At 70.7% G+C, this 113927-nt stretch carries 95 protein-coding genes and 9 pseudogenes (1 of these 104 running past the window's edge); 52 read left to right on the plus strand and 52 right to left on the minus strand.

Features of this window, described 5'->3' with window-relative positions; translation table 11 throughout:
* The 3 genes and pseudogenes from ACZ67M_RS26535 to ACZ67M_RS26545 all read right to left on the minus strand — a co-directional run.
* Positions 1-605: class I SAM-dependent methyltransferase (locus ACZ67M_RS26535; RefSeq protein ID WP_469853063.1), on the minus strand; the 605-nt coding region annotated here is incomplete at its 3' end.
* Between the two features lie 182 nt (positions 606-787).
* Positions 788-1652, minus strand: a pseudogene (locus tag ACZ67M_RS26540) (IS5 family transposase).
* A gap of 65 nt (positions 1653-1717) precedes the next feature.
* Positions 1718-2335 (minus strand): TetR/AcrR family transcriptional regulator, encoded by a 618-nt coding sequence (locus ACZ67M_RS26545; protein WP_392018648.1) that lies wholly within the window; start codon positions 2333-2335, stop codon positions 1718-1720.
* A gap of 129 nt (positions 2336-2464) precedes the next feature.
* On the opposite strand from ACZ67M_RS26545, the gene ACZ67M_RS26550 reads away from it, so the two are divergent.
* The 3 genes from ACZ67M_RS26550 to ACZ67M_RS26560 all read left to right on the plus strand — a co-directional run bounded on the left by ACZ67M_RS26550 (position 2465) and on the right by ACZ67M_RS26560 (position 5536).
* Positions 2465-3235, plus strand: coding sequence for an SDR family NAD(P)-dependent oxidoreductase (locus ACZ67M_RS26550; RefSeq protein WP_469853066.1), 771 nt, complete (start codon positions 2465-2467; stop codon positions 3233-3235).
* A gap of 394 nt (positions 3236-3629) precedes the next feature.
* Positions 3630-4640: an SPFH domain-containing protein gene (locus tag ACZ67M_RS26555; RefSeq protein ID WP_392018644.1), complete on the plus strand. Its 1011-nt coding sequence runs from the start codon at positions 3630-3632 to the stop codon at positions 4638-4640.
* Positions 4637-5536 (plus strand): NAD(+)/NADH kinase, encoded by a 900-nt coding sequence (locus ACZ67M_RS26560; RefSeq protein ID WP_469853067.1) that lies wholly within the window; start codon positions 4637-4639, stop codon positions 5534-5536. The genes ACZ67M_RS26555 and ACZ67M_RS26560 overlap by 4 nt, the downstream gene beginning before the upstream one ends.
* 93 nt (positions 5537-5629) lie before the next feature.
* Here the strand turns inward: ACZ67M_RS26560 and ACZ67M_RS26565 are convergent.
* From ACZ67M_RS26565 to ACZ67M_RS26575, 3 genes and pseudogenes are all read right to left on the minus strand, one after another.
* Positions 5630-6506, minus strand: a pseudogene (locus tag ACZ67M_RS26565) (IS5 family transposase).
* Positions 6507-6521: 15 nt separating this feature from the next.
* Complete coding sequence (locus ACZ67M_RS26570; protein ID WP_469853068.1) at positions 6522-7046, minus strand: DUF2283 domain-containing protein; 525 nt, start codon at positions 7044-7046, stop codon at positions 6522-6524.
* A gap of 806 nt (positions 7047-7852) precedes the next feature.
* Positions 7853-8521 carry a TetR/AcrR family transcriptional regulator gene (locus ACZ67M_RS26575; protein WP_469853069.1) on the minus strand — a complete coding sequence of 223 codons (669 nt, stop codon included), beginning with the start codon at positions 8519-8521 and terminating at the stop codon, positions 7853-7855.
* Positions 8522-8619: 98 nt separating this feature from the next.
* On the opposite strand from ACZ67M_RS26575, the gene ACZ67M_RS26580 reads away from it, so the two are divergent.
* Positions 8620-9477, plus strand: coding sequence for an NmrA/HSCARG family protein (locus ACZ67M_RS26580; RefSeq protein WP_469853070.1), 858 nt, complete (start codon positions 8620-8622; stop codon positions 9475-9477).
* 72 nt (positions 9478-9549) lie between these two features.
* On the opposite strand, the gene ACZ67M_RS26585 is transcribed toward ACZ67M_RS26580, so the two are convergent.
* From ACZ67M_RS26585 to ACZ67M_RS26605, 5 genes and pseudogenes are all read right to left on the minus strand, one after another.
* Positions 9550-9948: a hypothetical protein gene (locus ACZ67M_RS26585; protein WP_469853561.1), complete on the minus strand. Its 399-nt coding sequence runs from the start codon at positions 9946-9948 to the stop codon at positions 9550-9552.
* 132 nt (positions 9949-10080) lie between these two features.
* Positions 10081-10469: pseudogene (locus tag ACZ67M_RS26590) on the minus strand (helix-turn-helix domain-containing protein); the annotation flags it as partial.
* A 148-nt stretch (positions 10470-10617) separates the two neighbouring features.
* Positions 10618-11607, minus strand: a complete 990-nt coding sequence (locus ACZ67M_RS26595) for a GNAT family N-acetyltransferase (protein ID WP_469853071.1) — start codon at positions 11605-11607, stop codon at positions 10618-10620.
* A gap of 1714 nt (positions 11608-13321) precedes the next feature.
* The gene (locus ACZ67M_RS26600) at positions 13322-15517 is read right to left on the minus strand and encodes an FG-GAP-like repeat-containing protein (protein ID WP_469853072.1); all 2196 of its coding nucleotides are present in this window, start codon (positions 15515-15517) and stop codon (positions 13322-13324) included.
* 152 nt (positions 15518-15669) lie between these two features.
* On the minus strand, positions 15670-15840 hold the full coding sequence (locus tag ACZ67M_RS26605; RefSeq protein WP_469853074.1) for a hypothetical protein: 171 nt from the start codon (positions 15838-15840) through the stop codon (positions 15670-15672).
* Positions 15841-16017: 177 nt separating this feature from the next.
* On the opposite strand from ACZ67M_RS26605, the pseudogene ACZ67M_RS26610 reads away from it, so the two are divergent.
* Both ACZ67M_RS26610 and ACZ67M_RS26615 read left to right on the plus strand, forming a co-directional pair.
* Positions 16018-16433, plus strand: a pseudogene (locus tag ACZ67M_RS26610) (helix-turn-helix domain-containing protein); the annotation flags it as partial.
* 98 nt (positions 16434-16531) lie between these two features.
* Positions 16532-17401: a DUF4238 domain-containing protein gene (locus tag ACZ67M_RS26615; protein WP_469853076.1), complete on the plus strand. Its 870-nt coding sequence runs from the start codon at positions 16532-16534 to the stop codon at positions 17399-17401.
* Positions 17402-18495: 1094 nt separating this feature from the next.
* Here ACZ67M_RS26615 and ACZ67M_RS26620 read toward each other — a convergent pair.
* The gene (locus ACZ67M_RS26620) at positions 18496-18699 is read right to left on the minus strand and encodes a hypothetical protein (protein ID WP_469853077.1); all 204 of its coding nucleotides are present in this window, start codon (positions 18697-18699) and stop codon (positions 18496-18498) included.
* A complete protein-coding gene (locus ACZ67M_RS26625) occupies positions 18671-20089 on the minus strand; it encodes a purine-cytosine permease family protein (protein ID WP_469853079.1) in 1419 nt (472 codons plus the stop codon). Before ACZ67M_RS26625 ends, ACZ67M_RS26620 begins: the two co-directional genes overlap by 29 nt.
* Before the next feature lie 877 nt (positions 20090-20966).
* Between ACZ67M_RS26625 and ACZ67M_RS26630 the strand changes: the two genes are divergently transcribed.
* The 3 genes and pseudogenes from ACZ67M_RS26630 to ACZ67M_RS26640 all read left to right on the plus strand — a co-directional run bounded on the left by ACZ67M_RS26630 (position 20967) and on the right by ACZ67M_RS26640 (position 22451).
* On the plus strand, positions 20967-21176 hold the full coding sequence (locus tag ACZ67M_RS26630; protein ID WP_469853081.1) for a hypothetical protein: 210 nt from the start codon (positions 20967-20969) through the stop codon (positions 21174-21176).
* 91 nt (positions 21177-21267) lie between these two features.
* Positions 21268-21483 (plus strand): hypothetical protein, encoded by a 216-nt coding sequence (locus ACZ67M_RS26635; RefSeq protein ID WP_469853082.1) that lies wholly within the window; start codon positions 21268-21270, stop codon positions 21481-21483.
* Positions 21484-21577: 94 nt separating this feature from the next.
* A pseudogene (locus ACZ67M_RS26640) lies at positions 21578-22451 on the plus strand (IS5 family transposase).
* On the opposite strand, the pseudogene ACZ67M_RS26645 reads toward ACZ67M_RS26640, so the two are convergent.
* From ACZ67M_RS26645 to ACZ67M_RS26655, 3 genes and pseudogenes are all read right to left on the minus strand, one after another.
* Positions 22435-22913, minus strand: a pseudogene (locus ACZ67M_RS26645) (GNAT family N-acetyltransferase). The pseudogenes ACZ67M_RS26640 and ACZ67M_RS26645 overlap by 17 nt on opposite strands.
* A 62-nt stretch (positions 22914-22975) precedes the next feature.
* Positions 22976-23432 (minus strand): annotated as a pseudogene (locus ACZ67M_RS26650) (transposase); the annotation flags it as partial.
* Between the two features lie 138 nt (positions 23433-23570).
* Positions 23571-25277 (minus strand): phosphorylase family protein, encoded by a 1707-nt coding sequence (locus tag ACZ67M_RS26655; protein ID WP_469853084.1) that lies wholly within the window; start codon positions 25275-25277, stop codon positions 23571-23573.
* 226 nt (positions 25278-25503) lie between these two features.
* Between ACZ67M_RS26655 and ACZ67M_RS26660 the strand changes: the two are divergent.
* Positions 25504-25733 (plus strand): annotated as a pseudogene (locus ACZ67M_RS26660) (dihydrofolate reductase); the annotation flags it as partial.
* Positions 25734-25917: 184 nt separating this feature from the next.
* Here ACZ67M_RS26660 and ACZ67M_RS26665 read toward each other — a convergent pair.
* The 5 genes from ACZ67M_RS26665 to ACZ67M_RS26685 form a co-directional block, all read right to left on the minus strand.
* On the minus strand, positions 25918-29067 hold the full coding sequence (locus ACZ67M_RS26665) for a glycoside hydrolase family 38 N-terminal domain-containing protein (RefSeq protein WP_469853086.1): 3150 nt from the start codon (positions 29065-29067) through the stop codon (positions 25918-25920).
* Positions 29068-29148: 81 nt separating this feature from the next.
* Complete coding sequence (locus tag ACZ67M_RS26670; RefSeq protein WP_392104662.1) at positions 29149-30372, minus strand: glycoside hydrolase family 76 protein; 1224 nt, start codon at positions 30370-30372, stop codon at positions 29149-29151.
* Positions 30373-30423: 51 nt separating this feature from the next.
* Positions 30424-31245: a carbohydrate ABC transporter permease gene (locus tag ACZ67M_RS26675; protein ID WP_161330929.1), complete on the minus strand. Its 822-nt coding sequence runs from the start codon at positions 31243-31245 to the stop codon at positions 30424-30426.
* Positions 31242-32195 carry a carbohydrate ABC transporter permease gene (locus tag ACZ67M_RS26680; protein ID WP_469853088.1) on the minus strand — a complete coding sequence of 318 codons (954 nt, stop codon included), beginning with the start codon at positions 32193-32195 and terminating at the stop codon, positions 31242-31244. Before ACZ67M_RS26680 ends, ACZ67M_RS26675 begins: the two co-directional genes overlap by 4 nt.
* The gene (locus tag ACZ67M_RS26685) at positions 32192-33505 is read right to left on the minus strand and encodes an ABC transporter substrate-binding protein (protein ID WP_392018633.1); all 1314 of its coding nucleotides are present in this window, start codon (positions 33503-33505) and stop codon (positions 32192-32194) included. Before ACZ67M_RS26685 ends, ACZ67M_RS26680 begins: the two co-directional genes overlap by 4 nt.
* A 291-nt stretch (positions 33506-33796) precedes the next feature.
* Between ACZ67M_RS26685 and ACZ67M_RS26690 the strand changes: the two genes are divergently transcribed.
* The 5 genes from ACZ67M_RS26690 to ACZ67M_RS26710 all read left to right on the plus strand — a co-directional run bounded on the left by ACZ67M_RS26690 (position 33797) and on the right by ACZ67M_RS26710 (position 40576).
* Complete coding sequence (locus ACZ67M_RS26690; protein ID WP_469853089.1) at positions 33797-35515, plus strand: class I mannose-6-phosphate isomerase; 1719 nt, start codon at positions 33797-33799, stop codon at positions 35513-35515.
* Positions 35512-36528: an ROK family protein gene (locus ACZ67M_RS26695; RefSeq protein ID WP_469853091.1), complete on the plus strand. Its 1017-nt coding sequence runs from the start codon at positions 35512-35514 to the stop codon at positions 36526-36528. Before ACZ67M_RS26690 ends, ACZ67M_RS26695 begins: the two co-directional genes overlap by 4 nt.
* A gap of 44 nt (positions 36529-36572) precedes the next feature.
* Positions 36573-37613, plus strand: a complete 1041-nt coding sequence (locus tag ACZ67M_RS26700; protein WP_392018628.1) for a LacI family DNA-binding transcriptional regulator — start codon at positions 36573-36575, stop codon at positions 37611-37613.
* A 112-nt stretch (positions 37614-37725) separates the two neighbouring features.
* On the plus strand, positions 37726-39042 hold the full coding sequence (locus ACZ67M_RS26705) for a glycoside hydrolase family 125 protein (RefSeq protein ID WP_469853092.1): 1317 nt from the start codon (positions 37726-37728) through the stop codon (positions 39040-39042).
* 262 nt (positions 39043-39304) lie between these two features.
* The gene (locus ACZ67M_RS26710) at positions 39305-40576 is read left to right on the plus strand and encodes an alpha-L-fucosidase (protein ID WP_469853093.1); all 1272 of its coding nucleotides are present in this window, start codon (positions 39305-39307) and stop codon (positions 40574-40576) included.
* Positions 40577-40738: 162 nt separating this feature from the next.
* On the opposite strand, the gene ACZ67M_RS26715 is transcribed toward ACZ67M_RS26710, so the two are convergent.
* The 3 genes from ACZ67M_RS26715 to ACZ67M_RS26725 all read right to left on the minus strand — a co-directional run bounded on the left by ACZ67M_RS26715 (position 40739) and on the right by ACZ67M_RS26725 (position 43343).
* Positions 40739-41722: an alpha/beta fold hydrolase gene (locus ACZ67M_RS26715; protein ID WP_469853095.1), complete on the minus strand. Its 984-nt coding sequence runs from the start codon at positions 41720-41722 to the stop codon at positions 40739-40741.
* A gap of 398 nt (positions 41723-42120) precedes the next feature.
* Positions 42121-42741 carry a hypothetical protein gene (locus ACZ67M_RS26720; RefSeq protein WP_469853097.1) on the minus strand — a complete coding sequence of 207 codons (621 nt, stop codon included), beginning with the start codon at positions 42739-42741 and terminating at the stop codon, positions 42121-42123.
* Positions 42742-42878: 137 nt separating this feature from the next.
* Positions 42879-43343, minus strand: coding sequence for an HGxxPAAW family protein (locus ACZ67M_RS26725; RefSeq protein WP_469853098.1), 465 nt, complete (start codon positions 43341-43343; stop codon positions 42879-42881).
* 163 nt (positions 43344-43506) lie between these two features.
* Between ACZ67M_RS26725 and ACZ67M_RS26730 the strand changes: the two genes are divergently transcribed.
* Entirely contained in the window at positions 43507-43950 is a 444-nt protein-coding gene (locus ACZ67M_RS26730; RefSeq protein ID WP_469853562.1) for a MarR family winged helix-turn-helix transcriptional regulator, read from the plus strand.
* A 667-nt stretch (positions 43951-44617) separates the two neighbouring features.
* On the opposite strand, the gene ACZ67M_RS26735 is transcribed toward ACZ67M_RS26730, so the two are convergent.
* The 3 genes from ACZ67M_RS26735 to ACZ67M_RS26745 all read right to left on the minus strand — a co-directional run bounded on the left by ACZ67M_RS26735 (position 44618) and on the right by ACZ67M_RS26745 (position 47950).
* Entirely contained in the window at positions 44618-45514 is an 897-nt protein-coding gene (locus tag ACZ67M_RS26735; protein WP_469853100.1) for an RNA polymerase sigma-70 factor, read from the minus strand.
* A gap of 106 nt (positions 45515-45620) precedes the next feature.
* On the minus strand, positions 45621-46775 hold the full coding sequence (locus ACZ67M_RS26740) for an NAD(P)/FAD-dependent oxidoreductase (RefSeq protein ID WP_469853564.1): 1155 nt from the start codon (positions 46773-46775) through the stop codon (positions 45621-45623).
* Positions 46776-47011: 236 nt separating this feature from the next.
* On the minus strand, positions 47012-47950 hold the full coding sequence (locus tag ACZ67M_RS26745) for a LysR substrate-binding domain-containing protein (protein WP_469853101.1): 939 nt from the start codon (positions 47948-47950) through the stop codon (positions 47012-47014).
* Between the two features lie 139 nt (positions 47951-48089).
* Here ACZ67M_RS26745 and ACZ67M_RS26750 point away from each other — a divergent pair, with 139 nt between their 5' ends.
* Both ACZ67M_RS26750 and ACZ67M_RS26755 read left to right on the plus strand, forming a co-directional pair.
* On the plus strand, positions 48090-49100 hold the full coding sequence (locus ACZ67M_RS26750) for an aldo/keto reductase (protein ID WP_469853102.1): 1011 nt from the start codon (positions 48090-48092) through the stop codon (positions 49098-49100).
* Between the two features lie 29 nt (positions 49101-49129).
* Entirely contained in the window at positions 49130-49558 is a 429-nt protein-coding gene (locus ACZ67M_RS26755) for an SRPBCC family protein (RefSeq protein WP_361360364.1), read from the plus strand.
* A 224-nt stretch (positions 49559-49782) separates the two neighbouring features.
* On the opposite strand, the gene ACZ67M_RS26760 is transcribed toward ACZ67M_RS26755, so the two are convergent.
* Both ACZ67M_RS26760 and ACZ67M_RS26765 read right to left on the minus strand, forming a co-directional pair.
* Positions 49783-50223 carry an OsmC family protein gene (locus ACZ67M_RS26760; protein WP_392018612.1) on the minus strand — a complete coding sequence of 147 codons (441 nt, stop codon included), beginning with the start codon at positions 50221-50223 and terminating at the stop codon, positions 49783-49785.
* A 575-nt stretch (positions 50224-50798) separates the two neighbouring features.
* On the minus strand, positions 50799-51422 hold the full coding sequence (locus ACZ67M_RS26765) for a hypothetical protein (RefSeq protein WP_469853105.1): 624 nt from the start codon (positions 51420-51422) through the stop codon (positions 50799-50801).
* A 219-nt stretch (positions 51423-51641) separates the two neighbouring features.
* Here ACZ67M_RS26765 and ACZ67M_RS26770 point away from each other — a divergent pair, with 219 nt between their 5' ends.
* Together ACZ67M_RS26770 and ACZ67M_RS26775 are read left to right on the plus strand one after the other, a co-directional pair.
* The gene (locus tag ACZ67M_RS26770; protein ID WP_469853107.1) at positions 51642-53015 is read left to right on the plus strand and encodes a helix-turn-helix domain-containing protein; all 1374 of its coding nucleotides are present in this window, start codon (positions 51642-51644) and stop codon (positions 53013-53015) included.
* A gap of 47 nt (positions 53016-53062) precedes the next feature.
* Positions 53063-53349, plus strand: a pseudogene (locus ACZ67M_RS26775) (hypothetical protein); the annotation flags it as partial.
* Here ACZ67M_RS26775 and ACZ67M_RS26780 read toward each other — a convergent pair.
* The 5 genes from ACZ67M_RS26780 to ACZ67M_RS26800 all read right to left on the minus strand — a co-directional run bounded on the left by ACZ67M_RS26780 (position 53282) and on the right by ACZ67M_RS26800 (position 58403).
* Positions 53282-53677, minus strand: coding sequence for a hypothetical protein (locus ACZ67M_RS26780; protein WP_469853108.1), 396 nt, complete (start codon positions 53675-53677; stop codon positions 53282-53284). The pseudogene ACZ67M_RS26775 and the gene ACZ67M_RS26780 overlap by 68 nt on opposite strands.
* 69 nt (positions 53678-53746) lie before the next feature.
* Positions 53747-54739, minus strand: a complete 993-nt coding sequence (locus ACZ67M_RS26785; RefSeq protein ID WP_469853109.1) for an NAD(P)H-dependent flavin oxidoreductase — start codon at positions 54737-54739, stop codon at positions 53747-53749.
* Between the two features lie 8 nt (positions 54740-54747).
* The gene (locus ACZ67M_RS26790; protein ID WP_392015162.1) at positions 54748-55890 is read right to left on the minus strand and encodes an acyl-CoA dehydrogenase family protein; all 1143 of its coding nucleotides are present in this window, start codon (positions 55888-55890) and stop codon (positions 54748-54750) included.
* A gap of 36 nt (positions 55891-55926) precedes the next feature.
* Positions 55927-56547: a TetR/AcrR family transcriptional regulator gene (locus ACZ67M_RS26795; RefSeq protein WP_240999898.1), complete on the minus strand. Its 621-nt coding sequence runs from the start codon at positions 56545-56547 to the stop codon at positions 55927-55929.
* Positions 56548-56582: 35 nt separating this feature from the next.
* Complete coding sequence (locus ACZ67M_RS26800) at positions 56583-58403, minus strand: AMP-dependent synthetase/ligase (RefSeq protein ID WP_469853111.1); 1821 nt, start codon at positions 58401-58403, stop codon at positions 56583-56585.
* A gap of 285 nt (positions 58404-58688) precedes the next feature.
* Here ACZ67M_RS26800 and ACZ67M_RS26805 point away from each other — a divergent pair, with 285 nt between their 5' ends.
* Complete coding sequence (locus tag ACZ67M_RS26805) at positions 58689-59897, plus strand: acetyl-CoA C-acetyltransferase (RefSeq protein ID WP_469853113.1); 1209 nt, start codon at positions 58689-58691, stop codon at positions 59895-59897.
* A 55-nt stretch (positions 59898-59952) separates the two neighbouring features.
* The gene (locus ACZ67M_RS26810; RefSeq protein ID WP_469853114.1) at positions 59953-62118 is read left to right on the plus strand and encodes a 3-hydroxyacyl-CoA dehydrogenase NAD-binding domain-containing protein; all 2166 of its coding nucleotides are present in this window, start codon (positions 59953-59955) and stop codon (positions 62116-62118) included.
* Here the strand turns inward: ACZ67M_RS26810 and ACZ67M_RS26815 are convergent.
* Positions 62109-62744, minus strand: a complete 636-nt coding sequence (locus ACZ67M_RS26815) for a TetR/AcrR family transcriptional regulator (protein ID WP_469853116.1) — start codon at positions 62742-62744, stop codon at positions 62109-62111. The two genes, ACZ67M_RS26810 and ACZ67M_RS26815, sit on opposite strands and share 10 nt — an antisense overlap.
* A gap of 189 nt (positions 62745-62933) precedes the next feature.
* Here ACZ67M_RS26815 and ACZ67M_RS26820 point away from each other — a divergent pair, with 189 nt between their 5' ends.
* From ACZ67M_RS26820 to ACZ67M_RS26840, 5 genes are all read left to right on the plus strand, one after another.
* Positions 62934-64163: an oxygenase MpaB family protein gene (locus ACZ67M_RS26820; protein ID WP_469853117.1), complete on the plus strand. Its 1230-nt coding sequence runs from the start codon at positions 62934-62936 to the stop codon at positions 64161-64163.
* Between the two features lie 163 nt (positions 64164-64326).
* A complete protein-coding gene (locus ACZ67M_RS26825) occupies positions 64327-65355 on the plus strand; it encodes an oxygenase MpaB family protein (RefSeq protein ID WP_469853119.1) in 1029 nt (342 codons plus the stop codon).
* Positions 65356-65653: 298 nt separating this feature from the next.
* Entirely contained in the window at positions 65654-67864 is a 2211-nt protein-coding gene (locus ACZ67M_RS26830) for a molybdopterin cofactor-binding domain-containing protein (protein ID WP_469853565.1), read from the plus strand.
* Between the two features lie 27 nt (positions 67865-67891).
* Entirely contained in the window at positions 67892-68368 is a 477-nt protein-coding gene (locus tag ACZ67M_RS26835; protein WP_469853120.1) for a (2Fe-2S)-binding protein, read from the plus strand.
* A 24-nt stretch (positions 68369-68392) separates the two neighbouring features.
* Positions 68393-69412, plus strand: coding sequence for a porin PorA family protein (locus ACZ67M_RS26840; RefSeq protein ID WP_469853122.1), 1020 nt, complete (start codon positions 68393-68395; stop codon positions 69410-69412).
* Between the two features lie 81 nt (positions 69413-69493).
* Here ACZ67M_RS26840 and ACZ67M_RS26845 read toward each other — a convergent pair whose 3' ends face one another.
* Both ACZ67M_RS26845 and ACZ67M_RS26850 read right to left on the minus strand, forming a co-directional pair.
* Positions 69494-71923, minus strand: coding sequence for a glycoside hydrolase family 95 protein (locus ACZ67M_RS26845; RefSeq protein ID WP_469853124.1), 2430 nt, complete (start codon positions 71921-71923; stop codon positions 69494-69496).
* 150 nt (positions 71924-72073) lie between these two features.
* Positions 72074-73963 carry a right-handed parallel beta-helix repeat-containing protein gene (locus ACZ67M_RS26850; RefSeq protein WP_469853126.1) on the minus strand — a complete coding sequence of 630 codons (1890 nt, stop codon included), beginning with the start codon at positions 73961-73963 and terminating at the stop codon, positions 72074-72076.
* A gap of 387 nt (positions 73964-74350) precedes the next feature.
* Between ACZ67M_RS26850 and ACZ67M_RS26855 the strand changes: the two genes are divergently transcribed.
* Positions 74351-75520 (plus strand): GntR family transcriptional regulator, encoded by a 1170-nt coding sequence (locus tag ACZ67M_RS26855; RefSeq protein WP_469853128.1) that lies wholly within the window; start codon positions 74351-74353, stop codon positions 75518-75520.
* Positions 75521-75536: 16 nt separating this feature from the next.
* Here ACZ67M_RS26855 and ACZ67M_RS26860 read toward each other — a convergent pair whose 3' ends face one another.
* Complete coding sequence (locus ACZ67M_RS26860; RefSeq protein ID WP_469853130.1) at positions 75537-76319, minus strand: IclR family transcriptional regulator; 783 nt, start codon at positions 76317-76319, stop codon at positions 75537-75539.
* Between the two features lie 266 nt (positions 76320-76585).
* On the opposite strand from ACZ67M_RS26860, the gene ACZ67M_RS26865 reads away from it, so the two are divergent.
* From ACZ67M_RS26865 to ACZ67M_RS26920, 12 genes are all read left to right on the plus strand, one after another.
* Entirely contained in the window at positions 76586-77464 is an 879-nt protein-coding gene (locus ACZ67M_RS26865; protein WP_361360318.1) for a fumarylacetoacetate hydrolase family protein, read from the plus strand.
* A 176-nt stretch (positions 77465-77640) separates the two neighbouring features.
* Entirely contained in the window at positions 77641-78882 is a 1242-nt protein-coding gene (locus tag ACZ67M_RS26870; protein ID WP_469853132.1) for a mandelate racemase/muconate lactonizing enzyme family protein, read from the plus strand.
* Positions 78879-79898 carry a hydroxyacid dehydrogenase gene (locus ACZ67M_RS26875; RefSeq protein WP_451855769.1) on the plus strand — a complete coding sequence of 340 codons (1020 nt, stop codon included), beginning with the start codon at positions 78879-78881 and terminating at the stop codon, positions 79896-79898. The genes ACZ67M_RS26870 and ACZ67M_RS26875 overlap by 4 nt, the downstream gene beginning before the upstream one ends.
* Before the next feature lie 5 nt (positions 79899-79903).
* Positions 79904-80917: an aldo/keto reductase gene (locus ACZ67M_RS26880; protein WP_469853134.1), complete on the plus strand. Its 1014-nt coding sequence runs from the start codon at positions 79904-79906 to the stop codon at positions 80915-80917.
* On the plus strand, positions 80914-81798 hold the full coding sequence (locus ACZ67M_RS26885) for an amidohydrolase family protein (protein ID WP_469853135.1): 885 nt from the start codon (positions 80914-80916) through the stop codon (positions 81796-81798). Before ACZ67M_RS26880 ends, ACZ67M_RS26885 begins: the two co-directional genes overlap by 4 nt.
* 26 nt (positions 81799-81824) lie before the next feature.
* Complete coding sequence (locus tag ACZ67M_RS26890; protein WP_392018585.1) at positions 81825-83270, plus strand: hypothetical protein; 1446 nt, start codon at positions 81825-81827, stop codon at positions 83268-83270.
* A 101-nt stretch (positions 83271-83371) separates the two neighbouring features.
* Positions 83372-84589, plus strand: coding sequence for an ABC transporter substrate-binding protein (locus tag ACZ67M_RS26895; RefSeq protein ID WP_392104605.1), 1218 nt, complete (start codon positions 83372-83374; stop codon positions 84587-84589).
* 3 nt (positions 84590-84592) lie between these two features.
* Complete coding sequence (locus ACZ67M_RS26900) at positions 84593-85504, plus strand: carbohydrate ABC transporter permease (protein ID WP_359881433.1); 912 nt, start codon at positions 84593-84595, stop codon at positions 85502-85504.
* The gene (locus tag ACZ67M_RS26905) at positions 85501-86343 is read left to right on the plus strand and encodes a carbohydrate ABC transporter permease (protein WP_450732865.1); all 843 of its coding nucleotides are present in this window, start codon (positions 85501-85503) and stop codon (positions 86341-86343) included. The genes ACZ67M_RS26900 and ACZ67M_RS26905 overlap by 4 nt, the downstream gene beginning before the upstream one ends.
* A gap of 95 nt (positions 86344-86438) precedes the next feature.
* Positions 86439-86780: an L-rhamnose mutarotase gene (locus ACZ67M_RS26910; protein ID WP_361360300.1), complete on the plus strand. Its 342-nt coding sequence runs from the start codon at positions 86439-86441 to the stop codon at positions 86778-86780.
* 28 nt (positions 86781-86808) lie between these two features.
* Positions 86809-87600, plus strand: coding sequence for an SDR family NAD(P)-dependent oxidoreductase (locus tag ACZ67M_RS26915; RefSeq protein ID WP_469853139.1), 792 nt, complete (start codon positions 86809-86811; stop codon positions 87598-87600).
* A gap of 79 nt (positions 87601-87679) precedes the next feature.
* A complete protein-coding gene (locus tag ACZ67M_RS26920) occupies positions 87680-90346 on the plus strand; it encodes a right-handed parallel beta-helix repeat-containing protein (protein ID WP_469853140.1) in 2667 nt (888 codons plus the stop codon).
* Positions 90347-90419: 73 nt separating this feature from the next.
* On the opposite strand, the gene ACZ67M_RS26925 is transcribed toward ACZ67M_RS26920, so the two are convergent.
* On the minus strand, positions 90420-91169 hold the full coding sequence (locus tag ACZ67M_RS26925; RefSeq protein WP_469853142.1) for a FadR/GntR family transcriptional regulator: 750 nt from the start codon (positions 91167-91169) through the stop codon (positions 90420-90422).
* Between the two features lie 125 nt (positions 91170-91294).
* Between ACZ67M_RS26925 and ACZ67M_RS26930 the strand changes: the two genes are divergently transcribed.
* Both ACZ67M_RS26930 and ACZ67M_RS26935 read left to right on the plus strand, forming a co-directional pair.
* Positions 91295-92434, plus strand: coding sequence for a mandelate racemase/muconate lactonizing enzyme family protein (locus ACZ67M_RS26930; protein WP_469853144.1), 1140 nt, complete (start codon positions 91295-91297; stop codon positions 92432-92434).
* A gap of 58 nt (positions 92435-92492) precedes the next feature.
* Positions 92493-93158, plus strand: a complete 666-nt coding sequence (locus ACZ67M_RS26935; protein ID WP_469853145.1) for a ThuA domain-containing protein — start codon at positions 92493-92495, stop codon at positions 93156-93158.
* Positions 93159-93255: 97 nt separating this feature from the next.
* On the opposite strand, the gene ACZ67M_RS26940 is transcribed toward ACZ67M_RS26935, so the two are convergent.
* Positions 93256-94299 carry a LacI family DNA-binding transcriptional regulator gene (locus ACZ67M_RS26940; RefSeq protein ID WP_469853147.1) on the minus strand — a complete coding sequence of 348 codons (1044 nt, stop codon included), beginning with the start codon at positions 94297-94299 and terminating at the stop codon, positions 93256-93258.
* A gap of 20 nt (positions 94300-94319) precedes the next feature.
* Positions 94320-95492, minus strand: a complete 1173-nt coding sequence (locus tag ACZ67M_RS26945; protein ID WP_469853149.1) for a fumarylacetoacetate hydrolase family protein — start codon at positions 95490-95492, stop codon at positions 94320-94322.
* 206 nt (positions 95493-95698) lie between these two features.
* Here ACZ67M_RS26945 and ACZ67M_RS26950 point away from each other — a divergent pair, with 206 nt between their 5' ends.
* From ACZ67M_RS26950 to ACZ67M_RS26970, 5 genes are read left to right on the plus strand one after another with little or no spacing between them, the layout of a single operon-like run.
* Positions 95699-96910 carry a CaiB/BaiF CoA transferase family protein gene (locus ACZ67M_RS26950; protein ID WP_469853151.1) on the plus strand — a complete coding sequence of 404 codons (1212 nt, stop codon included), beginning with the start codon at positions 95699-95701 and terminating at the stop codon, positions 96908-96910.
* Complete coding sequence (locus ACZ67M_RS26955) at positions 96907-98016, plus strand: extracellular solute-binding protein (protein WP_469853152.1); 1110 nt, start codon at positions 96907-96909, stop codon at positions 98014-98016. Before ACZ67M_RS26950 ends, ACZ67M_RS26955 begins: the two co-directional genes overlap by 4 nt.
* A complete protein-coding gene (locus ACZ67M_RS26960) occupies positions 98013-98819 on the plus strand; it encodes an enoyl-CoA hydratase/isomerase family protein (RefSeq protein WP_469853154.1) in 807 nt (268 codons plus the stop codon). Before ACZ67M_RS26955 ends, ACZ67M_RS26960 begins: the two co-directional genes overlap by 4 nt.
* Before the next feature lie 9 nt (positions 98820-98828).
* Positions 98829-99575: an SDR family NAD(P)-dependent oxidoreductase gene (locus ACZ67M_RS26965; protein WP_469853156.1), complete on the plus strand. Its 747-nt coding sequence runs from the start codon at positions 98829-98831 to the stop codon at positions 99573-99575.
* Positions 99572-100639: an aldose 1-epimerase family protein gene (locus ACZ67M_RS26970; protein ID WP_392018257.1), complete on the plus strand. Its 1068-nt coding sequence runs from the start codon at positions 99572-99574 to the stop codon at positions 100637-100639. Before ACZ67M_RS26965 ends, ACZ67M_RS26970 begins: the two co-directional genes overlap by 4 nt.
* Before the next feature lie 42 nt (positions 100640-100681).
* On the opposite strand, the gene ACZ67M_RS26975 is transcribed toward ACZ67M_RS26970, so the two are convergent.
* The gene (locus ACZ67M_RS26975; RefSeq protein ID WP_469853567.1) at positions 100682-101359 is read right to left on the minus strand and encodes a YoaK family protein; all 678 of its coding nucleotides are present in this window, start codon (positions 101357-101359) and stop codon (positions 100682-100684) included.
* A 317-nt stretch (positions 101360-101676) separates the two neighbouring features.
* On the opposite strand from ACZ67M_RS26975, the gene ACZ67M_RS26980 reads away from it, so the two are divergent.
* Positions 101677-103821 (plus strand): FUSC family protein, encoded by a 2145-nt coding sequence (locus ACZ67M_RS26980; RefSeq protein ID WP_469853158.1) that lies wholly within the window; start codon positions 101677-101679, stop codon positions 103819-103821.
* A gap of 217 nt (positions 103822-104038) precedes the next feature.
* Here ACZ67M_RS26980 and ACZ67M_RS26985 read toward each other — a convergent pair whose 3' ends face one another.
* Complete coding sequence (locus ACZ67M_RS26985; RefSeq protein ID WP_469853160.1) at positions 104039-105358, minus strand: PP2C family protein-serine/threonine phosphatase; 1320 nt, start codon at positions 105356-105358, stop codon at positions 104039-104041.
* Between the two features lie 133 nt (positions 105359-105491).
* Complete coding sequence (locus ACZ67M_RS26990; RefSeq protein WP_392018252.1) at positions 105492-105953, minus strand: MarR family winged helix-turn-helix transcriptional regulator; 462 nt, start codon at positions 105951-105953, stop codon at positions 105492-105494.
* Between the two features lie 61 nt (positions 105954-106014).
* On the opposite strand from ACZ67M_RS26990, the gene ACZ67M_RS26995 reads away from it, so the two are divergent.
* Entirely contained in the window at positions 106015-106383 is a 369-nt protein-coding gene (locus ACZ67M_RS26995) for a VOC family protein (RefSeq protein WP_361360268.1), read from the plus strand.
* Between the two features lie 39 nt (positions 106384-106422).
* Here ACZ67M_RS26995 and ACZ67M_RS27000 read toward each other — a convergent pair whose 3' ends face one another.
* Together ACZ67M_RS27000 and ACZ67M_RS27005 are read right to left on the minus strand one after the other, a co-directional pair.
* Positions 106423-107127 carry a cytochrome b/b6 domain-containing protein gene (locus ACZ67M_RS27000; protein WP_469853161.1) on the minus strand — a complete coding sequence of 235 codons (705 nt, stop codon included), beginning with the start codon at positions 107125-107127 and terminating at the stop codon, positions 106423-106425.
* Entirely contained in the window at positions 107111-107836 is a 726-nt protein-coding gene (locus ACZ67M_RS27005) for a molybdopterin-dependent oxidoreductase (protein ID WP_469853162.1), read from the minus strand. The genes ACZ67M_RS27000 and ACZ67M_RS27005 overlap by 17 nt, the downstream gene beginning before the upstream one ends.
* 292 nt (positions 107837-108128) lie before the next feature.
* Here ACZ67M_RS27005 and ACZ67M_RS27010 point away from each other — a divergent pair, with 292 nt between their 5' ends.
* Positions 108129-108875 carry an SAM-dependent methyltransferase gene (locus ACZ67M_RS27010; protein WP_469853164.1) on the plus strand — a complete coding sequence of 249 codons (747 nt, stop codon included), beginning with the start codon at positions 108129-108131 and terminating at the stop codon, positions 108873-108875.
* Between the two features lie 48 nt (positions 108876-108923).
* Here the strand turns inward: ACZ67M_RS27010 and ACZ67M_RS27015 are convergent, their stop codons facing one another.
* A complete protein-coding gene (locus tag ACZ67M_RS27015) occupies positions 108924-109652 on the minus strand; it encodes an SDR family oxidoreductase (protein ID WP_469853165.1) in 729 nt (242 codons plus the stop codon).
* 92 nt (positions 109653-109744) lie between these two features.
* Positions 109745-110410: a nitroreductase gene (locus ACZ67M_RS27020; RefSeq protein ID WP_469853166.1), complete on the minus strand. Its 666-nt coding sequence runs from the start codon at positions 110408-110410 to the stop codon at positions 109745-109747.
* A gap of 137 nt (positions 110411-110547) precedes the next feature.
* Between ACZ67M_RS27020 and ACZ67M_RS27025 the strand changes: the two genes are divergently transcribed.
* Positions 110548-111210, plus strand: coding sequence for an FMN-dependent NADH-azoreductase (locus ACZ67M_RS27025; protein ID WP_392104264.1), 663 nt, complete (start codon positions 110548-110550; stop codon positions 111208-111210).
* An 18-nt stretch (positions 111211-111228) separates the two neighbouring features.
* On the opposite strand, the gene ACZ67M_RS27030 is transcribed toward ACZ67M_RS27025, so the two are convergent.
* Positions 111229-111735: a MarR family winged helix-turn-helix transcriptional regulator gene (locus ACZ67M_RS27030; RefSeq protein WP_469853168.1), complete on the minus strand. Its 507-nt coding sequence runs from the start codon at positions 111733-111735 to the stop codon at positions 111229-111231.
* A 200-nt stretch (positions 111736-111935) separates the two neighbouring features.
* On the opposite strand from ACZ67M_RS27030, the gene ACZ67M_RS27035 reads away from it, so the two are divergent.
* Positions 111936-112358, plus strand: a complete 423-nt coding sequence (locus ACZ67M_RS27035; protein ID WP_378808252.1) for an SRPBCC family protein — start codon at positions 111936-111938, stop codon at positions 112356-112358.
* A 43-nt stretch (positions 112359-112401) separates the two neighbouring features.
* On the opposite strand, the gene ACZ67M_RS27040 is transcribed toward ACZ67M_RS27035, so the two are convergent.
* The 3 genes from ACZ67M_RS27040 to ACZ67M_RS27050 form a co-directional block, all read right to left on the minus strand.
* Positions 112402-112815 carry an SRPBCC family protein gene (locus tag ACZ67M_RS27040; RefSeq protein WP_469853171.1) on the minus strand — a complete coding sequence of 138 codons (414 nt, stop codon included), beginning with the start codon at positions 112813-112815 and terminating at the stop codon, positions 112402-112404.
* Positions 112816-112945: 130 nt separating this feature from the next.
* The gene (locus tag ACZ67M_RS27045; protein ID WP_469853173.1) at positions 112946-113863 is read right to left on the minus strand and encodes an alpha/beta hydrolase family protein; all 918 of its coding nucleotides are present in this window, start codon (positions 113861-113863) and stop codon (positions 112946-112948) included.
* 34 nt (positions 113864-113897) lie between these two features.
* Positions 113898-113927: the 3' portion of a thiol-disulfide oxidoreductase DCC family protein gene (locus tag ACZ67M_RS27050; RefSeq protein WP_361360238.1), read on the minus strand. 354 nt of this gene lie beyond the right edge of the window; the window shows 30 of its 384 coding nt (coding positions 355-384); its start codon lies off the right edge, out of view; it ends in the stop codon at positions 113898-113900.

The following is a 113927-nucleotide window of genomic DNA, read 5'->3' on the forward strand; positions in this document are numbered from 1 at the left end:
GCGACCACGATCTCGAGGAAGTGTTCCTGCTCCCAGCGCTGCTCGATCTGCCAGTAGTAGCTGACGATCGCATCGCGGTCGTTGCGGCGGATAAGTCGATCACGGACGTCCACCCGTGAGCCGGCGGAGCGCACGAGTTTCCAGTTGCGTGAGTGGAGCACGAGGCGTCCGCTCGGATTCAGCAGCCGTGACATCACTTCAAGTGCGGTCAGGCGCCCAGCTGCGCCCTTGGCGTGCGCGAGCGAGTTGCCGACACAGAACACCAGATCGAATGTGGAATCCTCCAGGTGGTCGGGCAGCTCGTCCCAGCTCGCGCGGAGGGCTCGAAGCGAGACACCCTGCTCGTCGGCGGCCTTCTCGGTCCGGCGAACCATCCCATCGCTGGCGTCTGCGGCAACCACGTCAAGACCAAGACTCGCGAGACCGACAGCGAGCTGGCCGGTTCCACACGCGCAGTCGAGGACGCGTGTATTGGGCGGCAGAGAGCCCACGACACCGCTGTAGTAAACGGCGGCTGCATTGGCGGGGGTCAACCTGTCGTCCCCGATCAGCCACTCGTAAACGTCGGAAAGCGCCCCATAACCAGCCACCGCGACAACCTCCATCACTCGACGACACGCGGCTCCGCGCCTGCGATTCGGACGTTGCGCCTCGCGCTGTGCCGGATCGTGCGAGCGAAGCATTGAGCAGGACCCAACCACTTCCGGATGTTGAGACTCCACCGGATTTCGTGGGAACTGCGAGTGTCCGCACCGACGCAGGTCCCTAGGTCGTGTCTGATAAATGATCACGGTTTGCGGAGCCAGAGGATGAGCGAGGCGAGTCGGAGACCGGCGAGGTAGCGGGCAGCCAACTTGTCGATGCGGGTGGCGACGGCCCGGAACTGCTTGAGCCTGCTGAAGCAGCGTTCGACCACATTGCGGGCCTTGTACTGCTCTGGATCGAAGGCTGGCGGCCGCCCGCCGGCCGATCCTCGGCGCTTTCGGTTGGCGATCTAATCGGACCGTTCAGGGATGACCGCTCGGATGCCGCGCCGTCGTAAGCCGGTCCGGATGGCTCGCGACGAATACGCCTTGTCGGCGATGACTTTCTCGGACCTGCGACGGGGTCGGCCTGCGGCAGGCGGGGCACTCGCACCGCATCCAGCACCGTCTCGAAGACCATTGAGTCGTTGACGTTGCCTGGGGTGACGACGATGGCCAGAGGCAGGCCGCGGCCGTCGGCTGCGAGGTGAACCTTGGTGGTCAGCCCGCCGCGGGACGGGCCGAGTGCCTGTCCAAGCGTCGGATGTGGCGGATCTTCCAGTTCGTCCTGTGTCAGTGCGCCCTTTTGCGAGCTCCGGCGGCGTGCTGGTGGGCACGGTTGATGGTGGAGTCCACCGACACGGTCCACTCCACCGTGCCCACCGCATCGTCTTTGACCTGCACGTACTCCAGCAGTCTTGCCCAGGTTACGTCTGCCTCCCAGCGGGCGGAACATTCGTAGACGGTCTGCCAGGGACCACAACGCTCGGGCAGGTCACGCCAGGGTGCCCCGGTCCGCAACCGCCAGAGCACGCCGTTCACCATCTGGCGGTGACCCCGCCACGGCTGCCCACGGCTATCAACACGCGGCAGCAGTTGGCCTCTCAGGTCCCACGCCGCATATGCAATCCATGATCAACGATCACGGCTTCACCCCGCCACCGCCAACCATGCACGAGCTCGTTAGCGGATCATCAAAGCGCACTGACCTCGCCCGCAGCGCGGAAGCGCAACAGTTCGATCCCCGTGTCGAGGGCCGCCCTGAGGTGGCTTGAGTCGCCGGTCGACATCATGATCGTGACACCACCCTGGACTCCAGCAAGCAGCGCGGCGGCAGTCCGGTCCGCGTCGAGCCGGGAGGAGGTCATCCCCTGGTCCTGCATGGCGCGCACACCGTCTGCGAGTGCCTCCTGCCACTGTCGCATCAACGCGGTGACGATCGCCCGTGCACCCGGAGTCGACCGGCCGACCTGAAGGAACAGGGCACCCAACGGGCAATGGTCGCCTTGCTGTTCATAGCGCTCCACCACTACGTCCCGCCACTGTTTCCAGGACTCCCACGAGTCGAGACGGCCCAGGTGCGGTTGCTGGTCCTCGAGTACCCGGTCGGCCTCGTACTGGGCCACGGCCAGGAGCAGGTCGTCCTTGCCGCCTGGGAAGTAGTGGAAGAGCTGGCTCTTGCTGGTGGCGGTTCGGTCACGGATGTCATCGAGCCGTGCCGCGGCGACTCCCTGCTCGCGCAGTACCTCGGCCGCACCCTCGATGATGCGGGCTCGGGTCGCCCGCCCTTTCGCGGTCAGCGTCTGGCTCATGTGCCGCTCCTCGTTTCCGGCGTATGCGACAACACTACTCCAGCTTTGGACTTGCCGGTCCATTTTTTGCGGAGCACCGTGAACCTCGCGCGACAGACCGCACGACAACCCGATTAGGGAGAGCACGTCATGACTGGACGACTGCAGGGCAAGACGGCACTGGTCACCGGGGCCACCAGCAACATCGGTCAGGCCATCGCCGAAGTGTTCGCCGCCGAGGGCGCGCACGTCGTCGTGTCCGGGCGCAACAAGGAACGCGGAACCGCCGTCGTCGGCGGCATCCGCGTCTCGGGCGGCCGGGCAGACTTCGTAGCGGCAGACCTCGACGGCAGCACGGAGGCCGCCCGCGGACTCGTCCAGGGCGCCACGGCGGCCCTGGGCGGGCGGATCGACGTACTGGTCAACAACGCCGGCGTCTACCCGCCGACCACCACCACCGACACCGATGAAGAGACCTTCGACCACGTCTACGCAGTCAACGTGAAGGCGCCCTACTTCCTCACCGCCGCCATCGTCCCCGCCATGGCAGCGGCAGGCGGCGGTACGATCATCAACCTCGGCTCCTGGATCGCCCGGCTGGGCGTCCCCGGGAGTGCCCTCTACAGCTCCACCAAGGGCGCCATGGAAACCCTCACTCGTGCCTGGTCGGCAGAGTTCGGCCCCCACGGCATCCGCGTCAACGCGGTATCCCCCGGCGTGATCCAGCCTCCGGCGCCTGAAGGCAGCGCCCCCACCCCTGCCCAGGTCATGATGCACGGCACCCCCGCCGGCACCGTCGGCGCACCCGCCGCGATCGCCCACGCCGCGCTGTGGCTGGCGAGCGACGAAGCGTCCTTCGTCCACGGCACCGTAGTAGATGTGGACGGCGGGCGGACAGGAGTGGCCGTGATCGCCCACTAGAGAAGCGCGCGCCAGCCGGTAGGGGCGGATCCGGTGTGGCGCGCTCCTTGTCGGGGGGCCGGGCGGCGCGTTCCGCTTACCCCTTACCTGTCCCCGGAACCGCCCTGCCTGCTGATGACGGGCGGTCGGCCCCGGCACTCCGCCCTCCGGTGTTCTGCGCACGCACCGCACCGCCGGGTGCTGGCTGCGGCATGCGGGGTGAACAGCTCCGCCCGGCTCGACGTGCCGTACGCAGCCAGGCTGCGGGCGGATGCCGTCACGAGGCCCGGGCGCCCCTCCGCCGAGCGGCGGATAGCGTCCGCTTCCCGGCCGAGCTCGAACCCCTTCTCGTCCTCTTGACGCTACCCTTCCAATTTTTTATAGTCAATGTGACTCTAAAGAGTGAGGGGGGCTCATGGCCGACATCATCAAGCGCTTCGGCTGGCGTCATCTGCGGGCGGCGCCCACGGCTCACATACGACACCACCGTTCGGGGCAGCTCACGCACGATGGTCCCGGGCTGAGCTTCTGGTTCCGGCCGCTGGCCGCCGCGCTGTCCGAAGTGCCGGTCGACGACCGGGAACTGGCGATGACCTTCCACGCCCGGACCGTCGACTTCCAGGACGTGGCCGTGCAGGCGACGGTCACCTACCGCATCGCCGACCCCGCCGTCGCAGCCGAACGGCTCGACTTCTCCGTCGATCCCGACACGGGGGTGTGGCGCGGCGCCCCGCTGGAGCAGCTGGCCACGTTGTTGACCGAGAGCGCCCAGCAGCACGCCCTCGAAGTACTGGCCCGCACACCCCTTGCGGCGGCTCTCGCCGAAGGCGTGCCCGCGGTGCGCGAGCGGGTGCTCCAGGGCCTTCGCGAGGAGCCGCGGCTGCCCGCCACGGGCATCGAGATCGTCGCCGTCCGCGTGATGGCGGTGCGGCCCGAGCCGGAGGTGGAGCGCGCCTTGCGGACCCCTGCCCGGGAGCTGATCCAGCAGGAAGCGGACCGGGCCACGTACGAGCGTCGCGCGGTCGCCGTGGAGCGTGAACGCGCCATCGCGGAGAACGAGTTGGCCAGCCAGATCGAACTCGCGCGGCGCGAGGAGCAGTTGGTCGAGCAGCGCGGCGCCAACAGCCGCCGGGAGGCGCAGGAGAAGGCCGCGGCGGACGCGGTCCGGGTCGGCGCCGAGGCCGAGCGGGCGGTGCGCCTCGCGCAGGCGGAGGCGGAGGGCGCCCGTGCGGTCGGTGAGGCTCGCGCCCAGGCGCAGGCGGCCTGGCTGCGGGTGCACGGCGACGTGGACGTGGCGGTCCTGCGCGCCCTGACCGGCACCCGCCTCGCCGAGAACCTGCCGCGCATCGACAGCGTCACCGTCTCCCCCGACGTCCTGACCGGGCTGCTCGCACGGCTCGGGGCGGGCCAGGAGCCGGCGGCGTGAGCCTGGCGCCCCGGGCCGTGCTCGTGCATCGCGCCACCGAGTACGAGGAGTTGGTCGCCCGGCACGGCACGCACGGGCAGGCGGCGTTCTTCCTGTCCTCGCGGGGCCGGTCCATCGAGGAGGTCGTCGAGCGGCATCACCGGGTGGAGCGGGCGCTCGCGCTCGTGTCGGCCGCGGTGCCGCTGAGCTGGCGGCGCGCGCAGGTGGAGCGGGCGGACCTGGACCGTTTCCTGTTCGGTCCCGAGGACGTCGTGGTGGCGGTCGGGCAGGACGGGCTCGTGGCCAACGTCGCTCAGTACGTCGGTGACCTGCCGGTGGTCGGCGTCGACGCGGATCCCGGCCGCAATCCGGGTGTCCTGGTGCGGCACCGGCCGGCGGACGCCGCCCGGCTGCTGCCCGCCGCCTTCTCCGCCTCCGCGGGCGGGGACGAGCTGAGCATGGTCGAGGCCGTCACCGACGACAGGCAGCGCCTGGTGGCGCTCAACGAGATCTACGTCGGTGCGGCCGGTCACCGTACCGCCCGGTACCGCCTCGGTCTCGACGGCGACACGGGTGCCGCCGAGACCCAGGCCTCATCGGGAGTACTCATCGGCACAGGAACAGGGGCCAGCGGCTGGCTCCGGTCCGTATGGCAAGACCGGCCCACCCAGTGGCAGCTGCCGCACCCCACGGAGACCCGGCTCGCCTGGTTCGTCCGCGAAGCGTGGCCGTCCCCCACCACAGGAACACGCCTCAACGCAGGTGAACTGTCGGCCCACACGCGGCTCACAGTGACCGTGGAATCCGAACACCTCGTCGCCTTCGGGGACGGCATGGAAAGCAACGCGCTCCAACTCACCTGGGGCCAGACCATCCGCCTCGGCCTGTGCCCCACGAAGCTCAGGCTGATCGGCTGACCACCAGAGCGCGGTCCACAACGTCCAAGGCGCTCTGCCGACCGGCCGCGCCGGGCGCGGTCGACCGGGTCGTACCAGGCGCTGTCCTGGCGATCATGAGCGAAGCCAGATGACGAGTGCGGCTGCGGTGACGGTTCCGAGGCAGACGTAGCCGGCTTGTCGAACCTGGTCGCGACTGCCCGGAAAGCCTTCAGTTTGTTGATCGCCCGCTCGATCCTGTTGTGCTTCTTGTAGCGATCCTTGTCGAAGGCGGGCGGTCGGCCTCCGGCTTTGCCTCGTCGGACACGGTCGGCTGCCTGGTCGGCTTTCTCCGGGATGACTGCCGGATCCCGCGTCCGCGTAGGAGTGGCGGGTGTCCGGCTCGGTGCGAGGCCGGCCGAGAGTCAGTCGGGGCACGCGGATTTGGTTCATGACCTGCTCGAACTGGATGCAGTCGGCGCGCTGACCAGGCATGATAACCAGGGACAGCACGCGGCAATGGCCGTCCGCGCTGAGATGCAGCTTGGTGGTGAAGCCGCCATGCGAGCGGCCGAGCACCTCACCTCCCGCACCACCTCCGCCAGCCGGTCGACCAGTTCCGCCAGGGTCCGGATCCCAGCGGTTTTGAGCGCCGCAGCGGATCCCCCTTTGGGAACGGGCGGCGGAGCCCGCCGGGCCCCGGCAGCATGATGGTGCGCGCGCACGGAGGTCGAGTCGACCGAGACGTCCCAGTCGATGTCACCTGCCGCGTCCGCCTCGGCCTGGACCCGCTGGAGAAGCAGCTTTTACGTTCCGTCCGCCGACCAGCGGCGATGCCGCTCATGGACCGTCTTCCACGGCCCGTACCGATCCGGCAGATCTCGCCACTGCACGCCCGTCCGAATCCGGCACAAGATCCCGTTCACCACCTGCCACAACGACCGTTACTGACCGGCGGAAGCGGCTCAAGCCGCTCCCACTGGGCATCCGTCAGATCGCCCCGCTTCCCCATCGCTGTCTCGACGAATCACGCGCTCGGCGGACGCGACTCACGATCGATCCTCTCGGCGCTGGCCAACAGCTTCGGGTGCAACCGGCGTCTGGCGCTGAACAACTCGATGCCCAGAAGTCGCCCGTGTGAGTCGTAGTCGAGTATCGCCGTATCGTCCTCGGCAGGTACCTGCCGGACGGCCTCTCCCGGGGCAATGCCGTCGACAAGGTAGATGTACGCCAGACTCGCCGATGCGTCGTATTCAACTCGCATTACCGGCCTTCCCCGTTGTTCGCCGACCTGGGCGTCAGGTCCTGGTCTCCCGGAGAGCGTACTGACCTCGAAGATCGCCAGGACACCCCCTCGCGGCAGGGGCTTTCGGGGCGGGCGAGGAGATGTTTCATTTCGTTTTGGGGTGTAGGTCCAGCAGGGGTACTTCTGAGGAGGGTCTGAGCAGAACACCCGCTTCGGCGCGGGCTGTTTCACGGGGTTCACTGCCTGAGGAGAGCGGAGAGCGGAGAGCATGTTGAAGATCATGGTGATCGGGACAACGGGGACCATCGGTGGTGCGGTGGTCCAGTCACTGGGCCGGCGTCATGTCGTAGTGCCTGTCTCGCGCTCCGCCCGCTGCGGGTGGACCTCGGTGACACGGCGACCATCGACGCGCTGTTCCGCCGGGTCGGTACGGTCGACGCTGTCATGTCGTGCGCAGCCAGCGGTGGCATGGCGGCGTTGGACAGCGGGGACGACGAAGAGTTGTGGGCCGGGCTGGGGACGAAGCTGGTCGGTCAGGTCACTCTGGTCCGGCGGGCGCTTTCCCATGTGACGGATGACGGTTCCACCACGCTGACCAGTGGTCGGTTCGCCGAGCCCGTGAGGGGTGGCGCGCCCGGTTCTGTGATCAACGCGGGCCCGTGGAGGATGTCGCGGACGCCTATGTCGCCGCGGTCGAGGGATCTGCGCAGGGTCAGGTCCTGGGCGTGGCGGGGGGCTGACCCGGTACATGGCTCGGCCCGGCAGCGACGGGGGTTGCGCTACCGGGCCGAGCGGTCTGTGGTCAGCTCATTGAGGGTGTTCCGTGGCGGCGAATGTGTGGGTGTGGTAGTGCCAGCGGGCCGCAAGGCAAGTCCGTCGACCACTGCCGGCTCGGTCCACGGGTCGCCGAAGTCGTCCTCGGGGATTCTCGGCGCCGACGTGATGGTTTCGGTCCGACACCGCATCGGCTGGTCGGCGAGGCCGTTCAGTCGGCCTGCGGGGCGCAGCGCATGCCGATGTAGACGCAGCGTGTGCTGTCCGGAGCACGGAGAAGCCATGTTCGCCGGACTGGCGAAGTGAGCGCGGTTCGACCGCGCCCGAACGGCCCGGGGTCACGCCTTCCAGCGAGCGGTGAGGAGACGTTCCCCGGGGGGCGCGCCGGGAAGGTCGCCGCGGGGTGCGGCGGCGATACCGCGCAGTGCCATGGCGATGAGCCGGCGCCGTGCGGCGTGTGCTTCGGCGGTGAGTTCCGCGTCGCCGAGGTCGTGGATCTGCTCGATCAGCGGTGAGCGGCCGAGTTGTTCGATCAGCAGGACGATGTCGGTGGCTGACACGTCGTGATGCAGCCCCCCGCTGCGGTGTGCGCGCTCGACCAGTTCCTGGAAGTCCCGGTCCGCCTGGGCGGTGAGCGCGGACAGCTCCGGTGGGACGGAGACCAGTTTTCCCAGCGGGGAGAGTGTTCCCTGGCCGTATTCGACGCTCTCCTGGACCAGGCCCGCTAGTCCTTCCCACGGGTCGGGGTGGGATGCGGCCCGGTGTGCGGCCTCCAGCCACTGCTCGTTCGCCAGCACCAGCAGCCGTTCGAACAACGCCTTCTTGTTCGGGTATCGCCGGTAGAGGGTGCCGGTGCCCACGCCGGCGGCTTCGGCGATGACGTTGACCGAAACGTGCGTACCGTCCCGGGCGACCACCCGCCGCGCCGCCTCCAGGAGTGCCGCGTCATTGCGAGCGACCTCGGCCTGCCGTGCTTGCTGCTGCTTTGAGACACCTGAGACACCCATGAGCCGATCCTAGACCTTGCGGAGCAATCTGCTCCGCACTAAGGTGCCAAATCGTGCGGAGCAAATTGCTCCGCACTAGAGTCGAAGCTGGGGATCCGATGAACCAGAACAAGACCGTGCTCGTCGCCGGAGCCACGGGAAACCAAGGCGGCGGCGCCGCGCGTGCGCTGCTCGCCGACGGCTGGAGCGTGCGCGCCCTCGTACGGGACACCCACTCGGCCGCGGCGCAGGCGCTCGCCCGGCACGGCGCGGTACTCGTGCGCGGCGACCTCGACGACGCCGACTCGCTCAAGCAGGCGGCCGACGGCGTCCACGGGGTGTTCAGCGTGCAGCCGCTCGCCGCCGAGGAAGCCGAACTGGCCGCCGAGGTCCGGCGCGGAACCGCTCTGGCGGACGCCGCAGCGGCGGCAGGGGTCGCCCACTTCGTCTACAGCTCGGTCGGCGGCGCCGAACGCGACACCGGAATCGATCACTTCGAGACCAAGGCCCGCATCGAGGAGCACATCGAGTCCATCCCGCTGCCCGCCACGATCCTGCGGCCGACGTTCTTCATGAACAACCTGCTCGGGTACGCCGATGCCGCAGACACCGCCGGCGAGCGGGTCATGGAGCTCCCCGTCCTCCCCGACCGTCCGATGCAGATGATCGCGGCCTCCGACATCGGCCGGATCGCCGCCGTCGCCTTCGCCAAGCCGGACACCTTCCTCGGCACACGCCTGGAGATCGCCGGAGACGCCCTCAGCTTCGAACAGATCGCCACCGTCTACGAGCAGATCACCGGGGTCCCGACGCGACTGGTGGCGCAGCCGATCGAAGACCTCATGTTCAAGTGGTTCGCCGAGAGCGGCTACCAGGCCGACCTCCCAACCCTGCGCGCCGAATTCCCCTGGCTCCAGCGCTTCGACACCTTCCTGCACGACGCACTCGCACCGGGCCCCGCCCGCGCCCACGCCTGATTGGGCGGTTCGTAAGGTGATGCCTGTTTCCGGCTGAGGCGGAAGCAAGGCCGCTGGTGGAGGTTCCGTTGGTTATGGCTTCGTGGCGAAGTTGCCGGTGTCGGCTTCGGTGAGGATGCCGAGCTTGACCAGGCGTTTCAGCATGGCACGGATGCCTTCGACGTTCTTCGGCAGCAGTTCGTGGCCGAGGGCTTCGCAGACGTCCTTGGCCCGTAGCGGCCCGGTCCCGTGATGGAAGGCGGCGAGGATACGGGGGGAGTCCGGGTGCTCGGGCAGCTCTGGCGATGATGCGGGGAGCCGGTCGGCGAGGCCGGTGACGGTCGTGCGGGTGATCGCGAGGTGCTCCAGGTGCGCCTCAGCCTCCCGCAGCCGGGTCTGCAGGTCGTCGATCTGCGCGCGGGGGTCGTCGGCCAGGGCCTGGGCGGCGCCTTCCTGAAGGCCCAGGGCGTCGAGCAGGGGCAGGATGTTCACACTGCCACCGACTGCGTCTCGCGCCAGGTGGTGGCGTTCGCGCAGGACCAGTGCATGCAGAGCACGCCGGCACTTCGGCGTGACGACCGACAACACGTGGTCCGATCCTTAAGTGTCAAAGCGGGCACGTCTCGTCCGAACCTGCACGTTCACGCCGTGCCGTCGGTGCTTCGTCGAGTAGTCGTTGCGTCCGTCGCCCAGGCGGTCGCACTCGCTGAGGATTCCGTCCAGGAGGACGTGGTCAGGGCTTTGCTCGCGCAGGGTTTTGAGCAGGCCCGGTGCGCCCGGCCGACCAGCAGCTTCACGACCGCGGTGGTGTAGGCGTGGGCGGTACCCACGGATATGCCGAACCCGGCGGCGATCTGGGCGAGGGTGTCGTGCTTGCGCAGGTAGGCGAGAGCGACGAGGGCACGCTGGTGCGGCGGGAGCTTGCACCGACGGTCACCCGCACGGTGACGATGAGCATCGTGCCCCTCGACCAGCGCATGGGGCAGGTCGAGTGCGGCAGGATGAGGAACCAACAGGGCTCCTGGGTCGGCAGGTTGAGACTTCGAACACCTCACCCAACGGCGCGGGAGCCCTGTCCGTTGCGGGCATCGAGGCCATCACACCCTCGGTGGCCAGCCTGAAACTCTCAGTGTCATCACGCCCACAGAACCAACGAAACGATCAGTGGTCCAGCGGTTCGGAGAAGATGAGGCGGACTTCCGTAGTGCGGTATCCGGCGCTGGTGAAGGCCGCCGCCATCGGACGGTTGCCGAGATCGGTTGTGGCGGTGATGCGGTCCGCACCGTCTTCGGCCTGGAAGCGGGTGATGGCGGCCAGGATCTCTGACACGTAGCCGCGGCCGCGTAGTTCGGGGACGACACCGAGATAGCCGACGTTGCGGCTGTACGGCGTGGCCGACGGTATAGCAAGGCCGGCCAGGGCGCCGTCGGGAGTGTGCGCGAGGCGCCACCAGTCCCGCTTGCCGGGGCGGTCGAGGTAGAACCGCAGGCTTTCGCGGGCCGTGGCCTCCGGCCCGTTGGCCGCCTCGCTCTCCACTGTGTGGGCGTCGAGCGTGCCCTCGGCGACCCGCAACATCGCCTGCAGGAACACCTCGTCGTCCATTTCTGGGGAGAAGACCAGTTGCTCGGGCTCGGCGGGCAGCGGAACCTCATGCGTCCACTCGAACTGCAGCCGCTCCACCTCGACAGTCAGGCCCACGCAACGGGCGGCCTCCCGGCGCCAGGCCACGGCGGCGACGTGCTCAGGGTCGTCCCGCCACGAGCCGGGCAGCCTCATGAGGTTGTACAGCGGCGGGGCTTGGGCCCCCGCTTCACGAAACGACCGGTGCCCCGCGTCGAGGAGTGCGGCGGCAAGAGCGGCCCGCTCGGCGGCGGGCACCTCGTCCGCGACGGCGAGACAGTCGAGCGCGATCGGATGCGCACTGTCGCTCTGCCCCCACCACAGGGCCCGGGCCAGCACCTGGCCGTCCGGCCCCCAAGCGGCCCAGGTCCACTCCGGGCGGTACATCCGCTGAGCAGCCTCCTCCCGGTACGCGTCGGCGGACAACCGCCACACGGGCTCAGTCGAGGGGAGAGACAGGACTTGGTCGAGCTCCATGCCAGGTTCCGGCACGGCGGAGAGACGAGGAGCGGCACCGCTCAGCAAGTTCATTCAGGCACCTTTCGAGTGCGAGAGCATCGGCCGGCGACGCGATGGCGGGACGATCGGGGAGCAGAGAGTCACGACCGGGCCGCCACAGGCGGCTGAGCGTGTAGTGACGACCGGCGCACGTCGCGCCGGCCCCGAGCGATCTTGCCAGGGGTGTATGTACAGAACAATGAATAACCTTCGCCACCAGGCACACTAATCGGCCGACTCCGGCAGCGCGGGTCTCAGTCTGGTCCAGACGCGTGTACATCGTGCACATACAGAACCTCCGCACTCAAATCCGCTGGCAAGCGCTGACACCGGCACCCTGCTCGCCGTCCGCCTTCTGCTTGCAGCAGCCTCAGTGGTCTGCGCGGGCATCTGGGCTCGGCGCACGATGCCGCCCCCCCCTGACGCTGGCTCCTGCTGCGGCCGGCGCTGGCACCCCAGCCGTCACGCGATCGTGGGCGACTTGAACAAGCTCAGTGAGCAAACCAATTAGCCGGGGGTCGCGGCCGACCCGGCTCCGACGAGATCGTCGCCGAAGCCCTCAGAGAGGTGCACTTTCAACGGACGAGGGGCGCCGCTGCCGGTGGCAACTTCGATGCGTTGGGCGCTGCTGGTGACAGGTGGTCCGCCTCATCAGTGACAACTACCGTGCTTCGCCCGACTGACGCCGCAGCTCAGCGAATGCCGATGGTGACGAGTAGCCCGCTTCGGCACATCCGGCCAGGCATGGCCCTTACGCACGGTGATGATGCACGGAGCACCGGGGAGGGACAACCCAGAACGCCTCGGATGCCGCCGCGACCATCGCCCAGAGGAATCGTATCTTCAGCTCACGAGAGTGGCCTGAAACGCCCAAGACCCAGGCCCCGGGGAGTTCCTGGCTGTGGTTCGCCCTGAGGCCGGGCTCCAACAGTTCTGACATTGGAAGTCGGTGCAGGACTACCACGTCCTGTACGGGTTCCTGAATTCCATCCTCGTTGTTCGCCACGACGGCCGTACGGGTGGCGCACCACAGCGGCACGTCAGCGCCTATGCCGGCCAACGCCTGGGCAAGGGTGCAGGTCTGGGCGAAGCCGCGGGGTGAGGGCGGCGCTGCACCGCCACAGCGCGGGCGAGGCGATGCCGTTCGACTTCGCGCCCGTGGAACGGTTCGCGGCGCTGTGCGGGGCAACACCCGAGCAGCGGCTGGAACTCCACCGCTGCCGGCTCCTGGCCGTGGCGGCGCCACCGCCCCCGCACCGCCCACGCAGCGGGCGCCACGGCGGATGCCGCGGACGAGGCGGCGGACGACGGTGCGGGCGCAGCGGTGGAGGGCGCTGTCGGGCCGCCTCCCGCGACCGGGGCCGGCGCGAGCGCCACCGCCGCCGCACCCGATCCCACGCCCGCAGGGCTCTGGACGCAGTGCGGCAGCCTGCAGGCTGCCGCCGGCGGAGGAGGAGGCGCGTGCTCGGTGCCCCACGTGTACGCCTCCCATTCCTAGGCAGGGCCGCTGTGTGGGTCATGCCGATTTGAGGTCGCGCGGGACGAGTCCGAGGACGAACGCCGAGTGGTACCGGAGCTACACGCTGCACGTGGCCAAGGTGGGACAGAGCAGCGGGTTCACGCGGGCGCAGAAGCCGTCGACGGGCTGACCGGCCGGTGCCCGGCCCTCGGAAGGGCCGGGCACGGCGCGGGTGTCCGGCGTGACGCGGGCTGGGCCTACGGACGGCCCGGCCGCGGTTCGCCGGCGTCAGACGACGGGCTGCTGGGCGCCGCCGGGGCGGTCCAGGCCCATCGACTGGCGGCCGAGGAACGGAGCCTTCCAGGAACCCGTGCCCCGGTAGAGGTAGTTGCCCTGGGGGCTGAAGGCGGCGAGGTCGTTCCGGCCGTCGCGGTCGGCGTCACCGACCGCCACAAGGTGGGTGTAGGGCCCCCACCCGGCGCCGATCCGCGTGCGGGGCGCGAACGTGCCGTCGCCCTTGCCCAGGTAGAGCCAGAGGACCCCGTCCTTGTCCCGGGCGACGAGGTCTCCGGCGGCGGCGCCGCCGATGTTCCCGACGGCCGTCAGGTCGTTGAAGGCGCCCCAGCCGCCGCCCACCTTCTTGCGCGCGGAGAAGGGCGCGGTGGCGTTGCCGGTGCCGGGGTAGAGCCAGAGGACCCCGGACCGGTCGGTGGCCAGGAGATCGTTGCGGCCGTCCCCGGTGAGGTCGGAGCCGCCCGCGACCTTGTCGTAGGCCTGCCAGCCGCCGCCGACCTTGGCACGGGTGGCGAACCCGCCACGGCCGTTGCCCTGGTAGAGCCACAGGACACCGGACGTGTCCCGGGCGACCAGGTCGCCGACTTCGGATCCGCCGAGGTTGCCGGTGGCCTCGATGCGGTCGTAGACGTTCCAGCCCCCGCCGACGAGGGCCTTGGCCTCCCCCGCGCCGAGCTGTCCCGCGCCGGTGCCCGCGTCGAAGCGGGTGTCGCTGCGCCAGAGCCTGCCCGCGGCGTCCCGGGTGAGGACGTCGGGGGTGCCGTTGTCGTTGAAGTCGTGCGGCTGCCCCTCGCGGGTGACGGTGAAGGTCCCCTCGGCGACGGCGGCCGGACCGATGCCGTTGAGGGGCGCGGCCACGGCCTCCCAGGTGTAGGCGCCGTTGGGGGCGGCCTCGGACCCGGCGGCGACCAGGCCGTTCCAGTCCAGCGTGACGGACGGGGTGGCAGGGTGCTTCGCGGTGGCGACGACCGTCTTCCCGCTACGGACGTGGCGGAGCGTGATCCCCACCTCGACGTTGGCCCGGGACAGGTCCCAGCGCAGGGCCGCCGACCCCCCGTTCTGGTCGAGGTCGACGACCGCGGGGACGGTGTTGCCGGTGATCTCGACCCTGGTGGGTGCTTCGGCGTTCGCCACCCGGGTGACGACGGGTACACCCCCGTCACCGGGGGTGATCTTGAACAGCCCCTCGCCGTCCGCGACGGTGCCGCCGCGCACGTACAGGCCGTCGGGAGCGGCGGCGGATGAGGTCAGGTGGTCCAGCAGCTTCACCGAGGCGTCGGTGGCAGGGTGGTACGCGGTGACGGTGTGCAGGGGGTTCGGCGCGGCTGCGGAGATGCCGTCGGGCTCTCCGTACACGACCCAGTCGCCGACGAGACCGACCTGGAGGTCACTCGCGTACCCGGGGGTGACCGGGAGTTGCCGCACGACGTCGGACGCACGGTCCAGGAGGAACACCGCCGGGGTCTCGGTGCCGTCGCCCTCGGTCCAGACGACGTGGGTCCCGGAGACGGCGAAGTCGCCCCCGGTGGAACCGGCGGTCCTCTCGTGCGTCGCGTGGACCGAGCCGGTGGCGAGATCGATCAGTGCCCACTTCTTCAGGGCGCCGGCGGTGAAGGTCAGCAGGGCGTCCTCGGGCGTGCCGGGGGTGATCGAGAAGTCCTTCGCACCGGCCGGCAGCCCGGTGACGGTCTTCACGCCCTCGTCCGCGGTGTGCTTGCGCAGCTTGACGGTCCCGTCGGTGTCGACGGTCGTGAAGATCGCGTTCGCCGCCGAGCCCGCGTACCGCGGGTCACCGGCCAGGTCCCCGACGAAGACGTCGAACGCCGACAGCGTCTTGAGGTTCCGCTGCTGGATACCCCAGCGGCCCTCGAAGACGAGGTAGTCCGCCGTGCGCGTCGAGCGGAGGTGGGTCCGGTTGCCGTAGCCCGTCCCGGCGGCGTTGCCGTAGCGGGTCCAACGCTTGTCGAGGGACCCGTCGGCCTGGGTCACGAAGCCGGTGAGGCCGGCGTCGACCAGCTTCGCCTTCTTCAGGAACGGCATGGAGACGGCATCGGAGGCCGCCGTGTCCGCCGTCACTGCCGCGGGGACGGCCGTGGCCGGCACGGACAGGACGCCCACGCCGGGCGTGACGGTGAGGACGGTGGTGACGGCGACTACCAGCCGACGTCGGGTCGATCGGGCCAGGCGCACGTGATTTTCCTTCTTGACGCAACAGGCGCACCATGCGCCTCTCAGCCCTATGACTCACCACGGGACGAATGGTTGTACGAACGGAGGTGGATCTTTCCTCGCCCCTGTGCACCGGGGGCGCGAACGGCCGACCAGCACGTGCCGTACGTGTCCTACAGGTCGAAGTCGATGTGCTCGACGTCGGTGAAGCGCACCACCTCCAGGGCGCCCGCACGCAGGTACAGGGCCTCATCGATCGCTTTCGCCTCCAGGTGCCGCATCACCGCGGTGAGCATCGCCGTGCGCTTCGGTTCCGACGCCCGCTCCAGCAACGGCGCCTTCAACCCCAGCGCGTACCGGGCCAGCGCCGCCGTGCAGGAACGTGCGGAACCGTCGCGACCACTCCGCGTCCTCGTACTCGTGTATTGATCACGAGCGTTGTTGACACTGGCCGGGCTTGATCATGGCGAAGGCCCCCGTGTGTGGTGGAGGTGTCGATTCTTCACCGCACGGAGGCCTTCGTGTTCCACCGTAAGGCCCGGCTGACCGTTCACGGCAGGCGGCTGCTGGTCGAACGCGTCCGCACCGGTCGCCCTGTCGCCCTGCTGCCGCCGAGATGGGCATCTCCCGCGTCACCGCGGACAAGTGGATGCGCCGCTGGCGGGCTGAAGGCGAGCAAGGACTGCACGACCGCTCCAGCCGTCCGCGCACGACACCGCACCGCACGCCGGCAGCGACCGAAGCCCAGGTATGCCGCCTTCGGCAGGACCGCAAGCTCGGCCCGGCCCGCATCTGTCCGATCCTGGGCCTGCCCGCCTCGACCGTGCACCGTGTCCTGGTCCGCTACGGCCTGACCCGTCTGGCTTTCCTGGAACGGCCCACCGGCCAGATCATCCGCCGCTACGAACGCACCCACGCCGGCGAGCTGGTCCACGTCGCTCAGGGCGCGCAGGACACCGAGGTGCTTGGCGTCACCTTTCTAGCTCCCTATAAATCCGTAGTCCTCGCGGCGGGGTAATCGACAGAATCTCGCGTGTGAAGGCAGCACACATAGCCCGGCAGCACCTCGTATCTCAGGTCCTCCTCAGGCAGTTCACGATGCCTGGATCGGGAAGTGCCGACCGGCAGCTATTGCCCATCGACGTCTGCAATCCGGACCGCCCGACCAAGCTGAAGGGCACACGGGCATGCGGCTGGGCCGCGGACTTCGTCGCTGTCGACACCGCTTCTGTCGAGGCATTGTGGGGTTCGGTGGAATCACGGGCCCCGGCGGCAATCGCGGCCGTGCATGCCGGCGAGCCGTTCGCCGACCCTCTGCACGTCGAGGCCCTCCGCGACCTGGTCGTCCTCCACTATGTGCGTTCGCACCGATATCGGGGGGTGCATACCAACGCGTCTGAGACGACGAGCGTGCGTCTGCGTGGCGAGCTCACCAGTCGATTTTCACAGCAGCTTCGCCGCGAGTCGCTGCACCAGACTGGATTCCATCTGACTGGCCCCGGCTCCCTCGACGCCTTCGCCGAACGTCTCATCAAGGAGTCCGAGGTCGCGCAGGCCTTCGAGAGCGGCGAGCTGTTCCGTGCAAACATCGAGAACACGTTCAACCAGGTGCGCGCCATGGCGGCGGCGTGGCATGTGGAGGTGTTGGTGCCGGAGAACGGTCAGCTCCTGACCGGGGATAACCCCGCGGTGACGGTGCGGACGGACACGACTCCGTACTCGTCCAACATGGCCTTCGGGGATGCGCACTCCTTCGTCCTGCCCATCAGTCCCAGGCACTTGTTGGCTTTGGGGGCGGGAAACATGATGGCCAGCGTTTCCAGAGCCGTCGTCGATGAGATCAATGCCGTGCAGGTCTTCGCTGCTGATCGCTACAGAGACCACCAGGCCCGTGTGATGCGCTAAGTGCTGACCATCCTGCCGAGCAATGCTGCCCGGACCCGATTCAGCCGCGGTTGATCTCGTTGCGCTGCTGCAACCCCTCCATATACCGGTCCAACCGATCATCCGCCGACAGCCCCGCACACTCCGCCGGTTCCTGATCCACACCCAGTTCCGGGTCCTCGAGGAGCGCGTCCGCCCACGCGCCCGCGCACGCCTCCCGCGCTTCCGTCCCGGACAGGGACGGGGAGACTGGCCGACTCGCGGACGCGGACGGCCTCGACTCCTTGCTGTCCCCTCCCCCGTCACCGTCGCCGTCGCCGTTGGAGCAGCCGACAGCGAGAACGGCGAGCAGCAGAGCAGCAGTGGCTGCAGTGGTGGTGCGGTGCATCAAAGGCCCCCAGGGATGGTGATCGCTGCGGGCATCATCCTGTGCCGCAGCCGCCAGGTGGCGGGAAGCCGCTGGACTGTGACGGTCACGCCTCCCCGCCGCCCAGCACCCCAACGCCCCGCGATTGCCGGGGTCGCCCACCGACCGCGACTACGCCTACCCGACTCCACCGCCCCACCGCGGACGCGGTCCGAACTTCCAGCTGTCGCGCCAGGGGACGGTCGGCGGTCTACCAGGGCATGTCGCGGGCCCAGCACGTCGGGAGCGAGAAGGATCTGGCCAAGTGAGGCACGTCGTGTGAATTGACGGAGTCTGACTCGCTACGCGGCCTTGCCCGGCCCGGCTTCCCGCGGGTCTCAGCGCGACCGTGTCAGCCCTTCTTGGGGCGCCAGCTCGTACGTTACGGTCTGCCCCGGGCAGCCGGCAGCGACCTCGCGCATGGCCGCCGCTTCGGCCTCATCCGCCGACAGGGTCCAGCGCAGCTTGGCGTCATCCCTACCGCCGGCCCCCGCCGGCGCGCACCGCCGCGGTCTCGGCCAGGACGGCGCGCACCGCTGCGGCGTCGACGACGTCGCCGTGGCCCAGAGCGCGTCCAGGGCCGGGCGGCCGGCCGCCGCACCTGCTGCGCCCGGGTTAGCGCCGGTTCCTGGCCGTCCGGCGCGGCCGGCCACGCCCGGATGGTGTCCGGGTCGGTGCCGGCGACGTGCTCGAGGAACGGCACGGCCGGCTACGGCCCGCCGGCCGCGGGATCGGGCAGCAGCAGGTACGGGGCGTGCTCGGCCAGGACGCCCCACCACACCGGCGCCGGGCCGGAGCGGAAGAAGTACGCCTCGGCGCGCGGGTCCGCCCAGCGGGCGAGCTCGGCCGCCTCGACTGCTCCCGTCCGTGTCAGGGCGGTGAGCTCAAGGACCCGGGCGGGTGCCCGCCGCACTGGGGACTGTCCCCGTCTTCGGGGTGGGGACACCGGGAACCGGGGTGCGCCGGGCCAGCCACCAGTACAGCAGCGCTGGAACCACCAGCCCCACGATCCACGACACGTCCGCCCCGCCCAGCGGTGCCACCAGCGGACCGGTGTAGAAGCCGGTCACCAGGAACGGCAGTTGCGCCAGCAGTCCCGCCGCGTACACCGTCAGCGCGTCCCAGCGCCAGGCCCCGTACCGACCGCTCGCATCGAACAGCGCCGGGATGTCGTAGCGCTCCTTGGAGATCAGGTAGTAGTCGACCAGGTTGATCGCCGACCACGGAGTGAAGAAGGTCAGCAGGAAGAGCAGAAAGTCCTTGAACGAGGTGAGGAAGCTGTCCTTGCCGACCAGCGCGACCACCGTCCCCGCCACCACGATCAGCGTGATGTACGCCGTCCTGCCCCGCTGCGAGAGCACCTGCCGCTCCCGGAAACCGGTGACACCGGTGACCAGCGACATGAAGCCGCCGTAGGTGTTGAGGACGTTGACGGTCAGTTTGCCGAGCGCGATCACGAAGTAGAGGAACGACGCCATCACACCGGTACCGCCCAGGCCCACCACATAGCCCACCTGGCTGTCCAGGAACGCCTCGCCCGCCGTCGCCGCGGCCAGCACCCCGAACGCCATCGACCACTGCGAACCGAGCGCCGAGCCTGACAGCGTCCACCAGAACGTCGCCCGCGTGGACGTCGTGCGCGGCAGATAGCGGGAGTAGTCCGCCACGTACGGGCCGAACGCCAGCTGCCAGGAGGCCGACAGCGATATCGCGAGCAGGAACATCGGCAGTGAGAAGCGCGCGTCGCCGAGCAGCGCACCGAGGTCAGCGCGCTCCAGCAGCCGGACGCCCAGGTAGACGAACGCGAGTGCGCAGACGACGCTCGCGATGCGGCCCAGGGCGTGGATGATCCGGTAGCCGGCGGTCGCCACGACCCCGGTGACCAGTGCGAAGGCGATGATGCCCATCGTGTCGTCGGTGTGCGTCAGCTCGCCGACCGCCTGTCCGGCCAGCACCGTGCCGCTGGCGAAGAAGCCGACGTACATGACCACCACGAGCAGCAGCGGGACGACCGCGCCGCGCACCCCGAACTGGGCACGGGACTGGATCATCTGCGGCAGGCCCAGCTTCGGGCCCTGCGCGGAGTGCAGGGCCATGACCGCGCCGCCGAGCAGGTTGCCCAGCAGCAGCCCGACCAGCGACCAGACGACATCCCCGCCGAAGACGACCGCCAAGGCGCCCGTGACGACGGCCGTGATGTGCAGGTTGGCGCCCAGCCACAGGGTGAACTGGGAGAAGGCGCTGCCGTGCCGTTCGTCGTCGGGGACGACATCAATCGAGCGCAGCTCGACGAGTTGGGTCATGGGGAGCCTCTTGTCCGGTGGGTACGGGCGACTTGCTGTATGGAAGTATGCGGAGCCAAGACGACTGAATAGGATGGGTGAATAGATTGTCAATGCCTCCCCGCTGATCCGGAGCGACCTGGGCTCTGGGGTGACGGCGGACGAGGCAGGCCCGGCAACCTCCCGGAACGCAAACTGGGAGGGACAGACACTGAAGGAGGGGCATGCGCAAGCACGGCAGCCCAGCCGCGCGGCCGCAGGCGCTATCAGAGGAACACGAGCCGTCCTTTGCCGGCGCCTGAACAGCGTGCCGCCGCCCGAGCGCAGCGGTTCACCCACTGCACCGCCAAGGCGGCCCGCCGGCGTTCGGCTGCTCGTCGAGGTCGACACGATGGTCCACCGGATCGATGGCGCTGCGCGCCGGGGCGAGCGCGCTGCTTTGCGCTGCCGCGCCACCCTCGTGAGGTCGTCGGCGTCATGGTCTCCCAGTGCCCTGGCCACGACGACCCCCACTCCGTCATGCGCCCGTTCAAGAAGCGCGACGAGATGTGACTCGCCACCCGCGCACTCCTGCAGCCCGACCCGGGCACCGGCGTCGGCCGACTCCGTCTGCGCACCGACCGCAACGCCGCCATCCAACTCACCACCGCGAAGCTGCAGTACAACAGCGGCGGCCACACGGTCATCGAGTTGAACAAGGCCATGCGGGCCCGCGACATGAAGAGCCCCGACCGCGCCGAAGCCGTCCTCCTGGCCGTGTACGAACCCGAGCCGGTCATCCGCCGCGGCGGCCTCCTCGTCTGACCCCGAGCGGCAGAGCCCCGCCCTCGCGGCGCCCGCAACTTCCCCCGCCCTGCTCCGTCGTCTAATCGCGCGGCGGCCGCCATGATGGGGGGGCGTGGACTACAGCCTCGTCATCGTCGGCGACCGCCGCCGCGCCCTGCACGCCCGGCGGGGAACCCGCGTGGGGCGCCGCGTACACGCCCTCTCCGTCGACCTCCACCTGATCGCCCAGCAGGCGGCGCAGGACATCGCGCGCTTGGACGGCGCCTCGCGGTTCGCCGCCTCCTGGAGAAGGTCGAGGAGACGAGCCGGCGGGGCCTGCTGACCTTGCGGAACCCGGCCGGGGACACCGAGCACATCCGGACCGAGCAGCACGAGACCGACCCGGCCGCGACCTCATCGCGCGGGCCCGATCGGTGCAGGGCCGCTGGGTGCTGGTCTTCCGGTACAACGAAAAGGCCCCCGCCACCAAGCAGATCCGCATGCTCGCGCACCTCATGGACCTGGCCGACTGCGCCATAGCCGTGAACCTCGCGAAGAAGATCCTCACCGACGACGCCGGCGGCGCCATCCCCCGCGCGCACGCCGCATGGTCGAAGCGGGTCTCCCGGGCTCCGGGGCCATCACCGTGAAGCAACTGGAGCGGGCCCGTACCCACCTGCAGGCCGGATAGGGCACCTAGGTCGTGTATCGACGTGGATCTTGAGCGATGCGTGATCACGGTTTGTGGCGCGAGGAGATCTCACGGACGAACAGTGGCGGTGCTGGAGCCCTTGTTGCCGCAGGGGAGGAAGGCGGGACGGCCGCACATCTGGTGCCGGCGGCAGCTCATGGACGGCATACGATTTCCGGTCCGTACCGGTGCCCCATGGAGAGACGTCCCTGTTGAGTACGGGCCTTGGGGCCGGATCTACGATCTGTTCCGTCGATGGCAACGGGATGGCACCTGGCACCGGGTCCTCACGCGGCTGCAGTCCCTGGTTGATGCGGAAGGGTCGATCACGTGGGATTTGAGTGTTGACTCCACAGTGTGGCGCGCTCATCAGCACGCGGCCGGGGCTCGTAAACGGGGTGAACTGCAAAAGAGCCACCCGGCAGTCTATTCACCGAGCCCTCTGATCACGGGCTGGAACGTTCGCGCGGCGGGTTCACCACCAAGCTGCACCTGGCCGTTGAGCAGGGGCAAAAGCCCATGTCCGTCGTGATCACCGCTGGACAGCGCAGGGACTCGCCGCAGTTCGAACCAGTGCTGGAGAAGGTCCGCGTACCCCGCATCGGGCCGGGCCGGCCTCGTGTCTGTCCCGAACGCGTGAGGGCCGACTAGGCGTACGCCTCCCGCAGGAACCGCGCCTACCTGCGCCGATGCGGTATCCGTTGCACCATCCCGGACAAGGCCGACCAGGCACGGAACCGCAAGAAGCTGGGCGCTCTCGGTGGCCGGCCGCCCCGATTCGACGCCGAGGACTACAAGGCTCGGCATGCGGTCGAGTGCGGAATCAACCGACTCAAAAGGCACCGAGCTGTGGCCACCCGCTTCGACAAACTCGCGGTCCGCTACGAGGCGACCGTCCTCGTAGCGGCCATCAACGAGTGGCTGTGACGTAATGGTCCGACGACAACTGGAATACCCGTACTCGCCGACCGCCAGCGGGATTGACGGTCTCACGGACCGGATGCATCCACAGTTTCCTCATGATCCGTTCGGAGGTGTCGTTGCCACTTGAGCAATGCTGACGATCCGCTCCAGCCCTCGCTCTTCGAACCCGAACCGCACAGCGGCCGCAGCGGACTCGGTGGCCATGCCCTGCCCCCAGTGGGAACGTCCCAGCCGCCAGCCGACCTCAACCGCTGGCAGTACCTCCGGCAAGCAGTTGGGCACCGAAAGGCCGGTGAACCCGGCCAGCTCGCCAGTGGACCGGATCTCCACGGCGAACAGACCGAAGCCCTGTAACTCCCACTCGCTCTCCCACGCCTGGACCCGGCCACGAGTCTGCTGCTCGTCAAGGACGCCGCCGTCACGGATCCACCGCATGACCTCGGGGTCGGCATTGACCGCAGCCATGGGCGCAACGTCTGCCTCGCGCCAGCGACGCAGGATCAAACGGGGAGTCTCAAGCATGACCATCGCTCGAGCAGCTCACGCAGCTGGCGGGCAGTAACGGTGGCAGTATCATCCCCGGGTGCCAGTCGAAGTGCGTCCAGCGGGGCGGTCCACGAGCTGAGGCCGCAGGTCGGCCGCTTCTGGGGTGCGGATCTTCGCCAGCAGGTGACGTCGACGGCCAGGACCAGCCAGCCGTCTTCGGCCCGCGGCAGTGGCACCGAGGCCAGTGCCTGCCGCAGTCGGCCCGCATCCACCCGGCCGCGGGCCACAGCCCCGTAAAGTCCGCCGTGGCCGCGGCGGTGTTCGCCCACCAGCGACAGCTCGGCCAGGGACCTCACCGGGCCCGTCACCGCACAGAACGGCATCAGCCAGCTCGAACAACGCGTCCGAACGCGCGGTGAGACAGGCGTAGAACTCGCGCCGGAAGCATGACAGTTCCGCCAACGACCCTTGCCAGGCGTCGCGATGCAGCGGACTCATCCTCACGGCCTTCGTGCTGGACGTGTGTGTTCCTTGGTCGGAGCACATGTTCAGGCGAAGGCCGCTTCCGTGTACGCCGGACACCGAACCGAGTGATCAAGTTCGAGCACCATTCGACGCCGGACGTTAAAGATCAAGTTAGGTGCGGAAATACTCAAGCGATTTGACGAGATCCTGCATTGTGGGGCGATCGGCGGGGTCTGTTTCAAAGCACTCGCTGAGTAGATCTGCGATGGGCCGCGGAAACGACTGGGAACGGTATTGCGGACGGGTAGGGATGTTAGAGGCGAGATATGATGCGACTCTTCCCATGGTGCTATCGACTGTGCTCAGATCGTTGCGCCACATGCCGTTGGCTGCGACCACGCTGGTGACAGCCCAGGAGTACACGTCATTGCTTGTGACGACCCTTCCCTCGAAGCGTTCCGGTGCCATGTACCCGAGGGTTCCTTCGGGTTCGTGTGCACCGCTTGGTTGCGTGAGTCCGAAATCGCCTACGACCCAACGGTCGACGTAGCGAAGGATGTTCGCAGGTTTGACGTCGCCGTGGACGAGCTTAGAGGCATGGAGGTATGTCAGCGCTCTTGCGACGTCGAGCATCATGGCGAGCAGGTCGGACCCTTGAAGCGGGTCTTCATTGATCCAGTTCCTCAATGACATCTGGGCGAGACCCGTGGCGATGTAGCTCCATCCTTCTAACTCACCCGCATCCATCGTGCCTGCCGTGCGGTAAGGAAGTAGGTACGGGCAGTCGAAGGTGGCCATAGTGGCTGCCTCGCGAGAAAAATAGCGAAAGCGTTTGCCCGTGTCTGGGGGCTGTAGTTTGACGGCTACCTTGCCCAAAGTGCGGTTGAACGCCCGTTCTTCCGCTTCCCAGACGGCGTTCAGGGAGCCACGCCCGATCTCCCGCAGGAGGTGGTATCTCGTCCCCACTGTCAGCCCTGCCAAGTCGTGCGAAGGGACATCCTCCCAGGTCAAGACTGCTCTGCTGTCCGTGAGACCGGCAGGGATGAAGGTCTTGGCATCTGCTCTGCCTCGGCCTGCTCTGGCCTCGATTTGCCGCCAGAGATGAACGGGCTGTGCATCGCTGGCACAGTCTGCAAGGACCTCGGCAAGGAATCGAGCGGCGTTTCGGCAAGCGACGGGCTGGATCTGCTGGTCGTGATCGGCGCTCTTGTCCGCAAGCCGATCAGAGATGCCGCGGATGACCATCGCCTTGGCTTCGCTCCACTGATGAGTGGCTGTCAGGAAGCCCAGCCCTTCCATCTCGACTGCTACAGCGTCGTTGAACGAGGCGCGCAGATGTTTCCGTAACGCTTCTTGCTGCCCCGTCTGGATCTTCTCGCCTGCCGCGATTGGCTCGACATGGACACGGGGTGAGTCCAGGCCCTCATCCGTCGGTGTCCTCGGAGCGTTCCAGGCTTCCGACGCAGCAATACGACGCGCGAAACCTGCGAGCTGAGGATGAGCCCCTGCTACCTCGGGACGGGCCAGAAGCCCGTCATCCGTCTGTTTGCCAGCCTCGTACCCGTAGACCTTCGTCGCGAAGACAACATCTCCCAGACATACTTCGGGTTTCAAGCTGCCAGCTGTGCCCAGAAACGCAATGAGCTCGGGCTGGAGTTCGCTGATGGCCTGACTCGCCTGCAAGGCTGCGTTCACGTTGCCCTGTCCCACACACGCTACCCACAAATCCCAGCCCGCGTGGGAGCCCGCAAGGGTTCCGACTGTATAGGGCGCCCCTGACGCCGAGTTCAGGGGGCATGGCTGTTCCAACAGCTCAACTACCGCGCGATACTCGATGATGGTGGCGGTCAACACGACAGCACGCTCCCGCATGGCCATGCAACGACCATAGCTGGAGGTGAGGCCGGTGCGCTCGCGATAGCGGTGATCTCGTTCATCTCCTGCGCGTGCCTGAGGCTGAGGCAGGATGTCCACCAGCTGCTGACAAGGGGCCATCATGGCGGATAGGGACGCAGGCGTGGCGGTCGGGCTAGCTGCTTCTGGCCGAGAACGAACGCCTCAAGGATGAACAACGGGCACGCATCGGCTTCCGCGACAACCTCGCAGGACCAGGGAACTGGCCGGGGAGCGCAACGTGGCGGTCGCGGCCGGGACGTCGGCGGCCAGGCCTTCGCCCTGCGCCTGGTGGACGAGGTGGCGATGGACCTCGTGCCGGTGGTCCTCGGCACTGGCGAGCGGTATTTCGGCTCGGTCGACGCCCAGCACCTGCTGGAAGACCCGCACACCGTGATCCAGGGCCGCCGTGTCCGCCGCCTGCGCTACCGCGTCCGACGGCAGCCGGCGGGGAACGGCCGCTGCCCCACTCCCGCGGGGGTGCAGGGCAGCGTGGCCGGGGGCGGTGCTGGGGCCGATCTTCTGTGGCATCGGCTCCGCGCGCTGTAGACGGCTTCTTACACCCGTGCGTCCTGAGCCAGGGTGAGTCGCGCTGCCCTGAGCACGCCCCGTGGGGGTGTTCGGGTCAGTCCTCCTCGGGCGTCGGTGAGGCGAGTTCCAGGACGACGGCGGCCGTGCCGAGCGCCGGTACGTCGACCGGGACGGTGCCGTCCGGGGCCGGCCCGGCCTCGCGCGGGGACAGGCCCAGGTAGGTGGTGCGGAAGGCGCGGGCGACGCTGAAGGGGGTGCTCAGGCGGCAGGTGAGCGGGGTGTCGGCCACCGACTGGAGACGTACCAGCAGGCGGCCGTTGCTGGGGACTGTGACCCCGACGAGCCGCACCCGGGGGTCGTTCACCGTCAGGAACCGGGTCTGCGCCGGGGCTTCGGCCCGGGCCGAGGCGCGGGCGCGGACCGGGACGAGGGGGTGGCCGGTGACGGCGGCGACGCGCACGCCGAGGGTGTCGGTGTCCTCCTCGCCCGTGCTGAAGCCGACGCTGTAGCGGAAAACGTGGTCGAAGCCCTGCTGGGCGGGGAAGTTGGTGTCCCAGATGTTGTTGTGCACCCAGGAGAAGACCGTGGCCGGCTCCTCCCGCGGCAGCGACTGGGGATAGGGGACGTAGGGGATGACGATCCCGCCGAGCTGGACGAGCGGGGCGTCCGTGGTGGCCAGTGCGGCGTGGCGGGTGCCGTCGCTCAGGCTGATCCAGCGACGGACGGCGCGCATGTGGGCCGCCGAGCCCGGTATGGTCTCCCGGTCGGTGCCGAGGACGCCGCCGGTGGCCTCCGTGTGCACGACGGGGTTGTCGAGTGCGAAGGGGAAGGCGAAGTAGGCGCTCTCCTTCGTGAGGGTCGCGTCCTTGTCGATGCGGTTCTCGATGTCGACGCGGGCTGCTCCGTGCGGGAGGTGCACCCGCACCCGCAGTCGGCGGGTGCCGGCCGGGGCGCACTCGTAGACGAGGGTGTGCCCGGTGGCGTCCGTAGTGCGGTCGACGAGCGCCGCGGGCGGGGCGGTGCTGCGGGAGGCGAGCAGGTGCATCGAGTCGTCGGCCACGGTCTTGCTGGACTGGTGGTTGAACGCGCCGGCGGTGGCGTACTCGTCGTAGACGTAGCCGTTGAAGCCGACGACGGCGTCTTGGCGGACCAGCTCGCGGCCGGTGGCCCTGTCGACTATCGAGGAGACGCACGCCTCGCGCAGGTCGACCGTCACGCGCAGGTGGTCGTTCACCAGGACGGTGGCGTCGGCGGACCCGAACGCCGCCACCTCGACGTCGTGACCCGCCGGGGACTGCGCTCCGGTGAGGACATCCAGGCGCACGGCTCCGCACGCCGGCACGTCCGCGACGGGGACGTTCAGGAAGCGGCCGGCCGCGCGGTGGCGTTCGTTGCTCTGGTCCTCTTGTGCGAAGGGCAGCGGTTCGCCGGTGCGGGCGTCAAGGACCCGGACCGGCTCGTCGAGCGCGACCGTGCTCTCCGGGAGGAAGAGCCTGGCGGTCTCGCTCCGCGGCCAGCTGCACGTGTTCACGGCGTAGAAGGACGCCGCCGCGCCCGCGGCGGGGGCGAAGGCCTCGCCGAGCAGGGCGGACGCGGAGTCCAGGAGCGTCTCGGCGTCGTCGTGGGCGCGCATGGCCTGGGCGTACTTCCAGTGCCACTGCTTCTCGCCGGACCCGTGGCCGTGCTCCCCGTGGGTCCACGGGTCACCCGCGCCCCAGGTGTGCTCGTTGAACAGCGAGGCGGACCGGTAGACGGCCGGCGCGCCCGTGGTGACGGCCGTGCTGCCGGGGACGCCCATCAGGTGGGCGTAGCCGGCCACGGTCTGCGCCTCGGCGAGGGCGGCCTGGCCGCGCCGGGTGGCGGCGAGCGGGACGGCTCCCGCGCCGACGCCGTCGACCCACCAGTCGCTCCAGTCGCCCCGGTAGGTCTCCAGCCGGTCCCCGACGCGCTTCTCGGCGTCTTCGAAGAAGTCCTGGTTGCGGGAGGCGCGCAGTTGCGGGTAGGCCCATTCCTCGTTCCAGCGGCGCACGGTGTCGGAGATGATGCGGCGCGGGGGGCCGTTGTCGGCGAACTTGCCCAGCACTCGCAGGTGCAGCACGTCCCACGGGTAGGGGTCGGCGGTGTCCGGCAGGCCGAGGGCGGGGAAGCCGGGGATGCCGCGTCCCTGGTGGGGGTAGGGGAAGCGGGCCAGGGCGCTGAGGTAGGCGGGCAGCAGGTCGTCGACGTGGTCGTAGGACTCGTCGAAGCCGAGGATGGAACCCTCCATGTAGGCCAGCCCGTGCGGGGTGTCCGTGCGCCAGACCAGGACGCTGTTGCCGCTGGGCGCCTGCCAGCGGAACAGGCGGGGCAGGTGTTCCCCGCCGACCAGGTGGGGCGCGGCGCGGCCCGCCCAGTTGTGCGCCACGGACAGGTGGCGGATGCCGTGGTCCGCGAGGACGTCGGGCAGGCCCACCACCTGGCCGGGCACATCCGTCTGCATGGCCGTGGTGATGTCGATGCCGTGCCGGTCGCGCAGTTCGGCCACCGGACGCAGCAGTTCGTGCAGTTCGTCGGTGGAGCAGGTCTCGGTGTGCAGGTTGAACGGCATGGCCGTGAGTTCGACGCGTCCCTCGCGCACCCGGTCCAGGAAATCCGCCACCTGGCGCCGGGGGCGGTTGGCCTGCCAGTCCTGGAAGGAGTGGAACCCCTCGACGGCCCAGCGGAACCGGGCGGGTTCAGGCCAGTCGTCGGTGTCGCGGCACAGCTCCAGCAGCGAGTCGAGATAGGCGCGGCTCTCGGCCATTACCCGGCCCTGCGGGTCGGTGTAGCCGATGTCGAGGTGGGAGTGCTGCACCAGGTGGAGCGTCCAGTGGCGCTGCGGGTGGGCCTCGAAGGCGAGCAGGGTGCCCTCCTCCAGCTCGGGCAGTTCGATCAGCAGCGGGGTGGGGGCGTCCACCTCCGGGACCAGGAGGCGGGTGTCACACCCTGGCCCCGGCACGAGCTCGCTGTGGACCGGGGTGCCCCCGCTGGTGGTGACGCGGGCCCTGGTGAGGGGCGGTCGCGGGCGGGCGCCGTCGGGGCTTTCCACCCGCAGCCGTACGGACTGCAGCAGTCCGCCTGTCGCGTCGTGGCGCAGCAGGGGCTCCCCCGACAGCCGCACCCGCAGGCCGCCGAGGCCGACGGTGGTGGCCACGCGCTCCTTGAGGAGGTCGCGCGCGATGTCGGAGTCCCACCAGGACGGCCGGGTCAGCGGTGGCTTGGGCATGTGCGTGGGTGTCCTTTGCGTCGAGGGTGCGGTGGCTCGGCCGGCCGCGTCGGGAGGACCGGGGGGCGCAAGTGGGTGGCGTCAGGAGGACCGGTGGCGCTGGTGGGTGCGGTCGGCGAGGGTGGCGAAGATCTGGACCATGGCCGACTGGTTGAGCGTCGCGGCCGGCGCGGCGGGGTCGTAGTCGCCGCCGTTGGAGGGCTGGAAGCGGAAGAGGCCGTTCGTGGCGTCGCGGTTGGTCCGGTAAGTGCTGTCCGCGTACGCGGCCATGGTCTCGAGGTAGGCCCCGTCGGGTCGGACGGCGTCCAGGTCGAGCAGGTCCTTGAAGTAGAAGGCGTTGAAGACGGCCGGCTGGTCGTGCAGTCGGCTGCCCTCGGTCCAGTACGCCAGGGAGCCGCGGGCGTCCTCGACTGCCTTGCGCAGGTAGCCGGCGTCACCGGTGGCGCGGTGGAGGGCGGTGGCGGTGCCGATCATGGCGCCCGAGTTGTACGTCCACAGCGTCCCGTTGGTGCTGCCATCGTCGCCGCGGTCGTTGGCGTACAGGCCGGGCGCGGTGCGCATGCACGAGTACACCCAGCCGTACCACTGCTCGGCCTTGGCGAGGTGGGCGGGGTCGCGGGTGTGCTCGTAGAGCCGGGCGGCGAGCTGGGCGGAAAGGGCGGTGACGTTGGTGGCCCGGATGGCGTTCCCGGGACCGTCGTACCAGTCCATGCCGCCGGGGCACGCCTTGGTGGTGTCGTCGTCCCAGGCCCGGGAGACGACCGGCACGACCGCTTCGGCCCGCTCCAGGTACCGCTCGTCGCCGGTCGCCTCGTACTGGTCCAGCTGGGACAGGGCGACGACGGCGTTGTCGTCGTAGTACACGTCGCCGCCAGTGCCCAGGGGGGCGGGCAGGTACGACTCGTAGCCCGGTCGCTCACCGGGGGTGTAGTAGAGCTCGGCCGTCTCGAAGCGCTCGGCGGCGTCGCGGCGGTAGGCGGCCCCGGTACGCGGGAGGTGCTGCATGTCGACGGCCGCCTGTGCGGCCTCGCGGAACGGCCACAGGTAGGAGTGCTCGGGGTCGGAGGCCTGGCGGGGAGTGTGCTCCAGGTACAGCCCGTGGCGGCCGGGGCCCTCGTACAAATGCTTCTGCAGGGCACGGTAGGCGCCGGTGGCGCGGTCGGCCCACTGGGCGGAGGAGAGCGGGCGGGGGTGTGTGGGACTCTGGGCGTCGGCGGGGGTCCCGGCCTGTGCGGGGGCGGCGGCCCAGAGCAGCCCGGCGCAGAGGACGGGGGCTACGGCGCGGGTGAGCAGCGATCTCGGCATGACGGTGTCCCTTCGCGATGATGAGGACGTTCAGGGGGCAGGCTTGCGGGCTCAGCGGTGGATCTTGAGGCTGCTGACGAAGAAGCGCTGGGCGGAGAAGAACAGCAGCAGCGTCGGCAGCGAGACCAGCAGGGCGCCGGCCAGGACGATGGGCGGGCCGACGTTGGAGTAGTTGCCCTGGAGGTCGGCGAGCGCGGCCATGACGGGGCGGATGTTGCGGCTCGTGACCATGGTGATGCCGAACATCAGGTCGTTCCAGACCGCCACGAACTGGAACACGAACACGGCGATCATGGCGGACCGGGTCAGCGGGACGTGAATCTGCCAGAACACCCGCCACCACGAGGCGCCGTCCATGCGCGCGGCCTCCACCACCTCACGCGGCAGTGTCAGGGCGTAGTTGCGCATGACGAAGAAGGCGAACGGGACCGCGATGGCCGTGTAGATCAGCACCAGGCCGATCTGGGTGTCGTAGAGCGAGGTGTGCGCGTAGGACAGGAACAGCGGCCTGAGGAAGACCTGGAGGGGCAGGAGGGTGCCGGAGTAGATCACCCAGAACCACAGGGCCTGCCGCCTGACCGGCATGACGATCGTGGCGAAGGCGGCGAAGCCGGCGATCACCGCGGCCGCCACGGCGCTGACCACGGAGTACAGGAGGCTGTTGCCGAGCGCGGGGCCCAGGTCGGCCTTCTCCCAGGCCTGGGACATGTTGTCGAACAGTCCGAACTCCCGGGGCAGCCAGTGCGGGCTGCCCGTGTAACTTCCGGCGGGTACGAGCGCGTTGACGACCAGGAGCCAGGTGGGGATCAGCCACAGCAGGGCGAGCACCCCGATGACGGCGTTGCGCAGAAGTCGGCCGAGGGGCATCGTCATTCGCCTTTCACGTCGAGCTGGCGGCGCAGGTAGAGCCAGGAGGCCGCCAGCACGATCACGGTGAGGACGACCGCGATGGCCGCTCCCGCGCCGGGCCGCAGTTCAAGGAAGGTTTCGTTGTACATGGAGACGGCGAGCGTCTCGGTGGCCCGTCCGGGGCCGCCCTGGGTGAGCACCCAGATCAGGTCGAAGGACTTGAGGCCGTTGACCAGGCTCATGCCGATCACGATGATCGAGACCGGACGGAGCTGGGGCAGGACGATGTGCCAGAACTGCTGCCGCCCGTCGGCGCCGTCCAGGGCGCCGGCCTCCAGGGTCTCGGGCGGGATGGACTGGAGTCCGACGAGGAAGAGGATGACGGCGACGCCGGTGGCCTGCCAGGCGTTGGCGAGGATCATCACGACGGTGTTGCCGGGCCAGGTCAGCAGCCAGCCCTGGGCCAGCGAGTCGAGTCCCATGCCGGTCAGGACCTGGTTGACGGCGCCGTCGGTGGTGAGCATGAAGTTCCACACCACCGCGACCGCGGACCCGGAGAGCGCGTAGGGCAGGACGACGCACAGCCGCGCGAGGCGCGAGAAGCGGCCGGCGTTGGTCATGCAGGCGATCGCGAGCCCGAGCACGAAGGGGAGGGCGACCGTGCCCACCACCCACATCAGCGTGTTCTGGATGGAGCGGGCCAGGGCCGGGTCGGACGCGAAGAGCGCGTAGTTGTCGAACCAGCTGAACGGCGAGGTCCGGGTGTCGCTGAAGAAGCCGCGGTAGATGGTCCACACGAACGGCGCCAGCAGGAACAGTGCGACGAGCAGGACCGCCGGGGCCATGAAGCCGGCGGCCGCCACCCGTTCCCGCACGGCGACCCACCGGTGGGTCCGTGCGGTGGACGGCGTGCGCCGGGAGGCCGCGGGTCCGGCGGCGGTCGGAGGACGTCGGTCGGTCACCGGAGTGCTCATGCTTCGTCTCGCTTCCAGGCCGCCCATTCGCCGTGCGCGCGCTCCTGCATCCGGCGCAGGGTGGTGGCCGGGGAGGTCTGCCCGGCCATGAATCCGCCGAGGTCGTTGGTGTTGCCCTGAATGAGGCTGGGCGGGCTGGCCTCCCAGTAGCGGACCAGGGCCGTCCGGCGGTTGCGGGCGATGTCCCGCTGGAGCTCGGCCACCACCGGATTGCCGGCGCGCACCGTGGGGTTGGCGGAGCTGTCCTGGAGGAAGTCGCTCCACACTCGCTGGACGGAGGGCGTGAGCCAGGCGCCGACGTTGGCCGTCGCCGCCTCGTGCGAGGAGGCACGGCCGGGCACCACGAAGACCCCCGACTCGGCGATCACGCTCTTGGGCGTGGCGGGCCGCACCGTCGGCAGGATGAAGGCGCCGTAGTCGGTGCCGGGTTTCATACCGGCGGCCGACATGCCGGAGGCCTGCCAGGTGCCGTGCAGGAACATGCCCACCGTGCCCTCCTTCAGCGCGCCGGGCCCGCGGGCCTGGTCGAAGTCGGGGGGCGTCATCCAGCCCTTGCGCATGAAGTCGTGCCAGATGTCCATCGCTTGGCGGGCCGGTTCGTCGGTGTAGGAGGCCTCACCGGCCACCAGCCGCCCGTAGAAGCCGGGGTCGACCTTGCTGACCAGTTCCTGGAACCACTCGATCGCGGGCCAGCCGCCCACCTGGCTGGCGAGGAACGGCGTGATCCCGTTGCGCTTGAGGACTTCCGCGCAGTGCAGCAACTGGGCCCAGCTGCCCGGGGCGGACAGGCCCAGCTTCCGGAACACGGGCTTGCTGTAGAAGAGCACGTAGTACGACTCGTACAGCGGGATGCCGAACGCCTTGCCGCGGTAGGAGACCGCCTCCCGGGACGTGCCACGCACCCACCCCTTGGCCGCGTACCCCTCCCAGACGTGCGTCAGGTCGGTGAGGCCGCCGGCCCGCGCCAGGCGCTTGAGCTGGTAGCCCGACGCCCACTTGACGAGGTCCGAGGCCTTCGAGGTCTGCAGGGTCATCTGTACGACCTGCTGGTACGAGGTGACCGACGGATTCGACAGCGGCCGCAGCGCGTAACCGGTGATCTTCTCCAGTTCCCGGCCGGCCGCGCGGTAGCCGTCGTCCCAGGTGGCGTTGTCGTTGGAAATGCTCGTGGTTCCCGGCTGCGCGGATGTGCTCGCTCCCCGTGCGCAGCCCCCCGCCGTGAGGGCGGCCGCACCGGCGGCCGCCCCGACGAGGAGGCGGCGCCGGGCAAGCGGCGCGGTCGCGCTGCTGGTCCTGCCCGATGCTGACATGGATCACCTTCACGGAATCGGGCCACCTGCATGGCCGGATGTGAATCACGGGGCGCACGGGACCCGTTGAGGCCCGGAGATGCCCAGTGTGTGTTGCGTGGAGGTTAACGACACCATTCCAGCCACAGCAAGGCTTCGACTCGAAGAAAATCCATCTCCATCGCGGTTCAGGGCAAAGATGCAGCTCAAGCGCATAGAGCCGAGGACGAGAACCCACGGAACGGGCATGGACTCCTCCAGCCATGCACTGTTATCGTTAACGAACATCGTGGAGCCGAGTAAGGAGCAGCTGTGCCCGCGTCTCGTTCGTACGACCCCCTCCCCAGCTACGAGCCGGTCGCCGGCGAGGTCGTCGCCGGCTGGCCCGCCCTGGCCGTCGGCCTGCCGCCGGGCCCGCTCGTCCTGGCCGTCGACGGTCCCGCGGCCCTGGACTGGGCCGCGCTGGCCGACGGCCTCGCCGAGGCGCTTCGTGCCGCGGGCCGCGGGGCGGACCTGGTCGACGTGCGCGCCCACTACGGGCCGGCCGCCGGCGAGCGGCCGGCGGCCCGGCCCGTTCCCGACGACGACCCGTTCTTCACCCCGCTGTCCCAGGCCCGGGTCGAGGACCTGTTCGACTCCCCTCCGCGGCCCGAGCGCCCTGGCGGAGACGCGGTGGTCGTGGCGTACGGGCCGGGCGCCTCGCTGTGCGAACCGGACCTGCTCTGGTACGCGGACCTGCCCAAGCGGTACGCCGAGGCGGCGGTGTCGAAGGGCGATCTGCCGGTCGGCGTCAACCTGGCCCGCCCCGCCGCACCCGGCGACCTGGTGCGCCTGTTCTACACCGACTGGCCCGTGCTGGACCGGCACCGCGACGCGATCGCGGAACGGATCGACCGATGGATCGACGTCCAGGACCCGGCCGCCCCGGCCGCACTGGACGGGGCGGCCCTGCGCGCCACCCTTGCCCACCTGGCCCGGGGCCCGGTGCGCACCCGTCCGTACTTCAACTCCACCCCGTGGGGAGGCCGGTGGGCGGCGAGCGAACTCGGCTTCACCCCGCAGGCGGGCAACACGGCCCTCGGCTACGAGCTGATCGCGCCCGAGGCGGGCGTCCTGGTCGGCGAGCGGGGCGGACCGCAGGTCGAGGTCCCCTTCCAGCTTCTGTGCGTCACCCACCCCGTGGATCTGCTCGGCGCGGACGTGCACCGCCGGTTCGGCACCTCCTTCCCGATCCGGTTCGACTACCTGGACACGGTGGGCGGGGGCAACCTGTCCCTGCACCTCCACCCGCGCGAGCAGTACATGCGGGACGTGTTCGGCTGGCCGTACACCCAGCACGAGACGTACTACGTCACCGCGAGCGAGGACGGCGCCCGGGTGCTCCTCGGCCTCACGGAGGGGGCCGACGTCGACACCCTGCGGCGCCAGGTGGAGGACTCCGTCGAGAACGGCGCCCCGGTGCCCGTCGAGGACCACGTCCAGTCCCACCCGGCGACGGTGGGCCAGCTCTTCATGATCCCGGCGGGCACACCGCACGCCTCCGGCGCGGGCAACCTGGTCCTGGAGGTGAGCGCCACCCCGTACCTCTACTCCCTGCGGCTCTACGACTGGCTGCGTAAAGACTCCGCCGGTGCGTCCCGTCCCCTGCCCTACGAGCACGGGTTCGCCAACCTGGACACGGGCCGGCGCGGTGAGGACGTCGTCAAGGACCTCGTCCAGCAGCCGCGCACACTGCGCGCAGGGGAAGGCTGGCGCGAGGAGGTCGTCGGCGCACTGCCCGAGATGTTCTACGCGGTGCACCGACTCGTCGTGGAACCGGGTTCGGCGATCCCCGACGACACCGCGGGCCGCTTCCACATCCTCAACCTGGCCGCGGGCGAGGGCGCCGTCGTCGAGACGGCGGACGGCCACACGCACCCGCTCGCCTTCGCCGAGACCCTCACCGTCCCCGCCGCTGTCGGCCCTTACCGCGTCCGCGCCCTGGGCGACACCGAGGTGCGGATCGTCAAGGCGCTGGTGGTCGAGCCGTGACCGGGTCCCCCACCGGCCGGGCCCCGCTGCCGGTCCCGGTGCTCGACATCGGCGGTACGCACGTCACCGCATCCCTCGTGGACCCCGCCGCGAGCCGTGTACTCCCCTCGACGGTGGTCCGCACGCCCCTGCGCTCGGACGCGGAGGCCGACGTGGTCCTCGACGCCGTCGCCGCGGCGGCCCTGGCGCTGCCCGCCGGGCACGGGCCGCGTTGGGGTGTGGCGATGCCAGGCCCCTTCGACTACGCCACCGGCGTCGGCCACTTCGAGGGGATGGGCAAGTTCGAGTCCCTGTCCGGCGTCGACGTCGGCGCCGGCCTGCGCGCACGCCTGGGCGGCCGGGCGGAGCGGCTGTGCTTCCTCAACGACGCCGACGCGTTCGCCGTCGGTGAGTACCACTCCGGTGCCGCCGCGGGCCACGATCGCGTCGTCTGCCTGACCCTGGGCACGGGAGTGGGGTCCTCGTTCCTGTCCCGCGGCCGTCCCGTCCACTCCGGCCCCGTGGTGCCGCCGAGCGGCCACGTGCACCGGCTGACCGTGCACGGCCGGCCCCTCGAGGACACGGTGTCGCGCCGCGGCCTGCGCGCCCACTACGCCGCGCTCCGCGGGGCAGGGGCGCCAGGGGTCGCAGGTGCGGGGGCGTTCGCGGAGGCCGACGCGGAGACGCCCACCCGCTCCGCCACCCGTTCCGGCGCGGACGACGCGATCCTGCCCGACGTCCGGGAAATAGCCGCACGCGCCGGGAAGGGGGAGGCCGCCGCCGGCGAAGCCTTCCGCTACGCTTTCGACGCACTCGGCCGGGCCCTGGCTCCCTGGATCGACCACTTCGAGGCGACCGCGGTAATCATCGGTGGCTCCGTGGCCCGGTCGTGGGACCTGATCCACCCCGCGCTCACCGCGGGGCTGGCCTCGGCCGGTGGACGGCGCGTTCTTGTGCTGCCGGCCCGGCGGCCCGAGGAGGCCCCCTTGCTCGGCGCCGCCCACTGGGCGCGTGAGGCAGGGGACGCTCCATGAGGGCCGGGGCCGAGACGCAGACAGACAGAGGAGGGGGCAGGAGCATGACCGCTCGCCGGGGCAGCGGGCCGACGATGCACGACGTCGGCAAGCTCGCGCAGGTCAGCGCCATGACCGTCTCACGCGTACTCAAGAACGACCCGGGCGTGTCGGAAGCGACTCGCGAGCGGGTCTTCGCGGCGGTCGACCGACTCGGCTACCGCCGCAATCAGACCGCCCGCAGTCTCCGCCTCGGCGGCAGCGGCATGATCGGTCTCCTCGTCACCAACCTCGCCAACCCCTTCTACTCGCGCCTCGCGCTCGGCGTCCAGGAGGTGGCCACGGAGTACGGCTTCCGCATGCTGCTCAGCAACTCGGGCGAGGAGGCCGACCGGGAACCCGAACTCATCGACGGACTCGTCGACCACCAGGTCGAAGGGCTGATCGTCGTACCGGCGGGCAGCCGGCAGCAGCACCTGGCGAGCGCCATGCGGCACGTCCCGGTCGTCTTCGCCGCCCGGCCGCCCGCCGGCCTGGACACGGACTGCGTGCTGGTCGAGGACTTCCACGGCGCGCGCGAGGCCACCGCCTGCCTCCTGGCCGACGGACACACCCGCGTCGCCTTCCTCGGCAACCCGCCGGCGCTCTACACCGGTGCCGAGCGCCTGCGCGGGTTCTGGGCGGCGCACGAGGAGGTCGGCATCGAGCCGGACCACTCCCTGATCCGCCAGGGCCTGGTCGACTCCGCGACCGCGGAGCGGGCCACCCTGGACCTGCTCGGGCGGGCCGATGGCCCCACCGCGCTCTTCTGCACCAACAACCGCATCAGTCAGGGCGCCATCCGGGCCCTGTACAAGGCCGGGACCACCCTGCCCGTCGCCGGCTTCGACGACTTCGACCTGTCCGACGTCCTCGGGCTGCCGTTGACCCTCGTCTCCTACGACGCCGACGAGATCGGCCGCCAGGCCGCACGTCTGCTGATCGACCGCCTGGAGCAGGATGACGCGACGCCGCGGGCCTCCCGCCGCGTCACCGTCCCCACCCACGTGGTCCGCCACGGAGCCCCCTCCGGAAACGGGCCCCACCGCCCGTCGGCCGGCACCTGACACCCGCGTCCGCACCACGCACCCGTCGACGCCGGACCCACTCCCCACGCTGCGCGACGCACCCCCAGCCGATGCGGGACGCACCTCCAGCCGACCGCCGAAAGGCCGACCCATGGGCTCCCCCAGCTTCCCCACCAGCGTCAAGGACCACCCCACCGTCCGGGAGGCGGTCCGACGACTCGACGACCTCGGTGATCCGCGCTTCGGCCAAATGCTGACGCGCTGCCTGGACGACACCCTGGCCCGCACGGTCCGGCCGATGCCCGATGGCACGGCCTTCGTCGTGACCGGCGACATCCCCGCCATGTGGCTGCGCGACTCCACCACGCAGCTGATGCCGTACCTGGCCTTGCTGCGCGACGACGACCGCCTTCAGGAACTGGTACTCGCCGTGCTGCGCCGCCAGTTCGCCCAGATCGCCCGCGATCCGTACGCCAACGCGTTCAACGCCGGACCGTCCGGACAGGCCCACGACCCGGCGGACCTGTGCGAGGACCCCTGGGTGTGGGAGGAGAAGTACGAAGTCGACTCTCTCGCGCTCCCCCTCCTGCTGGCCCACCGCTTCTCGGTGGCGACCGGGCGGACGGACCACGTCCCGGACACCCTGCGGACCGCGCGCACGGTCATCGCGCTGTGGCGCACGGAGCAGGACCACGAACGCCTCTCCACGTACCGCTTCCGCCGCGAGGGCGGCTCACCGAGCGACACGCTCCCGAACGGGGGCCGGGGCACACCCGTCGCCCGGACCGGCATGACGTGGAGCGGCTTCCGGCCCAGCGACGACGCCTGCGCCTTCGGGTACAACGTCCCCGCGAACCTGTGCGCCGCCGCCGCCCTCGACGCCGTCGCCGAACTGGCCCGCCCCGCGCGCGACATGGAGCTTGCCGAAAACGCAGCCGACCTCGCAGCGGAGCTGCGGGCAGCCATCGCGCGGCACGGCACCGTGGAGCACTCCGAGTTCGGCACGATCTACGCGTACGAGGTGGACGGCCACGGCAACGCGCTGCTGATGGACGACGCCAACATGCCCGGGCTGCTCTCGCTGCCCCTGATCGCGGACGTTCCCGTCACGGACCCGCTCTACCTCGCCACACGACGGTTCGTCCTCTCCCCGGCCAACCCCACCTGGCACCGGGGCACCGCCGCCGAGGGCATCGGCAGCCCGCACACACCCGATGAGCACATCTGGCCGATCGCCATTGCCGTGCAGGGCCTGACCGGCGGCGAGGACGAGCGTCTGACGGCTCTGCGCAGGCTCCTGTCGACCGACGCGGGCACGGGCCAGATGCACGAGTCGTTCCACAAGGACGACCCCCGCCGCTTCACCCGCCCCTGGTTCTCGTGGGCGAACGCGATGTACGCCGAACTCGCCCTGGACGTCACCGGCCTCGGCACCCGCCCGCTGTGGTGCAATCCCGCGACCCTCTGAACATCGCAACCCGGAACACGACGACGACGCGAACGACGTGACGGCGACCGATGACGAACCGGCCCTCGACAACCCCGTGGGCCGGTCGGCCCGTCCGCGTGCCGAAAAGATCAGGCTTCCAGCGTTACAGCAGGCGCGTTCCCGGCCTGGCAGCCCTCCGCGGCGCGGGCGCGGCCACCTTGACGGCATCGAAGCCAACCGCGGCGAGAATCACGGGGTAAGCCCGAACGCATACGGCGAAGTTCTGCGAGGACGGTCCACAATGACCATGCAACCCTGGTTCACCGAAGCCAAGCTCGGAATATTCGTGCACTACGGCATCTACTCGGTCGAGGGCGTGCCCGAGTCCTGGGCCCTCTTCGACGGCGTGATGCCGCACGAGCGGTACATGAGACAACTCGACGGCTTCACCGCGTCGGCCTACGACCCCGGCGCCTGGGCCCGGCTCTTCGCCCGCGCCGGGGCCGGATACGCCGTCCTCACGGCACGGCACCACGACGGAGTGGCTCTGTGGGACACGCGGTTGAGTGACCTGAACGTGGTCCGGCGCACCCCCGCGAGCCGCGATCTGGTCGCCGAGTACGTGAGTGCGATGCGAGCCGAAGGGCTCAGGGCCGGTCTGTACTACTCGCACTCCGACTGGAGCCACCCCGACTACGCCTCGATACGGCACCCCCGGCCGCCCCACCCCGAACTGGTCGACAGCGGCTACGTCTCCCCCGCCCCGGGTGCCGAAGACCCCAGCGCCTGGGACCGCTACCTCGACTACCGGGACGGCCAAGTACACGAACTACTCACCCGGTTCAGGCCGGACCTGCTCTGGTTCGACGGTGAGTGGGAACGCTCGGCCCAGCAGTGGCGTATGTCCGAACTGGCCGGGATGATCCGTGAGATGGCACCGGACACCGTGTGCAATTCCCGGCTGCTCGACCACGGTGACTACGCCACGCCCGAACAGGGGCTGCCCATGTCCGCACCCGAGACCGCATGGGAGCTGTGCCTGACCGTCAACGACTCCTGGGGCTACCGGCCCCGGGACGACAACCACAAGAGCGTGGGACAACTCGTGCGGTACTTCGCCGAGACGATAGGGATGGGAGGCAATCTCCTACTGAACGTGGGACCGCGGGCCGACGGCACGATCGTGGCGGAACAGGCCCGACGGCTCGAAGGGCTGGGTGACTGGATCCGGCGCCACTCCGCGGCCGTCCACGGCACCGTCGCGGGCCTGCCGCCGGGGCACCACTACGGGCCGAGCACGTTGTCCGCCGACCGCCGCACGCTCTACCTGGTCTGCTTCGACCCACCGAGCGAAACGGTGGCGGTCCGCGGCCTGCGCAACGCGGTGCGACGAGTCAGTGTCCTCGGGACCGGGACCGAACTCGCCCACCGTCGCACCGGTGGTCTGCACGACGTCCCCGGAGACCTCTGGATCGACGCGCCCGCCCCGGCGGACCTCGCCCGCCACGGGAGCGTCCTCGCCCTCGAACTCGACGGAGAACTGGAGCTGTACACGGGCCGGGGCCGGGCGTGAACAAGCAGCCACGCCGGGTCTGAGGGGAGGCCACGACGGTCGGTTCGTGGTCGTGGTCGGCGGCTGGGTAACCCGGCACCAGCTGAGGCGGCTCTCCGAGGGTCGGTCCCATGATGTGGACCGACCCTCCTCGTTCAGGGCACGCCTAGGCCCGCAGATCCGTCACGTGCGGCGGGCGCGGGTCACCATGGCGGCGCCCGCGGCGACGGAGAGCACCGCGGCAGCGCCGAGGAAGGCGATCCGTCCGCTTGTGCCGGTCTTGGCAAGGCTCGGCCGCGAGTCGCCCGCGGCCCCGAGGATCAACTTGGTCACATCGTCGGGGTTGGTCTCCATGACAGCGTGCGGCGCGTCGACTTCGACGGTGGTGGCCTTGGCCCGCTTCGCCATGAAACGCAGGTTGTCGGTGCCGATGGTCCGGTCGTCGGTGGCGACGAGGAACCAGGACGGGATGGTCTTCCACGCGACCGACTGTGTGGGCTCGTTGCCGGAGGCGGCGGTCGCGGGCCGCTGGGTGGCGGCAAGCACCTGGGTGCGATTCGCGTCGAGCCGGTCACTCAGGAAGACATCGCCGAACTTCTCCGGTTTAAGGTACAGATCCACGTTCGTCGGGTCGCCGCCGAGCGGTACGGGATTCAGGGCAGTCGGCACCGGGGCATGCGGGTCGTCCGTCACCCGGCTGCCTGGGTACTTGGCCGAGAGTTGGAAGGCGGTCTCGCCCTTGTCGGGCGCGAACCCGGCGATGTAGACGAGGGACTCGACGTCGGGGTTGCCGGCGGCGGCGTTGGTGATGACGGCTCCGCCGTAGGAGTGGCCGACGAGGACGATGGGGCCCTTGATCGCCTTGAGCTGGGCAGCGAGGTAGTCGGCGTCGCCGGAGAGGCTGCGCAGCGGGTTCGCGGTGGCGACTACGGGATAGCCCTCGGCCTGCAGACTCTGGACTATCCGGTCCCAGCCGGATGCGTCCGCCCAGTACCCGTGCACCAGTACAACCGTCGGTTTGGCGCCTGTAGACGTCCCGCCTGAGGGGGTCGCACCGCCTCCGTTCTCGGACGCCAGGCAGGGGCCGGCGGCCATCAGGGCGGCCGCGGGGAGGAGGGCGGCCAGGGGAAGTGCCCGCCGGACGGCTGTACGTCGTATGTACTCCATGACCCTTCTTTCTCTGAGGGGAAAGGCTGCTGACCACTCTGCTTTCGGGTGAGGGACGCGGCACCGCCGTGTAGCCATATGAGTGAAGATCGGTCGCACAGAGTGAAGAGGGGAGGGTCAAGGGGGCAAGTGGCTGGGTTGCTGACCGCTATGGCGATGGTGAAGCGGAGCGGACACTGCCGGGGAAGCGGTGGTCCGGTGGACGGCAGCCGCAGGTCCAGGGTTGAAGGGACCGTCGACGTCCGCCCGCCCAGAAGCGACCGTGACGATCCGGGAGCTCGGATTCGCCCGCTGAAAGTCGGCGCGCCACTCCCGGCTGGGGTGGCGCCCTGCGTACGAGCTGGCCCGGGAGCCGTCTGGGAGCCGGTCCCACGCTTCGCGTAACTGCGGCAGCGGGGTCAAGCCTGCGTCTGCCGGGCGGGAAGGGTGTGCGACAACAGGAACTCGGTCGCCCCGGCGATGGCCTCGGCGGAGGTGGCGTGGACGGCCTCGGACTCCTTCTCCTGCTGGTCCGCGGCAGTGGCGGTGAACCACCAGGCGTCGGCATCCGGGTCATGGTGGATGACGGCGCCGCCGCCCGCGTACTGAAGCGGGACGGACTCACCGGCAGCCTTCTTGGTCACTGCGTGCGGCCACTTGAGGCGGGCCGACTGGCGCTTGATGCCGCCCCAGGCCGCGCCCAACTGCGCGTAGTTGGCTCCGCTGCGGCCGGCGACGGTGGCGGCACTCTCGGCCAGTCGGTCGACGGACAGCTTGGCTTCGTACAGCGACCTCAGCATGGCCAGCTGCACATCGGGAGCGGCCATGAGCGCGGTGTCGAAGGGCTTGCCGGCCGCGCGATAGGCGAGAGCACGGGTCGAGATCCCCTCGGCCAGCACCCGGACCGCCTCCAGCACCTTGGCGTCCATGGCGAACGAGTCGCCCTCGGTGGGCTCGCACCAGGCGGGCTCCACCAGAGTCATCACGGTGGCCCAGAAGTTCTCGTCGTCCCTGTCAGGGGTCGGGATCACATCGTTCATGCGACAAGATTACCTGTCGTTATCTTGAGTGACAAGAAAAACTGTCAATAATGGTTGCGGAGCGACCGCCGCAGCACTCGTAATCCGGCCTCGAACATGATCGGCCGGACAAGTCACAGTGAGAGCCGAGCCTGCCCTCAAAGTGCCGCTTCCGTCTCGGCGGCCCGCTCCCCGTACGCCCCGGCCCTGGGGAGCGCCCCCGCACCGGCCGTGGCCGCGGCAGCAGCAGGAGCGACGGCGGGAGTGCCGGCGGCGGGAGTGGTGGCGGCAGGGGCGGTGGCGCGCCGGCCGCGGTTGGCCAGGCGGCAGCCCACGCATCCCGGGTGGCCCTGCGCGGCGGACCTGTCGCGCACCCGCCAGTCCCGCTCGGCAGGGGGCCGGGGCCCACTGGGCTTGCCCCACCCGGCCAGGTGGAGCACCCAGGTGGTGCAGGCCGACAGGGCGACCAGGCCCGCCCCCAGGGCGAGTCCCGGGTACCACTCGGCGACCATCGAGCCACCGGCGGCCACGCTCCCCGCGAGCGCCATGCCGGTGCCCGTCCACCCGGCGACGGTGTGACCGTGGTCGTGACCGGGGGCGCGATCACTGTGGGTTCGGTTCATGACTTTCTCCCGTGGCTTTGTATCTTCGGCAACACAGCAAGCGGCCGAGAAGTCTTAGCTTCTAAGCTAAGTTTCTTAGATGGTAAGGAGATGTCTGGTGGAGGGCAAGCCGCGGGAGGGCACGCCGCGTCGTGACGCGACCGCACAGGAGGCGCTGGACGCGATGGACCGCATGGTCGCCCTCGCCCTGGTGTCCCAGCACGACATCGCGCTAAGGCTGGGGCTGAACGTGACGGACCTGACGTGCCTGGGGCACGTCATCGGCGCCGGGGAGCGGCATCTGAGCGCCGGGGACCTGGCGCAGCACGCCAACGTCACCACCGGTGCGATCACCGGCGTGATCAACCGTCTCGAACGCGCCGGTTACGTGAGCCGGCAGCCCGACCCCGCGGACCGCCGCCGGGTGCGGGTAGTGCTCGACGAGAACGCCGCGGCCCGGGTATACGCCGTCTACGGCCCGCACTACGGGCGACTGGCCGCTCTGGCCGCCGACTACACCCCGCAGGACAGGGCCGTACTGGCCGACTGGTTCACCCGTGCCCGGCAGGCCATGGAGGAGTCGCTCCAGGAGATCCGGGAGCCCGCGCAGGCCGGCCCGCAGCCCTGACCCTCGCACGCCGGGCCTCGGACACGGACCAGCCCCGTCCGGTGTGCGCCGGGCGGGGCTGGTCCGCTGTTGTGCGGTGGTGAAGGGCGGTCGCCTACGCGGCGAAAGGCTCTGCAGGGCTTCAGCCGGACGATCGTCCCTACAGGCAATAGGTGAGGCCCGGGGACACTGTCCCCTCCACCATCGCATCCGTGCCAACACGGAGCCGCCCGGCGGCATTCCCGTCCCGGTGGACCATCCGGTGGATCACTGTGCGGTGCGGCGTGACTCGAAGTAGCCGCCGTCTGGGGTCGTGCGGACCGTGGTCAGGGTCGTAGGGCCGCCGGGCCGGGAGTCGGTGCTTTCGCGGGGCAGCGGCGCAGCCGTCCGGCGTTGGGCGGGCCGTTCGGGGTGCGCGGGGCGTGCGGTGCCGGAGAAGGGCACGGGTTCCGCCGGGCGACGGGGTGTTGGCGGGCGGCCCGCAGCCATCCGTCGGCGTTGGGCTTGCGCGACCGGGCGTCCATCACCGTGCGCGCCTTGCCCCGGCCGGTCTGCCACACGTCGGCCGGGGCGTCGACGGCACGATCGAGAAACCGTCGTTGGGGCGCAGCGCGAACCCATCTTGGCGCCAACGAAGTCGCCCGCGAGCTCCGGTAGATGACGCCGGCCCCTCAATGTCGTCGGACGGTCAGCGCGCGGCGAGCGGCGTCTCGGACTCGACGCGGGTGAGCTTCTCGGGATTGCGGACGTAGTAGAGGCCGGTGACGCGGCCGTCCTCCACGCGGAAGGCCAGCACCCCGTCGATGACGCCGTCCAGGCGCAGCACGAGTGCGGGGTTTCCGTTGACGGTCGTGGTGTCGCTGGTGAAGGCGCCGCCGGCCTTGCCGAGACTGCCCGCCATGTAGCGCAGCACCTTGTCGGCGCCCTCGACCGGCTTCAGGGCCGCCAGCTTGAGGCCGCCGCCGTCGCTGACGAAGACGACGTCCGGCGCGAGGACGTCCAGGAGCGCTTGTACGTCCCCCGTCTCCAGGGCGGATCGGAAGGAGTCCAGGGCCGCCCGGGCCTGCTGTGGGGAGGCCGGTGTCCGAGGCCGGCGGGCGTCCACGTGCCGGCGGGCCCGGTAGGCGATCTGGCGGGCGGCGGCGGGGGTCTTGCCGATCGCGGCGGCGATGTCCTCGTATCCGAACTCGAAGACCTCGTGCAGTACGAAGACGGCGCGTTCCGTCGGTGAGAGCGTCTCCAGGACGTACAGGAGCGCCAGCGACAGGTTCTCGGAGAGTTCCGCGTCTTCGGCCACGTCGGGTGAGGTGAGGAGGGGCTCAGGCAGCCAGGGGCCGACGTAGTTCTCTTTGCGCCGTTTGACGGTGCGCAGCCGGTTGAGGGCCTGGCGCGTCGTGATGCGTACCAGGTAGGCGCGCGGGTCCCGGATCTGGTCCGGCGCCACCTTGACCCAGCGCAGCCAGGTCTCCTGGAGGACGTCTTCGGCGTCCGCCGCTGAACCGATCATCTCGTAGGCGACGGTGAACAGCAGGTCGCGGTGGGCGACGAAGCTCTCGGTCGCGGGGTCGTGCACAGGGTCGTTCATGGGGTGTGCTGCCTCTCGGGGCGGGCTGCTTCTGCGCGAGCAGTCGCCGTGGTGCGGGTGCCGGGTCCTGGCCCGGTCAGGTCGCGGGGGTCCGGGATGAAGAGGGCTACAGCGTCGTGACACGGTCGGCGCCCGTGCCGCGTGGTGCGCTCGAGGTGGCTCTGCGTGTCCCGGTGACCAGCTGGCGGAGGGTGAACCTGCATGCGATCTCCTTGATGCCTGCTCCCGGCCGTCCGCTGACGTGAAGGGCGTTGACCCGGTCGTCCGGGTAGGAGAACTGGGTGACGCCCTCCGTACGGCCCAGGCTGAGGCACTGCCCGGCGAACAGCATCCGAACCGGGGAGGGCGACTTGCCCGCGATGCGGCGCAGGATGGTGGTCGCCGCCCCCGGGCCCAATTGCACTGCGGCCTGGCAGCTCATCCGGAAGGGCCGGCCGGCGATCGCCGCTGCGTCTCCTGCGGCGACCACGTGCACGTCGTCCACGCTGGTCAGCGTGGCGTCGGTGAGCAGCCGACCCTCCGGGTCGGTGCGCAGCCCGCTGCGGGCTGCCAGGTCGGGGATGCGGAAGCCTGCGGTCCAGATGGTCACCGTGCTGGGCACGTCGCGTCCGTCCTCCAGCCGAACGGCGTCCGCCGTCACCTCGGTCACGCGGGTGCCGCGGCCTTCGAGCACAGTCACGCCGAGGGCTGCGAGCCGACGGGCGGCGGGACGGCGGACCCGGGCATGCAGAGAGGGGCCGAACACGCCGCCGCAGACCAGCGTCACCCGGTGCCCCTCCTCCGCCAGCTCGGCGGCGGTCTCCAGACCGGTCGGGCCGGAGCCGACCACGGTCACCGGAGCCTGCGCGGGCGCCGCGGCCAGCACGGACCGCAGCCGCCGGGCCGCTTCGAGATCGGAGACGGAATGGGCGAACTCCGACGCCCCAGGCACCCCGAGATCGGAGGCCCCGCTGCCCACCGCGTACACCAGGTAGTCGTAGGACACCGGGTCCCCGCCAGCCAGCAGCACGCGGTGCTCCTGCACGTCGATGCGGGTCACCTCGTCGACCACGAGCCGCACGTCGCCGCCCAGCACCTCGTCGTAACTGGCGACTGCGTCGTCGGAACCCGTCAGCAGCTGGTGCAGACGGATCCGCTCGACGAAGTCTGACCGCCGGTTGATCAGCGTCACCGCCACCCCGTCGCGCCGCGCCAGCCGGTTGGCCGCGCTCACGCCGCCGTAACCGCCGCCGACCACGACCACCCGTACGTTCCCGCTCATCATGTCTCCCTCGGTTATGGACTCGGCATGGAGACACCGGCCGGGGGCGGGGTATAACAACGTGCAGCTGAGACGTGGTGCACACGCTTCACGAAGGCCGATTCGCGCGAGGCGCTCGATCTGGCGGCGCGGGTCGCGAGGCTCACCGCGCTGGTCACGGCCGTGGCCTCGTTGGAGGCGTCGGCACTCGACGTCTCGTCACGCCGATTCCGGGGGTGTGAGCTGACCGGCTGATCTCACACCCCGGGGGCGAGCCCTCCGGCCGGCACCACCGCGCCCATCTCCCGTTCGTGCGACAGCACGGTCTCACGGAACGAGGCGACGACCGGCCGCAGATCGATGTGGTGCCAGACCGCCCACAGCTGGATGGACGCCTCGTACCAAGGCAGGGCGCGCACGGCCACGGCCTCGGTGGCGCCGCGCACCATGCTCTTCTGCACCAGTGCAAGACCGAGGCCGGAGGCCACCAGACCGAGTGCCGTCAGGGGATCCGCGGCGTCGAGCCGGATGTCGGGAGTGAACCCCGAGGCCACGCACGAGGCGACGAAGGTGTCCCGCCACGCCGGATCACCCTCCCCCTCGACCGCGATCCACGGTTGCCCGTCCAGATCCTTCGCCGAGATCGTCTCGCTCGCGGCCAGCGGGTGGCCCGCCGGAAGGACCAGCAGCAGCGGGTCCTCCAGCAGCGTCGCGGCCCTCAGCAGGGGGTCGTCGCGGTCCGGCGGCTCCCGCACCAGGGCGATGTCCAGGCTGCGCTGGCGCAGTCCCTCGAACTGCTCGGCCGCGGCCATGCTGTACAGCGCGACATGGATCCCGGGGCTCTCCTCCTGGAGCCGGCGCAGCGCGCCCGGGAGCACCCCGGTGTGCATGGCGTCGGCCACGTAGCCGATGCAGAGCCCACCCTCCTCTCCCCTGCCCAGCCGGCGGCCGAGGTTCTCCAGCCGGTCGGCGTGGCGCAGCAGCGCCTGGGCCTCGCTGAGGAAGGTCGCGCCGTCGCGGGTGAGGCGGATGCGCTGCTGGCTCCGCTCGAACAGGGTCAGGCCGAGGTTCTTCTCCAGCTGAGCGATCTGCCGGCTGAGAGGGGACTGTGAGATGTGGAGCTGCTCGGCGGCGCGGCCGACGTGTTCGGTCTCGGCCACGGTGACGAAGTAGCGCAGTTGTCGCAGGTCAAGCATGTAAGACCTCGGAGGACTCAAGTGTATCCAAGAGAGTCTTGGACAGTCTGAAGTCCCGATCCTAACGTCGAAGGCGAACGAACGACGGACCGGCCGAAGGCCATGAGTCCGTCCCTCCCCCCCTCCCCGAGGACACTTCATGACCATCACGTCTCTGCTCCCGGGCCGCCTCGGACTGGGTACGGCCCCGCTGGGCAGCATGTTCCGCGACGTCTCCGACGAGGAGGCCGCCGCGACCGTCGACGCCGCGTGGGACCACGGCATCCGCTACTACGACGCCGCCCCCTTCTACGGCGCGGGCCTGGCGGAGATACGCCTCGGCGACGCGCTCGCCGGGCGCTCCCGCGACAGCTACGTGCTCAGCACCAAGGTGGGCCGCGTCATCCTCGACGAGGTCGAGAACCCCGCCGCCCGTGAACTCGGCGAGAAGGGCGGCCTGTTCGAGCACGGCCGTCCCAACAAGATCGTGCACGACTGGACGGCCGACGCCACCAAGCGGTCCATCGAGGACAGCCTGCGGCGTCTGCGCACCGACCGGCTCGACATCGTCTGGGTCCATGACGTGGCGCAGGACTTCCACGGCGACGAGTGGCTCGCCGTCTACGAGAGTGCCCGTACCGGTGCCTTCCGCGTCCTTCAGCAGCTGCGCGACGAGGGCGTGATCAAGGCGTGGGGGCTCGGCGTCAACCGCGTCGAACCCATCGAGCTCACCCTCGAACTGGACGAGCCGAAGCCGGACGCCTTCCTGCTCGCCGGGCGCTACACCCTGCTGGACCACGACCGGGCCCTGCAGCGCCTGCTCCCCACGGCGGCCGACCAGGACGTCAGCCTCGTCGTCGGCGGCCCCTACAGCTCCGGCATCCTCGCGGGCGGCACCCACTTCGAGTACCAGGACGCGCCCGCGCACATCGTCGAGAAGGTGGCGCGCATCAAGGAGCTCGCGGAGCGGCACGGCGTCAGCATCAAGGCAGCAGCCCTGCAGTTCTCCCTGACCCACCCGACGGCCGCCGCCGCGATCCCGGGCGCGACCCGGCCCAGCCGTATCGCCGAGGACGTCGCGGCCCTCGACGAGAAAATCCCCGCGGCGTTCTGGGCCGACCTCCGCGAGGCCGGGCTGGTCTCCCCCCTGGCACCCCTGCCCACCGCCTGACACCCCCCACCTAGGACAGGAGCATCCCCGTGGCCTCCACCACCGCTACCCTCGACGTGGCCGTACCTCCAGATCGGGTGTGGCAGCTCATCGGCGGATTCGACGCGCTGCCCGACTGGCTGCCGTACATCTCCGAGAGCGTCGCCGCCGAGGGCGGTCGCGTCCGCCGGCTGCGCAATGAGGAAGGCGGCGTGATCGTCGAGCGGCTCGTGGCCTTCGACGACGCGGCACGCTCGTACAGCTACGCCATCCTCGAGGCGCCGTTCCCGGTGACCGACTACCTCTCCACGCTGCGCGTGCGCGAGGTCCCGGGCCGGTTGGACGCGTCGCGCGTCGAATGGTCCGGGACGTTCACCCCCACCGGCGTCAGCGACGAAGAAGCCGTCGCGCTGTTCCACGGCATCTACGCCGACGGGCTCGCCGCCCTGCACAACACCCTGTCGGGCTCGATTGCCTGACGCCCGTCACGCCGAGGCACCCGAGGAGCGGCCCGCCCGGCGGCACCCCCGCCCGAGCGGGCGGCGGTGCCGCCGCGGCGAGATCCCACTCCACGCGACCGACCGCCGGAACGTCGCAGGTGGCCACGATCCGGCGGACGCGGCTCTCCCTACGCACCGACGGGGCCAGCGCCAAGGCCATCTCCCGCAGGAGTTCGGCGAGGGGGGGCGCCGGGCCGGCGGCGTCAGGTACTCGCGACGGTCGTGGTCACGGGCGTGCCGATCTCCACCGTTCTGCTCACCGTGCACAGACGGTCGTGGGACGCCTTGACCGCGCGTGGCAGGATCGCACGGGCGCGCTCCGCACCCTCGACGTCAGGAAAGGCGACGGTGAAGGTGACCTGGAGGTTGGTCATGCGATTGCCTTGCTCGTCGCTGATCTTGTCGCCGGTGACCTCCACGGAGAACTCGGTGGGCTCGGCGTGACGGCCGGTGGCGGCGTCGACGTCGACGGCCGTGCAACCGCCGATCGCGGCCAGTAGCAGCTCCACAGGGGTAAAGCCGGTGGGCCCGGTGCCGTCGGGGGAAGTGCCGAAGCCGATCGACTCGCCGCTGGTGTTGGTCGCGACGAACCGGCCACCGCTGGTGCGCTCGACGACCACGGAACGCTTCGAGGTTTCACTCATGCACGGACACTAATGGTTCGGGGTGTGGCGCAGCACGAGGCCCGGCCGACAGGACGTGCACGCGCCGGGCGGTGGGGCGCCGGCACGTTCGGTCCTTCCCCCCCTGCCCGTGCGGGGCCGCCCAGGTGTCGGCGTCGTCCGGGTCAGTCGTCGTCCGGGCCGGCCGGCACCAACGGCAGAGAGTCCGCCCCGGATTCGGTGAGGCGGACCGGGATCGTCCAGGACGGCTCATGGAGGTGGCGGCGGGGTCCAGTCGCATGAGGGCGATCCACCACCCACGGCAGGCCCAGACTCGTAGGCGTCAGCGGGTGGGACACCGTCATCACCAACTTCTTCCAACGCAGGCCTCCAGGACCGTCACCCCACTGTCGGTCCTGGCTCGCCATGACACCGCCCTCGGGCGTCGCGCCGGGCAGCATCGACCACTTCCTCGGATACGCGGGGGGCGCGGTGCACCACCCCGCGGAGCAATGGCTCGTGGTGGACGCCGCCCGGGCGGAGTGAGTAGTGGGGCGGGGCCGTCCTCCCGACCCCCGTGGCGGGAGGACGGCCCCGGCTCTGGGGTGGCGGGCCGGTCAGTACAGCTTGTTGACGGCCCGGGTCGTGGTCTTCTTGAAGGCGGCCACGGGTGCGTCGGTGAAGTCGCCCAGCTGTGCCCACTGGACGACGGTGACGGTCCTGTTGTCGCGTCCGACCGAGAGCAGGGCGATGTCGGTGGCACCCCAGGTCGTCTCGGTGTGCAGTCCGCGGACGCGGGCGCCCTCCTCGACCGGCAGCGTGCCGTAGTCGCGGCCCTCGGCCGTGATGTCGGGTGTGGACTGCTCGATGCGGTCGGCGCAGGTGCGGATCAGGTCGTCGTAGTGCTTGGCCAGGGCCTTGGCGTGGGCGGCCGTGTCCGCGACGACGGTCAGCTGCACGGCGCCGGTGTCCAGGTCAGTGCGGAACGTGCGGTGGCGGTAGTCGTAGGAGGGCACGCCCTCCGTGTGGACGCACAGGTCGAGTTCTTCGGGGAAGCCTTCGGTGACCGGCCCGGCGGTCCAGGACGACGTCGGGTGCGGCGGCAGCTGGGACGCCGACAGGAACGCGGGCGCCGGCGTCTTCGGTGCAGCGGTCGCGGCGGGTGCCGTCAGGACCGCACCCCCGGTGAGGGCGGTGACGGCCAGGGCGGTCACGGCGCCCGTTCGGATGCGCATGGACATGGGTGTTCCCCCCGTGGGACGAGTGTGTGGACGGCGCGGCCGGGGCCGGCCCGGCCGGTGCGCCACCCAGAGCATCGGCTCGGGCGGCGGGCGGGCGCAACAGCCGGCGGGTGATCTGACACGGTGGAACCATCCCAGCCCCGCTGACGTGCAGGTACACGGATGCCTGGGACGCCGTCCCGGGCCGGGGCGTGGGTCGCAACGAGGACGGGGGACCTGATGTCGGCACAGGACGACGAAGGCGGCGGCGAGGTCGCGCGGTTCGCGGAGCAGTTGCGGGCGCTGAAGGAGCGCACCGACCGCAGCTACGGCTCGCTGGCCCGCCGACTGGGCATGAACACCTCGACGCTGCACCGCTATTGCGCGGGCGACGCGGTGCCGCTCGACTTCGCGCCCGTGGAGCGGTTCGCGGCGCTGTGCGGGGCAACGCCGGAGCAGCGGCTGGAACTTCATCGCAGCTGGCTCCTGGCCGTGGCGGCCCGCCACCGGCCCCGTACCGCACACGCGGCGGGTGCCGTCGCGGATGCCGCGGACGAGGCGGCGGACGACGGCGTGGGCGCTGCGGTGGAGGACGCCGTCGGGCCGGGTCCCGCGGCCGGGGCCGGCGGGGGTGCCGCCCCGGATGCCGCGCCCCCAGGGTCCGCGGTGTCGTCGCCGCGCCGGCCGTGGTACCGCCGCAGACGTGCCGTGGGCGCACTGGCCTGCGCCTGTGCCGTGCTCACGACGCTCGGTGCGCTGACCGCGCTGCCGGACGGGCACCGGGCACCCGCCGGCGATCCCGCCCGGGCGGCAGCCGTCCCGTCCGCCTCCGGCACGGCGAGGCCCGAGGCATCCCGGCGGCCGAGCACCTCGCCGCGTCCCAGCCGCACTCCCTCCGCCGCACGCTCTGCGCAGCCGCCCGCACCCGGGAAGAAGCCGGCCACCACGTCCCCGTCCGGCGCGACGTCCGGCGCCTCCGGCGACGGACAGCCAGCCCGCCTGCCGCTGGCCTGGTCCGTGAACTCACAGGCCTGGAAGCTCGGCTGCGGCCACGACTACGTCATCGCCAAGGAGCCCGACCAGGTCCCCCCGCCCCCTGCCCCGCAGGACGCCGCGCCCTGGGCGGCGACGCAGGGCGCGGTGCACGGTGGCGAGACGCTCGTGCAACTGACGGTGCAGGGGCGCAGCGACACCGCCGTCGTGCTGGAGGCGCTGCGCGTGCGCGTGAGCGGACGCACCGCGCCGGCCGAAGGCAGCGCCTACGCCATGGACCAGGGCTGCGGCGGCGCCGTCACACCCCGGTCCTTCGCCGTGGACCTGGACAAGGACCGCCCCATCGCACGCGCGGTCGCCGGGAACGACTCCGGCACGCCGATCCCGGCCGTGCGCATGCCCTACCGGGTCTCGGCCAAGGACCCCGAAGTACTGCTGGTCACCGCCGGCACTCGCGCGTGCGACTGCCGCTGGTACCTGGAACTGGACTGGTCCTCCCAGGGCCGCACCGGCACCGTCCGTATCGACGACGGCGGCCGCCCGTTCCGCACCAGCGCCATCGAGGGCCTGCCCCGGTACTCGTACGACACCCTGGAACGGCGGTGGGGGCCTTACAGCTAGGCAGTTTCGTCTGGATCAGTCGATCGAATGTGGTCCTGGCGGATTAGGCCTACTCGTCACGCTGCAACCGGCGTCACCTGCGCAGACGCCAGATCAAGCACACAATCTCCGAGCCGAGAGACCAGCGGGCCAACCGCCGGCGCCGCGGCAGCGAAGACGGTCGGCCCACAGGGTTCGACAAGGTGATCTACCACCGTACGTCTTTCACGGAACGGTCACCGTGGCAGCGATCCGCCTGTGGCTGCGACCGGCGGATAGGGCCCCGTTCAGAGATCCTCGGCACCCGGGTAGTGCTGGCGGAGTTCGCCGAGTACGCGCTCGTCGGCAGCCCTGACGTCCCACGCGGAGCTGTCGAACTCGGTCAGGACGAGCATCAGCTCGTCCTCGGCGAACCCACGTGCTTCGGCGTCGATCAACTGGAGGAAGGGGGTCGTCAGCGACAACAGGGTCAACGTGTCCATGCCGGCGTTAGCGGACCGTCTCTCCATCTCGACACAGCGAGGATCGACGATCTCGTCGAACTCGACGTGCCAGGTCAGGCCCAGGCCGAAGCTGCCGAGGCGAACCAGTAGCTCGGCCAGGGTCACGTAGTGCTTGCCGTGCCAGGCAGGAAACCTGATCCCTTTGAGTCCCGCCTCTGCTCCGGCTGTATCGCGTGCCATGCGGCCCCCTTCGTTCAGCGAACAGTAGGCCACATCCCTGATCAGCTCAGACAACCCTTCGGACAGCCCCTAGTCGGTTCGGGTAGATGACGCCCAGCGAAGGGCGGCCAGCCGTCCGGAGATGAGTGTTTCGGCCTCCGCCACGATCCGCCGCACGACGTCCCGGACGGTAGGGATGTCGCCGATGAGGCCCTGGGCCATGCCGGCGCTCCAGATGCCGGCGTCCAGGTCCCCTTCCTCGAACACCTTGCGCCCCCTGGCCCCGGCAACCAGCTCCCGTACGTCCGGGAACCCGCCCCCGCCGTGGAGTATGTCGACGACCTTCCTGCTGACCGAATTGCTGGCCACGCGGGCGGTGTTGCGCAGGGGACGGAAGATCAGTTCGGTGTCGAGTTCGCTGTTGGCGACGATCTGTTCCTTGACACGCCGGTGTACGGGGGATTCCGCGGTGCACAGAAAGCGGGTGCCCATGTTGATGCCCTCGGCGCCCAGGGCGAGAGCGGCCACCAGACCGCGGCCGTCCGTGAATCCGCCGGAGGCTATCACCGGGATGGACACCCGTCGCGTGGTCGCGGGAATGAGGACGAGGCCCGGGACGTCGTCCTCCCCGGGGTGGCCGGCGCATTCGAAGCCGTCGATACTCACGGCGTCGACGCCGACCTTCTCGGCCTTCACCGCGTGTCGGACGCTGGTGCACTTGTGCAGCACCTTGACACCGTGGGCGCGGAACTCCGGAAGATGCTCCGCGGGGTTGAAACCGGCGGTTTCGACGACCTTCACGCCGGATTCGATGATCGCATGGCGGTATTCGTCGTAGGGGGGCGGGTTGATCGACGGCAGGATGGTCAGGTTGACGCCGAACGGCTTGTCGGTCATCTCCCGGCAGCGCGCGATCTCCTCGACGAGCGCCTCCGGTGTCGGTTGGGTCAGAGCCGTCAGGAAGCCGAGCGCGCCCGCCTCGGCGACCGCGGCGACGAGTTGTGCCCGGCCCACCCACTGCATGCCGCCTTGGACGATCGGGTGCTCCACACCGAACGTCTCGCAGAAGCGCGTGGTCAGCATCGCGGCTCCTACAGTCCGTAGGTCTTGCCGATGATGTCCCGCTGGATCTCGCTCGTGCCGCCGTACACCGTGGACACGACGGTCGAACGGAGCAGGGCTTCCATGCCGTACTCCGTGGCGTATCCGTAGCCGCCCATCATCTGCATTCCTTCCAGGGTCACGTGTTTGGCGAGCTCGGTGCACTTGAGTTTCGCCATGGACGCTTCGCGCGCGAACACCCGGCCGGGTTCGGCGTCGATCGCGCGTGCGACGTCGTCGAGGAGCAACTGGGCGCATTCGAGTTCGGTGGCCATGTCGGCGATCCGGTGCTTGAGCGCTTGGAAGGAGCCGATGGGACGGCCGAATTGTTCGCGCTGGCGGACATAGGCGAGGGTGTCGTCGAAGGCCCGTCGTGCGACGCCGAGCATCAGGGCGGCGAGGATCATCCGTTCCAGGTTCAGCCCGGCCATGAGCTGCGTCCAGCCCTGTCCGGGCTCGCCGACCACTGCGGAGTCGGGCAGGAAGCAGTCGGTGAAGTAGAGGTCGTTGACGTCCTTGCCGCCCATGGTGTCGATGCCTCGGATCTGGAGGCCGTCGGCGTCGGCCGGCACCATGAACTGGGTGATTCCGTGGTGCTTCGACTCCCCTTGCTCCGTGCGGGCGATCAGCAGGATGTGATCGGCGAAGTGTGCGTTGGAGCACCAGGTCTTCTGGCCGTTGACCAGGTACCCGCCGGTGGTGCGCTCCGCACGGCAGGCCAGGGCGCCCACGTCGGAGCCGGCACCGGGTTCCGACATCGAGATGGCCTCGACCCGGCCGGCCGCCACGCCTTCGAGTACCGTGCGCTTCTGCTCCTCGGTGCCGAACTTCTCGTAGGCGGAGGCCGCGATGACGGTGGTGCCGAAACCGCTGATGGGGGCCAGCCCGTACGAGGTCTCCTGGAGGAACAGGCAGAGATCGGTCATTCCCTGGCCCCCACCTCCGTACTCCTCCGGAATCGCGATGCCGAGCCAGCCCAGGCGTGCCATCTTCTCGTACAGGTTCTGGTTGTGCTGCTCCTGACCGTTTGCGGTCAGCTTGTCGCGCTGTTCCTTTGTTCCGCACTCGCGGCGGCAGAAGTCGGCGATCGCCTTGACCAGGTCTCGGCGTTCATCTGACAGGACTCGGGGCATGGAGTTCTCTCCTCGGCAGGGGCGCTGAAGGTGGAGTCACTTGTCGCGCAGGGCGGGGTAGACCGTGTCGACCAGGTGGAGAACGGTGCGGGTGAGCATCACGTGCAGGTCGCTGCGGCTGAGGGTGCCGCGCACCAGCCATTCGCGGGAGGCGGCTTTGAGCATGCTGCTGTGGGCGCGGATCATCGCCCGGAGCTTCTCCCGGCCCTCGGTGACGTCGGCCATCATGGCGGCCTCGAGGACACGGTCGGTCGCGATCTCGTCGGCTTCGAGCATGATCTGGTCGATCTCCGGGTCGTTGCCGAGCGCTTCCAGACCGATCGCGGACAGCCACATCTCCCGGTTGCGTTCCACGACTTCGAGCCACCGGTCGACGCAGATCGAAACGCGCTCTTCCGCGGTGGTCGGCGGCAGCCGCTGCGAGACGGACGCCGGCACGACCATCATCTGCCGGACCACCTCCAGGTACAGCTGCCGCTTCCCGCCGAAGTAGTGGCTGACCAGGGCACGGGCCACTCCTGCCTCGGAGGCGATGTCCGCGATGGACACCGTGCTGTAGCTCTTGGCCCCGAACAGCCTGCGGGCGACCCCGAGGATCTCGGCTCGCCGGGCGTCCGGCTCCATCCTGCGGCGCGGGGCCTGGCGCTGAACGCCCATGTGGTGGTTCCTTCCGTGGTCGCGGTGTGCCGGACCTATGTGTACATCGACTCGATCGTGGCGGCGTGCGCTTCGTCTATGGCGCGGCGGCGCAGGCTCAGCTTGGGTGTCAGCTCGCCGGTCTCCGCGGTCCAGGGGCCTGCGAGGACACGGTGCTTCTTCACCTGCTCGGTGCGCGACAGCACCGCGTTCGCCTCGGCCACGGCCTGGTCGAGCGCCGCGTGGACCTTCGGGTGACGGGCCAGCGCGTCCACACCGGACGCGTCGGCGACACCGTTCGCCCGTGCCCACAGCGGGGCCGTCTCCTCGTCCAGTACCAGCAGGGCGGTGACGTAGCGCCGCCGGTCCCCAATGACGACGGCGTGGGCGATCAGCGGGTGCGCTCGCAGGAGGGACTCGATCTTGGTGGGGGCGATGTTCTTCCCGCCGTCGGTGATGATGATCTCTTTCTTGCGGTCGGTGATGGTGACGAAGCCCCGTGAATCGACGCCTCCCACGTCTCCGGTGGGCAGCCAGCCCTCCGCATCGGTAGCAGGCTCGATGCCGCCGTCGCTCCGCAGGTAGCCGGCGAACACGACCGGTCCCCTGACGAGGAGTTCGCCGTCATCGGCTGCCTTGACCTCGATGCCCGGTCCCGGCCTTCCGACCGAGCCGAGTGCGAAGGCCCCGGGTGTGCTGACCGTTGCCGCGCCGGTGGTCTCGCTCAGCCCCCACACCTCGTACACCGGCAGGGACACGCTCGCCAGGAACTCCAGTACGCGGGTCGGAATGGGTGCCGCGCCGCTGAAGGCCCTGTGGCATTCGTCGAGTCCGATCGCGGCCCGGACCGGCCGCATCACCCGGGTGTCGAGTTTCTCCAACACCTCGGCGAGCTCCGCCGGGACGTCCTTGCCGTCGGAACGGAGCAGGTAGGCCTCCAGGGCGGTCTTCCGGGCCTGCTCCATGGCCGCGGACTGTTCCTCGGGCAGTGCCGCGAGCTTCGCCTGCAGGCCGGCGGCGAGCTTCTCCCACACCCGCGGCACGCCGAAGAAGCCGTGCGGCCGCACCGTGAGGAGCGTGGGCAGGAGTTGATCGGGCTCCGGGCAGATCGTGACGTGGCCCGCGTTGCAGATGGGCATGTAGATGCCCAGGACCCGCTCGGCGATGTGGGCCAGGGGAAGGTACGCGACCGAGCGCGGGTGGTCCGGCACCTTCACGAGCTGCTCCTGCATCAGGCACTCGTGGATCACGTTGCGATGGGAGAGCACCACACCCTTGGGGTCACCGGTGGTACCCGAGGTGTAGGCAAGGGTCAGCGGATGGTCGGTGGTGACGGCGTCCGCGAGTTCCTCGAACCCGGCGTCGTCGGGAGGCACCGCGCCGCGTACGGCCGTGTAGCTGACGAAACGCGGGTCGTCGGCCGGAGCGGCGTCCCAGTCGAGCACGACGACGGCGCGCAGGTTCGGCAGGTCGTCCAGGACCGGACGCCACCGCCGCATCTGCTCCTTGCCCTCCAGGACGAGGACGGCAGCCGCGCTGTGCCGGGCCAGGGCGCCGATCTGTTCGGTGCTCAGCGTGTCGTACGTGCTGCAGGGCAGGGCACCGACATGGACCGCGGCCAAGTCGGCGATCCAGTGCTCCGCCCGCTTGGACATGGCGATGAGCATGCGGTCGCCCCGGTTCAGTCCCAGGGTCACCAGGCCACGGGTGACCGCGGCGACCTCGGCGCGCAGCTGCGACCAGGTCAGGGTTCCGGCGTCCGGGCCGATTCCGGTGGTCAGCGCCGGGCGCTCGGCGTACTGCTGGGCGTTGCGTCGCAGTAGTGCGGTGATCGTCTGCCCTTCGACGGACTCGTGCAACTGCTCTGCTGTGGCCATGACGGGTCCCCTCCCTCGCGAGACGTGAGCGGATTGCTGAGCGGACCCACAGTGAACCGCTCTTGGCACGGAGTCAATAGAGGCGTGCCCAAGAGCGCTCAACATGTCCACTGAACTCGTATTCCTTCTCATTCTCCGGTCAGCCCTGGGCGATGTGACGGCACGCAACACTATTGACGGACAGCCAATAAGCGCTCTTACTTGTCCCCACCGGATCCACCACCTGCACCCGGAGTGCCCGGATCGGCAGCACGTCGCCTGCCGACGAGAGGAAGTGCCAGGACAGTGACCGAAGCATTCATCTACGACGCGATCCGCACCCCGCGCGGTCGGGGCAAACGGGGTTCGCTGCACCACGTCAAGCCGGTCTCACTGGTGACGGGCCTGATCGACGAGCTCCGCCACCGTCACCCCGGTCTGGACCCGGACCGTCTGGACGACGTCGTGCTCGGCGTGGTCTCCCCGGTCGGTGACCAGGGCATGAACATCGCCAAGACGGCGGCGCTGGCGGCGGGACTGCCGGACCACGTCGCCGGCGTCCAGCTCAACCGGTTCTGCGCATCGGGGCTGGAGGCGGTGAACACGGCCGCGCAGAAGGTCCGTTCCGGCTGGGAGCGCCTGGTGATCGCCGGCGGCGTGGAATCGATGTCGCGAGTGCCGATGGGCAGCGACGGCGGTCCGATGGCCGCGGATCCCGAGACCGCCTTCGACACGTACTTCGTGCCACAGGGCATCGGCGCCGACCTGATCGCGACCGTCGAGGGCTTCTCGCGCGACGACGTCGACGCGTACGCGGTCCGGTCGCAGCAGCGTGCCGCTCACGCCTGGTCCGGCGGCTACTTCGCCAAGTCCGTGGTCCCGGTCAGGGACCGCAACGGCGTCACCGTGCTCGCCCAGGACGAGCACATGCGCCCGGAGACGACGGCGGCGGCGCTGGGTGAGCTGAAGCCCTCGTTCGCGGACCTCGGCGCCATGGCGGGCTTCGACGCGGTGGCGCTGCAGAAGTACCACTGGGTGGAGCGCATCGAGCACGTACACACCCCGGGCAACGCCTCGGGGATCGTGGACGGTTCGGCGCTCGTCCTGATCGGTACCGAGCGGGCTGGAACGGAGTGCGGCCTGGTGCCCCGGGCGCGCGTCGTGGCGACCGCGGTCAGCGGAGCCGACCCGACGATCATGCTCACCGGGCCGGCGCCGGCCACCCGCAAGGCGCTGGACCTCGCCGGTCTGACGGTGGACGACATCGACCTGTTCGAGATCAACGAGGCCTTCGCCTCGGTGGTCCTGCGCTACGTCAAGGACCTCGGTCTGCCGTGGGAGAAGGTCAATGTCAACGGTGGCGCCATCGCCATGGGCCATCCGCTCGGCGCCACGGGGGCCATGCTGGTGGGCACCGCCCTGGACGAACTCGAGCGCCGCTCCGCGCGACGGGCCGTGATCGGCCTCTGCGCGGGTGGCGGCATGGGCATCGCCACCGTGATCGAACGGCTGTGACCCCTCCCGCCCTCGCGCCGGCCACGTACATCCCCTCGAAAGGAGCGCCGCACCGATGCTGGCGAAGAACATGATCCACTGGGAACAGGGACCTGACGGGGTCGTCCTGCTGACCATGGACGATGCCGATCAGCCGGTCAACACGATGAACCGGACCTACGTGGACTCGATGGAGGCCACCGTCACCCGCCTCGAGGCGGAGCGGGACACCATCACCGGGGTCGTCCTCACATCCGCCAAGAAGAGCTTCTTCGCCGGCGGAGACATCGGCTTCATGAGCAGGGCTCAGCCGGACCACGCCCCGGAACTCAGTGAGCTGTGCACGGTCCTGAAGTCACAGCTGCGACGGCTGGAGACCCTCGGCAGGCCGGTGGCCGCGGCCATGAACGGCACGGCACTCGGCGGCGGGCTCGAGATCGCGCTCGCCTGCCACCGGCGCATCGCCCTGTCCGCGCCGAGCAGCCGCTTCGGCCTGCCGGAGGTGACTCTGGGCCTGCTGCCCGGCGCTGGTGGAGTCAGCCGGACAGTCCGTCTCCTGGGACTCCAGGACGCGCTGACCGACATCCTGCTCACGGGGCGGCAGTACAAGCCCCAGGAGGCGCTCGCCAAGGGGCTGGTCCATGAACTCGCCCAGACGCCGGAGGAACTGCTCGCCAGGGCCAGGCAATGGGTCGTGACCCACCCTGAGGCCACTCAGCCGTGGGACGCCCCAGGTTTCCGCATGCCGGGCGGATCCCCTTCCCATCCGAAGGTGGCGGCGATGCTGCCGACCCTCTCGGCGCACCTGCGCCAGCAGCTCAAGGGTGCGAACATGCCGGCGCCGCGCAACATCCTCGCCGCGGCCGTCGAGAGCGCACAGGTCGACCTGGAGACCGGGCAGAAGATCGAGACCGGCTACCTCGTGGAACTGATGACGGGTCAGATCTCGGCCAACATGATGCAGGCGTTCTTCTACGACATGCAGCACATCGGCTCCGGCGGAAGCCGTCCCGAAGGCTACCCGCCCCACACCGTCCACCGGGTGGGCGTACTGGGCGCCGGCATGATGGGAGCCGGCATCGCGTACTCCTGCGCCCGCAGCGGGTTGCCGGTGGTGCTCAAGGACGTCACCTACGACGCGGCGAAGAAGGGCAAGGACTACTCCCGACAGGTCCTGGCCAAGGCCGTGGCACGCGGACGGCTCTCCCAGACCGAGGCCGACGAGGTGCTCGCACGGATCATGCCGACCGCCGACCCGGCAGATTGCAGCGGCTGCGATCTGGTGATCGAGGCGGTCTTCGAGGACCCGGCCCTCAAGCGGCAGGTCTTCCGCGGCATCGAAGACGTCGTCGCACCGGACGCCGTGCTGGGATCCAACACCTCCACGCTCCCGATCACCGGGCTGGCGGAGGCGGTCAAGCGCCCCGAGGACTTCATCGGTCTGCACTTCTTCTCCCCCGTGGACAGGATGCCCCTGCTGGAGATCATCACCGGGGAGAAGACCAGCGAGCACACCGTGGCGAAGGCGGTCGACATGGCGCGGCAGATCGGCAAGACGCCGATCGTGGTCAACGACAGCCGGGGCTTCTTCACGAGTCGCGTGATATCCAAGTTCATCGACGAGGCGGTGGCCATGATCGGCGAGGGACTGCCTCCCGCCTCGGTGGAGCAGGCCGGCTCGCAGGCCGGCTACCCCGCGCCTCCGCTGCAACTGCTGGACGAACTGACGCTGACTCTGCCCCGGAAGATCCGTGAGGAGACCAGGGCCGCGGTCCTGGCCGAGGGGGGCGGCTGGCGTCCACACGGTTCGGAGCCCGTCCTGGACCGCATGATCGACGAGTTCGGGCGTGGCGGGCGTTCCTCGGGCGCCGGGTTCTACGAGTACGTCGACGGCCGGCGTACGCGGCTGTGGCGGGGCCTGAACGAGCACTTCGCCGTGCCGGGCCGCGAGATCCCGTTCGAGGACATGAAGGAACGGATGCTTTTCGCCGAGGCACTGGACACGGTCCGGTGCCTCGACGAAGGCGTCCTGCGGTCGGTGCCCGACGCCAACGTCGGCTCCATCCTGGGCATCGGTTTCCCGGCCTGGACCGGGGGTGTATTGCAGTACATCAACGGCTACGCGGGCGGACTCCACGGTTTCGCCGACCGCTCCAGGGAGCTGGCCGAGCGGTACGGCGAGCGGTTCGAGCCGCCGCAATCCCTGATGGCCAAGGCCGAGCGAGGCGAAGCCTACGAGTGAGGTGTGTGCGGTGGTCCGAGCATCGGCACGAGGAACTGCCGGGCCACCGCACCCAGCTGTTCATCGTCGTCGAGATCGATCACATGGCTGGGAATGACGAGGAACGACGCGGACATGCGCACCATCATCTCGGCCACCAGGTCCACCTGCACATGACCGGCGATGTTCCCCGCGCGCTGTTCCCGAAGCAGTCGCGATGCCACGAACTGCTGCACCACGGCCAGGGTGCGGCCGCCGTCACCGGTCATGGACGGGACCACGGCGTCCGGCTCGGCGGTCATGAGACCGCCGATGAGGCGGTTGCGGCGGATGGCCCTGAGCGAACTCACGAATCCCACGACGACCCGGTCAGCGACGGTGTCGGCGTCCTGGATGTCCAGGATGAAGCGGTCGAAGTACCGCCGGAACTCACGCCGTACAACCTGCTCGACCAGTTGGTCCTTGGTAGCGAACCGGCGGTAGACCGTAATCCGGGAGACGCCGGCCAGCCGCGCCACGTCCGTCATGGTCGAACGCTTGATACCCATGCGGCAGAACTGCTCGTAGGCGGCGTCGAGCATTCGCTCCGAGACCTCGTCATCTCGCCCGGCACCCTCGACGGCCTCGGCGAACACGCTCTCCAGCACGGACGGAGCACCGGACGACGACCTCATGAGTGCCAACAGGACAGGTTCCACGACTGCCTCCCTGATTCTGTGAAGCCTCTGGCGTTCACGTCTCGCATGTGCTCCCCTGTTGAAACAAAGAAGCACGATGCGTTTCATCGTACCAACCTCCGCAACGACGCCACGGAACTCAAGGAGGAGTTCGCAGCGATGGATGGACTCAGCAGGCGCAAGATGTTGTTCGCGAGCGGGGCGGTGGGAGCCTTCGGGGCGCTGAGCCTGGCCTCGCCCACCCACGCGCGGTCCCTGTGGACGTGGGCGCCGAGCGGCTCGGTGGCGGGCAAGGGAGCCGGTCTGGACCCCGAATGGGTCTGGGACGAGGAGGTCGACCAGTTGGTCGCCGCCGTGATCGAGCGCGGAGACGTGGCCAGGACCAACGCCGCGCTGCGCTCCTGGACCCGCAACGACCAGGCACTGCCGGTCGGACTCCCCGCGGACCTGCGCGACTTCATGGAGAAGGCCCGCCAACTGCCCGCCTGGGCGGACCGGGACAAGCTGGAGAGGGCGGCCGAGTTCAACAAGTCGAGGGGCCTGTACCTCAACCTGCTGAACGGAGTCGGCGGCGGCATGCTGAGTACCGCCATCCCTCGTGAGGCGCGCTCCGTCTACTACTCCAAGGGCGGCGCCGACATGGAGGACAGGGTCGCCAAGACCAGCCTGCTGGGCTTCGCCGTCGGGGACCTCAACGCGTTCCGGCCCGACGGCGACGTCATCGTGCAGGCCGTCAAGACCCGCCTGGTGCACGCGGCCGTACGGCACCTGCTGCCCCAGTCACCGGCCTGGACCCGGACCAGCGGCGGCCAGACGATTCCCATCAGCCAGCAGGACATGCTGGTCACCTGGCACAGTCTGCCCACCTACGCCATGCGGAAGATGCTCGAGTGGAAGGTGCCCATCCCGGCCGCCGACTCGGCCGCCTACCTGCACGTGTGGCAGGTCACCGCCCACATGCTGGGCATCCGGGACGAGTACATCCCCGCCACCTGGGACGCGGCCAACGCACAGTCCAAGCAGGTCCTCGACCCCATCCTCGCCCCCACGCGCGAGGGCGTCGAACTGACCGACATCCTGCTGCGCCAGCTCGCCGAGCAGACCAGCCCCGGCGGGGTCGACCGCCCACTCGTCAACGCCCTCGCCCGGTACCTGGTCGGCGACCAGGTCGCCGACTGGGACGGCATCCCGCGGGAGGCGTTCTGGGAGAAGGCCATCGCGACCGCCTGGCCGAAGCTGGTCGCCTTCCGGGAGAAGCTGATCCCGCTGCCCCTCGTACCGCCCCTGGCCTGGACGATCGACGAGGCGGCCCGGAAGTACATCCTCTTCTACCTCACCAAGGGACGGGGAACCCACATCGACATTCCCGAAACCAACCGTCCCGCCTGACCGGAATCGGCACCCGCGCGGATGGCCTCCGCGGCCTCGGCGGGACTCAAGGAAGGGTTCTCAGCATGGACGACCTGAGCAGGCGCAAGATGCTGATCATGGGAGGAGCGCTCGGAGCGCTCGGAGCACTTGGGACGAGGAGGCGGATCCCGTCCTCGCCGCCGTGATCGAGCGCGGCGACGTGGCCAAGGCCAACGAGGCGCTCGGCAAGTGGACCCGCAACGACCAGCCCCTGCCGGCCGGACTCCCCGCCGACCTGCGGGACTTCATGGAGAAGGCCCGCCAACTGCCCGCCTGGGCGGACCGGGACAAGCTCGCGGCCGCGGCGAGGTTCACCACGAAGAAGGGCATCTACACCGGCGCGCTGTACGGTCTGGGCAGCGGCCTGTTGAGCACCGCCATCCCGCGAGAGGCCCGCGCCGTCTACTACTCCAAGGGCGGCGCGGACATGAAGGACCGCATCGCCAAGACGGCCCAGCTCGGCTATGACGTCGGGGACCTGGACGCCTACCAGCCGCGGGGCGGGATGATCGTGACCGCCGTGAAGACCCGGCTGGTGCACGCCGCCGTACGGCACCTGCTGCCCCAGTCACCGGGCTGGACCCGCACCAGCGGCGGCCAGACGATACCCATCAGCCAGGCCGACATCATGGTCACCTGGCACAGCCTGGCCACGTTTGTCATGCACAAGCTAAGGGAGTGGAAGGTCCCGATCACCACCACCGAGTCGGACGGCTACCTGCACGTGTGGCAGGTCACCGCCCACATGCTCGGCGTCCGGGACGAGTACATCCCCGCCACCTGGGACGCGGCCAACGCACAGTCCAAGCAGGTCCTCGACCCGATCCTGGCGTCCACCCGCGAGGGCACCGAGCTGACCGACGTCCTCCTCGACATCGTCGCGGAACTCGACGCCGGCCTCACCAGGCCCCTCATCAACGGCTTCGCCCGGTACACGCTGGGCGACCGGACCGGTGACCTGATCGGGCTGGACAGGGAGCCCTTCTGGAAACCGCTGATCAGCACCGCGTGGCCGCTGCTCGTGGCCTTCCGCGAAGGGCTCATCCCGCTGCCGCTGATCCCCCAGGCCGCCTGGACCGTGGAAGAGGCCCTCCGGAAGTTCGTCCTGCTCTTCCTCAGCGAAGGACGGGGCATCCACCTCGAGATCCCGGACGCCAACCGTCCCTCCTGAGCCACGTACGGCATCACGACGTGGGGGTACAACGTCACCGGCGTACCCCCATCAGTGCGCCCCACGTCCCGCTACCACACCGACGTCGAGAACGAGTTGAGACGATGACGACACCGCACGACAGCGAGACGAGCCGTTCGTGCTCGGCTCGGGCGGCCCACGCGCTGCCGCCGGCACCGGCCGCAGGGGAAGGAGACCGCCGGTGACGGACACCGATCACTCGTCCCGGCAGAACTCGGGCGCGCAGCCCTTCGCCAGACGCCGCTTCCTCGGATACGTCCTGGCCGCTCCCACCTTGATGACGGCGGCCCAGCTCGTCCCCGCCTCCGAGGCCCGAGCGGACATACCCTCGCCGGAGATCACGGAACTGATCGACCTCAACGACGTGATGACAGCGGCGGCCCTGCCGACGTCCGGCCTGATCACGGTCGAGGTGAACACGGACGGCACCGTGTCCTTCGCGTTGCCGCGGACCGAGGTGGGGCAGGGCATCACGACGTCGACGGCCATGCTGATCGCCGAGGAACTCGGCATCCCCCTCTCCCGAGTGCACATCACTCTCGCCGAGGCGCGCCCGGAGTTGCTCTTCAACCAGCTCACCGGCGGATCCAACACGACGTTCTCCACCTACACCCCGATCCGGGTGGCCGCCGCCGTCGCCCGCAACCGGCTGCTTCAGGCCGCCGCCGCCGAATGGGGCACCGCCGTCGACGAACTGGGCTGGGAGGCGGGACTCGTCACCGGCCCCGGAGGCCGGAGCGCCGACATGGGGGACCTGTCCCCGAAAGCGGCGCGCGCGCGGACCGAGGAGGTGTCGGTCAGCCTCAAACCTCGCGACATGTTCACCGTCATCGGCAAGCCGCACAACCGCGTGGACGCCCACGCGGCGGTCACCGGACGCAAGACGTTCACGCTGGATCTGAAGGTCCCGGGCGCCCTGCCGACCATGGTGTGCCGCCCGCCGACCGTCAACGGCAAGGTCGGATCGGTGTCCAACCTGTCCGAGGTCCGTTCCATGCCCGGCGTCACCGACGTGGTCGTGATATCGACCGGGGTGGCGGTACGCGCCACCACCTTCGGCCGATGCATCGACGCGGTGCGCGCCCTGCGGGTCTCGTGGAAACCCGGTAGCGCCGAGGGAAAGTCCGACGAGTCCGTGCTCGCGGAGTTGCGCGCCGCCGAACTGCCCATGGGACTGCCGTCGGTGACGCCGCACGTGGAGGAGCGTTTCACGTTCCACTTCCGCAGCAACAGCGCGCTGGAGCCCAACTGCGCGATAGCCGACGTGCGCCCCGACCGTGCCGAGATCTGGTCGAGCCTCAAGGCTCCGATCGTGGCGAAGCAGGCGATCGCCACCAAGCTCGGCCTGCCGCCCGGGGCGGTGACCGTGCATGTCACGGAGGGAGGGGGCTCCTTCGGCCGCAAGCTCTTCTTCGACGCGGCACTGGAGGCCGCCGAAGTCTCCCGGCGGATCAGCAAGCCGGTGAAGCTCATGTGGCATCGCGCCGACGACGCCCGCCAGGGACGCACCCATCCCATGGCCACGTCGCGCGTGCGCATCTCCTACCTGGGCAACACCGTCCTCGGGTACAGACAGCGGCACACCAGTGTGTCCACCGACCTCAGCCACGGCCTCGGGGAGATCTTCACCGCCTTGGCCGCGAGACTGCCGGTGGGTGACATCGGGTTCTCTGAGACCTTCTTCCAGCTCTCCCAGTCGATGCCCTACGACTTCGGTGCCAACAGCCGGCTCCTGAACGAAACCGACAAGGGCTTCAACACCGGCAGCATGCGCAACGTGTACTCCCCCGACGTCACCTGCGCCCGGGAACTCCTGGTCGATCGGCTCGCCGGGAAGATGGGCAAGGACCCTTACCGGTTCCGGCACGACTTCCTTCGGGACGACCGCGGCCGAGCCGTGCTGGACACGGCCGCCGAAGCCGGGAACTGGGGCCGGAGCATGCCGGCAGGTACGGCGCAGGGCATCGCCTTCCACTCCGAGTACCACTCCGCCAGCGCCGTCCTGGTGGAACTCGACTGCCGACCGGAGACCGTCGACCGCCCCATCCGGGACGGTGTCGCCGGCCCACGCGTGACCAAGGCCGTCATCGCCGTGGACGTCGGCCTCGCCGTCAATCCGCGTGGCCTGGAAGCTCAAATGATGGGCTGCCTGATGGACGGCATCGCCCTGACCCTGACCTCCAGCCTGCACCTGCGCGACGGGCACTTCCTCGAAGCGAGCTGGGACAACTACTTCTACACCCGGCAGTGGAACACCCCGCCCGAACTGCGGGTCGTCGTCCTGCCGCCCAGCACCGGCAAGCCCGGCGGCGCGGGTGAACTCGGCGTCGCCGCTTCGATGGCCGCGGTCGCGTGCGCGTACGGGCGTGCCACCGGCACGATGCCCACGGTCTTCCCGATCAACCACGGCACCCTCTCCTTCGAACCGAAACCGACCGTCCCGCCCATCCCCGCCTCCCCCACCGATGGTCTGGACCACGTCCGCTGAAGCCCTGCGAAACATCTGGGAGTTCTCATGCCCACGCACACTTTCCGCCTCAACGGTGAGCAGGTGACCGTCGATGCTCCGGACGACGAGCGGCTGCTGTGGGTCCTTCGCGACCTCCTCGGCGTCACCGGACCGAAGTACGGCTGCGGCATCAACGTCTGCAAGGCCTGCACGAGCCACCTCAACGGCAGGGCGGCGAACCCCTGCGCCATCCCGGTGGGGGACCTGAGGGCGTCCGACGAGGTCACCACCATCGAAGGGCTGGCGGCCACCGCAGGAGCGGACCTGCACCCGATGCAACAGGCGTGGCTCGAGCAGGACGTGGCCCAGTGCGGCTACTGCCAGCCCGGCCAGATCATGGCCGCCGTTGCTCTGGTCCGCCGTCTCAAGGAAGAAGGCCGAACCATCACCGAGGCGGATCTGGACGGTGTCCGCAACATCTGCCGGTGCGGCACCTACCCCCGCATCCGTGAGGCGATCAGAGCCGGCGCCGAGAACATGTGACCAGACAAGTGGAGGGAGGACGCCGTGTCCGCACGCCGCCCGTCGATCGCACTCATCACCATGGCCGTGATCCTGGTCGCCGCCGCGGCGGTCGTACGGCTCGTAGTGGCCCCGAACGCGACGAAGCTGCCCGCCGACACCGACCAGACGGTGCACTACGCGGGCGAGACCACCATGCTGGATGCCAAGGCCCTCCGGTCCGGAGACACCGCGCATGTGCTCCGGTCCGGCATCCCCGTCACCGCCGACCGGCGGGTGCGGGTCACATCCACACGTGGTGACACCGCCATGATCGAGGACACGACGACGGTCCATGCCGGTGAGCAGTCCTTACCCAGCTCGAAGACGTACGCCATCGACCGGACGAGCAGGAAGGGTGTGCCGCCACCGGCCTCGGCATCGGCGGAGAACTCACGGGGCGCACTGAGCTCGGCCTTTCCGCCGGATGCCGAACAGGACGACTCCTACACCTACTACGACGCGACGACCCGTTCGATCGTGCCGGTTCGCTACACCGGAACCGCCCGACGGGAGGGCCGTGCTGTCAATGTCTACGAGATCGAGGTCTCAGCGCCCGTCAAGGACCCGGCGGTGTCCAGGCCGCTGCCGACCGCTCTGCCGAAGAAGCTCGTCGCGAGCCTGGTGCCCGCTCTCGACTCCAAGACACGGGCCCGTCTCACACCCACGGTGCTGGCCGCGCTGCCGGACCCCGTTCCGCTCACCTACCTGGGCCAGTCAACGCTGGTCGCCTACGTCGACCAGCAGACCGGCATCGCCGTGGACCAGACGGTGAGCCGGAGAACGGTGGCGACCACCTCCGTCGCCGGGACGCCGACGCCTCTGCTGCCGGTGTCGGTCCTGACCCTCGAGGTCACTCCTGAGAGCGTGCAGGACCTGGGCGACAAGGCGACGTCAGCCGGTCGGATCCTGACCGTCCTGACCGTCCTCGCGCCGCTCGCGATGGTCGTCGTCGCCGCCGTGCTCCTCTTGGCCACGTTCATACTCGAGCGGAGGCGCCGACACCGCTCCCGAGCCCAGGGATGAGGCCCGCAGCACCCGGTCCGCGCGACCCCGCCGCCGGCACGCGGCAGCCGTCGCATCCCAAACGCCGGGCTGTGGGGGCTGTCACGGGGTGACCGGGACGAGCCGGTAGTGGCCGTTGCGGTGGGTGTCGAAGGTCAGGACGTGGTGCTCGGGGCGGTCGGCGTCGGCGCCCTCGACGCGCACCGGGTGCGGGGTGCGGATCCGTACGGGGTTGCCGAGGAGCGAGCGCACTTCCGCGCGGGTGATGCCGTGCGCGGTCCACTCCAGGTCGATCTCGAAGCCACCGCGTGCCCGCAGCCCCCGGAAGGCACCGGTGGGCCAGGCGTCGGGCAGGGCGGGCAGCAGCTCGATCTCGTCGGCGTGGCTCTGCACCAGCATCTCGGTGATGCCGGAGACGCCGCCGAAGTTGCCGTCGATCTGGAAGGGCGGGTGCAGGTCGAAGAGGTTGGGCGCGGTGCGCGCCGGGGTGAGCAGGTCCGCCAGGTGCTGGTAGGCGCGGGCCGGCTCCAGCAGCCGGGCCCACATGTTGATCTTCCAGGCGAGGGACCAGCCCTGTCCCGCGGTGCCGCGCAGTTCCAGGCTCTTCTTGGCGGCCGCGGCCAGCTCCGGGGTGCCCCTCGGGGTGATCTGGGCGCTCGGGAAGACGCCGTACAGGTGGGACACGTGACGGCTTCTGACCAGGGCCGCCTCCTCCCAGTCCACCAGCCACTCCTGGATCTGGCCCAGGTGGCCGACGCGGGTGGGGGCGAGCCGGTCGCGGACCTCGGTGACGCGTTCGACGAGGCGGCGGTCGCGGTCCAGCACCTTCGCGGCCTGCCGGAACGCGTCGAAGAGGTCCCGCAGCAGCTGCATGTCCATGGTGGGGCCGGCGCAGATGCTGACGCTCTCCCCCTCGTCCTGGTGGTGGGTGACCTCCGGCGACTGCGAGGGGTTGGTGACGAGCCAGCCGGTCTCCGCGTCCACCTGCAAGGTGTCGAGGAAGAACTCCACCGCGCCCCTCATCACCGGGTAGTTGCGGCTGAGCGCGCCCGTCTCGCCAGTGAACCGGTAGTGGTCCCACAGCATCACGCACAGCCAGGCGCCGCCGGTCGGCCACATCCCGTACTGGGCGGCGTCCACCGGTGCCGTACCGCGCCAGCCGTCGGTGTTGTGGTGCAGGACCCAGCCGGGGGCGTCGTACAGCTCCCTTGCGGTGCGGGTGCCGGACTCGGCCAGTTCGTGCACCATCCGCACGGCGGGGTCCCAGCACTCGGCGAGGTTGCCGGGGCCGGCGGGCCAGTAGTTCATCTCGAAGTTGATGTTGACGGTGTACTTGGACTCCCAGGCCGGGTTCAGGCTGTCGTTCCACAGGCCCTGGAGGTTGGCGGGCTGTCCGGGCGACCGGGAGCTGGAGGCGAGCAGGTACCGGCCGTACTGGAAGTAGAGCGCGGCCAGTTGGGGGTCCTTGCCGTCGGCGAACAGCGGGATGCGTTCGTCGGTGGGCAGGCTCGTGCGTTCGGAGGGGCCGAGGTCGATGGCGACCCTGCTGAACAGGCGCCGGTGGTCGGCTACGTGCCGGGCGCGCAGGAGGTCGTACGGTTTGCCCGCGGCCGGTGTCAGGTGCTTGCGGGCGCGGGCCTCGGGGTCCGCGCCGACGTCGAGGTAGTTGCGGTAGCTGGTCGCCATGGAGATCACCAGGGTGACGCTGTCGGCGTCCTCGACGGTGAGGGTGCCGCCGTCGGTGCGCACCCGGCCTCCCTCGGCCTCGGCGCGCGCCAGGGCCCGGAAGCGCACCGAGCCGGGCAGGCCGTACCAGTCGCCGCTGACGCCGTCGAGGGCGATGGTGCGGGCGTCCACGGCCGAGGTGCCGGACCTCTGCGGGCTGCCGAAGCGGGCGGAGAAGCCGACGGCGCCCGGGGTGTCCGTGCTCAGCCGGACGACGAGGACCTGGTCGGGTGCGCTGGCGAAGACCTCCCGGACATGGCGTACGCCGCCCCGGGTGTAGCTGGTGCGGGTGACGGCGGTCTCCAGGTCCAGTTCGCGTTCGTAGTCGCTCACCTCGCCCCGGCCCTTGAGGGTGAGTTCGAGGTCGCCGAGCACCTGGTAGGCGGCCTGCTCCGAGGGGCTCCCCAGGAATTCGGCGTCGATCAGCCGCTGTGCCTGGTTCCACTTCTCCTCGGCCACCAGGCGGCGGATCTCCGCCAGGTGCCTGACGGCGTCGGGGCGGGCGTAGTCGTTGGGGCCGCCGGCCCACAGGCTGTCCTCGTTGAGCTGGAGCCGTTCGGTGTCGGTGCCGCCGAAGACCATGGCGCCGAGCCGGCCGTTGCCGACCGGCAGGGCCTCCAGCCACTCCCCTGCCGGGGCGCGGTACCACAGCCGCATCGGGTTGGCGGCGTGGTCCCCTCGCCGCCCCGCCGACGCGGCGGTGTCCGCCGTCTGTGGCGCGGCCTGTGCGGGAGCGGCGCTCAGCGCGGTCGCTGCCGCGGACGCTCCGGCCGCGGCCAGGACGTTTCGTCGGGACAGCTCGGGCATGGCAGGCCTCCAGGTGTGTGTCGGGTGCGGGGCTGGTACTCGGTGCTCTCGGCACGGGCGGGTTCGGGGCCCGCGCCCACCGCACCCCGGGCGGCGGCGCGTGCGGCACGCTGCCCGGGGGCGCTGGTCGTCCGACCGGTCAGGGACGGCTCACTGGGTGTCCCCGTCGGGCATCGGGTAGGGGAAGCCGGCGGTGACGCCGATCTTGTCGTACTCCATGCGGGAGGCGTCGTACCCGTCCTCCCAGTTGGCGTTCTTGACGTCGTTGCACTGGTAGCTCTGGTACGACTGGTCGGTGGTCTTGCCGACCTCGATGTCCTCGAAGGTGAAGCCGCAACCGCCGGCGTCCATGTGGATGCCACGGGTGCCGCTGTCGGGCATCGACTCGTCCGGGATCACGTCGCCTATGACCATCTGGCGCACGTGGTTGTCCATCGGGTACGGCTCGACGTTGTTGACGCCGTAGGTGTAGAAGGCGCCCATGTCGCCGCTGTCCAGGCCGGCTTCGTCGATGCGCAGGTACTCGAAGGTGTTGCCGCGGGCGTAGTTGTCCTTGAGGGCCACTTCGGGGCGCACCTCGAGGCTGATGCCGTAGCGGGCGCTGTGCTTGACGTGGCTGTGGCTGACGGTGTTGTTCCCGGTGTTCATCAGCTCGATGCCGGAGGCGTCGCCGGGGTTCAGCTCGCCGTAGTGGGTGATGTAGTTGTTGGTCAGCAGGTGGCCGTTGGAGGTGTTCCCCTCGCCCGGGTAGGGGCCCTCGACCTTGATTCCGTCGGCGCCGATGTTCTCCAGCAGGCTGTCGCGAACCGTGAGGTGGTCGTTGGCGGCGATGGCGTAGACGGCGTGGTAGCCCGTGTCGGAGATCTTCAGCCGGGACAGGGTGATGTCCTTGCTGTTGGTGAGGGTGACGGCGCCGAAGCGGTTGCGCGGCATCTCGATCTGCCGGTCGTACTCCGGGTACTTGTGCACCTCGCCGGAATCGCCGTCACTGATCCACCCGTTGCGGTACCAGTCGACGAAGTCGCTGTACTGCAGGGCGAGTCCGTCCAGGGTGACGTCCCGCACCCGTCGGTCGGGGTCGGCGCCGGACAGGTCGAACAGGGTCTTGACCGTCGGACGCAGCACGGTGACGTCGTCGATGTCGCCGCGGGGCTTGTAGTACAGCCGGCCCTTCTTGAAGTCCAGGTAGTACTCGCCCGCCTGGTCCAGGAAGTCGAGCGAGTTCTGGAGGAAGTAGCGCGAGCCGCCGCCGGAGTTGTTGAGCGCGTACCGGGTCCAGTACTTGAGGGTCATCTGGTTCTTGGCGGGGTTCCAGTCCCGGATCGGGACCGTGTCGGTGAACCAGCTCCAGCTGCCGCCCGACCAGACGACGGCTTGAGCGTTGCTGAGGTCCCAGTCCGCCTGCCAGTCACCGGGGTTGGAGTACAGCCACTGGTGGACGGCCTCCTTCTCCGGCTCCGGCAGGGTGGAGGTGAGATACGGGGCCCACTCGTCGTCGGACTTGCGGTTGGGGTAGCGGGCGGTGGTGGCGCGCTTGCCGTCCTCGAAGAGGGTGTAGAAGGGGCTGTCCGTGCCGACGTCGGCACGGTAGATGCCGTCCTTGTACTCCTCCCAGCCGGTGACCGGCTGGGCGCCCGTCACGCGGGCCTTGCCGGGGCCGTCGTAGGAGCGGTAGACGACCTGATGGCCGCCGGTGCCCGAGTCGCGGTCGTCGAGTTCGACGGTGCGGCTCAGCGGGTAGTCGCCGGCACGCAGGTTGACGTGGATGTCGCAGCGCATCCTGCCGGGCCGGTTCAGGCCCTTGTCACGGATGTGGTCGCGGGCCTTCTCGATGGTCTTGAACGGCTTGCTCCTGCTCCCCTTGGCCTTGTCGCTGCCGTCGGGGGACACGAACAGCTCGGTGGCCTTGCAGCCGTCGGCCTGGGCGCTCGCGTCGGGTGGGTCCAGGGTGGCGCCGCCGACCAGCAGGGCGCCGGCCGCGAGCAGCAGGGGCAGTCGTCTGGTCCTTCGTCGGACTGGTCGTACCTGGGTGGTGGGCACGAGGTCTCCTTGCCGGGTGGAGTGCGTGATGTCGTGGTCCGGATCCCTGTGGACGGGCCGGTGTGTTCCGTGCCGTCACGGGTGCTGGTGCCGCGCAGGCTCGTGTACTGGTCCGGGGGCGTCGGCGCCGGCCGGCGGCTCGCGTCGGCCGCCGACGGGCCCGGGGCCCGGAGGAGGGGGCCCGCCCCCGAGGTGCTCGCTCCGGCGGAGCACCCGCACGGCACCGCCGTACATGACTAGTGGGTCACTGATCGAGCAACGATAGTTAATATGTTCGTGCCGTGGTGTCGTCAATACACGAGGCTGAACCTGAAATTGATGACCTGAGGGGCGACGCATGCGCGGCCTGTGAGTCATAAGTCGACGCATTCGAGGGAGCGCGGTGCCATGACGGATCCCGGCCTGCCGGCATTTCCCCAGCTCGGTGCGGAGGAGCGGGCGGCCCTGACGGACCTGGCCCGGCAGCAGTCGGCCGGGCTCCGGCTGCGCGGCCGGATCGTGCTGGCGTGTGCCGAGGGGCTGACCAACGCGGAGGTCGCCCAGCGGCTCACGGTCAGCCCGGCCACGGTGGCCAAGTGGCGGGGGCGCTATCTGCGGCGGGGCGTCGCCGGTCTGCACGACGCTCCTCGGCCGGGGCGGCCCCGCAGCGCGGACCGCCGGCAGGCGGAGGCGCGGATCGCGGCAGTGGTCGAGCAGGCCCGCGCCGGTGCTCCGGTGCCCTCGACCCGCTCACTGTCCGACACCCTCGGTCTGTCGCAGTCCACGATCGCCCGGATCTGGCGGGAGCAGCAGGCCGCGCTGCCCGATCCGCCGGCTGCCCGGCCGGACGGTCCGCGCGGGGATGCGGGTGGGGAGGTGCGCGCGGCCGAGGGCGGTCCGGTGCCGGGCACGCCGCGCATGCCGCGGCAGTTGCTCTCCGACCACGTGTACACATTGCTGCGCGACTGGATCGTCGGCGGCCGGCTGGCGCCCGGTCAGCGCCTGGTCGAGTCGGAGATCGCACGCGGTTTCGGCACCAGTCAGGCGCCGCCCCGCGAGGCGATCAAGCGCCTGGCGTACGAGGGGCTGGTCATCTCCCAGCCGCACCGCGGCACCTATGTCGCGCGGGTCTCCGAGCGGCAGGCGCAGGACGTCCGGGACATCCGGGTGATGTTCGAGGAGTACGCGGCCCGCCGGGTGGCCGGCCGGCTGGACGCCGAGCACGCGCGGCTGCTCACCGAGGACGTGGACCGACTGCGCCGGGCCGCGGCCGAGGACGACATCGGCGCCTTCCGCGACGCCGACATGTCATTTCACCGGCATGTGTGCGAAGCGGCCGACAACGCGGCGCTGATCCGCCTGTGGCGCATGATCGAGTCCAGTCTGTGGGACCTGCACGTGCTCGGCGATCCGCGCTATGCGGGAAGCTGGGGCGCGATGGCCGAGCACCACGCCGAACTCCTGGACGTCCTGCGCCGCGGTGACCCGGACGTCGCCGGGCCGATGTTCGCCGACCACGCCGCGGGCGAGACCGCCCGCTACCTTCCCGACCGGTCCGGGCCCGCCCCCGGACGGTGAAGCGACCGCCGCCACCTCACTCCGCCCCGCCCATCCGTCGGACGACACCCTTGATGAGCGCGGCGAGTGCCGCCACCCGCTCGGGTGTGGCCTGGGACTTGAGCAGCGAGGAGCTGACGGCGAAGGGCGGGCCGCCCGTCGGCGGCCCGGGCACGGCCGCCGCGACGCAGACGATGCCCTCGGCGGTCTCCTGGTCGTCGACGGCGTGACCGGCCGAGCGCGTGTCACGCACGTCCGCGAGCAGGGCGTCGAGGGTGGTGATCGACCAGGGTGTGCGGGACTCGAACGGCTCACGGCCGCAGAGCAGTTCACGCACCCCGGCGTCGTCCAGACCGGCCAGCATGGCCTTGCCCAGCGCCGTGCAGGTGACCGGGAGCCTCGCCCCCGCCCTGCTGGTGAGGCGCATCAGGACGGTGCCCTCGTGCACCGCCAGGTAGACGACGTCCGTGCCGTTCATGGTGGCCAGTTGCAGCGTCTCCTCGCGGTCGCCCAGGCGGCCCATCTGCTCCCGGAAGGCGCGGACCGGGTCTAGGGCGTCCAGGTAGGACTGGGCGAGCCCCAGCAGCCCGGGTCCGAGGGCGAAGCCGCCCTCCACGGCCCGGACGAGTTGCCTTTCGTGCAGGGCCGCGCAGATGTTGACGACGGAGGCTCTCGGTATGCCGCCCGCGGCGGCGGCCAGTTGGGCGGGCGACAGTGCGCGGCCGCGGGCGTCAGCCAGCGCGTCGAGGATCGCGCCCGCCCGCAGCACGGCCGGCGCCGGTGCGGCACTGGTCCATAGCGATCGGTCCCGAGTACTCATGGCGCCACACCCTAGTTGTCAGCCTGTTGACTGGTAAAGCAGTCCATTGACAACAAGCGGTGTCGTACACCGATACTGAGCCCACCAGCCCGGAGCGGCGGCGCCACGACGGCGCCGGTCACCGCGAACCCCCGCGCACGCCCGGGAATCGGCACCCGTCCCGTCATGGCGATCACCGCCTCTGCCCTCTCCGCACCCGGCCGAACCGGCCGGACAGGCGTGGCGGGCGCCACGGGCTGCCGGGGCCCCGACCAAGGAAGCGGCACATGAAACTCGTACGGCTCGGAGACCCCGGGCGGGAACGCCCCGCCGTGATCGACGACCGGGGCGTCACCCGGGACCTCTCCTCCCTCACCTCCGACATCGACGGAGCCTTCCTCGCCGCGGACGGCATCGCCCGCACCCGGCGGGCGCTGGCCGAGGACGCGCTGCCGGCGCTGGCGGCCGGGGGGCTGCGCTTCGGGCCACCCGTCGCGCGGCCGGGCGCGGTGGTCTGCGTCGGCCAGAACTACGCGGCGCACGCGGCGGAGTCCGGCGGCGAGCCGCCGTCGCGTCCGGTGATCTTCTTCAAGCCGCCCAACACGGTGGTCGGCCCGCACGACGACGTGGAGATCCCACGCGGTTCCGCCAGGACGGACTGGGAGGTCGAACTCGCCGTCGTCATCGGCCGCACCGCGCGGTACCTGGACTCCCCCGAGCAGGCCCTGGACCACGTGGCCGGCTACGCCGTGTCCAACGACGTCTCCGAGCGCGACTTCCAGCTGGAGCACTCCGGCGGCCAGTGGTCCAAGGGCAAGTCCTGCGCCACGTTCAACCCGCTCGGCCCGTTCCTGGTCCCCGCCGACGAGGTGCCCGACGTCCAGGATCTGCGGCTGCGCTCCTTCGTCAACGGCGAGCCGCGGCAGGACTCCCGCACCACGGACATGATCTTCTCCGTCGCGCAGATCGTGTACGACCTGAGCCAGTACCTGGTGCTGGACCCGGGGGACGTCATCAACACCGGCACCCCGGAGGGTGTTGCGCTGTCCGGCCGCTTTCCCTACCTGAAGCCCGGTGACGCGATGGAGATCGAGATCGAGGGGCTGGGGCGTCAGCGCCAGGCACTCGTCGCCGCCGAGACCTCTTCTCAGTCATCACTTGTATGATACGTTACGACTCGATGAGGGCACGGTTGCGGAACTGATTCCGCCGGCCGCACGACGCCCGTTCCCCTGGCCCGACGGCACGCTCCCCCCACCTCCCGCGCCTCTGGGTTCTCCCCGGCGCGGGACGGGTGGTCCGGCAGGCGGGACGGCGAGGAGAGCTCGAAGAGGGGGAGCAGTTGAAGATCACCGGATTCCGGAGCCTGACGACCGTGCACCGCTGGGGACGTCCCGTCGGGGACGCGAACGGCTTTGTCGCGCAGGGCGTCACCGAGGTCCCGGTCCTGCTGGTCGAGACCGACGGCGGCCTCACCGGAGTCGGCCTCGGCGCGCACGGCGAGGCCCCGCGGGTCTTCCCCGCCCTCGACGGGCAGGATCCGCGCGCCGTCACCACGCTCTACGACCGGATGCTGGCCCACACCTTCAAGAGCGGCCACGCCGGCACGGCCTTCGGCACCATCGGCGCCTTCGACATGGCGCTGTGGGACCTCAAGGCGAAGATGGCCGGCGAACCGCTGTGGCGCACCCTCGGCGCGGCGGACCGCTTCGTGCCCGGCTACGCCTCCGGTCTCGACATCGCGCTGGACGAGGAGGAGTTGGTCCGGCTGTACTCCGGCTGGGCCGCACGCGGCTTCACCGGCGCCAAACTCAAGGGCGGCCTGGACACCGAACGCGACGTCGGCAGGCTGCGCGCGGTCGCCGAGGTGCTGCGCGCCAACACCCGCTCCCCCGCCCTGATGCTCGACGTCAACGAGTCCTGGGGCAGGCACCAGGCCGTACGGCTGCTCGCCCGGATCGAGGACCAAGTCGAACTGACCTGGATCGAGGAGCCGGTGCGCCGCTGGGACGCGAAGGGCCACCGGGCCGTGGGCCGCGCCTCCCGCACCGCCGTCGCCAGCGGCGAGAACCTGACGGGCCTGGAGCAGTTCCGTCCCCTTCTCGCGGCCGACGCCCTCCAGGTCGTGCAGACCGCCGGTGTCTGGGGCATCACCCACTTCCTGCGGGTGGCCACCCTGGCCCACGGCCACGACCTCCCGGTCAGCCCGGTCGGCTACCACGCCAACCCGTTGGCGCACGCCGCCGCCGCCACCCCCAACCACCTGGTCACCGAAGTGCAGGACACCGGCACACCGGCCGGGCTCACGGTGGACCAGGCGATCGAGGACGGCGGCATCGTCCTCGGCGACGCGCCGGGACTCGGCATCACCGTCGACGAGAGCACGCTCGCCGCCCCGGAGGCGGACGCCGGCTGGACCCGTCCCGACGGTCCGCACGTACGTCCCCGCGACGCGGGTCTGCGGCTCGTGCCCGAGCCCGGCCCCCCGGGTCCGGCCACCCGCACACCCGCGGGCACCGCCTCCGCCGCCGTGCCCGGCCCCGTCCACCGTCCCGAGCGCACCGAGAGGGAGAGCACGCCGTGACGCGACCACGTGCCGTCTTCGCCATGAACCCCCGGCTCGTCCGCGCCGTCTTCGACGAGGACGCTCTGGCGCGGCTGCGCCGCGCGGCCGACATCGACACCGAACTGGTCCTCGGCGAACTGGACTCCGCCCGCTCCCGCGACGCGCTGGCCGCTGCCGAGATCCTCGTCGCGGGCTGGGACGCGCCCGTCGTACGGGCCGAGCACCTGCCCCGCACCGAGCGGCTGCGGGCCGTGGTGTACGCGGGCGGGGTCGCCGCCACCTGCCTGGAGGACCCGGCCGCCTTCGCCGCCCGCGGCGTGGTGGCGGCCAACGCCCGCACCGCCAACTCGGGGCCCGTGGCCGAGTACACCCTCGCCATGATCCTGCTCGCCAACAAGCGCGTCCTCGCCGAGGAGCGCCGCTACCGCGCCTCGCGGACCCGCCCCGACCACTTCGGCGCCTACGCCGGACGCGGCAACTACCGGCAGACGGTGGGCATCGTCGGCGCCTCCACCGTCGGCCGCGCGGTGCTCGCGCTACTGCGCCCTTTCGACCTGGACGTCCTCCTGCACGACCCCACCCTGACCGCGGAGCAGGCTCGGAACCTCGGCGCGCGCCTGGTGCCGCTCGACGAACTGATGGCGAGCAGCCGGGTGGTGTCCCTGCACCAGCCCCTGACTCCCGCGACCCGCGGCCGGATCGACGCGGGCCGGCTGGCGCTGATGCCGGACGGCGCGACCCTCGTCAACACCGCCCGCGGTGCCGTGGTGGACCAGGAGGCCCTGATCGCGGAGCTGCGCACCGGCCGTATCGACGCGGTCCTCGACGTCACCGACCCGGAGCCGCCCGACCCCGGCAGCGAACTGTGGACGCTGGACAACGTCGTACTGACGCCGCACCTGGCGGGTTCGCTCGGCGGGGAGCTGCACCGCCTCGGTGACGCCGTCGTCGACGAGGTGGAGCGGTTCGCGGCGGGGCGGCCCTTCGCCCACCCGGAGGACCTCGCGGCCTCCGCCCGTACGAGGGTGTGGTGAGCCGGATGCGTACCCGTGCCCTCACCCGCGGCGCGAAGCTGACCGAACTCGGCCTGGGAGCTGCCCAGTTGGGCAACCTGGCGCGGGAGACCAGCGACCCGGACGCCCAGGGTGCCGTCGACGCGGCCTGGGACAGTGGCGTGCGCTACTTCGACACCGCCCCGCACTACGGGCTCGGGCTGTCGGAACGCCGGCTCGGTGCCGCCCTCGCCCGGCGTCCGCGGGCCGAGTACATCGTGTCCACCAAGGTGGGCCGGCTGCTGGTGCCCAGCCCCCGGACCGCGCACCGCCAGGACGACGGCGGCTTCGCGGTGCCCGCCACCCACCGGCGCGACTGGGACTTCTCCCGGGACGGCATCCTGCGCTCCCTGGAGGGCAGCCTGACCCGGCTCGGGCTCGACCACGTCGACGTCGTCTACCTGCACGACCCCGACGACCACTGGCACGAGGCGTCCACCACCGGCGTCGACACCCTCGTCGAACTGCGTGACCAAGGGGTGGTGAAGGCGGTGGGCGCGGGCATGAACCAGGGCGCGATGCTCGCCGAGTTCGTCCGCCGCGCGGACGTCGACCTGGTGATGGTGGCCGGGCGCCACACGCTGCTCGACCAGTCCGCGCTGGACGAGCTGCTGCCGCTCGCCCGGGAGCGCGGGATCGGCGTCGTCGCCGCCGCCGTCTACAACTCCGGCCTGCTCGCCACCGACCGCCCGCCCTCCGACGCGACCTACGACTACCTGCCCGCATCCCGCGAGCTGATCGCGCGGGCCGCCGCGCTCGCCGACGTCTGCGAGCGCCACGGCGTCACGCTGCCCGAGGCCGCGATCGCCTACCCGCTGCGGCACCCGGCGGTCGTGTCGGTGGTGCTGGGCGCCCGCGACGCGCGGCAGTCCCGGACCAACGCGGAGCGGCTCGCGGCCCGCGTACCCGACGCGCTCTGGGCGGAGCTGGCGGACCTCGGCCTGGTCCCGGAGGTCCCCGGCGCACCGTGCACGCCGTCCGTCCCCGGGGAGGGGTCATGACCGTCGTCGACGCCCACCTGCACGTGTGGGATCCCGGGGTTGCCGCCTACGACTGGCTGGGGCCCGCGATGTCGCCCCTCGACCGCGCCATGCGGTTCCCCGACGCCCGCCGGGGCCTGCGCTCCGCCGGGGTCGACGCGGCCGTCCTCGTCCAGGCGGCCGACAACGACGCGGACACCGACCTGATGCTGGCGACCGCCGCCGCGCACCCCGAGGTCGTCGGTGTCGTCGCCTGGGTCCCGCTGGACGACCCGGGCCGGGCCCGGGCCCGTCTCACCGCGCTCCGCGGCGACCCGCACGTGGTGGGCGTACGCACCCTGCTCCACGAGCGGTCCGACCCGGACTGGATCCTCGGCCCCGACGCCGGCGCGGGACTCGCGCTGCTCGCCGAGGCCGGTCTGACCCTCGACTACCCGACCAGCTCGCCCGCCGCGCTGCGCCACCTGCCCGACCTGGCGGCCCGCCACCCGGGCCTGCGCCTGATCGTCGACCACCTCGGCAAGCCGCCGGTCGGCGGCGGCCGCGAGGACCGGGCCGAGTGGCGCCGCCTGATCGCCGCCGCCGCGCTCCACCCCGGCACGCACGCCAAGGTCTCCGGGCTCTACTCGGCCTCGGGCCCCCTCGACACGTGGACCACCGCCGAGGTCCGGCCGTTCGTCGAGGACGCGCTGGAGCTGTTCGGACCCGAGCGGCTGATGTACGGCGGAGACTGGCCGATCTCCCTGCTGGCCGGAGGCTACGCGCGCACCTGGGAGTCCGTGTGCGAACTCCTCGCCCCGCTGGCCCCCGACGACCGCGCCGCCGTGCTCGGCGGCACCGCCGCCCGCGTCTACCGCCTCGACCCCGCCCTGCTGGACGCCGCGCACCGCGCGGCCGTGTGATCCGCTCCGGAAGGAACGCCAACGCCATGGAACACCACACCACGACGCCGGACACGGCCGCGCTGGCCGGCTGGCTGCACAGCTGGGTGACGGACGAAGGGGCGATCAACGGCTTCCACAACCACAGCGTGTGGGGCACCAACCCGGCCACCTTCCTGGACTTCACCAGCGGGCACACCACGTTCGCGGGCCCGGCCGTCGGCGCCTGGGCCCAGGCCCTGGCCGCGCGGCCGGACGAGCGGGGCCTCGCCCTGCTGCGCCGGCTGCTGCGCCACCAGTGCGCCGAGGTCCAGCCCGACGGGCAGTACGCGCACATCGGCTTCCAGGTCGGCGAGTCCGCGACCAGCGGGCTCATCCACAACGCCGTCGGCAGCCTCGGCATGCTGCTGGCCGTGCGCCACGCCGGCCACCTGCTGCCCGCCGACGAGGTGACCGCCGTACTGACCGCCGTACGGCGCAACCTGGACGCCTGCGAGGTCTACGGCGGCGGACGCCCCGGCGAGGACGGCACCTGCAACCAGGAGTACGCCCGGGTCTGGGTCAAGCAGCTCTACACGGAGCTGAGCGACGACAAGACGTACGCCGACGAGATCCCCGAGGACCTGTCGGAGCTGGTCCGGCTCTTCCACCACCGGGGAGTGCCCGACGCGGACAGCGCCGGGACGTTCCGCACCGTGCGCGACCGCACCGAGGGCGGCATCCTGGAGCCCGCCGAGTACTACGGGCTCATGATCGTGCCGCTGGTGCTGGGGTACCGCGCCCAGGGCGATCCGGAACTGCTCGACGAGGCCCGGCGGTTGTGCCGGCACGTGGCCAGGTCTCCCTGGACGGACGAGACCGGCGCCACCCGCTTCCACCGTTACTGGTACGTGCGGGGCGAGCGCGCGCTGAAGACGGACACGCCGATGCTGATCGCGGGCATGGGGCTGACCCTGTACGGCATCCACGAGGTGCTGGCGGAGGGGCCGGACGCCGAGTTGGAGGCGTTCACCCAGGCATGCCTCGCCACCTACGCCCGCTACCAGACACCGGCCGGCTACTTCGCCTCGGCGAGCGGTTGGCACAACGAGGCCGACATCGCGCCCAGCACCGCCTGGCACGCGCACGACCTGCTGTTCCTGATGGCCCGGTACGGTCCGGACGACGACTTCTGGGACCGGGTGACCGCGCCGCGCGAACGGCAGTCGGTGCTGGTCAGCGATCGCGCGTACTGGGCCGAGTCCGGCGTCCACTGGTCCGTGCGCAGCCCGCTCACCGCGGGCGACCTGCATCTGTACGGCCGCAAGGACCGGGCCGTCTTCGCCCGGGAGTTCTTCGCCTGGACGGACCGCGAGCCACTGCCCGAGGAGCTGCGCCACCCGGACGTCCCCGAGTTCTTCGTCGCCGACGACGGCATCTACCGCGTCGACCGCGGCGAGGCCCCCACCGACATCACGGCCGTCGGCCCCCTGCCCTACCGGGGGCGGCTGTGACCACCGAACGACACCGCCGGCTTTCCCCACCGAGGAAAAGAGAGATGACAATGACGTCAGCCAGAAGAGGGAGCAAGGCGCGCGGTGCCGCGCTTGCCGCCGTGGTTCCGCTGTTTCTCGTCGCGGCCTGCTCGTCGGGCTCCGGCTCGGCGGGGGGCGAGGACGGCGAGATCCGGATGATGGTGAATCTGACGGACAACCTCAACCAGGCCTACTGGGAGAAGCTGGTCAAGCCGTTCGAGGACAAGACCGGTCTGAAGGTGAAGATAGAGGGCCCGACCGGCAAGTCGGTCGCCGAGTCCTTCCCGCAGCAGCTGGCGGCCGGCACCGCGCCCGACGTCATCCAGTCGATCTTCCCGGACGACGACACGGCGCCCGAGCTGATCGACCTGAGCGGCGAGGCCTGGGCCAAGGGCACGCCGATGTTCGACGAGTACGCCATGGGCGAGGCCCACTACGCGGTCGGCGTCGGCACCCAGACGCAGTCGCTGGTCTACTACAACAAGACCGCCTTCGAGAAGGCCGGGATCAGCGAGCCGCCCACCACCTGGGAGGAGCTGACCCAGGACCTCGGCGACCTGAAGAAGGCCGGGTACACGCCGATGCAGACGGCCGGCGACTTCCAGACCGGCCTCCAGCTCCAGCAGATCTACCACCCCACGCTGAATCAGCTGCACCCCGAGTGGCAGACCGCGGTCTCCGGCAAGAAGCTCGAGGTCGGCGACGCGTACCAGCCCGCGTTCCAGATGTACGCCGACTGGATCAAGACCGGATACATCGACAAGAGCGACGTCGGGCTCAGCCCTTCCCAGGCGGACGGCAACTTCACCGCGGGCAAGGTGGGCCTCTACACCAACGGCAGCTGGTTCGCCGCCACCCTGAACAAGGCCAAAAATCTGCCCTTCGAGGTGGGCGTGTTCTCCCCGCCGGCCGCGGACGGCAAGGAGTACCCGGGCCCGCAGGGCGCCACCATGGCCAACCCCTACATGATCCGCAAGGGCATCGGCGACGAGGACGGTGCCAAGCAGCTGGTGGAGTACCTGGTCACCGACGCCAAGGCCATCGAGGCGCAGCTGGGTTCGGACGGGGTGTTCCGCAAGGGCTCCCAGCTCGAGCAGTCCGAGGTCGACGCGCAGATCCAGGGCGTCCTCGACGCCGCTCCCGCACTGGTCGCCGTCGGCGAGGGCCAGGGCAACGTGCGGCTGCCCGTCACCGGATTCAACCCGAAATTCACCGAGGTCGCGCAGAGCCTGTACACCGGCGCGAGCCCGGCGGACGCCGCCAAGAGCATCGACCAGTGGGTCGACGAGAACCGCTGACCCATGGAACGGACAGCTGCCTCGAAACCGCGGGGATGGCGCGACCTGGGCGCCCGCGTCAGCATGGTCGTCCCCGCGGTGCTCATCTACGCCGCCCTGCTGGTCGTACCGGTGATCTACGCGTTCTACTACAGCTTCACCGAGTACAACGGATTCCCGAACCGCGTCCCCGAGTTCGTCGGCCTGGACAACTACCGGTCCATATTCGAGTCCGACGACATGACCGGGACCATGGTGGTCACCGCCGTGGTGGCCGTGGTGGGCGCGGTCGCGGTCAACCTGGCCGCGCTGGGTCTCGCGCTGCTGTTGCAGCGCACCAACCGGTTCAACACCTTCGGCCGGGTCGTCATGTTCTATCCGCACGTGCTCAGCGCGCTGGTCGTGGGCTTCCTGTGGCAGGCCATCCTCGGCCCGCAGGGCGTGGTCAACACCATGCTGGAGAAGGTCGGCACCGACAGCCTGCCCTTCCTCAGCGACCCCGACTGGGCCCTGTGGTCGATGATCCTCGTCATCGTCTGGTCGCTCTTCGGCGTCCAGCTGATCCTCTACCTGGCGGGCCTGCAGGCGGTGCCGGCTGACCTGCTGGAGGCGGCCAGGATCGACGGCGCGAACAGGTGGCAGACCTTCCGTGCCGTCACCTGGCCCTCGCTCGCGTCCACCGTGACGGTCGCCGTCATCACCTCCGGCATCTCGCTGCTCAAGACGTACGACGTGGTGGTGTCCCTGACCGGCGGCGGCCCGGCGGGATCCACCAAGACCCTCGCCTACTCGATCCTCGCCGTCTCCTTCCCGCAGCGGGACATCGGTGTCGCCTCGGCCCAGGCCGTGCTGCTGATCGTCGCCGCCGCGGTCCTGGCCATCACAGTCCTCGTGCTGCGCAGGCGCGCCGAGGACGACGCGGAGTCCATCGGATGAAGAAAACACTCACCTCGGCCGCCACCGTCCGGGTCGCGTTCGTCTCCCTGGTGTCCCTCGGCATGCTCGTGCCGATGTACCTCCTGGTGGTCAACGCCTTCAAGAGCCAGCAGGAGATCCTCGCCAACCCGTTCTCCCCGGGCTTCGGCTCAGCGACCTTCCAGTACCTCGCGGACGCCTGGAACAACCCCGACTTCAGCATCCTGAAGGGCTACGGCGTCACCATCGCGCTGGTCCTCTGCGTGAACGCCCTCGCCATGGCGGTGTGCGCGCCGGCGGCGTACGTGCTGGCCCGCACGCCGAGGCTGCTCTCGCGGCTGCTGCTGTTCTTCTTCATCGCCGGCATGTTCATCCCCACCCAGGTGATCCTGGTGCCGGTCATCTTCGTACTGCGCGCGATCGGGCTGATGGGGACGATGCCGGGGCTCATCCTGTTCATGACGGCCACCACCATCCCGTTCACGCTGTTCGTGTTCTTCGGCTACATCCGGGTGCTGCCCAGGTCGCTGGACGAGGCGGCGGCCATCGACGGGGCCGGAAGGTACTACACGCTGTGGCGGATCATCCTGCCCCTGATGCGGCCGATCATCGCCACGGTCTTCATCCTCAACTCGCTCAGCGTCTGGAACGACTTCGCCAGCCCGCAGATGATTCTCGGTCCCGGCAGCGGCGTCTACACCGTCACCACGGGTGTGTACGCGGCGGTCGGCCAGTACTCCACGGACTACACCAAGGTGTTCCCGACCCTGCTGCTCGCGGTGATCCCGATCCTGGTGATCTTCATCGTGATGCAGCGGCACATCATGAGCGGCCTGGCGGCGGGGGCGGTCAAGGGCTGACCGCCGGCAGGGGGCGGTCAAGGGCTGTCCGGCCTGCCGCCCGCTCGGGCCCGCCGCACCGACAAGCGACCCCTTCCGCGAAGGAGTGACCAGCCATGCCCGCACCCCGCCCACCCCGCCGGGTCGCGTCCGTGATCCGGCTGCGCCCGGAGCACGCCGAGACGTACCGGACGTTGCACCGCGCCGTGCCGCAGCCGGTGCTGGACACGCTCTCGCGCGCCCATGTCACCAACTACTCCATCTTCCTGCGCGAGGACACGCTCTTCGCCTACTACGAGTACACCGGCGAGGACTACGAGGCCGACATGGCCGCCATCGCCGACGACCCGCAGACCCAGCGCTGGTGGACCCTCACCGACCCCTGCCAGCAGCCCCTGGACTCGGCGCGGCCCGGGGAGCGGTGGGTGACCGGCGAGGAACTCTTCCACCTGGACTGACCACCACCCCATGCGAAGGAACACCGTCATGCCGCACACCCCCTCTTCCCGGTCCCCCGAACTCGGCGGTCTCGCGGCCGTCGTCACGGGCGGCGCCTCGGGGATCGGGCTCGCCACCGCCCTGCTCCTGGCCCGCCGCGGCGCCCGGGTCGCCGTCCTCGACCTCGCACCGGACACCCTGTCGGCCACCGGCTCCGAAGCCCTGTTCCCGATCCGGTGCGACGTCACCGACGACGCCTCGGTCCGCGCCGGTGTCGCTGGGGCGGTGGACCGGCTGGGCGGCCTGGACATCCTGGTGAACAACGCGGGCATCGGCGCGCAGGGGACGGTCGCGGACAACGACGACGCCGAGTGGCGGCACGTCCTGGACGTCAACGTCCTCGGCATCGTGCGGACCACCCGGGCCGCGCTGCCCCACCTGCGAGCTTCCGGGCACGCGGCGGTGGTCAACACCTGCTCGGTGGCGGCGACCGCGGGGCTGCCCCGGCGGGCCCTGTACAGCGCGAGCAAGGGCGCCGTGCAGTCCCTGACCCTCGCCATGGCCGCCGACCACATCCGTGAGGGCATCCGCATCAACTGCGTCAACCCCGGTACGGCGGACACCCCGTGGATAGACCGTCTGCTGTCGAGCGCCGACGACCCGGCCGCCGAGCGCACCGCGCTCAACGCCCGCCAGCCGACCGGCCGTCTGGTGAGCGCCGAGGAGGTCGCCGCGGCGGTCGTCTACCTGGCATCGCCGGCGGCGGCCTCCGTCACGGGCACGGCCCTCGCCGTGGACGGCGGCATGCAGGGACTGCGGCTGCGGCCCGCGGACGGCTGACCGAGCCACCGCGCGGCACCCTGCTCCGCATATCGCACCTCCCACGTCAGTCACATGAGAACCGACGAAGGGCACCCCCATGCTGAGAACCCGGCCACGACCGGCCCGGTCCCTGTGGGCCGCGCTCGCGCTGGCGCTGACGGCGGGCGCCGTCGGACCGGCGACCGGGGCCGCGGCCACGGCAGGCACCTCGGCCGCTCCCGGCAAGCTGACGGTCTACGTCTCCGCCACCGACGGGGACGACGCCAACAGCGGCGGCCGCAAGGACCCGTTCCGGACCATCGCCGCCGCCCGCGACGCGCTGGCCGGCCACACGTCGGCCAAGGCCCGCGGCACGGTGCTGATCCGGGGCGGCACGTACGTCCTCGACGACACCGTCGAGCTGAAGGGCGCCGCGAACTCCTGGGTCACCTACGCCCCGTACCGGAACGAGAAGGTGACGATCACCGGGTCGCACGAGCTGCCCGCCGAGGGGTGGAAGAAGCTCACCGACCTCTCCGAGGAGACCCTCGGCCGGCCGCAGTACTCCTCCCACTCCCGTCTGAACACCCCCGAGTTGCGGGAGGGCGTGTGGGTCTACGACCTCGGCGCCCAGGGCATCGACCCGGGGACGCTGTACAAGAACGGCTTCAACTGGGTGCAGGACCCCTTCGCTCCCGAACTGGTGGTCGGCGGTGACACCCAGGTCCTGGCCGAGTACCCCAACTCGAACTCCTGCGCCACCACGGAGACCGACTGTCACCTGTGGGGCACGGGCGACAAGTGGGACGCCGAGGGTCCACGGGACCTCATGAACGTGGACCTCGACGCCCGCTTCGGGCTCCAGGACGACTGGAACTCCTCCGGCACGACCCCGAGGGCGCAGTTCGAGGACAAGAAGCAGCAACTCGACGACCCGGAGCAGCGCGACACCTGGTCGCCGCAGGAGATGCGGCGCATGACGCCGCAGACCTTCACGGTGGGCGGCCGGGCGGCGGCCGGGGACCGCTACAAGAGCTGGGCACCCGAGGCGGTGCCGACGGTGGACGACCTCGGCACCCGCGGCTTCGGCGAGTACGCCGACGTCCCGGTGCAGCTCGACCCGCGGTGGATCGAGGACATCGACAACACGAAGGCCGAGACCGAGGGCTGGCTGTCGGGGTACTTCGGCAACAACTACGCCAACGACATGGTGCGGCTCCTGTCCTGGAGCGAGGACCGGCTGTTCACCAAGTACCCGTCGATGTACATCCCGCAGGACGCGTGGACGAAGGTCAAGGTCCTCAACGTCCTCTCGGAGATGGACACGGCCGGTGAGTACTACATCGACCGCTACGACGACAACGACGTCCTGTACTACCGGCCTGAGAGCGGAACGATGGAGGGCAAGGACGCCACGCTCCAGACCTTCGACAAGAACTTCTTCCTGCTCGACGGGACGCAGGGCGTGACCCTGCGCGGCCTGGCCATGACCGGGTCGCTCGTCAGCGGCGTACAGCTCCTGGACGCCGTCGGCACGCTCGTCGACGCGGTCGACATCTCCAACGTGAGCATGGACGCCGTCCGCATCGGCCGGACGACCGACACCATCACGGCCATGCCGGACTACCAGAGCCTGCGGGGCGGCCACGGCAACGTCGTGCAGAGCTCCTACCTCCACGACCTGGGCGGCGGCGGGGTCCTGCTCGGCGGCGGCGACCGGGCCACGCTGGAACGGGGCGACAACGTCGCCCGGCACAACGAGATCGCGCGCTTCTCGAAGCTGGCCACCTACACGCCGGCGGGCTACCTCTACGGGGTCGGCAACTCCTTCGAGTACAACTACGTCCACGACGCGCCGCACATGGCCGTACAGATCATGGGCAACGACATGCGCGTCAACCACAACCACTTCTACGACGTGGTGAAGAACGCCGGGGACATGGGGGCGGTCTACGCGGGCCGGGACTTCACATACCTGGGCAACGAGATCGCGTACAACCACTTCGAGAAGATCGGCGGTTCCAACGACGCGCTGTACATGGACGACGGCGCGTCCGGTGTGCGCTTCCACCACAACGTGGTGAACGGCTCGAACTCCGGCGTCAACTTCAACTCCGGACACAGCAACACCGCGAACGACAACGTGTTCGTCGGGGTGAAGCACGTCGGACACGGAGGCATCTACCACAAGAAGGGCGAGACCCGGCTGCCGCTGGACAACAGCTGGGTGCTGCACAGCAGGTTCAACACGTTCCTCGACGTCCGCGAGGGCGAGAAGTACAGCGCGACGCCCGAGACGGTGGCGGCCTGGCACGAGCACTACACGGACGGGCGGGCGACGTACTCCGACGGGAAGCCCATCGTGTACCCGCAGGTCGAGCGGTGGTACGTGCCGCGGGTGACCGCGACGGGTAAGGAGTGCACGGCGGCCGACTACGCGACGGTGGGCACCGACGGATGCAGCCGGGCGACGGTGTGGGACGACGCCGACTCGCTCTACGTGCCGTCCGGTGTGGAGATCGACCACGCGGTGGTCGTCGGCGGCGGCTCCGGGTTCGTGGAGACGACCGCGACGTTCACGGAGCCCGCGGCGGAGTACAGCCCGTCGCGCTGGAGCGACAAGGTCAACACCCGTTCGGTGGCGACCGCTTCGGTGGCGGAGACGGGTCTGGACCTGGACACGCTGCGGTTCTCCGGCTCCGGGGCGGTGGCCGAGGCGTACGGGGCCGCGTGGGTCGCGGAGTGGAACCGGCACGTGACCGCGGAGGGCATCGGCCGGCCGTGACCGGCTGAACAGGGCGAGGCGGCCGGGGGACCCGTCCGACGACGGGTCCCCCGGCCGCCTCGCTGTGGCCGTCCTACGCGTCCGGCGCGCCGGCCGGCCGGCGGCGGGCCCACGACGACGTGATGTGCTCGCGCATCGCCTCCGCGGCCGCGTCGCCGTCCCCGGCGAGCACCGCGGCGGCGACCCGGGCGTGTGCCTCGTGGGTCAGCTCGATGTCCTCGCGGGTCGGGTCCCCGCTGTACTGCGGGGAGCGCACGGCCTTGCCCTGGATGCTGGCGACGATGGCCCGCCCGAACGCGTCCCGGGAGACGCGGTGGATGATCTCGTGGAACTCGATGTCCGCGCGCGAGTACGCCTCGGGATCGTCGATCAGGCCCGCGAGTTCGTCGAGCTTGGCGGAGAGCGCCGCCGACTGCTCCTGCTCGATCAGCCCGGCGGCGCGGGCGGCCATCGCGCACTCCAGGGTGGTCCTGATCTCGATGAGGTTGTCCAGGTAGACCAGGCGGTCCTCGCGCTGGAACAGGGCGTCGAGGACGAGTGGGTCGAGCAGGCTCCACTGGTCCTGGCCCAGGACGACGGTCCCCCAGCCCTGACGGGTCGCCACGAGTCCCTTCTCGGCGAGCGTCGTCGTCGCCTCCCGGATCACGGTCCGGCTCACCTCGTACTCCTCGCAGAGCTCACCCGCCGACGGCAGCGCGGTGCCGGGCGGGTACTCACCGAGCACGATGGCCGTGGCGAGGCTCTGGACGACGGCGGCGGCGAGCGGCGGCCGGCGCCGTTGAGGTCGGGACACGGCGGTGGTGTCCGCGGATGGCTTGATCATCTGGTCAGAGACTCCCAATGTTCGTGCAGGTTCGCCCGGCCCCCGCTGTCCAATGACCCCAGGTTAGCCGAACATGCTAAGGTCATCACTCGTATCACAAGTTACGACTCACCCGTGGGAGAGCGATGCGCATCACCGGATACCGGTCCCTTGCCACGGTCCACGAGTGGGGGCGGCCGGTGGGCGACGTGAACGGCGTCGTCGCCGGCGGTGTCACCGAGGTACCGGTCCTGCTGCTGGAGACCGACGAGGGCCTGACCGGAGTGGGTCTCGGCGGGAACGCCGACGTCGCGCGGGTCTTCCCCGCCCTGGAGGGCCAGGATCCCCGCGCGGTGACCTCGCTCTACGACAGGATGCTCGCGCACGTCTTCAAGTCCGGGCACGGCGGGCAGGTGTTCGCCACGATCGGCGCCCTCGACATGGCGCTGTGGGACCTCAAGGCGAAGATCGCCCAGGAGCCGCTGTGGCGGACGCTGGGCGCCGCCGACCGCTTCGTGCCGGGCTACGCCTCCGGTCTGGACTACGCGCTGACCGACGACGAACTCGTCGCGTTCCACGAGCGGTGGGCGCGGCGCGGGTTCACCGGCGCCAAGGTCAAGGGCGGCCTCGACGTGGACCGGGACGTGCGGCGCCTGGCCGCGGTCCGTGACGTGTTCCGGGTCAACAACGACCGCCCCGCGCTCATGTACGACGTCAACGAGTCCTGGGGACGGCACCAGGCGGTGCGTCTGGCCCGGCAGGTGGAGGAGCGCGTCGAGCTGACGTGGATCGAGGAACCGGTCCGGCGCTGGGACGTGCCGGGACACCGCGCGGTCGCGACCGGTGTGCGTGCCGCCGTCGCGACCGGGGAGAACCTGACGGGCCTCGAACACTTCCGGCCGCTGCTGGCCGCGGACGCGGTGGGGGTGGTGCAGACCGGCTCCGTGTGGGGCATCACCCACTTCCTGCGCGTCTCCACCCTCGCCTTCGGGCACGGCCTGCCGGTGAGCCCGGTCGGGTACGACGCCAATCCGGTCGCGCACGCGGCGGCCGCCGTGCCCAACCATCTGGTGACCGAGGTGCAGGACCTGTCCTTCCCGGTCGGGCTGCGAGTGGACCAGGAGATCGCCGACGGCGGGATCGTTCTCGGCGACGCCGCGGGACTGGGCATCGAGGTCGACGAGGAGCGGATCGTGGCGCTGGCGGCGTCGGGCGGGTGGTCCCTGCTGTCGGGACCGCACGTGCGTCCGGCCGACGCCGGCCTCAGACTCGCACCGCAGGCGTGATGAGGGTGCGTCGGAGCCACGTCGGGAGCGCGTCGAGGCCGGGCGGAGGGAAGAGGACATGAGGATGCGAAAGGCCCTGGTGGTCCGCGGCGGGTGGGAGGGGCACGATCCGGTCGGCTGCACCGAGTCGGTCATGCCCGCTCTGGAGCACGCGGGGTTCGAGCTGGAGGTCGCCGAGGACCTTTCGGTGTACGAGGACGCCGGCCTGCTCGCCGCGACCGACCTCGTCGTGCACTCCTGGTCGGCGGGCGGCCTGACGGCGGCTCAGGAGGCGAACCTGGTCGACGCGGTGGAGGCGGGCACCGGCTTCGCCGGCTGGCACGGGGGCGTGGTCGCCACGAACGTCGCCAACCCGCGCTACCTGCGGATGGCCGGGGGCCGCTTCCTGTGGCACCCGGACGGCTTCCAGGAGTTCACCGTGCGCATCGCCTCCGTGCCGGACCGGGACGGCGAGATCGTCGAGGGCATCACGGACTACGACGTGGAGACCGAGCACTACTGGGTGCTCACGGACTCCCTCAGCACCGTCCTGGCCACGTCCGTGCTCGTCCCGGGCCCGGCCGACCCGTGGCACGAACCCGTCGAGTTCCCGGTGGTGTGGACCCGCCGCTGGGGAGCGGGGCGGGTCTTCGTCTGCACCCTCGGCCACCGCGTCGCGGACCTCCGGGTGCCGCAGACAGCGGCGATCGTCGGCCGCGGGCTCGTGTGGGCGGCGCGCGCGTGACCTTCGGGGGCGCCCGGAGCCTCTGGGCGTTCCCGCCGCGGGCCGTCCGGAACGCCACGCGTGCCGGGTGCCCTCGCGGGTCAGGTGCCCCCGCGCGTCAGGTGCTCTCGCGTGGAACCACCCTGTACCCCACGTCCCGGCGCGGGACGTCGACCGTGGCGCCGCGCATCCGCGTGAGCAGCAACTCGGCGCTCAACTCGCCGATGCGCACGCTGGGTACGGCCACCGTGGTCAGCGCCGGGACCAGGTGCCGGGCCAGTTCGAAGTCGCCGAAGCCGGCCAGGGCGAGTGTGCCGGGCACGTCGACGCCGCGCCGTACGCAGGCCTGGAGGGCGCCCGCGGCGAAGACGTCGCTGGAGAACATCACGGCGTCGGAGTCCGGGTACCGCTCCAGTGCCAGGTCCAGCAGGGCGACCCCGGTGTCCATGGTGACCGGCTCCGGACCGGCGTCCACGGTGCGCGGTTCGCTGCCCAGCAGGTCGCGGACGGCCCCGTGGTAGCCGTCGAGGCGTTCCGCGGCCCGGGGATCGCCGGAGGTGTGCCGTCCCGCGAAGGTGATGCGCCGCCGGCCGCGCCGGACGAGGTGGTCCACCATCGCCGCCGCGGCCGCCGCGTTGGAGAAGCCGACCAGCAGGTCCACCGGGTCCTCGGACCAGCCCCAGGTCTCGACGACCGGTACCCCGGCCGCCCCGAGCAGCGTCAGGGTGCCCGGGGTGTGGCGGGTCCCCACCACGAGCAGTCCGTCCGGCCGCCGGCCCAGGAAGCTGCGCAGCACCTCCTCCTCGTGCTCGGGCCGGTAGTCGGTGGTTCCGACGAAGATCTGGTAGCCATGGGCCGCCAGCACCGTGGAGAAGGCGTGCACGGTGTCGGCGAAGACCGAGGCGTTGATCTGCGGCACCAGGGCGGCGACCGTGCGACTGCGGTTGGAGGCCAGGTTGCTGGCGGCCAGGTTGGGCACGTAGCCGGTGGCCGTGAGGGCCGCCTGGACCCGGGCGCGCGTCTCGTCGGACACCGACATGGGGTCGCGGACGACCCGGGAGACCGTCTGGGCCGACACCCCGGCGGCCGCCGCGACGTCCGACAGGGTCACCGAACGGGTCGCGGATCGCTTGCGGGGACGGCGGGGCGGCGGCTGGGTCACGCCGGAAACGATATCGGGCGTCACAGTGCTCCCCGTGCCACCAGGGCCCGCATCAGATCCGCGATGCCGAACGTCCACGGCACGCAGGCGTCGCTCGGCCGGATCCGGTTGACGAGCGTGCCGAGCTTCGGCGTGGCGATGGAGACGAGGTCGCCGTCGTGATGCGTGAAGCCCTGTCCGGGCGCGTCCCGGTCCTCGACGGGCGCGAACATCGTGCCGAGGTAGAGCACGGCACCGTCCGGGTACTGGTGGTGCGGGCCCAGCAGCTGCCCCACGAGGTCCAGGGGATCGCGGCTGATGGCGGCCATCGAGGACTCGGCGTCGAGCCGGTACCCGTCGGCGCCCTCGACGGTGAGGGTGACCGTGGCCCGCCGTACGTCGTCGATGCGGAAGCCCGGTTCGAACAGCCGCAGGAACGGTCCGAGGGCGGCGGAGGCGTTGTTGTCCTTGGCCTGGGGCAGCAGCAGCGCGGAACGGCCCTCCACGTCACGGAGGTTGACGTCGTTGCCGAGGGTCGCGCCGACCACGGACCCGGTGGAGGACACGGCCAGCACCACCTCCGGCTCCGGGTTGTTCCAGCGGGAGGCGGGGTGCACCCCGGCGTCGGCGCCGCTGCCCACGGCGGCCAGCACGGGCGCCTTGGTGAAGATCTCGGCGTCGGGACCGATGCCGACCTCCAGGTACTGGCTCCACGCTCCCTGCGCGACCAGGATCTCCTTGAGCGCGGCGGCCTCCTCGGAGCCGGGCCGCAGGGAGGCGACGTCGTCGCCGACGAGCCGGCGGATCCGCTCCCGGGCCTCGGCGGCACCGGCGGCGTCGCCGCGGACCCGTTCCTCGATGACCCGCTCCAGCATCGAGACCACGAAGGTGACTCCGGCCGCCTTGACGGCCTGCAGGTCGACCGGCGCGAGCAGCCAGGGCCGTCGCGGGTCCCGGCCGGTCAGGGGCGTGTTGGCGAGCACCTCGTCGAGTCCGGCGATCCGCTCGCCGCGGGTGGCGCGCAGGCGTTCGGCCGGGTCCGGTGTCTCGCACAGGTCCCGGACGGTCGGGAAGGCGGTGGTGATGTCGTGCAGGCCGCCCTCGCGGACGGCCACGACGGACGGTCCGAGGCCGGGGCGCCAGACCCGGCCGACGAGCGCGCCCCCGGTGCCGTCGGCGGGCAGGGTGGTCGCGGCGTCGGGCCACTGGTTCATGGGATTCCCTTCGTGTTGCCCCGGCCCCCTCCCCGAGGTTGCGGCGCGGTCGGGACAGGGGCGTTGACACTGCGAGCGGCGCCCGCCTAGCGTGCATGTTAGCGCTATCGCTAGCGCTAACAACAGTGCCTGGAACTCTCCCACTGCGTCCGACGCCCGCTGTCCCCGCCGGTGCCGTCCTCCGTCCGCCGCCATCAAGGAGCCCCATGACCTCACTCGACAAACCCGGCGTCCTCACCGGGTACCGGGTCCTCGACTGTTCCATCGCCATGGCCGGCCCGTTCGCCGCCCAGCGCCTCGGCGACCTCGGCGCCGACGTCGTCAAGGTCGAACCGGTCACCGGGGAGTGGCAGCGCCACGCCGCGGCCGGCGGGGCGGCCGGCAACCGGATCAACGTCTCCTTCCTCTCCCTGAACCGGAACAAGCGGTCCCTCGCCGTCGACCTCAAGGACCCGGCGGGCAAGGAGGTCCTGCGCCACCTGGTCGCGGGCGCCGACGTCTTCCTCCAGAACTACCGTCCGGGCGTCGCCGACCGCCTCGGCGTCGACTACGCCTCCCTGGCCGCGATCAACCCCTCCCTCGTCTACGTGTCCATCTCCGGATACGGCGAGGACGGCCCCTACGCCCAGCGCCCGGGCCAGGACCTGCTGCTCCAGGCGATGTCGGGGGCCATGCTGTCCAGCGGCCGCTCGGGCGAGGCACCCCGGGCCGCGGGCCAGTACCTGGTGGACGCCGTCACCGCCTCCACGGCCTTCGAGGGCGTGCTCGCCGCGCTGCTCCACCGCGAACGCACCGGCGAGGGCCAGTTGGTGACGGTGAACATGCTGGACGCCGTCACCACCCTCCAGATGCAGGAGCTGTCGGTCCACACCGTCGGCGGGCTGCCCCAGACCCGCTCCGCCGAACCGCACGCCCACGTCTACATCCGCTCGCCCTACGGCGCCTTCCAGACCTCCGACGGCTATCTCGTCCTCGCCTTCCCGCCGTTGAAGAGGCTCGGCGAGATCCTCGGCGAGGACGGCTTCCTGTCCATGGAGGACGAGGAGCACGGCTGGACCCACCGGGACGAGATCTTCGCCCGCACCGCCGCCCGGCTGCTGACCCGGCCCTCGCGGCACTGGCTCGACGCCTTCGCCGCCGCCGGCATCTGGGCCGGCCCCGTCTACGGCTACGCCGACCTGGTCCAGGACCCCCAGATCCGCCACAACGGCACCTTCGTCACCTACGACCACCCCACCGAGGGCCGCGTGACCGTGCCCGGCTTCCCGTACAAGTTCTCCGCCACCCCGCCCCGCATCGACCGCGGCGCCCCGCTCGTCGGGGAGCACACCCGTGAGGTGCTGACCGAGGCGGGCCTCGCCGAACGGGAGATCGAGGACCTGTTCGCCACCGGCGCCGTGGCGGAGACCACCTCATGACGTACGGCGGACCGCCCTACCGCGGGCTGACCTGGGACCACCCCCGCGGCCACGACGCCCTCGCCGCGTCCGCGGGCGGCCTCGTGCACTGGGACGTCCAGCCCCTGGAGGGCTTCGAGTCCCACCCGATCGACGCGTTGTGCGCCCGCTACGACCTCGTCGTCCTCGACCACCCGCACCTCGGCGAGGCCCTCGCCACCGGGTGCCTGCGGCCCCTCGACGACCTGTTCACCGCCGAGGAACTGGTCCGCTGGGGCGCCGGCTCCATCGGCCCCACCATGCGCTCGTACGCCATGGGCGGCCGTCAGTGGGCGCTCCCGTTGGACGCCGCCACCCAGGTCGCCGCCACCCGGACCGACCTCGTCGGCGCGGCGCCCGGTACGTGGGACGAGGTCCACCGTCTCGCCCGCCGCGCGCCGGTGGCCCTGTCCCTGGCCGGGCCGCACGCCTTCCTCACCTTCGCCTCCGTGGCGGTCGCCATGGGAGAGGAACCGGCCACCGACCCCGACGAGCTGATTGGCGACGCCACGGGACTCGCGGTGCTCGACCTGATGGCCGCGCTCGACGCCCTCGCCCCGCCCGGGACGCGTGTGCTCAATCCGATCGGGCTGCTGGAGCTGATGGCCGGCACGGACCGGCTGGCGCACTGCCCGCTGGTGTACGGGTACGTCACCTACGCCGACCGCCTGACGTTCAGCGACGCCCCCGCCGTGGCGGCGGGCGGCCGTCCCGGCTCCACGCTCGGCGGCACCGGGATCGCACTCAGCTCCCGCTGCGTCCCCTCCCCCGAACTCCTCGCCCACGTGCGCTGGCTGATGTCCCCCGAGGCGCAGGGCGGCTTCCTCCCCCGGCACAGCGGACAGCCCAGCGCCCGCGCCGCCTGGACCAGCTCCGAGACCGTCGCCGCCGACTTCTACCGAGGCACCGCCGCCACCTGCGAGCAGGCCTGGGTCCGTCCCCGGCACGCGGGCTACATCGGCTTCCAGACCGCCGCGTCGGCCGCCGTACGCGCCGCGCTCGCGGGCGAGACCGACCACCGCCAGGCACTCGACCGGATGCGCGCCCTGTACCGGACGAGCCGGACACCGAAGGAACACCGGACATGAGCGACACCGGCACCCTCCCGCCGCCCCGACTCGGCACCGACCACGTCCTGCTGGACGTCGAGGACCGCGTAGCCACCCTCACCCTGAACCGTCCCGCCAAACTCAACTCCGTCACCCCCGACATGTCCCACGCCCTCGTCCGGGCGATCGAATGGTGCGACACGACGGACGAGGTGCGGGCCGTCGTCGTCACCGGGGCGGGCGAGCGCTCCTTCAGCGTCGGCTCCGACATCGGCGCCCTCGACCGGTACGCCACCCCGTGGGACTTCCGCAACCGCGTGGACTACTGCGACGCCATCCGCGCCGCCCGCACGCCGACCGTCGCCGCGGTCGGCGGCTACGCCCTGGGCGGCGGACTGGAGACGGCCCTGTCCTGCGACATCCGCCTCGCCGCGGACACCGCGTCCTTCGGCGCACCCGAGATCACCCTCGGCTGGATCGGGGGCGGCGGCATGGCCGCCTTCCTGAACCGCGCCGCCGGGCCGAGCAACGCCGCGCTCATGCTGCTCACCGGCGAACGCATCGACGCGGCACGCGCGTTGGAGTGGCACCTGGTGAGCGAGGTCGTGCCCCGCGCCGGGCTGCTCGACCGGGCCCGTGCCCTGGCCTCCGTCATCGCCTCGCGCGCACCCGTGGCGGCCGAGACCGCGAAGATCAACCTGCGGGCCGCCGGCAACCTGCCCGAGGACCAGGCGCTCGCCTACGAGCGCGACCTCCAGACCGTCTGCTTCGCCACCGAGGACGCCGCCGAGGGCCGGCGCGCGTTCGCCGAGAAGCGCACCCCCGTCTTCCGCAAGCGCTGAGAGGAACTCATGAAGCAACCCCGAGCCGCACTCGTGACGGGTGCCGGTGGCGCCCTCGGCCGGGCCACCGCCGTCCGGCTGGCCGCCGACGGACTCGACGTCGCCCTGCTCGACCGTGACACCGAGTCCCTGGAGAACACCGCCGCGCTCGTCGAGAAGGCCGGCGCGCGCGTGCTGGCCCTCACCGCCGATCTGCGCGACGCCCCGGTGGTCGAGGCGTCCGTCGAGCGGACCGTGTCCGAACTGGGCCCGCTGCACGTACTGGTCAACAACGCGGCCGTGTACCCGAGCCGGCCCTTCCTCGACGTACCGCTCGCCGAGTACGAAGAGGTCGTGGCGGTCAACCAGCGCGCGTACTGGGTCGCCGCGCAGGCCGCCGCCCGGTACATGACGGGCACGGGCGGCGGGGCGATCGTCAACGTCGCCTCGATCACGATGCACGGCGGCTGGGACTCCCTGGCCGCCTACGTCTCCACCAAGGGGGCCGCCGTCGCCCTGACCCGCGCGCTCGCCCGGGAGCTGGGTCCTGCCGAGATCCGCGTCAACTGCGTCTCCCCGGGCGCCTTTCCGACGGCGGCCGAGGACATCCACGAGGACCCCGAGGCCTACCGGCGGCACGTGCTCGACCACCAGGCCCTGAAACGGCGCGGGCGGCCGGAGGAACTGGCCTCGGTGGTGTCCTTCCTCACCGGCCCGGACGCCTCGTTCGTCACGGGTCAGTGCCTCGAGGTCAACGGAGGGTGGGTGATGGCGTGAAGCTGCACGGACGTTCCCACGACCGGCAGTCACTCGCCCGGCACGCGGGCGACCTGAGCGCGGCGGGCGGGGTGCGGTCCGTCGTCCTGGACGACGGTTCCGAACGCGGCATCCGCACGCTGGAGTTCCGGACCGGCGGCGGACTGTCGTTCGACGTGCTGGTGGACCGGGCGATGGACCTGGGCGGGGCCGAGTTCGAGGGGCGGGGCTTCGGCTGGCGCTCGGCGACCGGCTTCAGGCACCCCGGCCTGCACGAATACCGCGACGACGACGGCCTGTCCATGATGCGCAGCTTCTCGGGGCTGCTGCTCACCGCGGGCCTGGACCACACGCTCTTCGGCGCCGAGGTGGACGCCTCGCAGTACCGCTACCCGCCGCGGCGCACCGCCGTGCACGCCCTCCACGGGCGCGTCGCCAACCTCCCGGCCCGGCTGACCGGCTACGGCGAGCGGTGGCAGGACGACGGCCGGTGCGTGCTCTGGGCGGAGGGCGAGGTGCGCCAGGCCGCGATCTTCGGGGAGCACCTGCGGCTCACCCGCCGCATCGAGGCCGATCTGGGCGGCAGCGAGATCCGCCTGACCGACCGGGTGCGCAACGCGGGCTTCGACCCGACGCCGCACATGTACCTGTACCACGTCAACGTCGGCTGGCCCTTCCTCGACGAGGGCGCACGCTACGAGCTGCCGCCGCACCGGACACTGTGGCGCAGCGACAGCGTCGCCGAGCAGGGCGTCTCCCACACCGAGATGCCCGCTCCGCTGCCGGGCTTCGTCGAGCAGGTCTACGAGCACGACCTGGAGGCCGACGCGGCTGGTCTGGCCCGGCCCCGCCTGGTCAACGAACGCCTCGGCGTCTACTTCGAGCTGGAGTTCGACACCGCCCGGTTCCCGTCCTTCTTCCAGTGGCTGCACCTGCGCGAGGGCGCCTACGCGGTCGGCTTCGAACCGTCCACGCACCATGTGCAGGGCGAGGCCGCGGCCCGGGAGGACGGTTCCATGACCTTCCTGGAACCCGGTGAGGAGCGGGAGTACACGACGACGTTCCGGGTGGGTCACCTGGACTGACCCCGGGGACCCGCGGCTCGGGCGGCACGGGGGCGCGGCGCGTCAGGACGCGCGCCGGGTCCCCGTACGCGCGTGCACCGTCAGCCACGCCGCCGTCACCAGCAGCGCGGGGAGCAGCGGAGCGGCTCCGGGCAGCAGCCGCTCCAGCAGCGAGGCGGCGGCCGCGCCCAGGATCAGGAGGGTCGTCGTGCCCAGGACGCGCCACTGGACGCGCCGGTCCGTCACCGCGTCGGTGACGGCCCCGGTCAGCAGACCCGTCAGGTACGCGGTCGGCATCTGCCCGCCCATCGCGAGCCGGACACCGGCGTTCTGGCAGCCCATCGCGGCCGCCACCGTGCCCAGCATCGCCGTGCGCTCCCCGCCCGACGGGTCCGCGTCCACGGCGAGCCACCACCCCACGACGGCCCAGAGCAGGAGGAGTTCGAGCAGGAGGAAGCCGGCCCGGTGCGGCCGCCCGCCGCGTTGTGGGTGACGGGCCGCCAGGCCGGCGCCCGCCGCGCCGAGCACGTAGCAGAGCACCGCGACGGCGGCCAGGCCGCCGAGCGTCGGGTCCGCGCCGCCGAGACCGATCCCGATCAACGCCGAGTTGGCGGTGACCACGCTGGTGAAGACGCCGCCGAGGGAGAGGAAACCCCACGCGTTGACGGCGCCCGCGGAGAAGGTCAGCAGCCGCGCGGCCCACGTGTCCGCGCGCTGCCGTGACCCCGGCGGGAGATCCAGAGACCGATCGCCTTCCGTGGTCCTCTCCTCGCCTCGTCCGGGCCCCGGACGGCATCCTGGCCGACCGTCGTGCCGGCACGGACCGCGACATGCCGGACGTGCCGGTCGCGACCTACGGTCGGCCCCCGGGGCTCCGCATGACGTGGTGGGGCCGACCCGTGCGCCGGTCGCCCGTGTCCGATGCGCCGGTCGGGCGAGCGTGCCCGACCTCCCGGGTGCGGCGGCCGCCGCCCGGTACGGAGGCTCGGCATGATGTGGCGTCCGCGGGACTCCGTGGTCGAGGAGTCGGCGCCGGTGGGCCGCCGGGAAGGGTGAGGATGCCGAGACTGCCGTCACTCACCCGGTCGTTCGGCGGAAGCGGGCGCGCGGTGCGGGTGGCGCTCGCCGCGGCCGCCGGCTTCTACCCTGCGGCGTACCTCATGGACCGGCCGGTCGTCGCCCTGTACGCCCTGTTCACCCCCATCGCCTTCGGTGTCCTGTCCTCGCTGCCGGGCTCGGGGCGCCACCGCGCGAGCAGCGTGCTGCGGGCCGCGCCCGCCGCCGCGGCACTGGTCGCGCTCGGTACCGCCCTCGCGGTGACGACATGGGCGGCGGCCGTGGGCATGCTCCTCGTCACCCTCGCCCTGACGTTCGGTGCGGCCTGTGCCCCGCGGCTGGCGAGCGTCGTACCCGGGCTCCAGCTCTGCTACATCCTGGCCTGCTTCCCGCCCTACGCCCCCGCCGGCCTGCCCGAGCGGCTGCTGGGCCTGTTCTTCGGAGCCACAGCGCTGGTGGTGGGTGAGCTGCTGCTGTTCCCGTCGCCGCGGCGGCCCTCTTACGCCGAGCGGATCGCGGACGCCCTCGACCTGGCGGCCCACACGACCCGGCTGCTGCTCCGGGGCGAATCCGTCGACGACGCGACGGCTCGCCGGCTGCGGTCGATCGGGCGGGATCTCCGCTTCTCCCAGCAACCCCGCGGATGCCGGCCGACCGGTGCCGGCCGGACCGACCGGGCACTGGCCCAGGCGGGGTCGGCCACCCGACGGCTGCTCGACCAGCTGGCAGCACTCGGTCAACTCCCGCCCGCTCCCGCCGACACCGCCTCGCAGACCCTGCTGCACGGCATCGCGGCGACCTGCTCCGACACCGCGACTGTGCTGCGCGGTGGCCGTTCCGTCCGGGGTGCCGAGTTCCTCGAGGAGATGACGGCGCGGTTCCTGGACGAGCGGGCCGGCGTGCCGGAGGGCCACTGCGATCCTCCTTATGCGCTGCTGCGGCGTCGGTCGACGCTGCTGACGGTGGCGGCCTCGGCGGTGACCGTACGCACCGCCGCGGACCTCGCGACGGGCGGCGACCGGGCGGTGCCCGGGCTCCCCCACGAGCAGTTCTGGTACGCGGGGCTTCCGGCGGCGCGCCTGTGGCTCGTGCGCGCCCGCGGTAATCTCACGCCGCGCTCGGTCGTGTTCCAGAACGCGGTGCGTACGGCGCTGGGGCTCGCGCTCGCCCGTCTGGTGGCCGGGTCGCTGGACCTGTCGCACGGCTTCTGGGTGCTGCTGAGCCTGCTCACCCTGGCGCGGACAACGGCGGTAGGCACCTGGTCGGCCGTACGATCGGCCGCGGCGGGCACGCTGGCCGGTGCCGTCCTCGCGGGAGCACTCATCATCGGGGCGGGTGACGCGACCGCCGTCTACGCCGGTCTGCTGGTGCCGATGATGGTGATCGCCTTCTCGGTGGGACCCGTCGGCGGACCCGCCTGGGCGCAGGGCCTGTTCACCCTGGTGGTGTCTACGGCGTTCGCCCAGATCGCGCCGGTGACCTGGCAGCTGGAGGAGGCGCGCCTGGTGGACGTGCTGACCGGCAGCGGCATCGGACTGCTCTGCGGGCTCCTCGCGTGGCCGGCCGGGGCGCGCACCGAGATGCGGCGCAGTGTGGCCGCACTGCTGCGGGCCACCGCGCCCGTGGTGAGGGACACCGCCGACGCCGTGATCGGCCGCCGCGCCGAGCAGAGCGCCGAGGCGGCGGAGCGGCCCACAGCCGGCTCCCTGCGGCCCGCCCTGCACCAATTGCGCATCGCGGAGGCGGCGTACGCGCAGTTCCGCACCGAACCCGCGCTCCAGTCGGACGACGACGGCCCGGACTGGCTCGCCGCCCTGAACTACGGTTCGCGCGTGCTCAACGGCGCTTACTGGCTGCCTCCCTCGCAGGGTGTATCCGGCTTTCCGCCTGATGCACAGCGGTGGGTGGAGACGGCCGGGCAGCAGGTGGCGGCTGCCGCACTGCGGGCCGCCGATCTGCCTTCGCCGGGGGTCACGTTCCGGCTCGCACCGCTGTCCCCCGTCGTCCGGTCGGCGACGTCGCCCGGGGCCCGGTCCCTCCTGGTCGACCTGGAGGTGTGGCTGCACGCCCTCGCCGCGGATCTCGCCACCGCGACCGGCGCGGGCCGCCCGGGGCCCGCCGACGCGACGTATCGGCAGGGGCGGTGAGGGCTGTGTGACGGCAGGATCGCATGCCTGCGCCTGTCCCCCGCCGGGCCGAGCGCGCCTGCTGTCCTCGGCAGCCGCGTAGACCGTCCATCGAGGAGTTTCAGACGTGGTGGGTGCGACCGCCGGCTGCGCCGCCGTTGGCGCGGTCGGGAGATTCGGCTGGTCCCGGGACACGAGCCGCGGACCACACCGGTGCGGCGATGGGGAGGCAGGGCCGTCAGGGCGACGGGATGCGGAGGACGAGGAGCGCCACGTCGTCGTCGTTGTCGGCGGGACGGGCCCGCCGCAGTAGCTGGTCGGCGAAGCTGTCGAGCGGACGGTGGGCCAAGGAGGCCGCGTGCCGGCGCAGGTTCTCCATCCCGGTGTCCAGGGAGTGGGTGCGGGACTCGATCAGGCCGTCGGTGTAGAGGACGAGGGTGGAATCGGGGGGCAGGACGATGTGGGCGTCGGTCCGGGACTGCCTCATCGCGGTGCCCAGGAGCAGACCGCGGGCCTCGTCCAGATACCGGGTCAGGCCGTTGTGGTCGACGAGGAGAGGCGGCGGATGCCCGGCGTTGGTCCATCGGAGATGCCACACTCCGGCGGGGTCCGGCTTCAGGCGGGCCATGATCATGGTGGCCATACGGACATCGGTGATGTGAGCCAGGGCCTGGTCGAGCTCCTCGACGATGCCCTGCGGCGGCCGGTCCTCGGACCAGGCGAACGCGCGCAGCATGTTGCGCAGTTGTGCCATGCCGGCCGCGGCCTCGAGATCGTGTCCGACCACGTCGCCGATGACCAGTGCCGTGTCGCGGCAGGGCAGCGGGAAGGCGTCGTACCAGTCTCCGCCGATGTGGGACGCGTCCGGCGCGGCGAGGTAGCGAGCGGTCATCGCGATGCCCGGCAGCTGCGGGAGCTGGGGCAGCAGGTATCGCTGCATGGTCTCGGCGACCTGGGCCTGGCGCTGGTAGTGACGTCCGTTCTCCAGAGCCAGGCCGACGCGTCGGGCGATGTCCTCGAGCAGGCTGAGGTCGTCCGCGGTGAAGTCCTGGTCGCTGGCGCCCGAGCGCCCCAGCGTGAGAGCACCGACGACCTCGCGGGGACCGCGGATGGGAGCGATGGCCGCGGTCTTGATCCCGGTGGCCGCGAAGAGTCTGCGCTGCTCCACCGCGATGCCGCTGTCGGGAGGCCCCTGGTAGGTCTCCGGCCCGGCCAAGTTCGAGGCGACACCGCGCAAGGCCCGGGACAAGGGCATGGGTGAGTGCTCGGAGACCGGCGGCATGGGGCCTTGGAGGTCCTCGCGCCGCACGAGCTTCCCCTCCTCGGCATGGACCACCATGTGCCGCGAGACCTCTTCGGCCGCCGTGACGAGGTCGATGACGGCCCAGTCCGCGAGACGCGGCACGATCAGGGCGACTACGCGATGAAGTGCTTCGTCGACATCGATGTTGGAGATCAGCTGAGCCGTGGTGTCGGCGAGCAGCGCCAGCCGCTCGAGCACCGACAGGGAAGCGGGCGCCGTGGAGCCCTTTTCCTCCTGGTCCGTTCGGTCGGACATGGCCGCCCCTTTGATCACGAAGAGGGAGGGCTGCTCTCACTCACAGCCTGACCTGCAACCGGCCCCGCGAGCCGAGGAAGCATTTGTAGCACGAACACACGCGCCGCCGGCCTGCCGCAGGTTCCACCCGCGGTCACTCCGCCGAGGCGGACGGTGCGCTCAGCGAGGCGATGCACTCCCTGAGCAGGCGCCGCATCTGATCCTGATCGGCCGCGTTCAGGTGGGCCAGCATGTCCTGCTCGACCCGGCGGACCGCGGCACTGGCCGCCTGGAGTTGGCGACGCCCGGCCGCGGTCAGCTCCGTGGGCAGGGCCCTGCCCACGGGTGCCTGTGCCGCGCGGACGACGAGTCCCTGTCGTTCGAGGGCCTGCAGGAGCACGTTCATCGACTGCCGGGTGACGAAGGTGCCGCGGGCCAGCTCGGAGTTGGACAGGCCGGGCCGCTGGGCGAGCAGCTCCAGGCAGGAGTAGTGGGTGATCGTCATGCCCATCGGCTTCAGCACGGCCTCCATGGCGGAGTGGAGGGCGCTCGAAGCCGCTTTCAGCATGTACCCCAACGACGTGTCCAGCTCGATCCCGGGCTCACCTTGACTCATGTCAGTAGTCTGACATACGGTGGGTATGTCAGAAAGCTGACATTGAATGGGAGGTAAGATCATGGCCGTCACCGGACCCGACTTCATCTCGCTGCAGGTGCGCGACCTGGAGCGCTCTGCCGCCTTCTACGAGCGGTACCTCGGACTGAAGCGCTCCGACGCGGGACCGCCGCACGCCGTCGTGTTCGACACCAAGCCCATTGCCTTCGCCGTACGCGACATCGTCGAGGGAGTCGACCTGGACGCGATCGCGCAGCCCGGCCAGGGAATGGCCCTCTGGCTGCACGCACCCGACGCGCAGGACATCCACGACGCCCTCGCCGCCGCCGGCACGACGATCGTCTCGGCACCCGTCGACGGACCGTTCGGCCGCACCTTCACCTTCGCCGACCCCGACGGTTATCAGGTGACCCTCCACGACCGCGGGTGAACCGAGCGCCCGGACGCGTCGGCCCGGGACGGCGTCGCCCTAGGGGGCCGAGTCCGTGGTGGTCGGTCGTGGTCCCGTCGGTGCGGGCCGTGTGCCCGAGGGGCCGGGGCCGTACGAGGACTCGTCGGCCCACAGCGGATGTTCCCGCTCGGCCCATGCCCGCGTGACCGAACCCGTTCTCATGCCCCGCCGGGCCTCGGGGTCGGCGAGGGCCATCCCGACGTGGCCCGCCAGGACGATGCCGAGGGTCAGGGCCAGCCAGTCGTGGACGAACGTGGCACTGGTGCGCCACACCAGGGGCGTGAGGTCGGTGAACCACATCATCAGACCGGTGCCGAGCATCACCAGCGTCGCGCCCGCCACCCAGGCCGCGTAGATCTTCTGGCCCGCGTTGAACTTGTGCGCGGGACGGGAGGCCCGCCGTCCGTCCCTGCGGAGGACGGCGAGCAGCCAGCGCCGGTCGTGCGGGCCGAAGCGGTTCAGCAGACCGAGGTCCGTGCGCAGGGCGCGCGAACCCAGCGCGGCCAGGACCGGAACCGGAAGGGCCACACCGGCCCACTGGTGCACGGTGACCAAGAGGGCTCTGCGGCCCACGAGTTGGGCGAGCTGCGGAACGTACAGGCACGCCGCGGTCAGCACGCACACGCCCATCAGCACGGCCGTCGCACGGTGCGCCCAGCGTTCGGCGAGGCTGAACCGCGGCACGCGGGCGGAGGCGGGAGGGGAGTCAGGTCGTCGGCTCATCGTCCCGTCCGTTCGAACGGCCCACCCAGGCGTCGACGTCGTAGCCGCGCTCCTCCCAGTAGCCCGGCCGCACCTTCTTCGTGAGCGTGATTCCGGAGAGCCACTTGGCGGACTTGTAGAAGTACATGGGTGCCACATACAGGCGCACCGGGCCGCCGTGCGCGTGGCCGAGGTCCTCGTCCCGCATGCGCAGGGCGATCAAGACGTCCGCGCGGCGGGCCTGTTCCAGGGTGAGGCTCTCCGAGTACGCGCCGTCGAAGCACGTGAAGCGCACCGCACCCGCCGTCCCGCGGACCCCGGCGGCCTCCAGCAGCTCGGACAGACGCACGCCCTCGAAGGCGGTGCTCGGCACCCGCCACCCGGTGACGCACTGGACGTCGCGCACCATCCGGGTCTGGGGCAGCGCCCTGAGATCGGCCAGGGAGTACGTCGCCGGTCGATCGACCAGGCCGTCCACGGTGAGCCGGTAGGTCCTGGCGTCCTTGTGCGGCACGGAGGAGGTGACCGAGTAGTAGCGGAAGCCGCCGCCGTTGGGGAGGAGGTCCGTCAGGCCGGTGGGGTCCCGTTGTGCGGCGCCGCCCAGGAACGCCTCCATACCGCGTTGCAGCGTGGGTGCGGCGGCGACCCCGAGCGCTCCGAGGCCGAGGGTGCCGAGGAAGACGCGCCGGCCCACGGGAGCGCCGTTCCTCTCGGGTGGTTCAAGGTTCACCTTGTCATTGGAGCACCCCGGGGGTCACTGGGCCAGGGGTACCCGAACGACGTCAGACTTCGGTAATCCGACCGCCCACGGCGTGCGGATCGTGGCGGTGCCGCGTCTCCCCCGTGGCCCGCTCCCGATTAATGGGTGGAAGGGGCGGCCACGGCCGTCTACGGTGACCGCGTCCAGGATCCGTACGTGCTGCGCGAGGTGTTTTTGATGACGGTCCGAGTGCCGGCGGCCGACTTCGGCCGGCTGTCCCCCTCGAAGGTCATGACCGCATCGAACCGAAGGAACACCTCTCGTGGATCTTCCACGCATCTTCACCATTCGCGAAAGTAGCCACCGCATTCACAACCCGCTCACGGCCGGCAAGCTCGCTGCGCTGGGCCGTGCGCTGCGGTTGGCACCCGGGACCCGTGCGCTCGACCTCGCCAGCGGTTCGGGCGAGTTGCTGTGCACCTGGGCCCGTGACCACGGCATCACCGGCACCGGGGTGGACATCAGCTCGGTGTTCACCGAGCGGGCGCGTGCCCGCGCGGCCGAACTGGGTGTCGCGGATCAGGTCGAGTTCGTGCACGGCGACGCGTCGGGCCATGTCGCGGACGAACCGGTCGGGCTCGCGGCGTGCGTCGGCGCGACCTGGATCGGCGGCGGCGTGGCCGGCACGGTCGAACTGCTCGCCGGCAGTCTGGCCCCGGGCGGGCTGATGCTGATCGGCGAACCGTACTGGCGGCGGGAAGTTCCGGACCAGGAGACCGCCCGGGCCAGCCACGCCGACAGCAAGGAGGACTTCCTGCTGTTGCCGGAGCTGATCGAGCGGTTCGGTTCCCTGGGGTACGACGTCGTGGAGATGGTGCTGGCCGACCAGGACAGCTGGGACCGGTACCAGGCCGCGCAGTGGCTCAACATGCGGAGGTGGCTCGACCGCCATCCGGACGACGAGCTGGCGCCCGGGATCCGGGCCGAGCTCTCCGCCGAACCGGTCCGATACACGCGCTACCAGCGTGAGTACCTCGGCTGGGGCGTCTTCGCGCTGATGCGCCGCTAAGGGCTGTGGGCGGGGGTCCGGGCAGCCTGCTGCCCGGACCCCCGCACGTCAGGAGAGCCAGTCGGCGTACCGGGTCGGTGCCAGGTGGGCGTTCATGTCGGTGAGGACGTCGCCCTTGACGGCCGCGAACATGCCGGCGGCGGGGTCGGTGACCACCGAGCGGCCGTCTCCCTTGTGGGAGAGGGTCAGCCGGCCCAGTTCGTCGAGGGCGAAGACCTCGGGTCCGCCGATGTCGCGGATGCCGTTCAGCGGGGCGCCGAGCGCGACCTGTGCGACCGCCTCGGCCACGTCCTTGGCGGCGATCGGCTGGATCGGCGTGGCCGGGAGACGGACGGTTTCGTCGTCGGCCGTCCAGGTCAGCACCGCGTCCATGAACTCCATGAACTGGGTGGCGCGCACGATCGAGTAGGGCACCGGCCCGGACCGCAGGAGCTCCTCCTGGAGGGCCTTGGCACGGTAGTAGTCCAGCTCCGGCACCTTGTCGACGCCGACGATGGAGAGGACGACGAAGTGCCCCACCCCGCCCTCGCGGGCCGCGGTCAGCAGGTTGTCCATGGACGTCCGGAAGAAGGCCGGCGAGGCGTCGTCGAAGGTCGGGCTGTTCGTCAGGTTGACGACGACGTCCGCTCCCGCGACGGCCTGGGCCACGCCTTGCCCGCTGATGACGTCCACGCCGGTGGACATCGAGTGCGGCACCGCCTCGTGTCCGGCCGCGTTCAGCTTCTCCACGACCTGTGATCCGATCAGCCCCGTACCGCCGATGACCGCGATCCTCATGGCAATCCTCTCCTCGTGACATGTGTGGCTCACGGACCACTGTGTGGGGGTCCGGGTGCGACGGCTCCCTCAGGCGCCCGAAGGAATGAGTCTCAGGCGTCGACGAACGTGACCGTCTCCCGCACCGGAGCCCGTCCGGTGCGGGTGGTGCGGGCATCGGGGCGCTCGTATCCGATCGACATGCCGCAGAAGAGGGTCAGGTCCCGCGGGGGCATCACGGTTTCGGCGACGGTCCGGTGGAACTTGGCCCAGGCCATCTGCGTGCAGCTGTGCAGCCCTTCCGCGCGCAGGAGCAGCATCACCGTCTGGAGGAACATCCCCACGTCGCTCCACTGCGGGCGGCCCAGGTCGCGGTCGATGTAGCAGAACATCGCGGCCGGCGCCCCGAAGCAGTCCCAGTTAGCCGAGGCGGCCCGCTGGCGTGCCTCGACGTCGGCCCGCGGGATCCCCAGGCCACCGTAGCGCTGCTCCCCGAAGGCACTCCGGCGCTCCCGGTACGGCGACTTGAGGTCGGCCGGGTACTGCTCGTACTCGGGTTCGTCCCAGGGATCGCCCGCGGCCAGCCGGGCACCCGCCCGCTTCTTGACCGAGTCCAGCGGCCCGCCCGTGAGGACGAAGGCGTGCCAGGGCTGGAGGTTCGATCCGGAGGGTGCCCAGACGGCGGCGGACAGCACCCGTTCGAGGGCTTCCCGCGGGACGGGCCGGTCGGTGAACCGGCGTACGGACCGTCGACTCGCGACCGCCTCGTAGACGTCCATGAAGACGCATCTCCCTAATTGCTCACGATCATGGATTCGAACGCGACAGTATCATTCGCGACCATCTCGTGTATAACTTCATGGCGTGAGCAGCCCGGCCACCGCCCGGGCCCGACACCTCTGCACGGAGACGCTTCATGGCCACACTTCTGCACATCGATTCGTCCGTCTTCCCCTCCGGGGCGTCCGCGTCCCGGTCGGTCACGGCCGCCTTCCGCCGGACCTGGGAGGAGCAGCACCCGGGCGGCACGGTGGTCTACCGCGACCTCGCCGCCGAACCCGTCCCGCACATCACCCAGGACGCCTGGTCGGCCGGTTACGCCGACCCGTCGGAGCGCACGGCCGACCAGTCCGCCGCCTTCGCCGCCCGCCTGGAACTCATCGAGGAACTGGAGCGGGCGGATGCCGTCGTCATCGGCGCTCCCATGTACAACTACACGGTGCCGTCGACCCTGAAGGCGTGGCTGGACAGCGTGCTCCTGCTCGGCCGCACGGCCGGTGAGGCGCCCTCGGCGCAGGGGACTCCGGCCGTGGTGGTCGCGAGCCGCGGCGGCTCCTACGCGCCCGGGACGCCACGCGAAGGCTTCGAGTTCGTGCGGAACTACCTGGAGGCCGTCCTCGGGCGCACTCTCGGCCTGGACGTCGACTTCATCGTCCCGGAACTCACCATGGCACCGCGCAACCCCGCCATGGCGGAACTGGTCCCCCTCTTCCAGGCCTCAAAGGAGCGTGCGCACAGCGAAGCGCTCACCAAGGCCAAGGCGCTGGCCGAGCGCCGCATCGCCGATGCCGACAGGTGAGGGTGGCGCGTACGCGGTTCATCCGGAGTGAGCGGGCGGTGCCGGCTTTCGGTCGCCGGGGTGGGCCAGCACGGTCAGCAGACGCGTGAGCTGCTCCGAGCCGTCGGGCCCCAGGTCGGCGACCAGCCGCTCGGCCGACGGCTCGGCCGCGACGTGCGCGGCGTCGAAGAGCGCCAGCCCTTCGGGGGTGATCTCCACCGACCGTGCCCGGCGGTCCCCGGGCACGGCCTTGCGCACGGCGAGGTTACGGCGCTCCAGGTCGTCGACGACCCGCATGATCCCCGCCTTGTCCGTCCCCGTAGCCGCGGCCAGGTCACGTTGCACCGTGGGGCCGCGGTCGACCAGCACGATCAGCACGGCGAAGTGCCGCAACTCGATGCCGAGCGGGCGCAGCGCCTCCGACATCAGACCGGCCGCCCGCCAGTGCGCACGCCGCAGGAGCAGGCCGAGCGCGAACGGCGAAGCGTCACCGGGGCGGTCGTTGGCACGCGTCGCGGCGTCGCGGCGGGAAGCTTGGGGGACCATGGGGGCATCGTACAGCTACCGAACCGTTCGTGACCGTTTCATCTGAAACGGATGCGGGGCCGAGTCGGCGCGAGCCGCGGCGGACCGCGGCCGGGAAGGGGCGGTGGACACCGTGACCGTGCGTTCGTGCCGCCCGGGGCGCATCCTGGGAGGTGAGCACTGACGGTTCCGCCCTCCCGAACCGAACCAAGGAGCGGGTCATGCCATCCCTGCACTTCCACATGGACTCGTCGATGACGCCGGCCGAGGTGATGGGGGTACTGACCAACTTCACCCCCTCGCGCGTGGAGCAGTGGCCGTCGATCGACGCCGCGCACTACCAGGTCCACGACAAGGGCGACACCTGGGCCGAGGTCACCGAGGGGAATGACAAGTCCTGGGAGAACGCGCGCTACGAGTGGGATCCGTCGCACAACCGGGTCACGGTCACCACGCACGACTCGACGCCCTTCGGGCCGGGCGGGTGGGACTTCCGGCTGACGCCGACGGATGACGGCACCCGCATCGACGTCAGCCTGGAACGGCATCCCAGCTCGCTCAAGGCGAAGCTGCTCTCGCCGGTCATTCCCTTCGCCGGGCCGATGTTCCGCAAGTCCTTCCGGGAGCCCCTGAAGTCGACCTAGCGCCTGGTGCCGCCCGGCACACGCAGGGGGCCCGCTGCCGGGTTCAGTGCTCGGCGGACTCGACCGCGTCCCTGATGCCTTGCAGGGCTTCCTGGAGCCCTTCGTTGATGTGTCCGCCCTCGGCCCGCTGCGTGTGCAGCTCGACCTTGAGGCGGGAGGAGGCTTCGCTGGGGCCTGCGCCGATGTGGAGGCGGCCGTGGTAGTCGTGCGGCCCGGGCGCGCCCCACTCAAGGGTCTTCCCGTCCTCCAGGACGTGGATCCAGGCCTCGCTGGTCACGTCCTGCTCGGGGGCGTCCGGAGGGTCGATGTGGGCGGTGACGGTGACCCGGTCGCCGTCGTGGGGATGCGCGGCCGTCAGGCGCGGCATGTAGGCGGGCAGGTTCTCCACGTCGGAGAGGTAGGCGAAGAGCCTGCCGGGAGGGACGTTCACCGTGATCGCGTTGTCGTAGTCACCCATGGCGTGCCCAGTGCCCCGGCTCCCGGGAGACCAAAACCGGCGCGGGGACGGCTCACCCGACAGGACGCGCTCGGACGGCCGGGACGCGCGGACTGTGCATCGGGGTCCCGCCCGCAACGATGCGGCGAGGTCACCGCCGTCGCAGCCAATCGGTCAGCCGGGTGAAGTACTCCGGTGGAGGCTCGGCGGCGTCCGGCAGTCGCAGGCGGTGGTCCGCTCCCGGGAAGACCTCGACCGTCAGCGTGGCGTGGCGGGGGCGTGACGCGTGCGCCGCGGAAGTACCCAGCGCGCGAAGGGTGTCGGCGACCGGGATCAGACGGTCCGCGCCCCCGAAGAGCGCGAGGTGGGGGCAGCGCAGGCCGCGGAGGTCGCCGGTCGGATCGTGGTCCTGCTTGCGTTTGAGGAAGTTCCAGAGGCTTTCCTCGACATCGCCCCAGTAGAAGTCCAGCCCCGGTGGCCGGCCTGCCTGGTCCACGAGTCGCAGGGCCGTCGCGAAGTCCGCGTCGCGTCGGCCCGCTTCGACGAGACGGTCGTAGAGGTCCAGAGTGCGCTCGACGTCGTCCCGGGAGTGGGCGTGGGCCTCGCTGAGGTGCTGGGCCAGGGCGTGGCGCTCCTGGACGGCCGGGGTCGTTCCGGGGCAGCTGTTGGTGACCACCCAGGGGATGTCGTCCCGGGCGGTGGCTGCGCGGAGGACCACCCAGCCTCCCTCGCTGTGGCCGAAGAAGCCCGCGGTCCCGGACGGCACTCCGGGCCGGGAGCGGAGGAGGCCGAGCGCGGCTGCCGCGTCGGCCGCCAGGTCGGTCAGGGTGGCCGCGCGCCAGTCGCCGGACGATCCGCCGACGCCCCGCTTGTCGTAGGAGAGCACGGCGATGCCGGCGTCCAGCAGGGGCGGGAAGAACGTGCCGTTGTGCCGGTCGGTCGGCCCGGACCCGCCGACCAGCACCACACCCGCGTGGGCCGCCGCCCCTCGGCGCGGTACCGACAGGGAACCGGCCAGCCGCACCGGTCCGCTGGGAAACTCGACGTCCCGCGTCTCCACGCCTTCCATCGGACCAGTCTCCACGACCGGCGCGCCCGTCGGGCTACGCGCTCCGAGGTTCTGGCACCGCGCA

The organism is Streptomyces sp. NPDC107500 (assembly GCF_055582785.1).

Bases quoted from the DNA above. Each gene is read 5' to 3' on its own strand.
- ACZ67M_RS26545 (WP_392018648.1), bottom strand. From the start codon at position 2,335: ATGAGCCAGACGCTGACCGCGAAAGGGCGGGCGACCCGAGCCCGCATC.
- ACZ67M_RS26550 (WP_469853066.1), top strand. From the start codon at position 2,465: ATGACTGGACGACTGCAGGGCAAGACGGCACTGGTCACCGGGGCCACC.
- ACZ67M_RS26555 (WP_392018644.1), top strand. From the start codon at position 3,630: ATGGCCGACATCATCAAGCGCTTCGGCTGGCGTCATCTGCGGGCGGCG.
- ACZ67M_RS26570 (WP_469853068.1), bottom strand. From the start codon at position 7,046: ATGGTCCCCGTTGTCCCGATCACCATGATCTTCAACATGCTCTCCGCT.
- ACZ67M_RS26575 (WP_469853069.1), bottom strand. From the start codon at position 8,521: ATGGGTGTCTCAGGTGTCTCAAAGCAGCAGCAAGCACGGCAGGCCGAG.
- ACZ67M_RS26580 (WP_469853070.1), top strand. From the start codon at position 8,620: ATGAACCAGAACAAGACCGTGCTCGTCGCCGGAGCCACGGGAAACCAA.
- ACZ67M_RS26595 (WP_469853071.1), bottom strand. From the start codon at position 11,607: ATGAACTTGCTGAGCGGTGCCGCTCCTCGTCTCTCCGCCGTGCCGGAA.
- ACZ67M_RS26625 (WP_469853079.1), bottom strand. From the start codon at position 20,089: ATGACCCAACTCGTCGAGCTGCGCTCGATTGATGTCGTCCCCGACGAC.
- ACZ67M_RS26655 (WP_469853084.1), bottom strand. From the start codon at position 25,277: ATGGCCATGCGGGAGCGTGCTGTCGTGTTGACCGCCACCATCATCGAG.
- ACZ67M_RS26665 (WP_469853086.1), bottom strand. From the start codon at position 29,067: ATGCCCAAGCCACCGCTGACCCGGCCGTCCTGGTGGGACTCCGACATC.
- ACZ67M_RS26670 (WP_392104662.1), bottom strand. From the start codon at position 30,372: ATGCCGAGATCGCTGCTCACCCGCGCCGTAGCCCCCGTCCTCTGCGCC.
- ACZ67M_RS26675 (WP_161330929.1), bottom strand. From the start codon at position 31,245: ATGACGATGCCCCTCGGCCGACTTCTGCGCAACGCCGTCATCGGGGTG.
- ACZ67M_RS26680 (WP_469853088.1), bottom strand. From the start codon at position 32,195: ATGAGCACTCCGGTGACCGACCGACGTCCTCCGACCGCCGCCGGACCC.
- ACZ67M_RS26685 (WP_392018633.1), bottom strand. From the start codon at position 33,505: ATGTCAGCATCGGGCAGGACCAGCAGCGCGACCGCGCCGCTTGCCCGG.
- ACZ67M_RS26700 (WP_392018628.1), top strand. From the start codon at position 36,573: ATGACCGCTCGCCGGGGCAGCGGGCCGACGATGCACGACGTCGGCAAG.
- ACZ67M_RS26705 (WP_469853092.1), top strand. From the start codon at position 37,726: ATGGGCTCCCCCAGCTTCCCCACCAGCGTCAAGGACCACCCCACCGTC.
- ACZ67M_RS26710 (WP_469853093.1), top strand. From the start codon at position 39,305: ATGACCATGCAACCCTGGTTCACCGAAGCCAAGCTCGGAATATTCGTG.
- ACZ67M_RS26715 (WP_469853095.1), bottom strand. From the start codon at position 41,722: ATGGAGTACATACGACGTACAGCCGTCCGGCGGGCACTTCCCCTGGCC.
- ACZ67M_RS26720 (WP_469853097.1), bottom strand. From the start codon at position 42,741: ATGAACGATGTGATCCCGACCCCTGACAGGGACGACGAGAACTTCTGG.
- ACZ67M_RS26725 (WP_469853098.1), bottom strand. From the start codon at position 43,343: ATGAACCGAACCCACAGTGATCGCGCCCCCGGTCACGACCACGGTCAC.
- ACZ67M_RS26730 (WP_469853562.1), top strand. From the start codon at position 43,507: ATGGACCGCATGGTCGCCCTCGCCCTGGTGTCCCAGCACGACATCGCG.
- ACZ67M_RS26735 (WP_469853100.1), bottom strand. From the start codon at position 45,514: ATGAACGACCCTGTGCACGACCCCGCGACCGAGAGCTTCGTCGCCCAC.
- ACZ67M_RS26740 (WP_469853564.1), bottom strand. From the start codon at position 46,775: ATGAGCGGGAACGTACGGGTGGTCGTGGTCGGCGGCGGTTACGGCGGC.
- ACZ67M_RS26745 (WP_469853101.1), bottom strand. From the start codon at position 47,950: ATGCTTGACCTGCGACAACTGCGCTACTTCGTCACCGTGGCCGAGACC.
- ACZ67M_RS26750 (WP_469853102.1), top strand. From the start codon at position 48,090: ATGACCATCACGTCTCTGCTCCCGGGCCGCCTCGGACTGGGTACGGCC.
- ACZ67M_RS26760 (WP_392018612.1), bottom strand. From the start codon at position 50,223: ATGAGTGAAACCTCGAAGCGTTCCGTGGTCGTCGAGCGCACCAGCGGT.
- ACZ67M_RS26765 (WP_469853105.1), bottom strand. From the start codon at position 51,422: ATGTCCATGCGCATCCGAACGGGCGCCGTGACCGCCCTGGCCGTCACC.
- ACZ67M_RS26770 (WP_469853107.1), top strand. From the start codon at position 51,642: ATGTCGGCACAGGACGACGAAGGCGGCGGCGAGGTCGCGCGGTTCGCG.
- ACZ67M_RS26780 (WP_469853108.1), bottom strand. From the start codon at position 53,677: ATGGCACGCGATACAGCCGGAGCAGAGGCGGGACTCAAAGGGATCAGG.
- ACZ67M_RS26785 (WP_469853109.1), bottom strand. From the start codon at position 54,739: ATGCTGACCACGCGCTTCTGCGAGACGTTCGGTGTGGAGCACCCGATC.
- ACZ67M_RS26790 (WP_392015162.1), bottom strand. From the start codon at position 55,890: ATGCCCCGAGTCCTGTCAGATGAACGCCGAGACCTGGTCAAGGCGATC.
- ACZ67M_RS26795 (WP_240999898.1), bottom strand. From the start codon at position 56,547: ATGGGCGTTCAGCGCCAGGCCCCGCGCCGCAGGATGGAGCCGGACGCC.
- ACZ67M_RS26800 (WP_469853111.1), bottom strand. From the start codon at position 58,403: ATGGCCACAGCAGAGCAGTTGCACGAGTCCGTCGAAGGGCAGACGATC.
- ACZ67M_RS26810 (WP_469853114.1), top strand. From the start codon at position 59,953: ATGCTGGCGAAGAACATGATCCACTGGGAACAGGGACCTGACGGGGTC.
- ACZ67M_RS26820 (WP_469853117.1), top strand. From the start codon at position 62,934: ATGGATGGACTCAGCAGGCGCAAGATGTTGTTCGCGAGCGGGGCGGTG.
- ACZ67M_RS26830 (WP_469853565.1), top strand. From the start codon at position 65,654: ATGACGGCGGCCCAGCTCGTCCCCGCCTCCGAGGCCCGAGCGGACATA.
- ACZ67M_RS26835 (WP_469853120.1), top strand. From the start codon at position 67,892: ATGCCCACGCACACTTTCCGCCTCAACGGTGAGCAGGTGACCGTCGAT.
- ACZ67M_RS26845 (WP_469853124.1), bottom strand. From the start codon at position 71,923: ATGCCCGAGCTGTCCCGACGAAACGTCCTGGCCGCGGCCGGAGCGTCC.
- ACZ67M_RS26855 (WP_469853128.1), top strand. From the start codon at position 74,351: ATGACGGATCCCGGCCTGCCGGCATTTCCCCAGCTCGGTGCGGAGGAG.
- ACZ67M_RS26860 (WP_469853130.1), bottom strand. From the start codon at position 76,319: ATGAGTACTCGGGACCGATCGCTATGGACCAGTGCCGCACCGGCGCCG.
- ACZ67M_RS26865 (WP_361360318.1), top strand. From the start codon at position 76,586: ATGAAACTCGTACGGCTCGGAGACCCCGGGCGGGAACGCCCCGCCGTG.
- ACZ67M_RS26880 (WP_469853134.1), top strand. From the start codon at position 79,904: ATGCGTACCCGTGCCCTCACCCGCGGCGCGAAGCTGACCGAACTCGGC.
- ACZ67M_RS26885 (WP_469853135.1), top strand. From the start codon at position 80,914: ATGACCGTCGTCGACGCCCACCTGCACGTGTGGGATCCCGGGGTTGCC.
- ACZ67M_RS26890 (WP_392018585.1), top strand. From the start codon at position 81,825: ATGGAACACCACACCACGACGCCGGACACGGCCGCGCTGGCCGGCTGG.
- ACZ67M_RS26900 (WP_359881433.1), top strand. From the start codon at position 84,593: ATGGAACGGACAGCTGCCTCGAAACCGCGGGGATGGCGCGACCTGGGC.
- ACZ67M_RS26905 (WP_450732865.1), top strand. From the start codon at position 85,501: ATGAAGAAAACACTCACCTCGGCCGCCACCGTCCGGGTCGCGTTCGTC.
- ACZ67M_RS26910 (WP_361360300.1), top strand. From the start codon at position 86,439: ATGCCCGCACCCCGCCCACCCCGCCGGGTCGCGTCCGTGATCCGGCTG.
- ACZ67M_RS26915 (WP_469853139.1), top strand. From the start codon at position 86,809: ATGCCGCACACCCCCTCTTCCCGGTCCCCCGAACTCGGCGGTCTCGCG.
- ACZ67M_RS26920 (WP_469853140.1), top strand. From the start codon at position 87,680: ATGCTGAGAACCCGGCCACGACCGGCCCGGTCCCTGTGGGCCGCGCTC.
- ACZ67M_RS26925 (WP_469853142.1), bottom strand. From the start codon at position 91,169: ATGATCAAGCCATCCGCGGACACCACCGCCGTGTCCCGACCTCAACGG.
- ACZ67M_RS26930 (WP_469853144.1), top strand. From the start codon at position 91,295: ATGCGCATCACCGGATACCGGTCCCTTGCCACGGTCCACGAGTGGGGG.
- ACZ67M_RS26935 (WP_469853145.1), top strand. From the start codon at position 92,493: ATGAGGATGCGAAAGGCCCTGGTGGTCCGCGGCGGGTGGGAGGGGCAC.
- ACZ67M_RS26945 (WP_469853149.1), bottom strand. From the start codon at position 95,492: ATGAACCAGTGGCCCGACGCCGCGACCACCCTGCCCGCCGACGGCACC.
- ACZ67M_RS26950 (WP_469853151.1), top strand. From the start codon at position 95,699: ATGACCTCACTCGACAAACCCGGCGTCCTCACCGGGTACCGGGTCCTC.
- ACZ67M_RS26955 (WP_469853152.1), top strand. From the start codon at position 96,907: ATGACGTACGGCGGACCGCCCTACCGCGGGCTGACCTGGGACCACCCC.
- ACZ67M_RS26960 (WP_469853154.1), top strand. From the start codon at position 98,013: ATGAGCGACACCGGCACCCTCCCGCCGCCCCGACTCGGCACCGACCAC.
- ACZ67M_RS26965 (WP_469853156.1), top strand. From the start codon at position 98,829: ATGAAGCAACCCCGAGCCGCACTCGTGACGGGTGCCGGTGGCGCCCTC.
- ACZ67M_RS26980 (WP_469853158.1), top strand. From the start codon at position 101,677: ATGCCGAGACTGCCGTCACTCACCCGGTCGTTCGGCGGAAGCGGGCGC.
- ACZ67M_RS26985 (WP_469853160.1), bottom strand. From the start codon at position 105,358: ATGTCCGACCGAACGGACCAGGAGGAAAAGGGCTCCACGGCGCCCGCT.
- ACZ67M_RS26990 (WP_392018252.1), bottom strand. From the start codon at position 105,953: ATGAGTCAAGGTGAGCCCGGGATCGAGCTGGACACGTCGTTGGGGTAC.
- ACZ67M_RS26995 (WP_361360268.1), top strand. From the start codon at position 106,015: ATGGCCGTCACCGGACCCGACTTCATCTCGCTGCAGGTGCGCGACCTG.
- ACZ67M_RS27000 (WP_469853161.1), bottom strand. From the start codon at position 107,127: ATGAGCCGACGACCTGACTCCCCTCCCGCCTCCGCCCGCGTGCCGCGG.
- ACZ67M_RS27015 (WP_469853165.1), bottom strand. From the start codon at position 109,652: ATGAGGATCGCGGTCATCGGCGGTACGGGGCTGATCGGATCACAGGTC.
- ACZ67M_RS27020 (WP_469853166.1), bottom strand. From the start codon at position 110,410: ATGGACGTCTACGAGGCGGTCGCGAGTCGACGGTCCGTACGCCGGTTC.
- ACZ67M_RS27025 (WP_392104264.1), top strand. From the start codon at position 110,548: ATGGCCACACTTCTGCACATCGATTCGTCCGTCTTCCCCTCCGGGGCG.
- ACZ67M_RS27030 (WP_469853168.1), bottom strand. From the start codon at position 111,735: ATGGTCCCCCAAGCTTCCCGCCGCGACGCCGCGACGCGTGCCAACGAC.
- ACZ67M_RS27035 (WP_378808252.1), top strand. From the start codon at position 111,936: ATGCCATCCCTGCACTTCCACATGGACTCGTCGATGACGCCGGCCGAG.
- ACZ67M_RS27040 (WP_469853171.1), bottom strand. From the start codon at position 112,815: ATGGGTGACTACGACAACGCGATCACGGTGAACGTCCCTCCCGGCAGG.
- ACZ67M_RS27045 (WP_469853173.1), bottom strand. From the start codon at position 113,863: ATGGAAGGCGTGGAGACGCGGGACGTCGAGTTTCCCAGCGGACCGGTG.